Source organism: Nitrosospira sp. Nsp2, from assembly GCF_003050965.1.
Classification (GTDB): Bacteria; Pseudomonadota; Gammaproteobacteria; order Burkholderiales; family Nitrosomonadaceae; genus Nitrosospira.
In genome coordinates this window covers 1-107113 of sequence record NZ_QAOU01000009.1, presented here as the reverse complement: position 1 = coordinate 107113, position 107113 = coordinate 1, and the positions used below count along the sequence as shown (strand labels likewise).

At 53.4% G+C, this 107113-nt stretch carries 105 protein-coding genes, 4 tRNA genes and 1 pseudogene; 87 read left to right on the top strand and 23 right to left on the bottom strand.

What is annotated here, in order from left to right:
* Window positions 1-314, bottom strand: a pseudogene (locus C8R31_RS16340) (hypothetical protein); the annotation flags it as partial.
* A gap of 74 nt (window positions 315-388) precedes the next feature.
* Here C8R31_RS16340 and C8R31_RS14935 point away from each other — a divergent pair.
* The 18 genes from C8R31_RS14935 (at window position 389) to C8R31_RS14845 (ending at window position 18335) form a co-directional block, all read left to right on the top strand.
* On the top strand, window positions 389-1009 hold the full coding sequence (locus C8R31_RS14935; protein ID WP_107694892.1) for a TetR family transcriptional regulator: 621 nt from the start codon (window positions 389-391) through the stop codon (window positions 1007-1009).
* A gap of 185 nt (window positions 1010-1194) precedes the next feature.
* Window positions 1195-1728, top strand: coding sequence for an Rrf2 family transcriptional regulator (locus tag C8R31_RS14930; protein WP_107694891.1), 534 nt, complete (start codon window positions 1195-1197; stop codon window positions 1726-1728).
* A 67-nt stretch (window positions 1729-1795) separates the two neighbouring features.
* Window positions 1796-2137 carry an iron-sulfur cluster assembly accessory protein gene (locus C8R31_RS14925; protein WP_107694889.1) on the top strand — a complete coding sequence of 114 codons (342 nt, stop codon included), beginning with the start codon at window positions 1796-1798 and terminating at the stop codon, window positions 2135-2137.
* A gap of 96 nt (window positions 2138-2233) precedes the next feature.
* Complete coding sequence (gene sufB, locus C8R31_RS14920) at window positions 2234-3670, top strand: Fe-S cluster assembly protein SufB (protein ID WP_107694887.1); 1437 nt, start codon at window positions 2234-2236, stop codon at window positions 3668-3670.
* A complete protein-coding gene (sufC, locus tag C8R31_RS14915) occupies window positions 3667-4455 on the top strand; it encodes a Fe-S cluster assembly ATPase SufC (protein WP_107694886.1) in 789 nt (262 codons plus the stop codon). Before sufB ends, sufC begins: the two co-directional genes overlap by 4 nt.
* Before the next feature lie 2 nt (window positions 4456-4457).
* A complete protein-coding gene (gene sufD, locus C8R31_RS14910) occupies window positions 4458-5762 on the top strand; it encodes a Fe-S cluster assembly protein SufD (RefSeq protein ID WP_181320643.1) in 1305 nt (434 codons plus the stop codon).
* A gap of 2 nt (window positions 5763-5764) precedes the next feature.
* Window positions 5765-7024, top strand: a complete 1260-nt coding sequence (locus tag C8R31_RS14905) for a cysteine desulfurase (protein WP_107694882.1) — start codon at window positions 5765-5767, stop codon at window positions 7022-7024.
* Complete coding sequence (sufU, locus tag C8R31_RS14900) at window positions 7024-7506, top strand: Fe-S cluster assembly sulfur transfer protein SufU (RefSeq protein ID WP_107694881.1); 483 nt, start codon at window positions 7024-7026, stop codon at window positions 7504-7506. The genes C8R31_RS14905 and sufU overlap by 1 nt, the downstream gene beginning before the upstream one ends.
* 55 nt (window positions 7507-7561) lie before the next feature.
* Window positions 7562-8122: a NifU family protein gene (locus C8R31_RS14895; RefSeq protein WP_107694904.1), complete on the top strand. Its 561-nt coding sequence runs from the start codon at window positions 7562-7564 to the stop codon at window positions 8120-8122.
* A gap of 283 nt (window positions 8123-8405) precedes the next feature.
* Window positions 8406-8816 carry a protoporphyrinogen oxidase HemJ gene (gene hemJ, locus C8R31_RS14890; RefSeq protein ID WP_107694879.1) on the top strand — a complete coding sequence of 137 codons (411 nt, stop codon included), beginning with the start codon at window positions 8406-8408 and terminating at the stop codon, window positions 8814-8816.
* Between the two features lie 79 nt (window positions 8817-8895).
* Window positions 8896-9996, top strand: coding sequence for a 3-dehydroquinate synthase (gene aroB / locus C8R31_RS14885; RefSeq protein ID WP_107694878.1), 1101 nt, complete (start codon window positions 8896-8898; stop codon window positions 9994-9996).
* A complete protein-coding gene (locus C8R31_RS14880) occupies window positions 9989-11110 on the top strand; it encodes a deoxyguanosinetriphosphate triphosphohydrolase (protein ID WP_107694877.1) in 1122 nt (373 codons plus the stop codon). Before aroB ends, C8R31_RS14880 begins: the two co-directional genes overlap by 8 nt.
* Before the next feature lie 291 nt (window positions 11111-11401).
* Window positions 11402-12469: a uroporphyrinogen decarboxylase gene (gene hemE / locus C8R31_RS14875; protein WP_107694875.1), complete on the top strand. Its 1068-nt coding sequence runs from the start codon at window positions 11402-11404 to the stop codon at window positions 12467-12469.
* Window positions 12470-12659: 190 nt separating this feature from the next.
* A complete protein-coding gene (locus C8R31_RS14870; RefSeq protein WP_107694903.1) occupies window positions 12660-13343 on the top strand; it encodes a response regulator transcription factor in 684 nt (227 codons plus the stop codon).
* A complete protein-coding gene (locus C8R31_RS14865; protein WP_107694873.1) occupies window positions 13330-14601 on the top strand; it encodes a HAMP domain-containing sensor histidine kinase in 1272 nt (423 codons plus the stop codon). Before C8R31_RS14870 ends, C8R31_RS14865 begins: the two co-directional genes overlap by 14 nt.
* A 1272-nt stretch (window positions 14602-15873) precedes the next feature.
* Window positions 15874-16827, top strand: a complete 954-nt coding sequence (locus tag C8R31_RS14855; RefSeq protein ID WP_107694869.1) for a sodium-dependent bicarbonate transport family permease — start codon at window positions 15874-15876, stop codon at window positions 16825-16827.
* 167 nt (window positions 16828-16994) lie between these two features.
* Window positions 16995-17294, top strand: a complete 300-nt coding sequence (locus C8R31_RS14850) for a P-II family nitrogen regulator (RefSeq protein ID WP_258192730.1) — start codon at window positions 16995-16997, stop codon at window positions 17292-17294.
* Window positions 17295-17840: 546 nt separating this feature from the next.
* Entirely contained in the window at window positions 17841-18335 is a 495-nt protein-coding gene (locus C8R31_RS14845) for a hypothetical protein (protein ID WP_107694865.1), read from the top strand.
* A gap of 244 nt (window positions 18336-18579) precedes the next feature.
* Here C8R31_RS14845 and C8R31_RS14840 read toward each other — a convergent pair whose 3' ends face one another.
* On the bottom strand, window positions 18580-18921 hold the full coding sequence (locus C8R31_RS14840) for a carbonic anhydrase (RefSeq protein WP_107694863.1): 342 nt from the start codon (window positions 18919-18921) through the stop codon (window positions 18580-18582).
* Between the two features lie 939 nt (window positions 18922-19860).
* On the opposite strand from C8R31_RS14840, the gene C8R31_RS14835 reads away from it, so the two are divergent.
* The 5 genes from C8R31_RS14835 to C8R31_RS14815 all read left to right on the top strand — a co-directional run bounded on the left by C8R31_RS14835 (window position 19861) and on the right by C8R31_RS14815 (window position 23518).
* Complete coding sequence (locus C8R31_RS14835; RefSeq protein ID WP_107694861.1) at window positions 19861-21210, top strand: SulP family inorganic anion transporter; 1350 nt, start codon at window positions 19861-19863, stop codon at window positions 21208-21210.
* Between the two features lie 81 nt (window positions 21211-21291).
* Window positions 21292-21714 (top strand): universal stress protein, encoded by a 423-nt coding sequence (locus tag C8R31_RS14830; RefSeq protein ID WP_181320639.1) that lies wholly within the window; start codon window positions 21292-21294, stop codon window positions 21712-21714.
* 169 nt (window positions 21715-21883) lie between these two features.
* Window positions 21884-22090, top strand: coding sequence for a hypothetical protein (locus C8R31_RS14825; RefSeq protein ID WP_107694858.1), 207 nt, complete (start codon window positions 21884-21886; stop codon window positions 22088-22090).
* A gap of 122 nt (window positions 22091-22212) precedes the next feature.
* Entirely contained in the window at window positions 22213-22656 is a 444-nt protein-coding gene (locus C8R31_RS14820; protein WP_146164609.1) for a hypothetical protein, read from the top strand.
* A gap of 271 nt (window positions 22657-22927) precedes the next feature.
* A complete protein-coding gene (locus C8R31_RS14815; protein ID WP_107694854.1) occupies window positions 22928-23518 on the top strand; it encodes a gamma-glutamylcyclotransferase in 591 nt (196 codons plus the stop codon).
* Between the two features lie 99 nt (window positions 23519-23617).
* Here C8R31_RS14815 and rsgA read toward each other — a convergent pair whose 3' ends face one another.
* From rsgA to C8R31_RS14800, 3 genes are all read right to left on the bottom strand, one after another.
* On the bottom strand, window positions 23618-24376 hold the full coding sequence (gene rsgA / locus C8R31_RS14810; RefSeq protein WP_258192729.1) for a ribosome small subunit-dependent GTPase A: 759 nt from the start codon (window positions 24374-24376) through the stop codon (window positions 23618-23620).
* A 149-nt stretch (window positions 24377-24525) separates the two neighbouring features.
* Window positions 24526-24864 (bottom strand): 4a-hydroxytetrahydrobiopterin dehydratase, encoded by a 339-nt coding sequence (locus tag C8R31_RS14805; RefSeq protein ID WP_107694851.1) that lies wholly within the window; start codon window positions 24862-24864, stop codon window positions 24526-24528.
* 43 nt (window positions 24865-24907) lie between these two features.
* Window positions 24908-26170, bottom strand: a complete 1263-nt coding sequence (locus tag C8R31_RS14800; RefSeq protein WP_181320637.1) for a M48 family metallopeptidase — start codon at window positions 26168-26170, stop codon at window positions 24908-24910.
* A 111-nt stretch (window positions 26171-26281) separates the two neighbouring features.
* Here C8R31_RS14800 and orn point away from each other — a divergent pair, with 111 nt between their 5' ends.
* Complete coding sequence (gene orn, locus C8R31_RS14795) at window positions 26282-26827, top strand: oligoribonuclease (protein WP_107694848.1); 546 nt, start codon at window positions 26282-26284, stop codon at window positions 26825-26827.
* Between the two features lie 81 nt (window positions 26828-26908).
* On the top strand, window positions 26909-29464 hold the full coding sequence (glgP, locus tag C8R31_RS14790; protein WP_107694847.1) for an alpha-glucan family phosphorylase: 2556 nt from the start codon (window positions 26909-26911) through the stop codon (window positions 29462-29464).
* 71 nt (window positions 29465-29535) lie between these two features.
* Here the strand turns inward: glgP and glgA are convergent, their stop codons facing one another.
* Window positions 29536-31008 (bottom strand): glycogen synthase GlgA, encoded by a 1473-nt coding sequence (gene glgA, locus C8R31_RS14785; RefSeq protein ID WP_107694845.1) that lies wholly within the window; start codon window positions 31006-31008, stop codon window positions 29536-29538.
* A gap of 139 nt (window positions 31009-31147) precedes the next feature.
* Window positions 31148-33367: a 1,4-alpha-glucan branching protein GlgB gene (glgB, locus tag C8R31_RS14780; RefSeq protein ID WP_107694901.1), complete on the bottom strand. Its 2220-nt coding sequence runs from the start codon at window positions 33365-33367 to the stop codon at window positions 31148-31150.
* A 379-nt stretch (window positions 33368-33746) separates the two neighbouring features.
* Between glgB and glgC the strand changes: the two genes are divergently transcribed.
* The 7 genes from glgC to mltB all read left to right on the top strand — a co-directional run bounded on the left by glgC (window position 33747) and on the right by mltB (window position 46992).
* Window positions 33747-35024: a glucose-1-phosphate adenylyltransferase gene (gene glgC, locus C8R31_RS14775; protein WP_107694843.1), complete on the top strand. Its 1278-nt coding sequence runs from the start codon at window positions 33747-33749 to the stop codon at window positions 35022-35024.
* An 85-nt stretch (window positions 35025-35109) separates the two neighbouring features.
* Window positions 35110-36813 (top strand): glycoside hydrolase family 57 protein, encoded by a 1704-nt coding sequence (locus tag C8R31_RS14770; protein WP_107694841.1) that lies wholly within the window; start codon window positions 35110-35112, stop codon window positions 36811-36813.
* Between the two features lie 269 nt (window positions 36814-37082).
* Window positions 37083-39107, top strand: a complete 2025-nt coding sequence (locus C8R31_RS14765) for an alpha-amylase/4-alpha-glucanotransferase domain-containing protein (protein WP_107694839.1) — start codon at window positions 37083-37085, stop codon at window positions 39105-39107.
* Window positions 39108-39281: 174 nt separating this feature from the next.
* Window positions 39282-39605 (top strand): ferredoxin FdxA, encoded by a 324-nt coding sequence (gene fdxA, locus C8R31_RS14760; protein ID WP_107694900.1) that lies wholly within the window; start codon window positions 39282-39284, stop codon window positions 39603-39605.
* Window positions 39606-39630: 25 nt separating this feature from the next.
* A complete protein-coding gene (locus C8R31_RS14755; protein ID WP_258192728.1) occupies window positions 39631-42396 on the top strand; it encodes a PD-(D/E)XK nuclease family protein in 2766 nt (921 codons plus the stop codon).
* Window positions 42393-45962 (top strand): exodeoxyribonuclease V subunit beta, encoded by a 3570-nt coding sequence (locus C8R31_RS14750; RefSeq protein WP_258192727.1) that lies wholly within the window; start codon window positions 42393-42395, stop codon window positions 45960-45962. Before C8R31_RS14755 ends, C8R31_RS14750 begins: the two co-directional genes overlap by 4 nt.
* A 34-nt stretch (window positions 45963-45996) precedes the next feature.
* The gene (gene mltB / locus C8R31_RS14745) at window positions 45997-46992 is read left to right on the top strand and encodes a lytic murein transglycosylase B (protein WP_107694836.1); all 996 of its coding nucleotides are present in this window, start codon (window positions 45997-45999) and stop codon (window positions 46990-46992) included.
* A gap of 86 nt (window positions 46993-47078) precedes the next feature.
* Here the strand turns inward: mltB and C8R31_RS14740 are convergent, their stop codons facing one another.
* The 3 genes from C8R31_RS14740 to C8R31_RS14730 are packed head-to-tail and all read right to left on the bottom strand — an operon-like array spanning window position 47079 to window position 50837.
* Window positions 47079-48152, bottom strand: coding sequence for an ABC transporter ATP-binding protein (locus C8R31_RS14740; protein ID WP_107694834.1), 1074 nt, complete (start codon window positions 48150-48152; stop codon window positions 47079-47081).
* Between the two features lie 13 nt (window positions 48153-48165).
* Complete coding sequence (locus C8R31_RS14735) at window positions 48166-49857, bottom strand: iron ABC transporter permease (RefSeq protein WP_107694833.1); 1692 nt, start codon at window positions 49855-49857, stop codon at window positions 48166-48168.
* A gap of 2 nt (window positions 49858-49859) precedes the next feature.
* Window positions 49860-50837, bottom strand: coding sequence for a Fe(3+) ABC transporter substrate-binding protein (locus tag C8R31_RS14730; RefSeq protein WP_107694897.1), 978 nt, complete (start codon window positions 50835-50837; stop codon window positions 49860-49862).
* A 452-nt stretch (window positions 50838-51289) separates the two neighbouring features.
* Here C8R31_RS14730 and C8R31_RS14725 point away from each other — a divergent pair, with 452 nt between their 5' ends.
* Together C8R31_RS14725 and C8R31_RS14720 are read left to right on the top strand one after the other, a co-directional pair.
* The gene (locus C8R31_RS14725; protein WP_107694832.1) at window positions 51290-51556 is read left to right on the top strand and encodes a hypothetical protein; all 267 of its coding nucleotides are present in this window, start codon (window positions 51290-51292) and stop codon (window positions 51554-51556) included.
* 160 nt (window positions 51557-51716) lie between these two features.
* On the top strand, window positions 51717-52037 hold the full coding sequence (locus tag C8R31_RS14720) for a heavy metal-binding domain-containing protein (RefSeq protein ID WP_107694830.1): 321 nt from the start codon (window positions 51717-51719) through the stop codon (window positions 52035-52037).
* An 85-nt stretch (window positions 52038-52122) separates the two neighbouring features.
* Here C8R31_RS14720 and C8R31_RS14715 read toward each other — a convergent pair whose 3' ends face one another.
* Window positions 52123-52821: an SDR family oxidoreductase gene (locus C8R31_RS14715; protein WP_107694829.1), complete on the bottom strand. Its 699-nt coding sequence runs from the start codon at window positions 52819-52821 to the stop codon at window positions 52123-52125.
* 165 nt (window positions 52822-52986) lie between these two features.
* Here C8R31_RS14715 and C8R31_RS14710 point away from each other — a divergent pair, with 165 nt between their 5' ends.
* The gene (locus C8R31_RS14710; RefSeq protein ID WP_107694827.1) at window positions 52987-53802 is read left to right on the top strand and encodes an SDR family NAD(P)-dependent oxidoreductase; all 816 of its coding nucleotides are present in this window, start codon (window positions 52987-52989) and stop codon (window positions 53800-53802) included.
* Between the two features lie 30 nt (window positions 53803-53832).
* Here C8R31_RS14710 and C8R31_RS14705 read toward each other — a convergent pair whose 3' ends face one another.
* The 9 genes from C8R31_RS14705 to C8R31_RS14665 all read right to left on the bottom strand — a co-directional run bounded on the left by C8R31_RS14705 (window position 53833) and on the right by C8R31_RS14665 (window position 65422).
* Window positions 53833-54915 carry an AI-2E family transporter gene (locus tag C8R31_RS14705; RefSeq protein WP_258192726.1) on the bottom strand — a complete coding sequence of 361 codons (1083 nt, stop codon included), beginning with the start codon at window positions 54913-54915 and terminating at the stop codon, window positions 53833-53835.
* A 219-nt stretch (window positions 54916-55134) separates the two neighbouring features.
* Window positions 55135-55545, bottom strand: a complete 411-nt coding sequence (locus C8R31_RS14700; protein WP_107694824.1) for a heme-binding protein — start codon at window positions 55543-55545, stop codon at window positions 55135-55137.
* Between the two features lie 98 nt (window positions 55546-55643).
* On the bottom strand, window positions 55644-57677 hold the full coding sequence (locus C8R31_RS14695; protein WP_107694822.1) for a sodium-translocating pyrophosphatase: 2034 nt from the start codon (window positions 57675-57677) through the stop codon (window positions 55644-55646).
* Window positions 57678-57797: 120 nt separating this feature from the next.
* Window positions 57798-59057 carry a 6-phosphofructokinase gene (locus C8R31_RS14690; RefSeq protein ID WP_107694820.1) on the bottom strand — a complete coding sequence of 420 codons (1260 nt, stop codon included), beginning with the start codon at window positions 59055-59057 and terminating at the stop codon, window positions 57798-57800.
* Window positions 59058-59265: 208 nt separating this feature from the next.
* A complete protein-coding gene (adk, locus tag C8R31_RS14685; RefSeq protein WP_107694818.1) occupies window positions 59266-59919 on the bottom strand; it encodes an adenylate kinase in 654 nt (217 codons plus the stop codon).
* 114 nt (window positions 59920-60033) lie between these two features.
* Window positions 60034-62814 carry a valine--tRNA ligase gene (locus C8R31_RS14680; RefSeq protein ID WP_107694896.1) on the bottom strand — a complete coding sequence of 927 codons (2781 nt, stop codon included), beginning with the start codon at window positions 62812-62814 and terminating at the stop codon, window positions 60034-60036.
* 209 nt (window positions 62815-63023) lie between these two features.
* Complete coding sequence (locus C8R31_RS14675; RefSeq protein ID WP_107694817.1) at window positions 63024-63401, bottom strand: hypothetical protein; 378 nt, start codon at window positions 63399-63401, stop codon at window positions 63024-63026.
* A gap of 80 nt (window positions 63402-63481) precedes the next feature.
* Window positions 63482-63901: a DNA polymerase III subunit chi gene (locus C8R31_RS14670; RefSeq protein ID WP_107694816.1), complete on the bottom strand. Its 420-nt coding sequence runs from the start codon at window positions 63899-63901 to the stop codon at window positions 63482-63484.
* Between the two features lie 12 nt (window positions 63902-63913).
* Window positions 63914-65422 (bottom strand): leucyl aminopeptidase, encoded by a 1509-nt coding sequence (locus C8R31_RS14665; RefSeq protein ID WP_107694815.1) that lies wholly within the window; start codon window positions 65420-65422, stop codon window positions 63914-63916.
* Window positions 65423-65616: 194 nt separating this feature from the next.
* Here C8R31_RS14665 and C8R31_RS14660 point away from each other — a divergent pair, with 194 nt between their 5' ends.
* Both C8R31_RS14660 and xerD read left to right on the top strand, forming a co-directional pair.
* Window positions 65617-66120, top strand: coding sequence for a methylated-DNA--[protein]-cysteine S-methyltransferase (locus C8R31_RS14660; protein WP_107694814.1), 504 nt, complete (start codon window positions 65617-65619; stop codon window positions 66118-66120).
* Window positions 66107-67018: a site-specific tyrosine recombinase XerD gene (gene xerD / locus C8R31_RS14655; RefSeq protein WP_107694813.1), complete on the top strand. Its 912-nt coding sequence runs from the start codon at window positions 66107-66109 to the stop codon at window positions 67016-67018. The genes C8R31_RS14660 and xerD overlap by 14 nt, the downstream gene beginning before the upstream one ends.
* 137 nt (window positions 67019-67155) lie before the next feature.
* On the opposite strand, the gene C8R31_RS14650 is transcribed toward xerD, so the two are convergent.
* On the bottom strand, window positions 67156-67605 hold the full coding sequence (locus C8R31_RS14650) for a YbaN family protein (protein ID WP_107694812.1): 450 nt from the start codon (window positions 67603-67605) through the stop codon (window positions 67156-67158).
* Between the two features lie 347 nt (window positions 67606-67952).
* On the opposite strand from C8R31_RS14650, the gene C8R31_RS14645 reads away from it, so the two are divergent.
* From C8R31_RS14645 to C8R31_RS14395, 50 genes are all read left to right on the top strand, one after another.
* Window positions 67953-68411, top strand: coding sequence for an FKBP-type peptidyl-prolyl cis-trans isomerase (locus C8R31_RS14645; protein WP_107694811.1), 459 nt, complete (start codon window positions 67953-67955; stop codon window positions 68409-68411).
* 119 nt (window positions 68412-68530) lie between these two features.
* Window positions 68531-68615, top strand: a tRNA-Tyr gene (locus C8R31_RS14640).
* 152 nt (window positions 68616-68767) lie between these two features.
* Window positions 68768-68841: transfer RNA gene (locus tag C8R31_RS14635), tRNA-Gly, on the top strand.
* A gap of 83 nt (window positions 68842-68924) precedes the next feature.
* Window positions 68925-68999: transfer RNA gene (locus tag C8R31_RS14630), tRNA-Thr, on the top strand.
* 55 nt (window positions 69000-69054) lie between these two features.
* Complete coding sequence (gene tuf, locus C8R31_RS14625) at window positions 69055-70245, top strand: elongation factor Tu (RefSeq protein ID WP_107694799.1); 1191 nt, start codon at window positions 69055-69057, stop codon at window positions 70243-70245.
* An 88-nt stretch (window positions 70246-70333) separates the two neighbouring features.
* A tRNA-Trp gene (locus C8R31_RS14620) sits at window positions 70334-70409 on the top strand.
* Window positions 70410-70580: 171 nt separating this feature from the next.
* Complete coding sequence (gene secE, locus C8R31_RS14615; protein WP_107694810.1) at window positions 70581-70925, top strand: preprotein translocase subunit SecE; 345 nt, start codon at window positions 70581-70583, stop codon at window positions 70923-70925.
* Window positions 70925-71458 carry a transcription termination/antitermination protein NusG gene (gene nusG, locus C8R31_RS14610; RefSeq protein WP_107694809.1) on the top strand — a complete coding sequence of 178 codons (534 nt, stop codon included), beginning with the start codon at window positions 70925-70927 and terminating at the stop codon, window positions 71456-71458. Before secE ends, nusG begins: the two co-directional genes overlap by 1 nt.
* A 97-nt stretch (window positions 71459-71555) precedes the next feature.
* Entirely contained in the window at window positions 71556-71987 is a 432-nt protein-coding gene (gene rplK, locus C8R31_RS14605; protein ID WP_107694808.1) for a 50S ribosomal protein L11, read from the top strand.
* A complete protein-coding gene (gene rplA, locus C8R31_RS14600) occupies window positions 71988-72680 on the top strand; it encodes a 50S ribosomal protein L1 (RefSeq protein ID WP_107694807.1) in 693 nt (230 codons plus the stop codon). It abuts the gene before it with no gap.
* A gap of 377 nt (window positions 72681-73057) precedes the next feature.
* Entirely contained in the window at window positions 73058-73579 is a 522-nt protein-coding gene (gene rplJ / locus C8R31_RS14595; protein ID WP_107694806.1) for a 50S ribosomal protein L10, read from the top strand.
* A 57-nt stretch (window positions 73580-73636) separates the two neighbouring features.
* Entirely contained in the window at window positions 73637-74017 is a 381-nt protein-coding gene (gene rplL / locus C8R31_RS14590) for a 50S ribosomal protein L7/L12 (protein WP_107694805.1), read from the top strand.
* A 174-nt stretch (window positions 74018-74191) separates the two neighbouring features.
* Window positions 74192-78265 (top strand): DNA-directed RNA polymerase subunit beta, encoded by a 4074-nt coding sequence (rpoB, locus tag C8R31_RS14585; RefSeq protein WP_107694804.1) that lies wholly within the window; start codon window positions 74192-74194, stop codon window positions 78263-78265.
* Window positions 78266-78369: 104 nt separating this feature from the next.
* Entirely contained in the window at window positions 78370-82599 is a 4230-nt protein-coding gene (gene rpoC / locus C8R31_RS14580; protein WP_107694803.1) for a DNA-directed RNA polymerase subunit beta', read from the top strand.
* A gap of 25 nt (window positions 82600-82624) precedes the next feature.
* On the top strand, window positions 82625-84040 hold the full coding sequence (locus C8R31_RS14575; RefSeq protein ID WP_107694802.1) for an aspartate aminotransferase family protein: 1416 nt from the start codon (window positions 82625-82627) through the stop codon (window positions 84038-84040).
* Window positions 84041-84303: 263 nt separating this feature from the next.
* Window positions 84304-84675, top strand: coding sequence for a 30S ribosomal protein S12 (gene rpsL, locus C8R31_RS14570; RefSeq protein ID WP_091139078.1), 372 nt, complete (start codon window positions 84304-84306; stop codon window positions 84673-84675).
* 87 nt (window positions 84676-84762) lie between these two features.
* Window positions 84763-85233: a 30S ribosomal protein S7 gene (gene rpsG, locus C8R31_RS14565; RefSeq protein ID WP_107694801.1), complete on the top strand. Its 471-nt coding sequence runs from the start codon at window positions 84763-84765 to the stop codon at window positions 85231-85233.
* Between the two features lie 117 nt (window positions 85234-85350).
* Window positions 85351-87441, top strand: coding sequence for an elongation factor G (gene fusA, locus C8R31_RS14560; protein ID WP_107694800.1), 2091 nt, complete (start codon window positions 85351-85353; stop codon window positions 87439-87441).
* Window positions 87442-87464: 23 nt separating this feature from the next.
* Entirely contained in the window at window positions 87465-88655 is a 1191-nt protein-coding gene (tuf, locus tag C8R31_RS14555) for an elongation factor Tu (protein WP_107694799.1), read from the top strand.
* A gap of 95 nt (window positions 88656-88750) precedes the next feature.
* Complete coding sequence (gene rpsJ / locus C8R31_RS14550; protein ID WP_004180980.1) at window positions 88751-89059, top strand: 30S ribosomal protein S10; 309 nt, start codon at window positions 88751-88753, stop codon at window positions 89057-89059.
* 117 nt (window positions 89060-89176) lie between these two features.
* Window positions 89177-89890, top strand: a complete 714-nt coding sequence (rplC, locus tag C8R31_RS14545) for a 50S ribosomal protein L3 (RefSeq protein ID WP_107694798.1) — start codon at window positions 89177-89179, stop codon at window positions 89888-89890.
* Window positions 89890-90510 (top strand): 50S ribosomal protein L4, encoded by a 621-nt coding sequence (rplD, locus tag C8R31_RS14540; protein ID WP_107694797.1) that lies wholly within the window; start codon window positions 89890-89892, stop codon window positions 90508-90510. The genes rplC and rplD overlap by 1 nt, the downstream gene beginning before the upstream one ends.
* Window positions 90507-90842, top strand: a complete 336-nt coding sequence (gene rplW / locus C8R31_RS14535; RefSeq protein WP_107694796.1) for a 50S ribosomal protein L23 — start codon at window positions 90507-90509, stop codon at window positions 90840-90842. The genes rplD and rplW overlap by 4 nt, the downstream gene beginning before the upstream one ends.
* Complete coding sequence (rplB, locus tag C8R31_RS14530; RefSeq protein ID WP_107694795.1) at window positions 90842-91675, top strand: 50S ribosomal protein L2; 834 nt, start codon at window positions 90842-90844, stop codon at window positions 91673-91675. Before rplW ends, rplB begins: the two co-directional genes overlap by 1 nt.
* Window positions 91676-91681: 6 nt before the next feature.
* The gene (gene rpsS / locus C8R31_RS14525) at window positions 91682-91969 is read left to right on the top strand and encodes a 30S ribosomal protein S19 (protein ID WP_107694794.1); all 288 of its coding nucleotides are present in this window, start codon (window positions 91682-91684) and stop codon (window positions 91967-91969) included.
* A gap of 12 nt (window positions 91970-91981) precedes the next feature.
* A complete protein-coding gene (rplV, locus tag C8R31_RS14520) occupies window positions 91982-92329 on the top strand; it encodes a 50S ribosomal protein L22 (RefSeq protein WP_091139092.1) in 348 nt (115 codons plus the stop codon).
* A gap of 15 nt (window positions 92330-92344) precedes the next feature.
* A complete protein-coding gene (rpsC, locus tag C8R31_RS14515; protein ID WP_107694793.1) occupies window positions 92345-93202 on the top strand; it encodes a 30S ribosomal protein S3 in 858 nt (285 codons plus the stop codon).
* Window positions 93186-93602 (top strand): 50S ribosomal protein L16, encoded by a 417-nt coding sequence (rplP, locus tag C8R31_RS14510; protein WP_091139095.1) that lies wholly within the window; start codon window positions 93186-93188, stop codon window positions 93600-93602. Before rpsC ends, rplP begins: the two co-directional genes overlap by 17 nt.
* A gap of 2 nt (window positions 93603-93604) precedes the next feature.
* Window positions 93605-93805: a 50S ribosomal protein L29 gene (gene rpmC / locus C8R31_RS14505; protein ID WP_107694792.1), complete on the top strand. Its 201-nt coding sequence runs from the start codon at window positions 93605-93607 to the stop codon at window positions 93803-93805.
* Window positions 93802-94068, top strand: a complete 267-nt coding sequence (gene rpsQ / locus C8R31_RS14500; RefSeq protein ID WP_107694791.1) for a 30S ribosomal protein S17 — start codon at window positions 93802-93804, stop codon at window positions 94066-94068. The genes rpmC and rpsQ overlap by 4 nt, the downstream gene beginning before the upstream one ends.
* 190 nt (window positions 94069-94258) lie before the next feature.
* Entirely contained in the window at window positions 94259-94627 is a 369-nt protein-coding gene (gene rplN, locus C8R31_RS14490; RefSeq protein WP_107694789.1) for a 50S ribosomal protein L14, read from the top strand.
* A 21-nt stretch (window positions 94628-94648) separates the two neighbouring features.
* On the top strand, window positions 94649-94966 hold the full coding sequence (gene rplX, locus C8R31_RS14485; protein ID WP_107694788.1) for a 50S ribosomal protein L24: 318 nt from the start codon (window positions 94649-94651) through the stop codon (window positions 94964-94966).
* 13 nt (window positions 94967-94979) lie between these two features.
* A complete protein-coding gene (gene rplE, locus C8R31_RS14480) occupies window positions 94980-95519 on the top strand; it encodes a 50S ribosomal protein L5 (RefSeq protein ID WP_107694787.1) in 540 nt (179 codons plus the stop codon).
* A gap of 7 nt (window positions 95520-95526) precedes the next feature.
* Window positions 95527-95832, top strand: coding sequence for a 30S ribosomal protein S14 (rpsN, locus tag C8R31_RS14475; RefSeq protein ID WP_107694786.1), 306 nt, complete (start codon window positions 95527-95529; stop codon window positions 95830-95832).
* A 155-nt stretch (window positions 95833-95987) separates the two neighbouring features.
* A complete protein-coding gene (gene rpsH / locus C8R31_RS14470) occupies window positions 95988-96383 on the top strand; it encodes a 30S ribosomal protein S8 (protein ID WP_107694785.1) in 396 nt (131 codons plus the stop codon).
* A gap of 9 nt (window positions 96384-96392) precedes the next feature.
* Window positions 96393-96926, top strand: coding sequence for a 50S ribosomal protein L6 (gene rplF, locus C8R31_RS14465; RefSeq protein ID WP_107694784.1), 534 nt, complete (start codon window positions 96393-96395; stop codon window positions 96924-96926).
* Between the two features lie 11 nt (window positions 96927-96937).
* Complete coding sequence (gene rplR / locus C8R31_RS14460; RefSeq protein ID WP_375136136.1) at window positions 96938-97294, top strand: 50S ribosomal protein L18; 357 nt, start codon at window positions 96938-96940, stop codon at window positions 97292-97294.
* A gap of 34 nt (window positions 97295-97328) precedes the next feature.
* Window positions 97329-97850, top strand: a complete 522-nt coding sequence (gene rpsE / locus C8R31_RS14455; RefSeq protein WP_219907538.1) for a 30S ribosomal protein S5 — start codon at window positions 97329-97331, stop codon at window positions 97848-97850.
* Entirely contained in the window at window positions 97847-98035 is a 189-nt protein-coding gene (gene rpmD / locus C8R31_RS14450; RefSeq protein ID WP_107694783.1) for a 50S ribosomal protein L30, read from the top strand. Before rpsE ends, rpmD begins: the two co-directional genes overlap by 4 nt.
* Entirely contained in the window at window positions 98036-98467 is a 432-nt protein-coding gene (gene rplO, locus C8R31_RS14445; RefSeq protein ID WP_107694782.1) for a 50S ribosomal protein L15, read from the top strand.
* A 17-nt stretch (window positions 98468-98484) separates the two neighbouring features.
* Window positions 98485-99813: a preprotein translocase subunit SecY gene (secY, locus tag C8R31_RS14440; protein WP_107694781.1), complete on the top strand. Its 1329-nt coding sequence runs from the start codon at window positions 98485-98487 to the stop codon at window positions 99811-99813.
* A 16-nt stretch (window positions 99814-99829) separates the two neighbouring features.
* Complete coding sequence (gene infA, locus C8R31_RS14435; RefSeq protein WP_004181006.1) at window positions 99830-100048, top strand: translation initiation factor IF-1; 219 nt, start codon at window positions 99830-99832, stop codon at window positions 100046-100048.
* Between the two features lie 15 nt (window positions 100049-100063).
* A complete protein-coding gene (gene rpmJ, locus C8R31_RS14430; RefSeq protein ID WP_074633734.1) occupies window positions 100064-100177 on the top strand; it encodes a 50S ribosomal protein L36 in 114 nt (37 codons plus the stop codon).
* A 53-nt stretch (window positions 100178-100230) separates the two neighbouring features.
* Window positions 100231-100611, top strand: coding sequence for a 30S ribosomal protein S13 (gene rpsM / locus C8R31_RS14425; protein ID WP_107694780.1), 381 nt, complete (start codon window positions 100231-100233; stop codon window positions 100609-100611).
* 47 nt (window positions 100612-100658) lie between these two features.
* Entirely contained in the window at window positions 100659-101048 is a 390-nt protein-coding gene (gene rpsK, locus C8R31_RS14420) for a 30S ribosomal protein S11 (RefSeq protein WP_091139116.1), read from the top strand.
* Window positions 101049-101059: 11 nt separating this feature from the next.
* A complete protein-coding gene (rpsD, locus tag C8R31_RS14415) occupies window positions 101060-101686 on the top strand; it encodes a 30S ribosomal protein S4 (RefSeq protein ID WP_107694779.1) in 627 nt (208 codons plus the stop codon).
* A gap of 33 nt (window positions 101687-101719) precedes the next feature.
* Window positions 101720-102724 carry a DNA-directed RNA polymerase subunit alpha gene (locus C8R31_RS14410; protein WP_107694778.1) on the top strand — a complete coding sequence of 335 codons (1005 nt, stop codon included), beginning with the start codon at window positions 101720-101722 and terminating at the stop codon, window positions 102722-102724.
* Window positions 102711-103109 carry a 50S ribosomal protein L17 gene (gene rplQ, locus C8R31_RS14405; RefSeq protein WP_107694777.1) on the top strand — a complete coding sequence of 133 codons (399 nt, stop codon included), beginning with the start codon at window positions 102711-102713 and terminating at the stop codon, window positions 103107-103109. The genes C8R31_RS14410 and rplQ overlap by 14 nt, the downstream gene beginning before the upstream one ends.
* 204 nt (window positions 103110-103313) lie before the next feature.
* Complete coding sequence (locus tag C8R31_RS14400; RefSeq protein ID WP_107694776.1) at window positions 103314-103640, top strand: hypothetical protein; 327 nt, start codon at window positions 103314-103316, stop codon at window positions 103638-103640.
* A gap of 161 nt (window positions 103641-103801) precedes the next feature.
* Window positions 103802-104236, top strand: a complete 435-nt coding sequence (locus C8R31_RS14395; protein WP_107694775.1) for a hypothetical protein — start codon at window positions 103802-103804, stop codon at window positions 104234-104236.
* A 121-nt stretch (window positions 104237-104357) separates the two neighbouring features.
* Here C8R31_RS14395 and C8R31_RS14390 read toward each other — a convergent pair whose 3' ends face one another.
* Together C8R31_RS14390 and gluQRS are read right to left on the bottom strand one after the other, a co-directional pair.
* Window positions 104358-105515, bottom strand: coding sequence for an FAD-dependent oxidoreductase (locus tag C8R31_RS14390; protein WP_107694774.1), 1158 nt, complete (start codon window positions 105513-105515; stop codon window positions 104358-104360).
* A gap of 186 nt (window positions 105516-105701) precedes the next feature.
* Window positions 105702-106595: a tRNA glutamyl-Q(34) synthetase GluQRS gene (gluQRS, locus tag C8R31_RS14385; protein WP_107694773.1), complete on the bottom strand. Its 894-nt coding sequence runs from the start codon at window positions 106593-106595 to the stop codon at window positions 105702-105704.
* Window positions 106596-107113 lie beyond the last annotated feature (518 nt).

The following is a 107113-nucleotide window of genomic DNA, read 5'->3' as shown; positions in this document are numbered from 1 at the left end:
ATTTCAACCTCCTTGGCCCCTTCGGTTTGAGCAACCGCCTCTGCGCTGATCGGCACACTGGTCGGCCGAACTTCAATTACGCTGACAGGAAGCGCCGTGCCCGCAGATGGCTGAGCTGCAGCCTGATCATTTTTGCTGCACGCGGTTAGCGCAATGCATATAATAGCGACTAAAGTTAGCGTCCAGTTACCGACCATTAATTGGTCGCTTCGGTTATTTTTATATTGTCCGGCATCTGACATCTTAGCTCCATCCGGTAAAACGAGCGGGTTAAACGAATCTGTTGCATACGAAAGCACACAAATCTGTTGCATACATTCATGTATGTATGTAAATTATACGAACAAAAGATTGGATATGTAAACAGGAATCGGAATTATTTCTAACGATGGCCCGGAAAACAAAGGAAAACGCGGAATTAACGCGGCAAAAGCTTATTGAGGCGGCGCGGCAGGTGTTCCTCGTGCGCGGCGTCAGCCGAACGACCATGGAACACATCGCTCTCCAGGCTGGCGTCACGCGGGGCACAATTTATTGGCATTTCAACAATAAACTTGATTTGTTTCAGGCCATGCGCGAGCAGGTATTGTTGCCACTGATCGATCGCATGGATGATACGCTCCTCGTTGAGGGCTCTGAAGATCCCCTTACCTGCATCGAAAATTTTTTGTGCGGGACTATTCAAGTTCTGTCGGACAGTGTCGAAACGCGAGAAATTTACGAAATCATGATGATCAAGTGCGAATATGTGGATGAGTTCGCAACGGTTTTGCAGCAGATCCTGTCGAATTGCTCCGGTATCTTTCAAAAACTGCGATTGGTTTACGAACGCGCCAGCGTTCAAAATCAGTTACACCCGTCTCACGATTCCTCCCAGCTGGCTGTAGACACCCATCTCTTCTTTATTGGTCTATTGCATATGTGGGTGAAAGACACCCGCGGAGACCTGTTTCGCCATCAGGCTATCGAATTGGTGAAAGCCCATATGGGGCTGCGTCGCCGCACTTGACGTCATAAACTCCCTCCGGCCTAAATCTGTTTTTAGTGACTCTGCTCTCATGAGCGGGCATTATAGTTGACTAAATCTATCAAGTATCTTATAGTTGACTAAATCAGTCGTGTATTGACCGACTTGGTTTAGGACGATGTTCTCTATTTCAACGGAATCACGATAGTAAGAGGAAGGAGTTTATTATGAGGCTAACAACGAAAGGACGGTTTGCAGTAACGGCGCTGTTGGACCTGGCCATGCAGCGGAGCACCCGTCCGGTGACACTGGCCGAAATCAGCCAGCGTCAGCAAATCTCGTTATCTTATCTTGAGCAATTGTTCGCGAAATTGCGGCAGCGCGGGCTTGTCGACAGTGTTCGAGGCCCGGGCGGCGGGTATTACATCGCCAAGGATCTCGCGCAAGTCTCGATCGCCGAGATTATCCTGGCGGTTGACGAACCGATAGACTCCACCCAGTGCAGTGGCAAGGAGAATTGCCACAACGACAAGAAATGCATGACGCACGATCTGTGGGTCAAGCTCAATGATCTTATTTTCGATCATCTTGGCGCGGTCAGTTTGAAACAACTGGTCGATGACCAGAAAGCAAGACATGATGAACGTAAATTGAGAGAGAAGGGCGTAGTCCAGATGCTGGATATGCGCACGGTGATATCTGACAAGACCATGCCCGAAAAGGTAATGCCCGAACGGGAACGTGCGGTAATTTCCGCCTGATAAAGCACCCGGCGCAAAACTTTACGTCATTTTGATCGTCCTACGGGGATAGAAACTGGAGACAATGATGGCGATAACATTAACCGAAAACGCGGCAAAGCAAATCCGTAAACAACTTGCCAAGCGGGGCAAAGGACTGGCTTTGCGCATCGGTGTGAAGAAAGTAGGGTGCTCCGGGTTTGCTTACACATTCGACTACGCTGACGAGCTTCGTCAAGGTGATGAGATTTTTGCGTCTCATGATGCCAGCCTGGTGGTCGATGCCGGTACTCTGGCGTTTCTTGATGGCTCACGTGTCGATTTTATACGGGAAGGTCTTAACGATTCGTTCCGCCTCGATAACCCCAACATTGACCACATGTGTGGCTGTGGGGAAAGCTTCAGCCTGAAGGAGCCCGCCAAGGTTTAGCCTTGTTTGCGAGTAACGAAGACGGAGGTCGAGAAGCTTTCGATAAAGGACGGTTACCGTGATCATCTTCGACGCGAACGATATTGGAGCAATCTCATGAGTGCAGTATTACAAAATCTGGTCAATCAGCCGTACAAGCACGGTTTCGTCACCGACATCGAGTCGGATATTGCCCCGAAAGGGCTAAACGAAGATATCATCAAACTCATTTCGTCAAAAAAAGGCGAACCGGCATGGATGCTGGATTTCCGTCTCAAGGCCTATCACCAGTGGCTCAAGATGGACGAGCCGAAATGGCCAAATGTAAAATATCCCAGGATTGATTTTCAGGCGATCAGTTATTACGCAGCCCCAAAGCCGAAAAAGAAACTGAGCAGCATGGATGAAGTCGATCCCGAGTTGCTGCGCACGTTCGAGAAACTTGGCGTCCCAATGCACGAGCGCGCCGCGCTTGCCGGGGTCGCGGTCGATGTAATTTTTGATAGCGTTTCAGTTGCGACGACTTACAAGCAGAAGCTGGCAGAGGTTGGGATTATCTTCTGCTCGATTTCGGAAGCCGTTCAGATGCACCCGGAACTGGTGAGGCAATACCTCGGCACAGTCGTGCCGGTGGGAGACAATTATTACGCTGCGCTCAACTCGGCGGTTTTCACGGACGGGACGTTTTGCTTCATTCCCAAAGGTGTCCAGTGTCCGATGGATTTGTCTACCTATTTTCGCATCAATACCGAAGAATCAGGACAGTTCGAGCGTACCTTGATAGTTGCCGAGGAAGGAGCGTCAGTGTCTTATCTGGAAGGATGCACCGCGCCCAAATTCGACACTAACCAGCTCCACGCCGCGGTGGTCGAGCTGATCGCGCTCGATAATGCCGATATCAAATACTCGACCGTACAGAACTGGTACGCAGGCGACGAAAACGGCTTGGGTGGAATTTACAATTTTGTTACCAAGCGCGGGCTCGCCAAAGGCGTCAACTCCCGTATTTCGTGGACCCAGGTTGAAACCGGTTCGGCAATTACCTGGAAGTACCCTTCCTGTATTTTGCAGGGAGACAATTCTGTCGGAGAGTTCTATTCAGTGGCGGTCACCAACAATTATCAGCAGGCGGATACCGGTACCAAAATGATCCACATCGGAAAAAATACTCGCAGCACGATTGTGAGCAAAGGTATCTCGGCTGGGCATTCGAATAACAGCTACCGGGGGCTCGTCAGGATTGCTCCGACCGCGGCTGGTGCGCGAAATTATTCGCAATGCGACTCAATGCTGATTGGCGACCAATGCGGAGCGCACACGTTTCCTTACATTCAGGTCCGTAACCAGGAGGCGAAGGTCGAGCATGAGGCATCCACGTCCAAGATCGGCGAGGATCAGTTGTTCTACTTTGCACAGCGCGGGATCGGCAACGAGGAAGCGGTATCGATGATCATAAATGGTTTCTGTAAGGATGTATTTCAACAGTTGCCAATGGAGTTCGCGGTCGAGGCGACCAAGCTGCTTGGATTCAAACTTGAGGGGAGTGTTGGATGATACTCGACGGCAGCAAGACTTTGCTGGAAGTACGGGGACTACGGGCTACCGTTGATGGCATTGAGATCCTCAAGGGCATCGATCTCACCGTGAAAAGCGGTGAAGTACATGCCATCATGGGCACCAATGGTTCGGGCAAAAGCACTTTCGCCAAGGTGCTTGCCGGACACAGCGCGTATCAGGTGACCGGGGGCTCGGTAATATTCGAAGGCCGAGACCTGTTCGATCTCAAACCGGAGGAGCGTGCCCGTGCGGGCGTGTTTCTGGCCTTTCAATATCCGATCGAGATACCCGGCGTCGCCAATAGTCATTTTTTACGTCTCGCGTATAACACCGTGCAGGCACAACGCGGAAAGGACGAGCTTGATCCGCTTGAGTTTGAGGATTTTGTACGCGACAAAATGAAACTGCTGGAAATGAATCCGGATTTTCTTGATCGCGGCGTGAATGAAGGTTTCTCCGGCGGTGAGAAGAAGCGCAACGAGATCTTGCAGATGGCGCTGCTGGAGCCACGGCTGGCGATTTTGGACGAAACCGACTCCGGTCTGGACATTGACGCGCTCAGGATCGTGACCAATGGAGTGAACAAGCTGTCCACTGCCGACAACGCCATTGTATTGGTAACGCATTATCAGCGTATGCTTAACTACATCGTGCCGGATTTTGTGCACGTGATGCGCGCGGGCCGGATCGTCAAGACGGGTGGCAAGGAGCTTGCGCTTGAACTCGAGACGCGCGGCTATGACTGGGTTGGCGCCGGGCAGCCTGCCACCGCTGGCGCATGAGCATGAGTGCGGTGGTCAGCAACGGCTATCTTAATAGCATCCTTCAGGGGCGGCCTCAACTCCCGCCCAGTCCCCTGGCCTGGTTTAACCAACTGCGCGCCAGTGCTGTCGAGCGCGCGGGGACGCTGCAGGTGCCGACTACGCGCGATGAGGAGTGGCGCTTTACCGACATATCTCCGCTCACCCGGCTGTCGTTGCGCCCATCGCACGCCCCAGCGCATGCGATAGATGCACGGCATTTTCATCTGGATGAGGCAGCGATCAGGCTGGTGTTTGTGGACGGGGCGTTCATGCCGGAGTTGTCCAGTCAGCCGGATTTGATGGAAGACAGTGGTCTGGTTGTCACTGATCTGTCGACGGCAGTAGCGACGCACGCCTCGGTAATCGAGCCACATCTCGGCCGCCTCGCGGGTTTCGAAAACAATTTATTCGCTGCGGTCAATACTGCCTACCTGCACCATGGAGCGCTGATCATTGCGCCTCGCGACGCCAAGGTACGGAAGCCGGTGCACGTGTTATTCATCGCGACGCAGGCGGGAGCGGCAATCCACCCCCGGTGCCTATTGATTGCTCAGGCGGGTAGCGCGGTAACAATGGTTGAGGATTACGTTTCCTTGCAGGACGACGCATATGTAACCAACGCGGTGACCGAGGTTGCTCTTGAGAATAATGCCACGGTTACCCACGTGAGGGTGCAGCGCGATAGCCTGGAGTCGTTTCACATCGCAAACTGCGCGGTATCGGTGGCGCAAGGCGGCTGCTATCGGTCTGTAAGTATCGCGCTTGGCGGGCGTATTTCCCGCTATGACCTGAATGCGACGCTTGCGGCGGAGGGAGCGGAGTGCGTCATCGACGGCTTGGCTTTGATAAAAGGCCGCCAGCTCGCCGATACTCATACCTGTATCGATCACGCGAAACCGTATGGTACGAGCCGTCAGTCACATAAATGTATTGTGGACGGCGCTGCGCACGCGGTATTCAATGGCAAGATTCTCGTGCGCGCGGGAGCCCTGCGTACTGATTCTGCACAATCAAGCCGCAACTTGCTCCTGAGTGCCAGGGCGCGCGTCGACACAAAGCCACAGCTTGAAATCTTTGCGGATGACGTGAAATGCGCGCATGGTGCGACGGTTGGGCAACTGGATAACGAGGAACTTTTTTATCTCAAGAGCCGCGGCCTTACGGAAACTACGGCACGCAATCTGCTGACTTATGCCTTCGGCGCGGAAATAATCGACCGTATCCCCATTGCTTCGCTTAAACATCGGCTCGAGCAGACTGTGCTCGAACAGACTAAAAAAACCTGATCATGAAGCTCATTGATTCTGCTTTGCAACCGGAATTCACTTCAATGTTCGACGTTGAACACATCCGTGCTGATTTTCCGATCCTGAAGCTCCAGGTTGAAGGAAATCCATTGGTTTATCTTGATAACGCCGCATCAAGCCAGATGCCGAAACCAGTCATCGATCGCCTGGTGCGCTACCAGACCAGCGAACATGCGAATATCAACCGCGGAGTACATTATTTATCGGAAACGGCAACAGCGGAATACGAGGCCTCGCGCCGCAAGCTGCAGCATTTCATCAATGCGCGTGAGGATCGGGAGGTTATTTTTACCAGCGGCACGACCGATTCGATCAACCTTGTCATGCACGGCTATGGCCGCAAATATATCCGCGCAGGCGACGAGATCATTCTGACCACGCTCGAGCATCATTCGAACATCGTGCCGTGGCAAATGCTCGCCGAAGAGAAAGGCGCGAAGATTCGCGTGGTGCCCATCAACGATGCGGGCGAACTTCTTGTCGACGAATACGAGAAGCTTTTTACCGCGCGCACAAGATTCGTTGGTGTAATGCATGTGTCAAATGCCCTCGGCACCATTAATCCTGTCAAGCAAATGATTAAATTTGCCCACGAGCGGGGCGTCCCGGTACTGGTCGACGGCGCGCAGGCCGCGCCGCATATGCTGGTGGACGTTCAGGATCTGGATTGCGACTTCTATGCTTTTTCCGGCCACAAGCTGTGCGGACCGACCGGCATTGGGGTACTTTATGGAAAGGCTGAGTTACTTGAGCGAATGCAGCCTTACAAAGGTGGCGGGGATATGATTCTGTCGGTGACGTTTGAAAAGACGACATATAATTCCATCCCGCACAAGTTCGAGGCCGGCACGCCCCCGATCGCGGCCGCAATTGGCCTCGGTGCGGCGGTTGATTATCTGTCCGCCATCGGCCTGGACACCATTGCAGGATATGAACTTAAGCTGCTGAACTACGCAACGGAGCAAATATCTCATATACCGGGCATCCGCGTTGTTGGGACCGCCGCAAGGAAAACAGCGGTACTTTCATTTGTGATGGAGGGGGTGCATCCGCATGACATCGGCACGCTATTGAATCAAGAAGGCGTTGCCGTCCGCACTGGTCATCATTGCGTACAACCGGTGATGCTGCGCCTCAAAGTCCCAGCGACAACGCGCGCTTCGTTTGCGTTTTATAACACCATGGCCGAGGTGGACGCGTTTATCTCGGGCATTCGAACTGTGCAAAAGGTTTTTACGTGATGAACTCCAAGTCCCTTTATCAAGAGGTTATTCTCGACCACAATAAAAAGCCTCGAAATTACGGCACGCTGGATAAGGCGACCCATCACGCGGTTGGCCATAATCCGCTTTGTGGCGATCATCTCGACATCGAGCTTAATCTAGACGGGGAGCGGATCGACAACATTGCGTTCCATGGTGAGTCATGCGCCATCTGCAAGGCGTCTGCCTCGATGATGACGACGGTTGTTAAAGGCAAGACCCGTTCCAACGCGGAGACGTTGATAAAGGAATTCCGCGAGATGGCTACGGGCACGCTCAACTTAAATGACGGCCATCACTTGGGACGGCTTACGGTATTCGCCGGTGTGCGCGATCTGCCAACGCGCGTAAAATGCGCTATTTTGCCTTGGCACACGCTGCATGCGGCGCTGAACTCGGTTACGACTACCTCGACCGAGGCGGAAGATGATCCCATGCATGCCGCGATAGGAGATGCTTAAAGATTTCTGACGAGCTCCACAGGACTTGTTCAGAGCTCCCCTGAAGGAACTGGAAATGCCTAAAATAGCTGAAATCGAGGGTACCCCGAACCGGAACGCGTTAAAGTTCATTCTGAAGGAACCGCTGACCTGGGGGGTGACACGCTCATACGACAATGCCGAGCAGGCGCTGGGCGATCCGCTTGCCGAGGCGCTATTCGATATAGACCACGTGACCAACGTATTTTATGTCGATCGCTGGATCACGATCACCCAGGATGGCGGGGCAGACTGGCAGGATCTGGCGCGTGAAGTGGCCGATCCGATCCGCGCTGCGCCTGCGGCAGATGCGCACTCAGCCGCTACAGTCGCGGCCGCCGGGACTGCGATCGCTGGATTAAGTCCCGAGGACCAGAAACGCCTTGATGCGATCAACGAAATGCTCGACGAGGAGATACGCCCCTACCTGCAAAACGACGGCGGCGATCTCCATGTCCTTGCTCTGGATGGCAACAAGCTCAGCGTTCATTACCAAGGGGCGTGTGGCACCTGTCCCAGTTCGATCTCAGGCACGCTCAGGGGTATTCAGAATATGCTAAGGGCGATCGAACCAGAAATCGAGGTTGTTGCGATGTAATATAGCGCTTCGATTCGTGCTCACACGCTATATAAATATTCCCCGTACTTTTCGGCTCCAATGATTGGATGAGTTGGCGGAACCTGCAGAGCGTCGCATAATTGTTCAAAAGCTTTGCGGCGCTCTGTTCAGCTCAGCTGCAAGCGGGATAATGCCTGTATCGGCAGTCCTCCAGCGAGCAGCATTTGCGGGCTGGCTGGAAGGTGCGCTTGGATACGTCTTGTGGTCGCCTCTGACGCGCAGCCGGATGAACTAGTCAGTCTTTCCTGTCTAAATTAACCAGATGCTCTGGGTCAAATCCTTCCATATTATTTTCGTCGTGGCCTGGTTTGCGGGCCTGTTTTATCTACCGCGGCTGTTTGTTTACCATGCTACAACCAGCGATTCGCTCGGTCTCGAGCGTTTCAAGGTGATGGAGCGCAAACTCTACTATGGCATAATGACGCCGAGTGCTGTGTTGGCAGTGGCGTTGGGGCTGTGGCTGTGGCTGGGTTACGGCATTACGGGCGGTTGGCTTCATGCCAAACTGGTACTCGTGTTAATACTAGTCGCATATCACCTGTACTGTGGAAGACTTCTTGCCGATTTCAAGCATGATCGCAACCGCCACGGGCACGTTTATTACCGCTGGTTTAACGAAATCCCAGTCCTGATTCTGATCGCGGTGGTCATACTGGTAGTGGTAAAGCCGTAAAAATTTATTTCACCTTATCCTGGCTTCGCCAAGCATAACTCATTAAGAGCCACACTGCGGAGCCATTCCGGTTCGCGCCATGAAGACGATTACGGTTAACCTTACTCCCGCGCCGAGCGAGCGCAGCTACCCGATACATATCGGTAGCGGTATCTTGAGTCAGCCTCAATTTATCTCGCGCCATCTGACGCAGCAGCGCGTCGCAATCGTGTCCAATGCCACGGTGGCCCCCCTTTATATGGGACGGTTGCGTGCCAGCCTTGATGCTCAAGGGGTTACATCGGTCCCTATTATTCTCCCCGACGGGGAAGAATATAAAAATTGGCAAACACTAAACTGCATATTCGATGCTCTCCTGACGAACCGGTGCGAACGCAGCACTGCTGTCCTGGCTTTAGGAGGCGGCGTTGTTGGTGATTTGACCGGATTTGCCGCGGCGTCATATCTGCGCGGTGTTCCTTTTATCCAGATTCCCACGACGCTTCTGGCGCAGGTTGACTCGTCGGTCGGCGGCAAGACCGGCATCAATCATCCCCTTGGCAAGAATATGATCGGCGCTTTTTATCAGCCGCGTGCAGTCCTGGCAGACATCGAAACGCTGAATACCTTGCCGGATCGGGAGTTGCACGCGGGCATTGCCGAGATTATCAAATACGGCCTCATCCGCGACCCCGTCTTCCTGGAGTGGATTGAGGCCAATATGCAAGGGCTGTTAGCGCGGGATGCGGTGATTCTGGTGGAAGCCATCGAGCGCAGCTGCGCAAATAAGGCCGAGGTCGTGGCGGCGGATGAGCGTGAAAGCGGTATGCGCGCGCTGCTGAACCTGGGGCATACATTCGGGCACGCGATCGAGAATGCGATGGGGTATGGTGTCTGGCTGCATGGCGAAGCGGTGGCGGCGGGCACGATGCTGGCAGCGAACCTGTCGCATCGAATGGGCATGATCAGTCGCACTGACGTGAAGCGAATCAGGGATCTTTTCGTACAGGCCAAGCTTCCCGTGATTGCGCCGAATCTGGGCGCGGAAACATATTTGCGCCTGATGGGACTGGATAAGAAAGTCGAGGCGGGGAAACTGCGTTTTGTATTACTCAAACGCATTGGCGAGGCTGAGGTTCGGGGGGACGTACCCAGCAGCCTGCTGATTAAAACTCTTGCTGAATGCACAGCCAATGCTTGAATTAGCCCCTTATGCGGTATCGCAGGCAAACTCGCGCGGACGCCAAATTGCCGAAGAGTTGTCTCCCGGACGGACATTTTTTCAACGTGATCGCGATCGTATCATCCATTCCACCGCCTTCCGCCGGCTCGAATACAAGACTCAAGTTTTCGTCAATCACGAGGGAGACCTATTCCGCACGCGCCTGACGCATAGTCTGGAAGTGGCGCAAATCGGTCGGTCCGTAGCCCGCAACTTGCGTCTTGACGAAGACCTGGTCGAGGCAATCGCGCTGGCGCATGACCTGGGGCATACGCCATTCGGGCATGCGGGGCAGGACGCTCTGAATGATTGCATGAAAGAGTATGGTGGCTTTGAACACAATCTTCAGTCCCTGCGGGTGGTAGATGTACTTGAAGAGCATTACGGTGGATTCGACGGCTTGAATCTGTGCTTCGAAACCCGTGAAGGCATTCTTAAACATTGCGCAAGAAAAAAAGCCGCCCAGCTGGGTGACGTGGGCGAACGTTTTCTCACCGACAGGCGCCCCTCGTTGGAGGCGCAGCTCGCCAATCTTGCCGATGAAATAGCGTATAACAACCATGATGTCGATGACGGCTTGCGCTCCGGGCTGATTACCGAGGAACAGCTTGGAGAAGTGAAAATCTTCTCCCGCCATTTAGCCGCCGCCAGAACCGCGTATCCCGGAATCTCTGGCCGGCGTCTCATTCACGAGACGGTGCGACGCATGATCAATACGCTGGTATCGGATTTGACCGAGCAAAGCGCAAGAAATATTGCAGAGGCCGCGCCGGAAGGTTTATCAATGGTGCGGGAAGCGCCTGCCCTGATTGGTTTCAGCAATAAAATCCGGCAGGAGCAGCAGGAATTGAAAAAATTCCTGCGCGACCATCTTTATCGGCACTATCAGGTGGCGCGCATGAGCGCCAAGGCGCGTCACACCGTCGAAATGCTTTTTAAGGCGTTTCATTCGGATATACGGTTGCTCCCGCCGGCATTTCAATCGAAATATACTCAGGATGGGTATCAGGCGATTGCAGACTATATTGCAGGCATGACTGACCGCTACGCCATACGTGAATATCGGAAGCTGTTTACAATCGAAGAGCGCTGAACGCCTGATGCAGCGTCTGCGGTTCGCAGGACCTTCCAATGAGACCCTCTGATTCAGGAGAACCGAACGTCCTAAACGGCCTATGCCGCTTTGGTTGGCATAGGTATGGCAATGGATCAGCCATGGCAACTGCCAGCCGATGAGCATATACCTGAAAGTCAATCGCTGGTAATATCGTGGGTTCGGCCCGTCCGTCATGGTCGGCGTCCCTTCCCTCGTCCGAATCCGGGCCAGGTGGCAAGAGGAAAATGCCGAGTCTCTTTTCTGAACTGTGCGGTTGAATGGACGCGAATGACAAAATTAAAAAATGATACGTTGTTGCGGGCTCTCCTGCGCCAGCCCACGGACTACACGCCGGTGTGGCTGATGCGCCAGGCCGGCCGCTATTTGCCTGAGTATAACCAGACCCGTTCCCGCGCCGGCAGTTTTCTCGCTTTATGCAAGAATCCGGATTACGCGACTGAAGTCACCATGCAGCCGCTCGCGCGATTCCCGCTCGATGCGGCGATACTGTTCTCGGACATTCTAACGATACCCGATGCAATGGGGTTGGGTCTTTATTTTTCCGAAGGGGAAGGGCCCAAGTTTGAGCGCCCTTTGCGCGAGGAATGGGAGATTCGCGCACTTGCGGTACCCGATCCGGATGCACATCTTCGCTATGTGCTGGATGCGGTGACCCAAATTCGGAAGACGCTGGATAACAGGATTCCCCTGATCGGATTTTCAGGTAGCCCGTTTACGTTAGCCTGCTACATGGTTGAAGGTTGCGGCGGGACCGATTTTCGCCAGATCAAAACCATGCTGTATCAGCGGCCCGATCTGTTGCATCACATCCTTAACATTAATGCTCAGGCTGTTACGGCCTATCTGAATGCCCAGATCGAATGCGGGGCCCAGGCGGTAATGATTTTCGATACTTGGGGCGGAGCTCTATCTCATGCTGCCTATCGGGAATTCTCCCTGCGTTATATTGGCCAGATCCTGGCTGGACTAAAACATGAGCATAACGGAGAGCGCATTCCAAATATTGTTTTTACCAAGGGCGGCGGGCTGTGGCTCGAGAGCATTGCTGACAGCGGTTGTGACGCGGTTGGACTGGACTGGACTGTGGATATTGCCGAAGCCCGGCGGCGTGTGGGTCACAAGGTTGCTCTGCAGGGAAATCTCGACCCGGCCGTACTGTTCGCTTCGCCGGAAGTAATTGCCGCTGAAGTTGAAAAAATCCTGTCGGGTTATGGTAATGGCAGCGGCCACGTCTTCAATCTAGGACATGGCATTTCCCAGTACACGCCTCCAGAAAGCGCTTTGACACTTGTGGAAGCGGTTCACAGTATCAGCAGGAAATATCGACAGCACTAGATATATTTTATAGAACATGTTAATGGCGACAACCAATACGAAGATGTGCTAAATTCGGGTTTTAAGCGAACAGGCCAGTTATGGAAACAGATACTGACCCAACCCAAACATGGTCAATTTTTCGGTGCAAATAGGTGAAAAACGGGTAAATTCAAGTGGTTCGGCTAGAACAAGCTTAACAAAATCGCCAGTGCATATACTTATTATTGAAGACGACCCCGCGATCGCCACCAACCTTTACGATTTTCTCGAGGCGCGTGGTCACAGCGTGGATGCTGCCGCAGATGGAATTACCGGCCTGCATCTTGCTGTAACGCAAAAATTCGACGGAATTCTGCTTGATCTTGGATTGCCGGGTATGGATGGCATTACGTTGTGCCGGAAACTCCGCAAGGAAGCGGATATCGACACGCCGGTACTGATGCTTACCGCCCGAGATACGCTGGACGATAAACTTAAAGGGTTCGATTGCGGCGCGGATGATTATCTGGTTAAGCCGTTTGCGCTGAAGGAAGTTGAGGCCCGCCTCGTCGCCATGCATAAGCGTCATGGCGGGAAAGTCACCAGTCGCATGCTCGAAACGGGGGATCTCTCGTTCGACCCCAAGACACTATCTATACAATTTGCCGGTGCGAGCGTCAAGCTGCCACCAAAATGTATTAGGCTGCTTGCCATTATGATGGGTGAACCCGGCCGGGTGTTCAGCCGAAGAGAATTGGAATCGGAAGTTTGGGGCGATGAGCAGGGTACCAGTGATACCTTGCGTAGTCATATGCACGAACTACGCCGTGCGCTAAGCCGGGCCGGAGGATATGATCCAATCGAAACAGTTCATGGCCTTGGTTACCGCCTGATTTCTCGTGGCCGGAGTTAAGCGCGGTTTACGCCTGCGTGTCGCACTGGCTTTTGCAATATTCTGCATCGTTGTTGTCGGAACCGTTGGTATCAGCCTCTATATCGCTTCGGATGATATCGAACAGGCGCATATCGAGCAGATACTCGAAGCCGAGATGGACTATCTCGTGCAGCGTTATCGCGACAGTAGCGACTTTGTTCCGCAGGTGGGCTCCAATCTCGAAAAGTATATCGTCCGCGACGCCGCGGACGAATCGCATCTGCCCACCTATCTGCAAGGATTGAATTACAGGCGCCATAAAGTGTTTCGCGGCCCCGAGGAGATCCGGGTCGCGGTAAGGCACGTTGACGGCATTAAGTTTCTCGTTGCCTATGAAATCGGACTCCACGATTTGCGGCAGCAGGAACTCCGGCTCCTCATCGTTTTATCGCTTTTATCGGTGGTTGGCGTTGCCCTGGTGGTCGGATATCTGCTCGCGGGGGTACTTGTCAGACAAGTCACCGATCTCGCCGAGCGCGTCCGGCATCTCGCGCCGGGTGACGTGCAAGGCGCAACCATGATACAGCCCGGACAGGACGAGGAGGTGGCGCAGCTCGCGCATGCGCTGGACGACTACCAGAACCGCATAACACGTATGTTGCGGCGCGAGCAGGAGTTTACCGCCAATGTCAGCCATGAGTTACGCACACCCATCACCACCATTTTGACAAGTTGCGAGCTTCTGGCGACTGAGCCAAGCCTGCCGGAAAGGGCACGGGGGCGAATCGGAATGATCGAGAGTGCGGCCACCCGCATGGGAGAGCAATTACAGGCCTTGCTATTTTTAGCCCGCGAGCAGGCGCTGGGAATCATGGAGCCGGTTGCTCTTGCGGAGTGTGTTTATGATGCCGTGGAACCTGTCTGTACGGAAATATATCGCAAACGCCTTAATTTCGAGGTGGCAATCGAACCAAAGGCCGTTCTTACGCTGAATCCGCAGGCGCTGCACACGGCTCTCGTGAATCTGCTCCGAAACGCGGTGCAGTATACCGAGCGGGGTTTCATACGTGTCAGTTTTAACCGGAACCGTTTGTCGATCTCGGATTCGGGCATTGGCATTGAACCTTTTTACCTCCCGCTGCTCTACGAGCGCTTTTTCCGCGGAACGTCCCAAGGGGAAGGTTTGGGCATCGGGCTCGCCATCGTCAAACGTATTTGCGATCACTACGGCTGGACCATTGATGTTGACAGCACTCCGGGAAAAGGAACAACCTTTCACATTACATTTCCCGGTTAGTCATACCGAGCCAGTCTCTTCCTTTTCCAGAACCAAGCCTGTCTGTTTCCTGCTCAACAGGTGAGCAGGCCGACGGGCGTTGCCATCACCGGCAGGCGTGGCGACATAAGCAGACAACGTTTGCTGCCAACCCTAGCCCCGCGCCCCTTCCAAAACCCACTGGTTTCCCTAGTTTAGCTCCAGATTCCCTATGATGCGCTGGGGGAGGGTGGTTCCTTCCTACGTATCCCGCCGCTTGCGCGCGCTCTCAAACGTGTTCCCCTCAACCGAGTAGCTCTGTAGGTCGTGGCTCGGCCGCCGTTCGCCTCAAGACACCTTAGCCATTCAGATTTTGCCGCAGCACCGGTGCCATGCTCCTTCCCAATTTCAACAACCTGCTTCTTCATCATGGCGATCTACTTGAGGTCCCGGCGTTCGTTTTCATCTTCCCATGTTGAGGTTCGACATCGCTTCAACGTGCTTAGCCGTGAAAGACGCCTCAACGGTGCATCATTCATGCCGGGCGCGGCGTAAAAATACGTGGGTTCTTCATCTAAACTATTTACCCAAAAGCAATAAGCGCACGTTTGTTTCGGGAGGAATTAAGACTTTTTTAAAATATTTTAATTTAGTTTGCCCGATTCACAAATTAATCACAGATACGAAATCTTTTCTTCACACGCATTATGCTAATTTTTGGTTAACACGTAATTCGGACCACTTATAACACACGAAACCGAGGAATTCCTAAAAATAACCTTAAAAATCAATAGGCTATAAAACGATATTTTAATGTATACGTGCTGCAGGGATTTAATGGAAAACTAATTTTCACAAAATTGGCGGTGTGTCAAGCAAAATCGCTGTCGAAAACACCGATCCGAAATATGATGTGTGTGAACGGGGTTAAAGTTTTTAAAAACATTTATGGATTTAATTTCAATCCGATTATTTATCTCAGTTTCAAAAAAAATATGACGAACTGTTAACTGGGATTGAAAAGCCTATTAATGCGATGGTTTTCCGCTCGTTCTCCCGAGATGGCCGCGTTTGGAATAGAGCGATTGGGATTTGCCTCGTGGCCGCTGCGATGAACGTAGCGCGCCGTGAGAAATGTTAACCACGATGATAAACGCGGGTTTTTCCGGTAGGTCGGGTAAAAGTACTTTCTGAGGGGGGGTGAGGGATGAGTCGACGCAAAAGGGTGGTGTCAGGTAGCGGATGCGGCAACAGAGCGAAAAATAACATGCAAGTCGTTAGGAAAACCAATAATCACAATAGGAGGATGACGTAATGGCTACGATACAACCTGTAGTGCTGTTCTTCGTTCTCGGAGTTTTGGCCGGAGTGATGAAATCCGACCTCAAGATCCCCGAGGCCTTATACAAGAGCCTGAGCATCTTCCTGTTGATTGCCATCGGTTTCAAGGGTGGGGTGTCGATGGCGAAGTACGAGATCATGGAAGTCCTGCCAATCGCGCTGTCGATGGTTGTGCTCGCGGCGCTGATTCCACTCACCGCCTACCCGATATTGAGAAAGCTCGGGAAATTCAGTCAAGCGGATTCCGGGGCTATTTCCGCCCACTACGGTTCGGTGAGCGCGGTGACCTTTGCCGTGGGTATCGCCTTCCTGGAGGGTATCAAGGAAACGTCCGAAGGCTACATGGTCCTGATCATGGCGTTGATGGAGATACCCGCTCTGGTGACCGGTACAATCCTTGCAAGGGCAGGAGCGGGGGGTAAAACTGAGTGGAGGAAGCTGCTGCATGAGATTCTCACTGGTACGAGTATCTTTCTGATGGTTGGCGGAGTCATCGTCGGTTACTACGCCGGAATGGTAAAACTTGTCTCGCCCCTGGATAAGATGTTCATGGACCTGTTCATGGGCGTGCTGGCCTTATTCCTGCTGGAAATGGGTTTGCTCGCATCAGCGCGGTTGCAGGTAATCAAGGCAAAAGGCCCATTCCTCATCGGGTTTGGCATACTGTTTCCATTGACCGCCGGGTTTTTTGGCGCATTCCTCGGCGCTTCATTCGGTTTATCCCTTGGCGGTGCGACGATGCTCTCTGTGCTGTATGCCAGTTGTTCATACATCGCGGCGCCGGCAGCCATGCGCATCGCGGTGCCCGAAGCGGATCCGGCGGTGTCCATTGGAGCTTCCTTAGGGGTAACCTTCCCGTTTAACATCTTCATCGGGGTCCCCATCTACTATGAGATGGCGAAATTCTTCAAAGGATTGTTGGCATAAAATCGAAATAACGATGGACGTACTATCAATGGGGATAGTGGTATTAGATTAGTAAAGCATCTTTACCACGGTGATAGTACGTTTCGCTAAGTTACATTACTACCGTGTGGCTCAGTTATACGACACCTTTCACTTTCTAGGGGGAAACAATGGACTCCGCAATCGCAATGAAGAGGTTAGAAATCGTAATTGATGAGGAAAAACTCGAGGATCTCATTACCTTATTAAATAGCGTCGGCATACGTGGCTACACCTTCATAAAGTCAGCCGGCGGGCTTGGCTCGAGGGGCACACGGCGTCCGGACGATATCTTTTTCGAGCAAAACAATGCCATGGTGATTCTCGCATGCCAAGAGGCTCAAGCGCTGAAGGTGACGGCCGCGCTCCGTCCCAGGCTGAAGGAATTTGGGGGCATGTGCCTGATCTCGGACTGTTACTGGCTTGAGGGGGCCGCGATCTCATATTAAAAATATGTATTTTTCCCGGAGCATCCAGAGGGAAACACAGTTCTAATTGTTGCGAAAAAAACCGTTTCATTTGTAATAACCGGGGTTATTTCATCGTCGAGGGTGACCGGACGCTACTGCGCAGCGGCAAGCCGCCTGCGCAGTAGCGGTAAAAAAGCGAATGCAGAAGAAGTTATGGTCTTCACGCAACATTATCCCGTGTTGCGTTACGGCAAAGGAGAGCCGAAGCCAAAAAGCCTTTCGAGCGTGGGGGGAATCTAAATCATCGCCGTACGCATGAACCAGTTGATTCCGCCACTCCGGATGACTTAGCCCGCCTTCCATGGATCCTTGCTTCTCTATTTCGCTAGGAGGTTTTTTTCGGATGATAACGGAGCAAAAAGACTACAGGGCCAGGTTATCGCCTCCATCCGCAGCACATCATGTTTCTCAGATCAGATCGCTAGTTACGAAGAAGGGCTTGCAAAATAAAGACGAGAGAGAGCTAACTTGGCGCGTTGACGGTTCACTATATGTTCTTAATAATCAACCCAATTTGAGAGTGCCATGGCAAGACCTGCGACGGGACGGGAATTTGTGGAAACGGCAAAAGCAAGAATCGCGTCGGCTAAAACCGTAGATGCGTTACGGGCTGCCCAGGCGTTGCTTCTTCCGCTGGAGTTCGGGTTATCGCTGGAGCAGACGGCGACCGTGATTGGGCTATCGAAGAGCCGGACGGGAAAACTCAGGACCCGGTTTCAGCGGATCGAATGCGGTATCGAACAGATTAAAACTAAGAAGGGGTTGCGCAATCACGCCAGGATGAGTCTGGATGAAGAGGTAAAATTTCTCGCGCCCTTTATTACAAAGGCTCAAGATACCGATGTGTTGCCGATACCTGAACTCAAAGCTGAACTTGAACGACGCACTGGAAGGAAGGTTTCCACCTCGGCTGTTTACCAGTTGCTTCGCCGCCACGGTTGGTCGAAGTTTGCACAGCAACATCGAACGAGTGCGGCAGCGGTAAAATCCCGGGGACAGTCAGGGCAAAAAAAGGAATGATCGCGGCGGGGCCATTAGGGCGATATGACAGCGCTTACTTAAGCGCGCGACGGTGAGAACTGAGAATAGGGTAGATCGAAGGTTCCATCTTTCCATTGCTACTCCAATGAGTACGCACTGCGTACCATAGTCCCGGAAATGGGTTTTGGTAGTTGCTGGAAGCGGATGCAGCATCGTCACTTCACGCCACGTCATACATGTTCGGTGTAAGCCGCCATTCCGCGCGGATTACACCGGGAAATGCTCAATCTGCTTTAACCTCCTCCCACGTGCCATCGAGCTTGATATAAAACAGCTTTGGGTCAAATCCAAGCGAACGCGCCGTTTCCGCGGCCTTGAGAAGATCTTCCTTCTTTGCGCCGGCACCGCAATCCTCATGCACAGATAGAACCGCCGTGTGGCTATCATGAAGTTTTTTTGAAAGCCCTAGATGGGTTTTAAGCTGATCCACATTTGCCGCGCCACCGGCGCATGTCACCCGGTCATATGTTCCCTGATGAATATTCAGGTGCTCCAGTAAGTTTTCAACCGTCTTTTGTATCCGAAAGTCCATACATCCGACAACGGCATGGCTACAGGTATGCATAGATTTGCCCTTTTTGGTTATATGTCATGTAAACCCAACGTAGTGATTCAGCAATGATTGTGCCTTTCGCCGTGCCCACCCGTCAAGTAGAGTTTCAGGATTTATCGCCGGCAACGATGGGGAAATAATCTGGGTGGGACTGAGGTAGGAGGCCGAAAAGCTGTCACATAATCCGGTCAGGATTGTGGGCTATATGACAGCATTGCACGTAACACCGGATTACACCTACACCGCGATGCCCCATAGCGTAATTTCACTGACTCGCGGGTTTCTCAGGGAGGTTGGCCGCTGCGTCCGCAGGGAGGGTGCGGGCTGCATCGCGCGTCCGGACGAGGAGATCGCTACCTCCCATCCCTCTTGTCCTTCGTCTGCATTGACGTGCCATCATGTCAGGCGATCACGACCTGATGGCAAACAAGAAGCATGCAGCGGTTATCACTATATCTCGGCTTCAGTCATAAACACAAAAAATTGACATACGTGAGTATTCCCTGAAAAACATTCACAGCAAAACTTCGAAGCAATCTTCTAAATATGTAAATAACACATTGATTAAAATAACAAATATAAAATCAATCGGCAAACCTGATATTCCTCCACAAAAAATATGTGAAGTATTATTCATACGACTTCACAAATTCTTCACATTTACCATACATTCCCTTCACATTCCCGATGGTATGTTAGCGCCGTCTTTAAAGCTTGAAGAAATTAGGGATATTTTCGTGTCACAAACCGTGACGACATGGTGTCTCGCGCTGCGGCGTGGGGTGTTGTTGACGGGGCCGTGGATGAGCTTTTAAAGGAACTTGAAGTGACTCTATATAGCCGATTTTCCCACCTTAGATATGAGCGACGGAATACCCAACAGTCCTCCCGTTCATTTTTTTGCCGGGAATATCTTTTATATCAAATTCTTAACAGGGAAGGACAAGTATCATGAGTTCATATACTTCAGATAAGCCTATTTCACCGCCCGATGACCATTCACCCAGCGCCACGCCAGACGCGGTAGCCGCGCCGGGATCGGCCGGTTTTCAGGCTAAGTATGTGGCCAGGGACATACAGGCCGGAATTATCTGCGGGGCGATGGCAATCCCGCTGAGCACAGGCATAGCCATGATGTCAGAGTACCCCATCAAGGTCGCGCTCGCCACGGTGGTGTTTGCGTGCTTTCTCGGTTGGATCAACTCATTTTTCAAACCGGGCAACTATATCGGTGTGCCTGGGGTCGCGGCGGGTCTTGCACCCGCGTTGGCCTTGGGCGTGCACTCGTTCGGCATTGAAAATATGGCGTTCTGTATTTTCCTCACCGCGGCCATGCAGGCAGTGGTGTGGAAGTATAACTGGCAACGGTACATCATGCTTGCGGTGCCGGTATACCTGGTGGAAGGGTTACTCGCCGGGATAGGCTTGAAAATCGCGCTCAAGTTCGTGACATTTACTTATGAGCTCCCGGCTGGGCAGGAGGAGGCGGAGGTATTCTGGAATGGCGCCCGGATACAGATGGTTCTTGTATCCCTGGCTGGCTTCGCCGGTTTTGTGTATCTGTTCTCGAAATTCAAGGATACCAAGCCAGCAATCCCGTACTTCCTTTTAATAGCTGCAAGCGTAGTCGTGGCGCAGTTCATGGCGGTTCCCATGCTGCATGTGGATGACGTCGAATTGAAGCTTGCCCTTCCAATACCCCATGTTGAAAACGCGATGATGTGGGTTTATATGATCGGATTCTGCGCAATGCTGGCAACGATCGACGTGATAGAACAGGTGATGAGCAATGCGGCGATCGAAAAAATCGATCCCCTGGGTCGCAAGTGCAATACCAACAACAGCTTGTTCTCTATCTGGCTCTCCAATATGGGTTCCAGCTTCTTCGGTGGCATGACCAACCTTGACGGCCTAGCTAAAAGCACCACCAACAAGCTGGCCGGCGCATATACAAAGTTTTCCAATCTCGTAGTCGGTCTAGTCATTGCCTTCTTCGTGATGAACACTCATTACCTTGAGTTTTTACCGAAATTTTCGCTCGCGGCAATAATGATTTTCTCCGGCTGGAAAATGATCATGGGACTGTGGCATGTTGCACACTATGGGCAATACGCTTTAATCCTCGCCACCGTTACCGGTTTGCTGGTTTTCAAAATCGGTATCTTCGAGGGCATGATTGTGGCACTGACGGTGCATGGCCTCATCAACTACATCGTGTTCAAGCAAGCCGGAAAGATTCCCGGAAAGGTCATTATCAAGAAGTATTTCGAGAAATTCTCGACCGGTGGCGGAGCTGACTGAGTAAAACGTTAATATTGCATGGCGGGCGTTAATGCGCCCGCCATTTTTTATGAATCATCAGATAAATACAGGAGTTCACAAATGTATAGAAAGATCATGGCTGCTATCGCTGATGATGATATTTCCTGGAACGCGCTCCAAGAGGCCATCCAGATCGCAACCGCCAATGGCGCCGAACTATGCGTCGTTCATGCGTCATCCACCGCGGACGATGATGAGAAAAACCGCAATAGCAAGCAGATGGGGGCAGATTTGCTGCAGCGAGCAAAGTTAGCCGCGGGTGAAAAACTAGAGGTCGAGACTCGTTTATTGGAAGCGGAGGGAGAATTTGGCCTGAAGGGCATTTCAGAAGCCATAGCCAATGCCGCAACTGAGTGGGATGCGGACTTGCTGGTCGTGGGTACCAAAGGTCGGCGGGGTTTGGAGCGCCTGGTGATTGGTTCCGTAGCGGAGCAGCTTGTCAGCGCGGTAGGCACCTCCATTTTATTGGCTCGCTCGCGTTAACCCAGAACTCACGTAAAAAATTTTTGTCCTAATTGTGAAGAAAATGTGGACAAAGCATTAAATACTTGTGAACTTGTGAAAAATGTGTATACTTCATGTTAAGTAATTGTGAAGTATGTCTCACCCTACAAACAGGGTGGTTTTTAAACAACCTTTTTGGAGATCTCCCGTGAAAACGATTTTCGCTTTGATCTTGCCTGTAAGTCTCGTCTTGCTTTGGGCTTTTCCGATTTTTACGTCTGGGCAATTCAGTCTGGGTTGGTTCGCCGTGGATTTCTTGCTTGTCATGGCAACTTATCTGGCGCTGGCTCACCCCCATCTGTTTCGCGGTATAGCCCGCCGGCACAGAACGCTTGCGACCCGCGCCTTGGCGTAAGCGCGTATGACCGAGTATAGGGCGGAAAGATGATTCTTGTCCGCCCATGCTTGAAATAGAGTTACGTGAATGAGTTCAGTGGTTGAAGAATGCTGTTTCGTAAATTCCTGGTAAATCCCTTCGTGTTCAGTGAAATTGAAATGAGAAATAGACTACTTAAAGTACTTCTCCCCACGAGCTTGCTACTCGCCGTTTTTCCCGTTTTTGCGGCGCAGCAAGCCGGCAAGGCGCCCCCAGAAGCTGCCATCTCCTGCATACAAAATGTGATTGATGAGCGGGACACGTCCTTGGCAAATATGGCTGCTGGTTGGTCATCGTCCGTTAAGGAAGCGCTGGAGGCACGACGTGACGCGGAAAAAGCAAGTTGGGAAGTTGCCGACTACAAGGGGCGGCGCGTCGCTCAGAGAAAGGCTTGGGGCGATTATGACAAGGTCCTTCGTGCGGCAAATAAGACGAAAACCAAGGAACGGGTTCAGGCATGGAAGAAATTCGATAACGATCGCCAGCAATGTGAGGTTTATTCCCCCGAGATGGTGACCGGCAGTACAGTCGATAAAAATATTTAAGTAGCGAGTAACAATCAAATCGATCAATCCGCCCACGAGCGGGAGTATTGCCCAAGCAATAATTTGCATTGAAGTTCAACAATTAAAAGTAGGGAAAAAATGTTAGGAAAGGTCGCCTGAAGGACGTCTTCAACGGATTGGGCGTTGAGCAGTTGATTGGGGCCAGACGGTGGAAGGCTTAAACCTTATTCTAATTTGGATACTGACTTAATTTACGTCCGGGCGTTAACAACTTATATTTTTTTAACCTCTTTCTATCAATTACCTAATCATGTTAAAAACATCTAATTCCACCAGCACCTTTCTGTATTTTGCATACGGCGCCAATATGTTATCCCGTAGGCTCACAGCCCCGGACAGAGCGCCATCGGCTGTTGCTATAGACCTTGGCTTTGTCGAGGGACGCCGATTCTCCTTCGGTAAAGTGAGTCGCGACAAGTCCGGCAAATGCGATCTCGAGGCAACGGGTAACCCTCACGACAGAGCATATGGCGTTCTCTTCAAGGTAAATGTAAAAGACAAGCCCAATCTTGATGTAGCGGAAGGGCTTGGCATTGGATATAGCGAGGCGAAGATCCAAGTAGTTACGGCAACAGGTGTCTATACCGCACTAACCTATGTCGCCAGCTATAGGGAAGATCCGCTTCTGCCTTACCAATGGTACAAAGCATCCGTGCTATCGGGTGCCGTTGAGCATGGCCTTCCGTATGAATATATTGAATGGCTGCGGACTTTTGAAGCACAACCTGACGCGAACGCGAAGCGTCGCACCGAGCGGGAAGCCTTGATTTTCGGTGATTTGCCACTCCATCGGTTCCAGTTCGACATGGGTGTGCGTCAGGCCGCAGTCAACGAAGCTTAAGTAGGAAAAATTCTTTATTTCGGCCTCAAAACTCGGCGAGCGGAATTTATTAAGTTCCGCTCGCTGTAAAACCGGCTAAAACCGATCTGTTCTAAAAGCTCATGGTGGGCTCCCCGCGGTGCCGGCCTGCAGCAGTTTTTGATAAAAAGTAACGCGTCGCCCACTGATCTTCCCCTCCCGCATTGCCTGCGTAAGCGCACATCCAGGTTCACATCCATGACGGCAATTATTGAACCTGCATTGTCCGATGTAGGGACGAAATTCAATAAATCCCCACGCCAGTTCCTCGACATTCAAATGATATAGACCAAATTCCTGCATGCCCGGGGAATCAATGAGTCCGCTATCGTCGTCGAGATAATAGAGTTTGGCGTGCGTCGTGGTATGCCGCCCGGTATCGAGCGCAACGGAAATATCAGCAGTCGCCCGTTCGGCCGCGGGTACGAGCGCGTTGACTAGAGTCGATTTGCCCATGCCGGACTGGCCTATGAGAATACTTAGATGACCATGCAGGTGGGGTAATAACGGGACGCTATCGTTTTTTGCACTAAGCTGTAGCACGGGGTAACCCAGTTCGCGGTAGAGGGCGAGGGTAGAAAAGGCGTGGCGGGATGGTTCAATCAGGTCAGCCTTATTGCATACGAGCAGTACCTTTAACTTCTGCTGCTCAGCAGCCGCAATACAGTGGTTAACCATCTCCTCGCTAAAACTCGGAACAGCGGCGACGACGATAACCAATTGGGTGACGTTCGCGGCGATGAGTTTCTGACGGGCCGCGTCGCTGCGGTACAGCACTGACGTGCGGGGCAGTATCTCCTCTATTACCCCCTGCCCGGACGCCGATAGTCGGACTTTCACCCTGTCGCCGCATGCTGCGCCTCCCTTTTTGCCGCGCATGACGCAAGACAGAACTGTGCCGTTAGAGGTGCTAATGAGAAAATTTCTACCAAACGCGGCGACTATTTGTCCGGTAATGAGCGGCGCCGCTGAGGTAGAGTGAACCGGTCTCAAATCGTGAACAGCGTATCAACCTTGGCGGCGCAAATAAAATCGTTCTCTGATAGCCCACCGATTGCGTGCGTGGTGTATTCCACTCTGCATTTATTGTAGCCCACTATCAGATCGGGGTGATGGTCTTCTCGATGAGAGATCCAGGCAACCGCGTTGACAAAGGCAGTCGTCTGATAATAATTCTTGAAATGAAAGTCTTTCCGGATCGTTTTCTCTAGGAACTCCCATTCGTCGAGTTGCTCCATCAGTATGGCGACTTCGCTGACAGAGAGTGGCGGCATAACACCCTCGCAAGGTTTGCACTTCTTATGCGCAAGGTCACCTGTATCGCTCATTTTTACTCCTCTTAGTAATTAGCATAAGATCCCGGGTACGCGATCAAACCGTATTTTGCGCCAAGCTCTGAAGACGCGATATCCTGAGCGCGGCCGGCGGATGTGAATCATAAAACGCCGAATGCAAGGGATCGGGCGTAAGCGTCGACGCATTATCCTGGTAAAGTTTCACCAATGCCCGGGTGAGATCAGCAGCCGAAGCATTGTGCGCGGCGTACTCGTCGGCCTCGAATTCATGCCGCCGTGAATATACGCTGGCCAACGGCTGAAACAGGAACGTGAATACGGGCATGACGATAAAAAATAATAACAGCGCCATTGCCGGGGAGGGTATTGATGAAACCGAAACCCCCAGCCCCTCGTAAAACCAGCTTTGCTGCATCAAGTAGCCCAGTACCCACAAGAATACAAGGCTCATCGAAAAACTTAGCGCGATGCGTTTGATAACGTGATGACGCTTGAAGTGGCCCAGCTCATGCGCGAGCACCGCCTCAATTTCAGAAATATCGAGACGGGAAAGCAACGTATCGAAAAAAACAATTCGTTTGGTTTTACCGAAACCAGTGAAATAAGCGTTACCATGGTTGCTGCGGCGTGAGCCATCCATCACAAAAAGGCCGCTGGATTTGAAGCCACATTTCCGCATCAGCTGTTCGACGCGTGTTTTGAGGGACGTGTCAGCGAGAGGGGTGAATTTGTTGAAAATTGGCGCGATCCAGGTGGGAAATATGGCAAGCAAAACGATATTGAAGGCCATCCATGCAAGCCATGCATAAAACCACCAGTTCGGACCCATTTTCTCCATCAGCCACAACACGCCCAGGATCAGCGGCACGCCAAGCAGGATCGCCAAAAAGCTCTGTTTAGCGAGGTCGAGAAAAAACATGCGGGGTGTCATTTTGTTAAAACCAAACTGCTCTTCGATGACGAATGCTCGGTAGTAACCTATAGGAATTCCGAGTGCACTCATCAGCAATATCGTACTGATTATAAGCGCCGTGCCGTGCATGATTGGATCGTCTAACCAACCCGACCAAAAAGCAGTTAGCGCACTCAATCCGCCCCCTAAAGTAAGTATCAGCAAAACCATCGCTTCCAGGGACATGCTCAGATATCCCAGGCGCGTCTTGGCGCATGTATAGTCCGCGGCCTTCTGATGCGCTTCGAGCGTAATTTGGGAAGAAAAATTCGCAGGTACGTGGCCGCGGTTCGCCCGAACATGGCGAATATGGCGCGTTGCCAGCCACATCCTCGTAATCAGGGTTAAGATCAGGGCGGCAAGAAAGACGGCTGAGAAAGTTTGCATGATCGACAGGATGGCTATGGTCCTCTGCTTCCAACATTAAAAAGTCACGGTGACGGCTCAGTACCGATATGACACAATTACATATTGAAAATTCCGTAAGTGGTTTCCATTATGGCACAAGATATCAACAACCTCATCTGGATAGATATGGAAATGAGCGGCCTTTGCCCGCAGACTGACCGTATCCTCGAAGTCGCTCTGGTGGTTACCGATTCGCAGTTGGGTGTCATCGCCGAGGCGCCGGTGCTGGTCATATCCCAGCCGGATACGGTACTCAATGATATGGACAGCTGGAATAAGTCAACGCATTCAAAATCCGGCCTGATTGACAAGGTGAGATCATCCATCCTCACGGAGGAGGCCGCGGAAGAACGCATGATCGCGTTTCTGCAAGACCATGTTCCTCCCGGAATCTCACCCATGTGCGGCAACTCGATCTGTCAGGATCGCCGCTTTTTGGCCCGGTGCATGCCACAGCTGGAAGAATATTTCCACTACCGAAATCTGGACGTTAGCACCCTGAAGGAGCTGGCAAAACGCTGGAAGCCAGACATTCTTGCTGGCCTCGAGAAATTGGGCAAGCACGAGGCGCTCGCGGATATCTACGACTCAATTGCCGAAATGAAGTACTACCGTCAGACGTTTATCAACGCATAGGCAATTGAATAGCGCGACGAGACTAGAAATAATTTCCGGTTGAGGTAGCTTCAATCCTATCCCCATTCAAGGAAAACACCTATGCCGCACGCAACCCCCTTCACCATCGCAGTCAACCCCAAGATACCAAAAAGACTGGAGCGTCTTGAGGAACTGGCTAACGATCTCTGGTACAGCTGGGATCGCTCTACGCGTTCACTTTTTTCGCGTCTGCACCCCGGTCTTTGGGGTGCAGTTGGCCATAATCCGAAGGCTTTTCTCAAACGTGTGGACGAATCGTTGTTGTTAAAGGCCGCAGAGGATCAGGTATTCCTTTCTAATTACAACAGCATTCTCTCCGCTTACGATTCCTATCATTCCGAACCGGTGCGGACCGCTACGCCTGGAGGGCTACATCCGAAGGACCAGGTGGCGTATTTTTGTTTCGAGTTCGGTTTCCATGAAAGTTTTCCAATTTATTCCGGTGGACTAGGCATTCTGGCAGGCGACCATTGCAAGGCGGCCAGCGATCTGCGTTTGCCGCTGGTCGGGGTCGGCTTGCTTTACAGGCAGGGTTATTTCTTTCAAACCATCGACAACCACGGAAACCAGCAGGTCACATATACCAGTTCGGATTTCGAAGACCTGCCCGTGACGCCGGTACTCGACGAGAAGGGTTCAGAAGTCCGCATCGTGGTAAACCTGCCGCAACGCAAAGTGATGGTGAAGGTTTGGCGGGCAAAAATAGGTCACGTCACGCTTTATCTGCTGGATACCGATTTGCAGGAAAATTCTGCCGATGACCGCGATATAACCCATCAGCTTTACGGCGGAGACGGGACAAATCGGATTGAGCAGGAAATCATACTCGGCATTGGCGGCGTCCGCGCATTGCGGGAGCTGGGAATCAAGCCGACCATATGGCATATCAATGAAGGCCATGCGGCGTTCATGATGCTGGAGCGGATGCGTGGCCTGGTTCAGCAAGGACTCGATTTTCCCAGCGCACTGGAGGGGGTGGCGGCGAACACCGTCTTCACCACTCATACAGCTGTACCCGCAGGGCACGATCACTTCAGCGGAGAGATGATTTCCACATATTTCGGCAATTTTTTTCATGAGCTCGGAACGACCCGGGACGAGTTCATGGCGCTCGGCTGGGATCCCGATACTCACGATTTCAACATGACAGATCTCGCGGTTCGCGTTTCGCGCTTTCAAAACGGGGTGAGCAAAATACACGGCAATGTGTCCGCACACATCTGCAGGGATTTATGGCCTCAGATAGAGCCGGAAGAAAATCCTATAACCTACATCACCAACGGTGTGCATGTTCCCACCTTTCTGGCGCAAGAATGGTCCGATCTGTTCGACCGCTATCTCGGTTACGAATGGCGCAGCAATATGAGTGACCCGGAGTTCTGGTTGCGCATCGATGCCATACCCGATCATTTATTCTGGAGCGTGCGGCAGTCACTCAAATCGCAGATGATTTATGGCATACGTGAGCGCCTGGCCAAGCAAAATGCGCGCAATCGCGGTTCGGAAGCGCATCTGGACCGTTTGCTCAAATTTTCCGACCCCCTTAATCCCAATATACTAACGCTCGGATTTGCCCGTCGCTTTGCTACCTACAAACGCGCCACGCTGCTCTTCGAAGATCTCGATTGGTTGCGTAGGATTGTGCTTCATCACGAACATCCGGTGATGATCGTTTTTGCCGGTAAGGCCCATCCCGCCGACGTGCCGGGCCAGGATCTGATCCGGCGCATCAGCGAGGTTGCGGGCCTGCCGGAATTCGAAGGACAACTTCTGCTGGTTGAGGATTACGACCTGCGGCTCGCCCGGCGGCTGGTGGCCGGCGTAGATGTCTGGCTTAACAGCCCGGTTTATCCCCTGGAAGCGAGTGGTACCTCAGGCATGAAAGCCGGGATCAACGGGACGCTCAACCTGAGCGTGCTCGATGGCTGGTGGGGAGAGGGCTATAACGGCAAAAATGGCTGGGCAATCAAGCCGGGGCTCGAGAATATGGCTTCCGCGCTCCGCGACAAGGAAGAAAGCAAAGAGTTTTACGAAACGCTGCAGGACCACGTGGTGCCTTTATATTATGCTCGGGATAAGCTGGGTTATTCACCCGGGTGGGTGAAAATGGCCAAAAATTCCATGATGTCTCTGTTGCCGCGATACAACGGCGCGCGCATGGTGAGCGAATACGCAGCAAAATTTTATGTGTCAGCCAGCAGACAGGGGGCGCGGTATGCTGATAACAACTTTGACGGGGCAAAACGGGTCGCGGCCTGGAAGGCACACGTAAAAAAGGTCTGGGGAGGCGTGACGATGCGCCGGCTGGACACGCCACTCAAACGCATCAGTTTCGGCGAAGGACTGCATTTTCAAGTCGCGGTCAGGCTGAACGGGCTGCAGCCTGAGGACGTGGTAGTGGAACTGTTGATTTGTCGTAAGCTAAAAACCGCGACGCTTTGCGAGTACAAGCATTTTCGGTTCAAATATACGGATGTGCAGCAATCGGATGAGCACCTGTTTGAGTTGGATCTCACCCCCGATTTATGTGGCAAGCTCGACTATTATATTCGTATGTATCCGTATCAGCCGTTGCTGACGCATCCCTTCGAAATGGGTATGATGATATGGCTTTAAGTTTCTTCTGATTCTATTGGCTGAGTATCCATTCGCATTCAATGCGGTCATGAGCGGTACTTCTTTTTGGATCAGGATAACAGCGAAAGGTATACGCTCCGATAGCGTGCAGCGCTGGCGCGCCAGCTGAAATCCTTCATCATGCCGTTGTGCATCAGGCTGCGCCATACCGGTTTATTATGATATGCCGAAGTGGCGCGGATGATAGCGTCGAGAAAACTGCTGGTGGTCATGTCCGAGAACAGGAAACCACTCGCACTTCCGTCAGCGAGAGTCGCGGGCGTGCAATCCACTACCGTGTCCAGCAGACCTCCGGTTGCATGGACCAGTGGAGGCGTGCCATAGCGCTGGCTATACATTTGATTAAGGCCACAGGGCTCGAAGCGGGAAGGCATTAAAAGGCTATCCACGCCGGCCTCGATCAAGTGGGCAAGTTTTTCATCGAAGCCAACGCGGACGGCGATTTTGCCGGGATGCTTTCTGGCCAGATTAGTCAACTCCTGTTCCAGCGCATGGTCCCCGCTTCCGAGCACGATCAGTTGAGCTGGTAGCTCAGTTAACCTGCTCGCGATTTGAAGCAACAGGTCGTAACCTTTCTGATAAGCAAATCGGCTGACCGCGCCGAATAACGGAATGTGAGGAGCCACGGTCAGACCCAACCGCCGCTGCAATGGCATTTTATTGGCGGTTTTAACCGAGAGGCTGGCGGCAGTATAGTTGCGCACGAGCGCCCGATCGGTGGCGGGGTTCCATTCAGCAGTGTCTATGCCGTTGAGAATGCCGCTAACATGTTCGCGGCGCGAGGCCAACAAGCCTTCCATGCCGAAGCCCAGCGGTGTAGTCTGGATTTCCCTGGCGTAGGTGGGGCTTACGGTGGTGACATGGTCGGAATAATATAGCCCTGCCTTTAGAAACGACATGTCACCGAAATATTCGACGCCGTTTATTCCAAAGCATTCCTGGGGCAGACCAAGTTGAGTTACGGTGTCCGGAGGATAGATGCCCTGGAAAGCCAGATTATGGATCGTCATCAGGGACGCCGCCTTCTTCCCCGAATGGAAGTGCAGGTACGCCGGTACAAGGCCACTTTGCCAGTCATTGCAATGGACAATTTCAGGCCGCCAGGAAAGGGGGCTGTCATCACTCGCAAGCAATGCGCCTGTTTTTGAGAGGAAACCGAAACGTAATGCATTATCCGTCCAGTCGCGCCCGTCAGCATCCACATAGGGGCCACCGTCGCGCTGGTAAAGCGCAGGGCACTCGACGATGAAGATGGGAACCGATCCAGGTGAGCTTGCAGATAGCAGCGTCGCCGCGGGGAAGGGAGATTGAGCGCCAAATTCCGCGATTTTTTGTTTGTTTGGTAGTCCGGCTAATACAGCAGGGTACCCCGGTATAAGCACGCGCACATCCACACCCAATTCGCGTAACGCCTGGGGCAATGCCGCGCTGACGTCCCCGAGTCCGCCGGTTTTAATGAGAGGGTGAAGCTCCGGCGTGAGGAATAACACGCGAGGGATGGAATGTGATGAAACGGGCGCCATGAATAAACCGGTTAATTATTTGTATAGTTCGGTTTTCGTACTGTCGGGCTGATGGAACAGCCGTAGAGGGACTCAGCTTCTAACGTGAGGCTGCCCCAATCGGTCGTAGAGTGCGACACGTGCATAGGCACCCACGATGTCAGGCAGGCTGCGGAGAAAAAATAATTCCCGCCAGGGGCGGCAACGTGATGACGATCGAATGGCGCAGCCCCATCCAGGGTTGGTCAGTAGCATCGATAGCTCCCATGTTTCCCAGATTGCTGCCTCCGTAATGGTGGGAATCGCTATTGAATATCTCGCGATAAATACCGCCTGCAGGTACGCCGATGCGGTAATGGGTGCGTGGCACCGGCGTAAAGTTCAGGACAACAAGCACAAATGAGCCGTCGCTTGCAAAACGTAGATAGCTGATGACTGAGTTATCCGCGTCATGGCAGTCCACCCAGTCGAAGCCTCCTGCTGAGAAATCAAGCTGATGTAACGCGGGTAGCGTGCGGTAGAGATGGTTGAGATCGCGCACGGCGGTTTGCATGCCTCTGTGCTGTTCATATCTTAACTGCTCCCAATTCAATTCCCGTCCTGAGTTCCACTCGCGTCCCTGTGCAAATTCATTACCCATGAAATTGAGTTTCTTGCCGGGATAGGTTATTTGATAGGTAACCAAGAGGCGCAGGTTAGCGAATTGCTGCCACGCATCCCCCGGCATTTTACCTAATAGGGATCCCTTGCCATGGACCACCTCATCGTGCGACAAGGGCAGCACAAAATTCTCGGTGTAGGCATACAACTGGCCGAACGTGAGTTGGTCGTGATGAAAGCGGCGGAATACCGGATTAGTGTGCATATATGAAAGCGTGTCGTTCATCCAGCCCATGTTCCATTTGATGGAAAATCCCAACCCGCCGACATAAGTGGGATGGGATACCGCCGGCCACGCCGTGGACTCTTCAGCCAGCGTCAGCGCACCGGGAAACTCCTGGTGTACCATGATATTCAATTCGCGCAAAAAATCGATCGCTGCCAGGTTTTCCCTGCCTCCGAATTTGTTCGGCACCCATTCGCCTGGGTTACGGGAGTAATCGAGATAGAGCATGGATGCGACGGCATCAACTCGCAGCCCATCAAGGTGGAATTCGGCCAGCCAGTAATGGGCGCTCGACAGGAGAAACGATTTCACCTCATTGCGGCCATAATTGAAAATGCAGGTACCCCAATCCTGATGTAGACCCAAACGGGGATCTTCGTGTTCATACAATGCGCTACCGTCGAATCGCGCCAGCGCAAACGCATCCTGTGGAAAGTGCGCGGGTACCCAGTCGAGAATGACCCCGATTCCTTGGCTATGGCAGGCATTAATGAAAAATTTAAGGTCGTCCGGTGAACCGTAGCGACTCGTAGGGGAAAAATATCCGGTGGTTTGATACCCCCAGGACTCGTCGAGCGGGTGTTCTGAAATGGGGAGCAATTCAACATGGGTGTACCCCATCTGTTGTACATACGGGATCAGATGGCTGGCAAGTTCACGATAGGAATAAAATCGGCCGTCGGGATGCCGTTTCCATGATCCGGCATGGATCTCGTAAATGTTGAGCGGAGCGTGCAACCAATCCCATATCGCCCGGCTTGCCATCCATTCCGCATCCTGCCATACGGCCTCGCCGGCATGGGGAGTGAGCGCCGCGGTATGCGGGCGCAATTCATGCTGAGTGGCATAAGGATCGGTCTTAAGCAGGATTTCGCCGCTGTCACGGTTGCGAATTTCGTACTTATAAAGCGAATTCGACCGCAGTCCGGGGATAAACAATTTCCATACCCCGCTGAGCCCATCCACCGCCATCTGATTTACTCGTCCATCCCACCGGTTAAATTCGCCGACAACGCTGACCCGCCCCGCATTGGGAGCCCATACGGAGAAAAGCACTCCCGCGACTCCATCAATCTCGAAAATATGAGAACCTAAAGTGCGATAAGCCTGCGTCAGTTTCCCTTCATTAAACAGGTAAAGGTCGTACTCGGGAATTTGGGGCGCAAAACCATATGAATCATACGTTTCATAGATCTGGGGCGCCGGCAGCGCCGCGTTGTTGTCCTCGACACGCAAAAGATAGGGCATGGGCGGCATGGCCGCTCCGCGCCACTCGAAAACCCCGACGGGATGGGTCCGCGTCATTGCAGCGAAAGCGCTCCCTGTATTAATCCATACCTTGCTCGCGTAAGGATAGAATACCCGTACCAGACTATAATCAGATTCTGCGCGCGCGCCCAGGTAGCTGAAAGGATCGTGAAGCCGCGCTGTCAATAATGCTTCAGTCAGCGGATGGGATCTAACGGACGTGTCGACTTGCAGGTTTGATTGCATGGAGGGATTATAGCTTGCGGGAGATACGCTGGGCAGCGAACATGACTTGAACAAAGATTGCTGCGGAAAAACTTAACAACTGCAATAATGTATCCTGAGAAAGCATTACCGGCTACCTGCGTACTGCCTTTATGCCAACCCCTGCTGCGTAATATGTATGGCACCTAACGTGGTTGGACGAAGTGTGCCGAGAAAGCCTCATCCCATGTGAGGTTCTGTAAAGCCGTCGGGCTCAAGTTTATCAACCTTTGTATCGCACGTATCCAAGCTCATTGCCGCATACCGTGCGCGCGCGAGCCCCGCTCACTCTACAGCGCTCAGTTGGAGCTACTGGAGGGTGTAACAAAATGGAGATCCAACCCATGCAGAAGAATTTCACATGAAGCAGGACGCCGACGCACGTTTTTATAGCCACCTTACGAGAAATTCGATGGCGATAATACTGGCTGGGGGGCGCGGTAGCCGGCTACGTCAACTGACTGACTGGCGCGCAAAGCCAGCGGTACCGTTTGGGGGCAAATTCCGGATAATTGATTTTCCGCTTTCAAATTGTGTTAATTCCGGTATCCGCCGTATCGGCGTTGCGACGCAGTACAAGTCACAGAGCCTGATCAGCCATATTCAGCATGGATGGGGATTTCTTGATGGGCGCTTTCAGGAATTCGTGGAATTGCTGCCGGCGCAGCAGCGTATCGAGGAAACCTGGTATCAAGGCACCGCCGATGCCGTGTATCAGAATATCGATATACTTCGGGTTTATAATCCTGATCATGTGCTCATCCTGGGTGGGGATCATGTTTATAAGATGGACTACAGCAAACTCCTTGCCTGGCACGTGGAAAAGTCCGCAGATATGACTGTGGCATGTGTCGGGGTCCCGGTAGCGGAGGCAAGCGGGTTCGGGGTCATGAACGTAAACGAGGATTGGCGGGTCATAGGCTTTGACGAGAAACCAGCCCATCCGCCCTCTATGCCCGGTCAGCCTGGGTACGCGCTTGCCAACATGGGCGTCTATGTGTTCAATGCGCAATTCCTATTCGAGCAGCTAATTCGTGATCATGATGACCCACACTCTTCCCGTGATTTTGGTAAGGATCTGATTCCGTACCTGGTTCCACGGCACCGGGTATATGCTCACCGTTTTGCTGATAGTTGCGTCAACATGGTATCGGGTGTGCCATACTGGCGCGACGTCGGGACCGTGGATGCGTACTGGGAGGCAAATCTTGACCTCACCCATGTCACGCCGGACCTCAATCTATATGACAAGGACTGGCCAATCTGGACTCACCAGGAACAATTGCCTCCGGCCAAATTCGTTTTCGACGACGATGACCGGCGGGGGCAGGCGCTTGACTCAATGGTTTCCGGTGGTTGCATTATCAGCGGGGCGACGGTTCGCCGGTCATTGTTATTTTCCAATGTGCAAGTGCGCAGCTACAGCAGTATCGAAGACTCGGTGATATTGCCTAACGTGGATATCGGCCGACACGTGCGCCTGAGACGCGTCGTAGTGGACAAGAACTGTATCATTCCTCCTGGACTAACGGCAGGCTTTGATCCGCTGGAAGACCAAAAGCGGTTTTATGTCACGGAAAACGGCATTACGCTCATAACGCCTGAAATGCTCGGGCAAAAGATACATTATGTCAGATGAGAACGAATCACTGCGAGGGATGACGGTAGTGAACGCCGTGTTTGTGTAGGGTATATAAGGCTCCTTTAATCGGGTTTGAATCGACATGCAACAATTACATTTTGTCTTGCTTTGGCACATGCACCAGCCGGATTACCGTAATTACGAGACCGGCGAATTCATGTTGCCTTGGGTTTACTTGCACGCCATCAAGGATTACAGCGATATGGCGGCCCATCTGGAAGCACACCCGTCGATTAAGGCGGTAGTTAATTTCGTGCCCGTGCTCCTGGATCAATTGGAGGATTACGCCGCGCAGTTCGCCTCCGGGAAGTTGCGGGATCCGCTCCTGCGTGTACTCGCTGCCCCGGATCTTGACAAGATTTCTACTGAGGATCGTCTGCGGACGTTTGATAGTTGCTTTCGCAGCAATCACTCAACCATGATGCAACCGTATCCCGCATACAAGCGGTTGCATGAGATGCATGAAACGCTGCGGCAACGTGGCGAGGCAGAGTTGGGCTATCTCTCCGGGCAGTATCTTGCGGACTTGCTCGTTTGGTATCACCTGGCATGGACGGGTGAGAGCGTGCGCCGAAGCAATGAGACGGTGGTACGGTTAATGACGCAAGGCAGGTGTTTCAGTTATGCGGACCGGCTTCAGTTACTCGAGGTGATCGGAGAGCTGATTCAGGGATTGATCCCTCGCTATCGCAAGCTAGCCGAGTCGGGGCAGATCGAATTGTCCACTACTCCGCATTACCATCCGCTAGCCCCATTACTAATCGACTTTTCTTCCGCGCTTGACAGCATGCCTAATGCCAATTTACCGGCGGAAAGTAATTACCCGGGTGGTCGCAGCCGTGTTGCATGGCACTTGTCGTCTGCCACCGAAGCTCACACGCGGCGTTTTGGTATAAAGCCCAGCGGTGTATGGCCGGCTGAGGGTGCGGTATCAGGGCCACTATTGGAAATTCTGGCTGAACAACACTGCCACTGGACCGCAAGCGGCGAAGGCGTGCTCGCCAACAGTCTGCGAAAATCATTTCCCGCCGCGCCCTTGCCTGAAAGGAGTCGCTACCTATACCGCCCATATCGGATTAATGGCCGCGCCGATAGCGTTACCTGTTTTTTCCGCGACGAGAGACTTTCAGACATGATCGGCTTCGAGTATTCAAAATGGTTCGGGCGCGACGCGGCTGAGCATCTGGTCCATTCGCTCGAAGATATCGCCCGTAATGCGCCCCCTGGGGAGTGCCCAGTGGTCAGCATCATTCTTGATGGCGAAAATGCGTGGGAATATTATCCCTACAACGGATATTACTTTCTCAATGATCTCTATGAGATTCTGGAGAACCATGAATCGATCCGGGTCACTACTTACCGAGACTATATTTCGTCATTACATCCCGCAGAAGTTACGACTCTCCCGGTGCTGGCCGCGGGCAGCTGGGTTTACGGCACATTCTCCACCTGGATCGGCGACCCGGACAAAAATCGCGCGTGGGATTTGCTCTGTGCCGCCAAGCATAGCTATGACCTGGTGATGCAAAGCGGACGCCTGACTGACGAGGAGAAGCAGAAGGCGGAACGACAACTCGCCTCCTGCGAAAGTTCTGACTGGTTCTGGTGGCTGGGCGATTATAACTCTCCCTATGTGGTGGCGAGCTTCGACCGTCTGTTCCGCGATAACCTTGCCAATCTGTACGGGCTGCTCCGACTTCCGGTGCCCGAATCCGTATATGAACCGATCAGCCAGGGCGGTGGGGAGACGTCAGAGTTGGGGGGCGCCATGAGACGGGCTTCCTGAGGACGTGCTTCGTAACGCCGCCGTAACGAGATTATGCGCTCCTGTCTGCCTTGCGCTAATTTTTGCTGTGATTATGGCTGGACAAGTCCTGCGCAACTCGATTTAAACAAGCACTTCTGATCAGTTTCGCGAAATGGCTGCCCGCTGTGTTCCGTGGGTATCTACGTGTTGGCTAGCTGGCAGCGGCGGCCTGTCATTTAGCGTGAATTCTTCGCCGTTAAACGTTTTTCTATTTTCGTCGTTAAACGTTTTTCTATTCGAGGAACTTGATGACCCAACCCGTTTCTCTGCTTTTCGGCGTTCACGCTCATCAGCCGGTCGGCAATTTTCCCGAAGTGCTTGCAGATGCACACCAGCGTTGTTATAAGCCGTTTCTCGAAGTACTTTACCGCTACCCGCAATTCCGTTTTGCGTTGCACATTTCCGGCTGGCTTCTGGATTATCTGATCGACCACTATCCTGAAGACATCGCGCTGCTGCGGGAGATGGTGATACGGGACCAAGTCGAGTTATTCGGCGCGGGTGATACAGAGCCGGTCCTTGCTGCGATTCCAAATCGCGATCGCATTGGCCAAATCGAGATGTTTTCGGACAAACTGGAAACGAAGCTGGGCAAGCGACCGGTTGGCGCGTGGTTAACCGAGCGCGTGTGGGAAGCAACGGTGGTTCCGGCGTTGGCAGATTGCGGAATCCGCTACGTGATCGTGGACGATTATCATTTTCTCTGCGCGGGCAAAACCGCGGCCGAGCTGAATGGCTATTTCACCACAGAGGAGGATGGGCGCGTACTCGATCTGTTTCCTATTTCAGAAGCTTTGCGTTACAGGTTGCCATTTTCTCCAGCGCACGAAGTGGTGGCCTACATCGAGTCCCAGGCTCACGCGAATGTGGGTGGGCGGGGTATAGCCGCTATTTATTTTGATGATATTGAGAAATTTGGCATCTGGCCGGAGACCTATCACTGGGTGTACGAAAAAGGCTGGCTGGATAATTTTATTCAGGGAATCCTCGCCTCGTCCCTGATCCGGACTCAGCACTATAGGGATTATCATATCGCCGAAAAAACAAGAGGCATTGTGTATCTGCCGACCACATCCTATATCGAAATGAACGAGTGGACGCTTCCTGCCGAGCCCGCCAATATATATGCCAGCCTGGTGCGTCAGGCCAAGACGGCCGGATGGTATGAAGGCCAGAAGGCATTTCTTCGCGGCGGCATCTGGAAAAATTTCTTTTCCCGTTATCCTGAATCCAATTGGATGCATAAACGCATGCTGAGCCTTTCATCGCGCCTTGCCCTGCTGCGGGAGCCAACGCATGACGAAATCATGAAGCGCAAGCTCTATGAGGCACAGGCAAATGATGCGTATTGGCACGGGTTGTTTGGCGGACTGTATCTACCCCATCTGCGACGCGCGGTATTCAGGGCGCTGATTGAATTGGAGGCCATGCTCGACGCGTGCGAGATGCGCGCTGCACGATTCGTGGAAGATACCGATCTGGATGGCATCGAGGAGTTGTATCTCCAGAACGGCCGTATCCAGGCGGTGCTGAAACTGGACGGTACCGGCAGTATCTGCGAACTGGATTCCTACGCGCTCAAGCATAATTTTGGCGATACATTGAGGCGGCAGGTCGAGCATTATTATGAGCACCTTCATAGAAGCGGAAGCGGCTTCCAACATAATGGGGCAGGCATTGCGTCGGCACACGAGAGAGTAAGTTTCAAGCATAAAATTGATGCCGCAGACCTGGAAGCTGACGATCATATGCGAAGTTTATTCGTTGACCGGCTGAACGGCGGATTTATAACTTACCAGCATCCTGCAGGTCCTGCTGAAGGCCCAGGTTGGAGCGTCGGACTATTATCGGAGTCCGTGCTGAAAAACATCGAGCTTGCCGGTAACGGAGTATACGTATCGTATCGTTTTCTCCCCCGGGCCAGTGGTGTATTCAGCACCGAAATCAATATAGCGATGCCCAGTTGCGACGGATGGGGCGGACGCTATATCCACGATGGCGCGATTCTTTGCGGTTTTGGACAACTGCTTGAACTCTCGGCCATGACCGACCTGACCCTGGATGATAATGTGCTCGGGGGCAGCGTAAAGCTGAAGATTTCATCCCCAGTGGCGTTAATCGCACAACCATGCTATTCGGTGTCACAGTCTGAAGGCGGGTTTGAAAAAATCATGCAGGCGGTTACTCTCACGCTGGAGTGGGCGTTGAGGATGGATGAAGTGGTGGTTTCGCTCGAAATCAGCGGGGGGCAGGGCATCACAATCGCTGCCTGATTCTGAAGCAGGATATTATCGACTTCATGTTGGGAACCACCGGCTTTACTACAGCCTAAAGCGGATGAGCGCATGGCATCCACGGCAGCCTGTGGTGGTCGTAGAGTTATAGCGGCGCCTATAAAATTTCTGGTAAAATCGCAAATTCTCAAAAGAGCTCAGCAAGGATCTGTCATGACTTACGTAGTAACTGAAAGTTGTATCAAATGCAAATACACTGATTGTGTGGATGTGTGCCCGGTGGATTGTTTCCGCGAAGGGCCCAATTTTCTGGTGATTGATCCTGATGAATGCATAGATTGCACCCTGTGCGTGGCTGAGTGTCCAGTGGAGGCTATTTTCTCCGAAGATGATGTGCCGGCAGACCAGCAGCATTTTACCGCTCTGAACGCGGAGCTATCGAAAGCGTGGAAGCCCATTATCGAGAAAAAGGACGCTCTGCCCGAAGCTGATGATTGGGCTAAAGTATCAGGCAAGCTCGAACAGCTGGAGCGCTGACCGGACAGCGGTGGCTTGTCGCCGCGTGTGTTCCATTCTGAATTTTCCAAAAGTCCCCCCTACCGACGTTTTTGCGCACCTTGCCGCCGGCTTGAAAGCCGGCGTTACGGTCATTACCCCCAATCGACGACTCGCGATAGCGCTTAAGCGCGAGTTTGACGGGTTCCAGGCTGCAAAAGGGATATCCGTCTGGGATTCCGCTGACATCCTCCCGATCTCCGCCTTCATGCTCCGCATCTATGAGGATGCGCTTTACTCCGATCAAGGAAATTTCGTCCCGACGCTCCTGACACCTGCCCAGCAGCAAGTGCTATGGGAGAACGTCATCTCAAATTCGGATGAGGGCGCGGCGTTGCTGTCGGTCGCAGAAACCGCGCGACTTGCTTGCGAGGCATGGGACGCTGCGCATGAGTGGCAGCTTATTCCCAGGCTTCGGAACTTCCCGCACAACGAAGACGGCAAGGCCTTTCAGAAGTGGTCCGAGCGCTATGTAAAGGTTACCGGTGGTAGGCGACAAATAGACCATGCGCAGCTTGGCGATCTAGTCACAGGCTTGTGTGCGAACACAGATGTCAGCAAGCCCAAACGTTTGATCTGCTATGGATTTGATATCGTTGCGCCACAACAGGCGCGGCTGTTGGCCGGTCTGGCCGAGGCCGGTTGTGAAGTGGTGCTGTCACGACCTGAACCTCAGCTACAGTTGCAAAACCCCGATTTGCGACGCATGGAAAGTGCAGATCGCAACGACGAGGTTTATCACGCAGCGGTATGGGCGCGCGCACGCGTCGAGGCCAATGGCTCTGCCCGCGTCGGAATTGTGGTCCCCGCTTTCTCTGAATATAGAAGCATCATCATGCGCGTCTTCAGGTCCGTAATGGACCCCGATGTACGCCGATCCCTGCCTGGGGTCTCGAGGCCAACGTTACCGTTCAACGCATCGCTCGGTCAAACCCTTCTCTCCTATCCGCTCGTCAGTGCTGCATTCCTGATACTCGAACTTGGCGGAGGCGAAATTGAATTCGAACGGGCAAGTCTGCTGCTCAGATCGCCGTTCCTGGGTGGCGGGGAGACTGAAATGGGTTCTCGCGCCCGACTCGATACGCGCCTGCGCAAACGTTCCGAGCCCTCCCTTACGCTTGAAGCACTGCTCACCCTGCTTGAACTGGAGGATGCGCATAAACATTGCCCGATTCTGGGGCAGAATTTGTCAGCCTATGCACAGTTCCGTAAAGCATATCTTTCAGGCTCCCAGGCACCTTCCCAACTCGCCAGGGCGATTTCGGAAGCGCTACGGATGGCGGGATTTCCCGGCGAACGCGAACTCGATTCCGCTGAATATCAGACGTTGAAAAAATGGCAGGAAGTGCTGGCAAACTTCGCCAGCCTCGACCTGGTATTGTCTCGCACCAGCTACAGGGCAGGGATATCTCGCCTGCGTCGCATGACAAGCGAGACAATGTTCCAGCCCGAGACGCCCGATGTCCCTATCCAGGTACTTGGCGTTCTGGAAGCTGCCGGGATGGCCTTCGACCATCTCTGGGTCATGGGTTTATCGGCTGAATTCTGGCCGCCACAACCACGTCCGAACCCGTTTCTCCCCGTCGAATTACAACGTGCTGCCGAGTTACCGCAAGGTTCTGCGGTTGCATCGCTCGCGCTAGCGAGCCGGCTTACCAATGCATGGTTCTTGTCCGCAAACGAGGTTGTTCTGAGTCACCCGCGACACGTCGGGGGATCAGATGCCCGGGACACTCCACCCAGCCCGTTGGTGGCCGATATCGCGATTGGCGAGCTTGTGTTACCTGATTATCCCGATTACGGCCGGCTTATTCACCACGCGCGGCGGCTGGAATGTATAGAAGACCACACCGCGCCAGCACTCGACCAGTCGCAAAGCGGAATTGGCGTGGCTGGAGGCATGGCGGTAATAAAAGATTACGCCACCTGCCCGTTCCGTGCATTGGCCTTGCATCGTTTCGGCGTTGAACGAATTCGTGCGCCTTGTGCAGGACTCAACGCGATGGAGCGCGGCACATTGGTCCATCACATACTCGCCCAGGTATGGGGGCAACTCAAGACTAAAAGCGGTCTCGATTCCATCAGTGAGAAAGATCTTGAATCGATACTCATGCATGCCGCGACAGAGGCGATGGCCCGTATCCAACGGCAGCGCCCCGGGCTTTTGTCCGGCCGATTCGCAGAGATAGAGCAAAGGCGGCTTCTACGCTTGGCGCTGGGATGGCTGGAGGAGGATAAAAAGCGCAGTGGCTTCGCGGTAATAGCAATCGAGGAGAAGCGCCGGGTCCAAATCGGCGAGCTTTCGTTGACCACGCGGCTGGATCGAGTCGACGAACTCGATGATGGGCGGCGCATTATTATCGATTACAAAACGAACGCACCTTCCGTAGCCACGATGCTTGGCGAACGGCCAGAGGAACCGCAACTGCCGTTATATCTCGTCACGGCCGAACCCGAGGCCGTAGCCGTGGCGTTTGCACAGGTGAAGGCCGGCGATATGTGCTTCACGGCAGTTGCCCGCGATAGCGATCTGCTGCCGAGGGGAAAGGCTTTGGGCGAGTCCCGCTACCGCGAACGGTACAGCTCATGGGAAGACCTTGTTGCTGCCTGGCGTACCAATCTTGATCGTATCGCGGCGGGTTTCGTCAGCGGGCGCGCGGAAATCGAGCCTCGAAAATATCCCGATACCTGTCGCAATTGTGATGCAAGACCCGTATGCCGGGTCTACGAGCGTATGGAGAGCGGTATTGCCGACGAGGGGGACAAAAAGTGAGTCGCGAATTGCCCATGTCCGGAAATGCAGATGCAAACGCGCCAAACCTCGATCCGCCGGACCTGGACGAACGTCTCCGTGTCCTCGGTACTGCCCAGTCTTTTATTGTTCAGGCGCCCGCCGGTTCGGGAAAGACCGGGCTTTTGATTCAGCGCTATCTCAGCCTGCTTGCATGCGTCAATGAACCTGAGGAAATTGTTGCGATTACATTCACGCGCAAGGCTGCTGCGGAGATGCGCGAGCGCCTGATGAGGGCGCTTATTCAGGCGGCCGGCGCCCCCCACCCGGGCAAAATTGCTGAAACCCGACATGAAGGAACCACGCGGGAATTGGCAAGCGCGGCTCTTCATCGCGACATTCTGGCTGGCTGGCATATTCTCGATAACCCTGCTCGACTGCGTATTCAGACGTTCGATTCATTGTGCGCCTCGCTGACACGTCAAATGCCCATACTGTCCGGATTCGGCTCGCAACCAGAAACCGTGGAGGACGCGTCCGACCTTTACCGCGAGGCTGCACGTTCGACTATACGTCTTGTCGAGGGCGGGGACGACGTGGCGCGGGATGTCGAACGCTTGCTCGAGCATCTCGATAACGACGTCGAGCGTCTCGAAACACTCCTCATCGGAATGCTGGCCCAACGCGACCACTGGCTGCGCCATATTCATGGCAAGGATCGGGATGAGTTGGAAGCGGCGTTGAGGAATACGCGATACGAAGCGCTCAAGCGCTTGTGCGGGCTATATCCTGCCGCGGCCCGGGATGAACTGATCGCGCTGATACGGTATGCGGCGAGTAACCTCAGCGCCATCGGCAGCGATTCGGCCATCGTTGCGTATGAGCAATGCGGCGACCCGACGGGATTTCCCGGCAATGACGAGCAGGATGTTCGCTGCTGGGAGGCCATTGCCACCCTGTTGCTTACAAAAGATGGGGGCTGGCGCAAGCAGTTTACCGAGAGGGAGGGCTTTCCCCCAGAGCCCAAGGCCAGGAAAATTATGGCTACGTCCTGGAAGGAGCGGGCGCGGGCGCTGGGTTCGCTGTTGGCGGAAAATGATAGTGGTTCGCTGTGCGAGGCGCTAAAGGACATTCTCCAGCTGCCTCCGTCCACTTACACGGACGCGCAGTGGGACATCCTCCAATCGATCACGCGGCTCTTGCCGCGGGCAGTTGCGCAGCTCAAGCTCGTGTTTCAATCTCTTAACCAGGTGGACTTTACCGAAGTGGCGCAAGGCGCGCTACGAGCGCTCGGCGATCTACACATGCCGACCGATCTTGCGCTTGCGCTCGATTATCGCATTCGACACTTACTGATAGATGAGTTCCAGGATACCTCGATCAGCCAATATGAGTTGCTCGAAAAGCTCACTTCCGGATGGGAGCCAGATGATGGCCGCAGCATGCTGGCGGTAGGAGACCCCATGCAATCCATCTATCGTTTTCGCGAGGCTGAGGTCGGTTTGTTTCTTCGCGCCCGTGCGGCGGGAATTGGAAATGTCACGTTGCAGCCGGTCACTCTTTCCGCCAATTTTCGGTCCCAACGAGGGATAGTGGATTGGGTGAACGCCACCTTCTCTCAGGTAATGCCAAGGCGAGAGAATATAACTATCGGGGCGGTATCCTACACGGAATCCGTTGCAACGAACCGCCTGCTATCGGGTTCTGCGGTCAGCTTACACCCTTTTATTAATGATGACCGCGCTGCCGAGGCGAGCAGAGTGGTGGAGATTGCCGCGCAAGCTCGTGATCATTCCGCCACAACCACGGCAATTCTCGTGCGCAACCGCAGTCATCTTGTCGACATCATACTTCTGCTTAAAGAAGCCGGCTTGCGTTTTCGCGCAATTGAAATCGAGGGGTTGGGTCGCAGGCCGGTGGTTCAGGATCTGCTGGCGCTGACGCGGGCATTGGCGCATCCAGCGGACCGTGCAGCTTGGCTGGCATTGCTGCGAGCCCCATGGTGCGGCCTCCTGCTGGCGGATATTCATGCGCTCGTTTCCTGGAATGCCGCCTTGACTGTTGAGTGCAACGATGTGCCCCAAGAGGGAGACGAAAGCGCGCCAGAAAGAAACCTGGAGGCAGGCAATGGAACGGTATGGGAATGGCTTTCCGATGACGCTCGGGTTGCCTCAATCTCTGCCGATGGGTATCAGCGGCTGCTGAGGACGCGCGAGGTGCTCCAAGCATGCATGGAGAATCGCTGCCGCCAATCGTTACGTTCGACTGTTGAAGCGGCGTGGCTTGCGCTGGGGGGGCCTGCAGCTATTGAAGATCCGACCGATTTTGAAGACGCGGCCATTTATCTCGATTATCTCGAAAAACAAGAGGAGGCCGGCAGTATTCTTAGCCTGGCCGCGCTGGAGGAAGGGCTCGAGCGGCTGTTTGCCTTGCCGGACGTAAAAGCGGATGACAGGCTGCAGATCATGACCATCCATAAGGCGAAGGGACTTGAGTTTGATTGGGTAATCGTACCCGGGCTGGGCCGATCACCGCGCAGTAACGATAAGAAACTCTTCATGTGGATGGAAACGGTACGGTCGATTTCGGCGGTGGGTAATGCAAATCGCAGTAACGATCTGCTGCTGGCGCCGATCCAGGAAACGGGAGCGGCCGAAGATCGCACGTATTTGTGGCTGGAAAAACTTGAACGCGAAAAAGAGCGCCTGGAAGATGAACGGTTGCTCTACGTCGCCGCGACTCGCGCGAGGCAGCGTCTGCATCTGCTTGGCAGTACCAATGCCACCTTGGGAAAAGACGGAGGGCTGGAGCTAAAGCCGCCTCCCACCCGGGCCTTGTTAAGCAGGATTTGGGCATTGGTAGAGTCGGACTATGCGCAAGCCGCGGCGCAGGCGATGTCCTCAAGCTCATTGTTTAGGAGCAGTGGCGGGGCGGTCGCGGGAAATGCGGTCGATCAATCATTGCGGCGCTTTGTGTCAGGTTGGGTATTACCGCCTCCGCCGCCGCCGGTACTATGGCTGGCCCGGCCGCAAGCCGCGCCGGCGCAGGGCAGCATCGAATATTCCTGGGCGGGAGAAGCTGCGCGCCTTATCGGCAACGTCGTGCACCGCTGGCTACAACGTATCGCAACCGAAGGCATTGAAAAATGGGATGTGGCGCGCATCCGGCTTTTGCGAGATACTTTCAAAGGTCAGTTGGTCGCCTGCGGCATGGTCAACCATGGAAGCGATATGGATACGGCTATCGAACGTGTGATGATGGCGCTCACCCACGCAGTGACTGATCCTCGCGGCCGATGGCTGCTCGGGGCGCAGCAGGGTGCCCACAGTGAGTTGCGTATGACTGCGATTTCCGGCGAGGAGTATTTTGATCATGTCATCGACCGTACTTTTCACGATATAAATGGACAACGCTGGGTCGTGGACTACAAGACCAGCAGTCATGAAGGGGCCGACGTCGAGGATTTTCTCAATCGCGAGCAAGAGCGCTATCGGTTTCAGCTCGATCGTTACGCGAACCTTATGCGCATGCTCGACGGCCAGCCGGTAAGGCGTGGTTTGTACTTTCCGTTACTGAAGGGATGGCGGGAATGGGGCGATGACGTGTGAAAGTCAGCGTGCGCCCTTTTCTGATCGGAGGATTATGCGATTTCTGATAGTTATGCTGGGCTTGCTTGCGCTTGCCGGATGTGCGTCAGCCTCGACAACTGCGCCATCGGCGCCACTGCGGCCGGAGATCGAGGCTTTTATCAGTGAGATGGTGGAGCGACACGGGTTTACTCAGGCCGAGCTTGAGGTCACTCTTCGCATGGCACAGTTTCAGCCGGCGATTATCAAAGCGATTTCCCAACCGGCTACTTCGAAGCCGTGGTATGCATTTCGTCCTCTCCTCGTCAGCCAGCAGCGCGTGACAGATGGGGTTGCGTTCTGGAATAACCATGCTGCGACGCTGGAGCGGGCGCGTAGAGAGTTCGGCATCCCCGAAGAGATTGTCGCCGCAGTGATCGGGGTAGAAACAAACTATGGCGTGCAGAGCGGCAGACATCGCATTCTGGATGCGTTGACCACTTTAGCCTTCAATTATCCGAAGCGCGCGGGATTCTTTCGGGCCGAGCTGGAGCAGTATCTTTTGTTGAGCCGGGAACAGGGAATGGATGTGCTTAGCATCAAGGGGTCTTATGCCGGAGCCATCGGCATTCCGCAATTCATGCCCAGCAGTTACAGGCGGTACGCGGTTGATTTTGATAGTGATGGCAAAATCGATTTATCCGGCAGCCCAGCGGACGCGATCGGCAGTGTGGCGAATTACCTGAAGAGCTATGGCTGGGAAGTTGATCAAGTTGCAGTCGTGCCGGCCCTGGTGAATGGCGCCGATTACCGCGAAGCCGTGTTCACAGGGACCAAGCCATTTTATACCTTAGTCGAACTGAGGGAGCGGGGGGTCATTCCCCGCGAGAAATCTCCTGCTGATCTTCCGGCTACGTTGATCGAGTTGGAGAATAACGACGGAAACGAACACTGGCTGGGTTTCAATAATTTCTTCGTCATCACCCGTTACAATCGCAGCGTGAATTATGCGATGTCGGTGTTGCAACTGGCCGATGAAATCCGGGCAGCAAGAAATTCAGATTCTCAGTAGGCCCGAAACATCAACTTATCGCAAGCATCACGCTCGGTAACGCGCTGGCGTGATAAGCAGAGGTCCCTTTTCGCCTTGGCTGCAAGCTAGGGAGCCACCTGGTTGAACGCTACCACGTGATCCGCTTCCAGCCTGATGCCGATTTTCTCACCTATGGCATGATTATGGTGGCTGGGCACGAGCGATAGCGCGGTACTGCCGCCGGGGAGGCGCAAGGTGTAGAGAATATCCGCTCCCCGGAAAGCCTTGTGCAGCACGATGGCGCTGACGGGGCTGGCATCATCGTGCACGATATCATCCGGCCGGATGAGTACGTCCACCGCGCATCCCTCGCGGCACAGCTGGCACGTGGGGCCGCAGCAATGTGCGACCTCGCCCTCCAGAATTCCCAGTTCTATCTCCACATGACGCGGGTCAAGCATCTTACCCGCGAGAAATACTCCTTCACCTATGAAGTCGGCAACAAACCGGTTCGCGGGCTTATGATACAAGTTATAAGCGGTGTCCCACTGCTGGATTTGTCCCTGATGCATAACGCCGATCTCATCAGCAATGGCAAACGCCTCTTCCTGATCATGCGTCACCAAAATAGCCGTAGCATTTTGATTCTTAAGAATATCGCGTACTTCGAGACTTAAGCGACCGCGCAAGGTTACGTCCAGGTTTGAAAAAGGCTCATCCAGCAATAGCAGATCAGGTCGCGGAGCCAGTGCTCGGGCGAGGGCAACCCGCTGTTGCTGTCCGCCGGACAGTTGGTGGGGATATTTTTCTGCGTCTTCCGAGAGACCTACTGTGTGCAGCACCTCGGTGACGCGCACCGCACGCTCGGCGTTTCCCATGCGATGCAGGCCGAAGCCCACGTTCGCGCGAACGGTTAGATGAGGAAACAAGGCGTAATCCTGAAATACCATCCCAATATGGCGCCGTTCCGGAGGAACGCAGATGCTCGCATTGCTTATCAGCGCGCCGTTGAGCCAAATTTCACCGGCTGAAATAGGCTCAAATCCGGCGATGCTGCGCAGGACCGTGGTCTTCCCGCATCCGCTTGGACCCAGCAGGCAGCCGATCGCGCCTTTTTGCAGGGTGAGCGACAGATCCTCCACCACCGTTTGCCGTCCATAGGCATGCCGAATATTCCTGAGCTCAAGCAATGCGTTCATGGACGGTGTTCAATTATTTCTCAGTTTGCCGCATAAGAAAGATAATGGGAAGCAGCCCCGCCAGCACCAAGGTCACCGCAGGCAACGCGGCCTGTTCCCATTCGCCCTCTGAAGTCATTTCGAAAATTCTCACCGCCAGCGTATCCCAGCCAAAGGGCCGGGTCATCAGGGTAATGGGCATTTCCTTCATTACGTCCACGAATACGAGCGAGGCGGCGGTAAAAATTCCCCCTTTCAAAATGGGCAAATGCACACGTCGTAGCGCCGCCCACCCGGTCAAGCCGAGTCCCCTGGCGGCTTCATCGATGTTGGGGGTGATACGGTGCATGGCGCTATCTATGGGACTATGACTGACCGCCAGGAAACGCGTCATATAGGCGATCAGCATGGTGGCGAGCGTGCCCTGCATGAGCACTCCCGCTTGAATATCAAATAATCGCAAGGCGACGTCGCTGAGCTGGTTATCCAGCCATGCTATCGGAATGAAAATACCCACTGCCAGAACTGCGCCAGGCAAGGCATAGCCTATGGTGGAGATGCGGACGGCGGCGCGAGTAACGCGATCGGGATGTCGCCTTGCGGCATAAACCATGAGTAGCGCGACGCCACAGGTGAGCACCGCCGCAACTGCCGAAAGTAGCAGTGAATGCCAGAGAAATTCGAGGTAGCGCTGATCAAAATCACGAGCAAAAACACCTGCTGCCCAAATGCTTAGCTGACTCACCGGCAAGACAAATGCAAAGAACAGGGTGCCTGACGCGAGGGCGGCAATTGACCATGCACGCCAGCCCGAGAGCGGAATGCGGTCAATTCTTGCACTTTGCCTGGTTTCGGCATAGCGCATGCCGGATCGAAGTTGCTGCTCTATCACGATGACAGCAAAGACGATCACAATCAGCACTGAGGCGAGCTGGGAGGCTGCGGCCAAGGAAAACATGCCGAACCACGCTTTGTATATGGCTGTGGTGAAGGTGTCGTAATTGAAGACGGCGACGGTGCCGAAGTCCGCGAGCGTTTCCATCAACGCCAGCATTACACCGCCGGCAATCCATGGTCGGGCCATGGGCAGGGAAAGTCTGAAGAATCCCTGGGTACGATTGAAGCCCAACGATTGTGCCGCCTCGAGTGACCGCTTACCCTGTGTGATGAACGCATTACGTGCCAGAAGGTAGACATAGGGATAAAACGCGAGAACCATGACAACGACAACACCCGGCCCACTCCGTACGTTTGGAAACCAGAGCAGATCCGATTGTAGCGACACGCGCAGCGTCGTTTGCACCGGGCCGATGTAATCAAACAGACCAAGTGCGACGAATGCGGTGACGTAAGCGGGTATTGCGAGCGGCAGCAGGAGCGCCCAGGAGAAGAAACGACATCCGGGAAAGTCGCACACCGCGGTAAACCATGCCAGGCTTACTCCCAACAATGCGGTGCCTAGAGATACTCCTAATGCGAGCCAAAAGGTATTCGCCAACAGGTCGGGAAGTGTCGTTTCAACCAGATGCTGCCACACATCGCTCGCTGGGGCGAAAAGAGAGGAGAGGACTGTGCCGACGGGTATCAGTACAAGCGCAGCGATAAAAACCGGAATCAGACGCCAACCTGTCGAGATATGAGCGGCGCGACGTGACGAGCTGTAAACAGGATCAGTACTTGTGTTGGTGCCTGTTGAATTCAGTACCTCCCCATTCACGCCCTTCATGCCTATCGATAACCCGCCCGATCCATCAGCTTGACTGCTTCCGCCTGCAATTCACCCGCTTTGTTAACGTTTATGGTGTTTTGTTTGAACGGGCCCCAGGCGGCGACAGCGGGGTCAGGTTTTATCCTTGGGTTGACCGGGTATTCCATGTTCACGTCTGCAAACAGATTTTGCGCTTTCTCCGAGGACAGGAATTCCAGTAACCGGATGGCCCCCGGAACATTGTTTGCGTAGCGTGTAACACCCGCTCCCGAGATGTTTACATGGACCCCGGCGCCATCCTGGTTAGGCCAGAAAATTGCGAGCGGCAGCGCGGGGTTTTTTTCCATCAGGCGCCCATAATAATATGTGTTGGCAATGGTGACATCGCATTTTCCCGCCCCTACAAATTCCATTGCCCTCGTCTCATCGGACAGCGGATCGGTGGCGAGATTTGCAACCCAGCCTTTTACGACTTGTTCCGTCTTGAGTTCGCCATGCTCTTCAATCATCATTGCTACAAGTGACTGATTGTAAACTTTCTTCGACGTACGAAGACAAAGTCGTCCCTTCCACTTCGGGTCGGCGAGGGCTTCGTAGGTCGAAAGATCGGAAGGTTTTACTTTTTGTGTGTTATAAATGATAGTGCGGGCACGCACTGACAGACCGAACCACTGATTGCCGGGATCGCGAAGATAAGCAGGAACATTCGACTCCAGCGTTTTGGACTCTACTGGTCTTAATAGTCCTTCCCGAGCAGCTTCCCATAAGTTGCCCGCATCCGCGGTAATAAGCACATCGGCGGGCGTGTTTTTTCCTTCCGCCTTCAGGCGCGCGAGTAGTGCGCCTTCCTTGTCGGTGATGAATTTGACGGTTGTGCCGGTTTCTTTAGAGAAAGCGTCGAACATCGGCTTGATCAATTGCTCGATGCGGGCGGAGTAGACGACGACCTGATCGGCATGTGATGCGCTGGCGCCAAACAACGTGACACAGCAGAACATTACGGTAAGATAGCGGTTGAGGACTTTGCGAATAATGTCCTCTCCGGAACGCCGGGCGAAGTGAGGAGCGGAAAGGATGGGATGGGCAGCCGAAGATCCGAGCAGAGATCCGGATTGCGAATCTGCTTTTGCGGCAGTCCGGCACAGTTGGGCGCCCGCCAAGCCCCCAGAGCCCCATCTCACACGGTTTGTTGTAAAATCGGCTACTCGCGTTGCACTCCCATGCAGCGTCCTGAACAGAGACGGGCAAACCAGTTCCTTCACCGCGCGGCTTGAGTTTACCCCGATTTTGCCCGCTCTTCTTTTAACTGAGCGCTCCACCGGGGCAGTGTTCATCGGTTCCTTAAAGCAGGAGTTCAACATTTTATTCTCTCCGTATGTAAATAGCATGCTCGGTCAGAACCATATTATAAATGATAACAATTATCAGTAAAGCTCCGCATTAATATATCATGGATAAACCAGAACCGATTTCGTCTTATGACCGGCTGAAAGAGCTTCTCGCCATTCCTGAGAGACAGCGCACCGAAGCGCAATGGGACGAAATTAACGAGCTTGAAATTACGCTTACTCCTGTCAATCGAGTTGTAACATCGGAGCGCATGATTCGGCGTCCGGCCCCCGCTTCGCCCGATCAATGCAAGCCGCGGGAGCATGTGCAGGGAAAGCGGCCATTGAAGAAGTTGCGTAAAAGACCGAAACCGGGTGCCGCATCATGAAATGTCGCGCCGGAGCTGGGCGAGTTAAGCCGTGGCCCTTATGGCTGGGCATGGGCTGCCGCGTCCACTGCAATTGGCAACTGTGACAGGGCACACGGGAAATATCAGTGAATCCGCCGACTTATATTGTTAACTTAAAAATAGTGCGAATGGGAGGAATATGCTGCTAACGACTACTCCAGGCATAGAGGGAAGGCGCGTGACGAAGTACCACGGCATCGTTGCGGGAGAGGCTATACTCGGCGCTAATTTGTTCAAGGACCTTTTTGCGGGGATCCGCGACCTGGTGGGGGGGCGCTCGGCGACTTATGAGAAGGAGTTGCAGCGCGCACGGGATATTGCTCTTGAGGAATTACGCCAGCGCGCGCAGGACCTTGGCGCCAATGCGGTGATCGGAATTGATCTCGATTACGAGATAATGGGCAAGGAGAATGGCATGTTGATGGTTTCTGCCAGCGGGACGGCCGTAACCGTTGAGTAAGCGGTTGACTGTGCTTGTCAAGGTCAGCCCAGGATGTTCTTGCCGGGACTGAACATGGCCGGTGTTTAAGCAGATTTCGTTTCTTCTACCAGGGTATCGCTTTCCCATCGTAAGCGATGAATTTACCCGAGTCATCAATGGTAAGGCGGCTGATGACCTCGCGCATTCCTGATACGCTCTGCATGCTGGAGATCAATGCATGAGGCCCGCCCATATCGGTTTTCACCCACCCGGGGTGTAATACCAAGGCGATGATTCCAGCTGGCTTCAGATCTATGGCGAGCGTCTTGACAATCATATTCACCGCCGCCTTGCTGGACCGGTACATGTAGCTGCCGCCGCTGTTGTTGTCCGCGATACTGCCCATTTTGCTGCTGATCGTCACAACGGTTTTTTTATCGCTTCGAACGATATGTGGACGAAATGCCCGGACCATTTTCAAGGTGGCCATCGTGTTGATAAGAAATGCACGCGTCCATGCTTCATCATCGCTATTATTTAAGGCGCCTCCATGAGGATCGGTGTATACGCCTGCATTGTTGATCAGCAGGTCGATTGGTTGACTGGCGAGCGACGACGCCAGTTGGTCGATCCCGGGATGATCAGCGACATCCAGTCGTTGTACCGAGATTTGCCCAGGATATTGCGCCGCCAGTGCGTTAAGGGCATCTGATTTATCAGGTTGGCGGGCGCAAGCCACGACATGCCAGCCGTCTGCGGCATACTGCCGGGAAAATTCCAGTCCGATTCCGCGATTGGCGCCAGTGATCAATGTAGTTTTCATAACCCTCTCCTATTGGAAAGATGGTGTTGCCGCGCACGAGCAGAAATAACGCGGGATCTGACAAGTCATTACTCAGATCAGCTTTATCCCGAAGTATTGTTTCGACTGCGCGCTCCACCATTATGAATAAAAAGCGAAACGAAGTGAAACGATAAAGGACAGAGAATGACTCAGCGAATAGCGCTGGTAACCGGCGCATCCAGCGGTATTGGAAGGGCTACCGCGGAATTGCTTGCCAAAAACGGCTATTATGTATTTGCCGCGGCACGGCGTATGTACAGGCTGGAACAGATACGTTCCGATCACATTGAACCTGTTGCACTGGATGTCGCTGATGAAGAAGCCATTCACAGGGCAGTAGACCATGCCATGTCAACGAAAGGGCGCATTGATGTACTGGTAAATAATGCCGCCTACGCTCAGTTGGGCGCAATCGAGTGCGTTTCGATGGAAGCGGCCCATCGCCAGTTCGAGGTGAACGTGTTCGGTTACGCCCGCTTCATGCAGGCGGTCTTGCCACACATGCGGGCGCAGAAGTCGGGGCATATCGTAAACGTTACTTCGGCCTTGGGTAAGATGACTATTCCGGGGTTCGGCTGGTATACCGCTTCCAAGCATGCCCTAGAGGCGCTGTCCGAGACCCTTCGCGGTGAGGTGATGGAGTTCGGGATCAACGTGGTGGCTATTGCGCCAGGTTTAATAAAGACGGAATTCGTTCCCAACCAGTTGAGATTACTGGAAACCGTTTTGCATCCGGAGATTTATGGAAAGCTTATCGCCGGCGTCCATAAGATTGTATCGCATGAACCAAGATCGCCGGGCCCCGAGATCATCGCCCGGGCCGTGCTCGATGCCATTACAAGTTCGACTCCACCGCTGCGCCATGCGTTACCGCTCGATGCCAAGCTGGCGGTTGGCGCCCGATGGCTGCTGGGCCCGCGTTTGTTTGAGTGGGTGGTACGTCGCCAGATGAAACCCTAGCTCCTGCGTTTCATCAACCAGCAGCTTGGTTTACGCGTGTTCATTCCTGGAGGACGAAAAGAGGTCCCAGGCAGCGATGAATAATGCCGCGATGACCGGACCAATGACGAATCCGTTAAGACCGAAGAGAACCAGGCCTCCGAGGGTCGAGATGAGTACGACGTAATCGGGAATTTTAGTATCCCGGCCGACGAGAATGGGCCGCAGGAGATTATCCACCATTCCGATCACGAAGACGCCGAACAGGATCAGGGTGACGCCCTGCCCCACAGCCCCGGTAAGCAGGAAATAGACGGCTACCGGACCCCAGATCAGGCCGGCGCCAATCGCAGGCAATAGAGAAAGCAGGGCCATTACGGATCCCCATAACAATGCGCCTTGTATGCCCAGGAACGAAAACATTGCGCCACCCAGCGCTCCTTGTATCGCGGCCACAGCAATGTTGCCTTTTACGGTGGCGCGCACAACAGTAGTGAATTTGCTGAGCAGATGCCGTTTGTGTTCCAGGCTCAGCGGAATTGCCTGATTTATCTTGGACGTCAGAATGGCCCCATCCCTTAGCAGGAAAAACAGCAGGTAAAGCATGATCCCGAAACTGACGATAAACTCAAACATGTTTTGGCCTATATTCAGGGCTTCAGCTGCGATGAGCTGACTTCCCTGCAAGGCACCGGTTGAAAGTGCATCCTTAATGCCGGAAATGTCCGAAAGCCCGAAACGGTCCAGCAAGTTGACGATCCATGGCGGTAACGCGTTCATGATTTGCTGGAAGTACGTCCCGAAATTCAATTCGCCGGACCGGATTCTCTCGTACACAGTCAGGCCCTCCTGCAGCAGTGAGCCCGCGAGTACAATGAACGGGAGAATTACGATGATTAGGCAAAAGAGTAGGGTAGCGAGCGCCGCCAGGTTCCGGCGCTGGTCCATAATGCCCAGTAACCGGCGGTGAAAAGGAGCAAATATGATGGCTAGAACGGAAGCCCAGAACACCGTGCCATAGAAGGGCAACAAGATCCACACAAACGCCACCGAAACGACGATCAATAGCAACAGGAAGGTTTTTTGTTGAAGCTCCGGGGAATTCATGTCGTCCAGGGTTCCAGTGGGAGGCATTCAGGAGGGTGTAGCTCAATCCTACCTTAACCCGGCCCGAAGTGGGAGAGCAGGATGTTCAGAAAAACGGCAACGGATGACTGGCGCGTGGGGCTGGAACTACTCGTACCGCAGGTGGGACCAGGAGGGATCAAAGAGGGGAACCGCCGGAGCGACATTAATAGCTGCTAAAGTATACGACCGCAAGGACTCCCGGCAAAGCGCTTGTAGGACGCCAAATCAGCGCGTCCCTCGCAATCCCTTCACTCCGGCTTGCGCGATCCGTGCATCCTCATCGGATCTTACGCCACTTACGCCTACCGCACCAATGAATTGCCCTTCCACCACAACAGGTAATCCGCCCTCGATTGGCAGCGTTCCGGGAAGGCCCAGATAGCGCAACCGTCCTTCGCCAACATGCTCGTCCCATACCTTTGTCGGGCGGCGGAAGGCGATAGCGGCACGTGCCTTCTGGATCGCCACTTCAATGCTGCCGAACTGAGTGTTGTCGCGCCGCAAAAGATGTATGAGGTGACCGCCCTCGTCAACGATCGCGATCACAACCGCCCAGTTATTGCGACTGGCTTCTTCTTCCGCCGCAGCGGCAATATTTTTGGCGTCCTGGAGTGTGAGCGAATAAGCGTTATTCATGACGTCTACGGGAAAGCTGGTTACGATATTAAATGCACAAACTCATTTTCTAAAACAAAGCACGCCGGTATCCCGGCGTGCTTCGATACAGGCAGGATTTATATCAACGGTACGATTAGCAGGGCAACGATATTCATGATCTTGATAAGCGGATTGATCGCTGGGCCGGCAGTGTCCTTGTAAGGATCGCCAACGGTGTCGCCGGTTACTGCAGCTTTATGCGCCTCCGAGCCCTTGCCGCCGAAATGACCATCCTCAATATACTTTTTAGCGTTGTCCCACGCGCCGCCTCCCGCGGTCATGGAAATGGCCACGAAAATGCCGGTAATAATGGCACCGATCAGGACACCGCCCAATGCTACGGGGCCGAGAATGAGGCCAACGAGCACTGGCACGGCTACGGGCAGCAACGAGGGAACAACCATTTCCTTGATAGCCGCCTTCGTTACCATATCCACTGCTCTGGAATAGTCCGGCTTGGCGGTGCCTTCCATGATACCCGGGATCTCCCTGAACTGGCGGCGCACTTCCACAACCACCGAACCCGCGGCGCGGCCGACCGCTTCCATCGCCATGGCGCCGAATAGATAGGGCACCATGCCGCCGAGAAACAGGCCGATGATTACCATGTGATCAGATAAATCAAAGTTCACGATCTTGCCGCCGCTGGAAAGCGCGTGCGTGTAATCCGCAAACAGGACCAGCGCAGCCAAGCCGGCCGAGCCGATGGCATAACCTTTTGTCACTGCTTTGGTGGTGTTTCCGACCGCGTCCAGCGGATCGGTAATAGCGCGCACCTCAGGCGGCAAGCCCGACATTTCGGCGATACCCCCGGCGTTGTCCGTGATCGGGCCATATGCATCAAGCGCTACGATGATCCCGGCCATTGACAGCATCGAAGTCGCGGCAATAGCAATGCCGTACAAGCCCGCCAGTTCGAACGTGCACCAGATCGAGAGGCAGACAACGATCACGGGCGCAGCAGTGGATTTCATGGAAACGCCAAGTCCTGCGATTACGTTGGTGCCGTGACCGGTACTCGATGCTTCGGCGATGTGCTGTACCGGCTTATATTCGGTAGAGGTGTAGTATTCCGTAATCCATACCATGGCGGCGGTCAGCACCAGACCGACCAAACCGGCGAGGTACAGATTCATCGATGTCACCAGTTTGCCTTCAATCATTACACCGTCGCCCAGCATAATGGTAGTGATGGGATAGAAGGAAATCGCAGCCAGTCCCCCGGCAACCGCCAAGCCGCGATAAAGGGCATTCATGATCTTGCCGCCATCGCGCGCCTTTACGAAGTAGCAACCGATAATTGAGGCAATAATGGATATCCCGCCGAGTACCAGCGGATAGAGCACGGCGTCAGGACCCGCATCGGTGATGAGCAAGCCGCCGAGTAACATCGTGGCAATGATGGTTACCGCGTAAGTTTCAAACAGGTCAGCAGCCATGCCGGCACAATCGCCGACGTTATCGCCCACGTTGTCCGCGATGACTGCCGGGTTCCGGGGATCATCTTCGGGAATGCCCGCTTCGACTTTCCCCACCAGGTCGGCACCGACATCCGCGCCCTTGGTGAATATGCCACCGCCAAGCCGGGCAAATATGGAAATTAGCGAGCTGCCAAAGGCTACGCCGACCAGAGCGTGCGTCGCTTCGGATTCCGAGGCCCCCATGCCGGTAAGAACAGCAAAGTAACCGGCAACACCCAACAGGCCCAGTCCCACCACCAGCATGCCCGTGATCGCGCCGCCTTTGAAGGCCACATCCAGCGCCGCGTTAAGGCCATGTCTCGCGGCTTCCGCCGTACGAACGTTAGCGCGTACCGATACGTTCATGCCAATATAACCGGTGAGGCCCGAGAGAAATGCGCCAAGAGCGAAACCGACAGCGGTTTGCCAGCCTAAAGCCATGAAGATGGCTACCAGCAGGATGACTCCGACGATGCTGATCGTGGTGTATTGACGATTCAGATATGCTGAAGCGCCTTGCTGAATTGCAGCGGCAATCTCGCGCATGCGCTCGTTGCCCGTGGGCAGAGCCACAATCCATTTTATCGAAAGTGCTCCGTAGAGGAGCGCCGCCATTGCGCAGCCAATTGCGATGATTAGACCAGTAGCCATTTAGATCTCCAGGTAAAGCCGGATTCATCCGATAAAACAGAAATAGTTTCGAATATACGTTGGTGAACCCGGACGCTAAATATGCAATACGACATCGGGATGTGTGCGGTTCGAGGGAACTTAGATGGTGAAGTCGTTCAGTTTTTTTGCAACCGCCACATTTTTCAACCGTACGTAGGTCGGTAGACCATCCTTATAAGGAGGATAGTCCTCGCCCTTGATGAGGGGCGCGAGATACTCCCGACATTTATCGGTTATCCCAAATCCATCCTTGGTGATGAAATTTTTGGGCATCATTTTTTCCACGTTTGCCACTTTGGAAAGCTGCGCCATGCCGACTTTCCATTTATAGGGCTTATCGGAAAGGCGCTCTATCGTGGGCATCACGGAATTATGCCCTTTAACGGCAAACTCAACCGCGGCCTTGCCCATTGCGTAAGCCTGTTCAACGTCGGTTTTCGAAGCGATATGACGCGCTGCGCGTTGAAGATAGTCGGCAACTCCCCAATGGTATTTAAGGCCCAGGCCCTCCCTGACGATATTTGCGACAACGGGAGCGACGCCGCCCAGCTGAGCGTGACCAAATGCGTCACGCACGCCCTGATCGGAGAGAAACTTGCCGTCTTCCCCTTTTACGCCTTCCGATACCACCACCGAGCAATAGCCGAATTTCTGAACATTACTGTCCACTTTGGCGAGAAACTTCGCTTTATCAAAAGGAATCTCGGGAAAGAGGATGACAATCGGAATTTCACGGTCAGTGGTCGACGCGAGACCGCCCGCCGCCGCGATCCACCCCGCGTGGCGTCCCATCACTTCCAGAACGAATACTTTGGTGGAGGTTTTCGACATGCTGGCGACATCAAAGCTGGCTTCGAGCGTCGAGACTGCGATGTATTTTGCAACTGAGCCATATCCCGGACAGCAGTCGGTGATAGGAAGGTCGTTATCAACCGTTTTCGGCACGTGAATGGCCTGGATGGGGTAACCCAGAGTGTCGGCGAGTTGCGATACCTTTAGGCAGGTGTCCGCGGAATCGCCTCCGCCGTTGTAAAAGAAATAGCCGATGTTATGAGCCTTGAATACCTCGATCAGACGTTCGTATTCACGGCGGTTCTGTTCGAGACTTTTCAGTTTATAGCGGCACGAACCAAATGCGCCCGACGGAGTGTAGCGCAGCGCCCTGATGGCTGTAATGGAATCCTTGCCGGTATCAATCAGATCCTCCGTCAACGCGCCAATGATGCCGTTGCGGCCCGCATAAATTTTGCCGATCGTTCCCTTTTGCTGACGCGCCGTTTCAATCACGCCCGCGGCTGACGCATTAATGACGGCGGTAACCCCGCCCGACTGAGCATAAAAAGCATTTTTTGCTGCCATGTGTCTCCCCTGATTTTTTTCAAATCTTATGTCACGTCATCCGCGGTGCAGTTGGCGCCGGTGATGCATTAACGACCTGGCACTACAGTTTCTGGCGCCATAGTACGCCCGGCAGTTGACAATTCCTGCCCCTGCGGTATTGCTCTGTTCTCGGATTAAAGCTGCGGCGATACCGTAACGCGAAAGCCGCCAGGGATCTTGACTGAAGTTATTTCAGCGACGCGAAAATGGCGTCCCGGATTTTTTCCACCGATCCAGCTCCCGCAATTTTTACATACCTGGGAGCTCCCCTTCCGCCATAAGCTGACCATTTCGCGTAGTATTCTACCAATGGTTTAGTCTGGGCGTGATAGATTTCGAGCCGTTTTTTCACGGTTTCCTCTTTATCATCATCGCGCTGTACCAGCGGTTCGCCGGTCACGTCATCCCTGTTATCGATTTTGGGCGGGTTGAACACGAGATGGTAAACGCGGCCCGAAGCCGGGTGCACGCGCCGGCCGGACAAACGTCGGATGATCTCTTCATCGGACACGTCAATTTCCACGACGAAGTTTATTGGGACTCCGGCAGCCTTCATTGCATCCGCTTGAGGAATGGTGCGGGGAAAACCGTCAAACAGGAAGCCTTTATTGCAGTCCGGTTGCGAGATGCGCGCCTTGACCAGATTGATAATGATGTCGTCGGGAACGAGCCCTCCCGCATCCATGATTTTCTTTGCCATGATTCCCAACTCGGTGCCAGCCTGGACCGCCGAGCGCAGCATGTCGCCAGTGGAAATCTGTGGAATGCCGAACCGTTCTTTGATGTAATTGGCCTGCGTGCCCTTTCCCGCACCTGGGCCCCCTAACAATATAATGATGATTGTTCCCCCTTTTTATCTAAACTCGATGGGCGCCGCGAAGGAGAGGATGTCACTCGAACTTTTGGGCGATGATTATAGCGCAGCCAGACCGAGCCTTGAACTTTTTACTCCAACTCAGGATGCGAGTTTTTGCAACTGCTCTTTTAGTTTGTCCAACGTTGCGCCAAAATTGACAAGTCGGCATTTTTCCTGCTCGACTATTTTGCCCGGGGCGCGCTTGAGGAAATCGTCATTTGAAAGTTTGGTCTCCGCTTTAGCGATCTCTGCTTCGATTCGGGCAATTTCTTTGGTGAGCCGCCCGCGCTCGGCGGCAATGTCTACTTCAATTTTCAGCATCAGCCTGAATTCCCCCACAATCGCGACCGGGGCTTCAGCATGAGGCAATCCATCTCGCATAATCTCGACACTTGAAAGCTTGGCCAGCGCCATGAGATATGGAGAAAAATCCGCGAGTGTTTGCGCGTTTCCCGCCGCAAGCAGCGGAACCTTCGATGCCGGCGATAAATTCATTTCCCCTCGCAGCGTGCGGCAGGCATTGACAATCTCCTTGAGCGAATGAATGCGGCTGGTTGTGCTTTCGCTGATTTTTGCAGGATCAGCGCGGGGGTATGGCTGCAGCATAATGCTGGCCCCTTCCGCCCCGGCGAGCGGCGCGACTTTCTGCCAAAGTTCTTCGGTAATGAAAGGGATAATGGGATGGGCGAGCCGTAGGGCTGATTCCAGCACCCGGGTCAGAGTACGGCGAGTTGCGCGCTGTACCGCGTCGTCCCCGTTGCTTAACTGTACTTTCGCGAACTCTAGGTACCAGTCGCAGTACTCATCCCAGACAAATTCATAGATTTCACGCGCGGCCATGTCAAAGCGGTAGTCGTGTAAAGCCTGTTCTACAGCACTTTCTGCGCCTTGCAGGCGGCTGATAATCCATCGGTCAGCATCGGAATAATCAAACGGCATCGAGTCGTTCAAACCAGTGTCGTTTCCCTGGCAGTTCATCAGGACATAGCGGGTAGCATTCCACAGCTTGTTGCAGAAATTCCGATATCCTTCACAGCGCTGCATATCGAATTTTATGTCGCGGCCGTGTGAGGCGAGACTGGCGAACGTAAATCGCAACGCATCGGCCCCGAAAGCGGGAATCCCAGCGGGAAAATGCTTGCGCGTCTGTCTTGCGATGGATTCCGCCTGCCTGGGATTCATCAGGCCGCTAGTCCGTTTCGAGATCAATTCAGGCAGTTCGATCCCATCGATGAGGTCCAGGGGGTCCAGTACGTTCCCCTTTGATTTGCTCATCTTCTGCCCTTCCGCGTCGCGTATGAGCCCGGTGATATAGACTTCCCGGAATGGAATTTTGCCGGTGAAATGCACTGACATCATCACCATGCGCGCCACCCAGAAAAAGATAATATCGAAACCCGTAATCAAAACCGAGGTCGGCAGGAAGGTCTTGAGTTCCGGTGTTTCGTCCGGCCAGCCCAAGGTGGAAAACGGCCACAAGGCGGACGAGAACCAGGTATCGAGAACATCTTCGTCCTGTGTGAGGTCGCGCTCGCCCGCCAGTCGCTGTGCTTCCTCAAGGCTATGGGCGACAAAGATATTATTATCTTCATCATACCAGGCGGGGACGCGGTGACCCCACCACAATTGGCGCGAAATGCACCAGTCCTGTATATTTTCGAGCCATTGATTATAGACGTGACGCCAGTTGTCCGGCGTGAATCTTATATCGCCGTCCGCTACCACCTGAAGCCCGCGCTTGGCCAAGCCCTCCATGGCGACATACCATTGATCCGTGAGCATGGGCTCGATTACTGCGTGCGTACGGTCGCCTCTGGGCACCATCAGTTTGTGCGACTTGGTGTCCACCAGGAGTCCCTGTTCATTCAGTTCCGAGATGATTTTTTTTCTGGCTTCGTAACGGTCCAGACCCTGATACTCGGTAGGACCAAACTCGTTTATCTTTCCGTCAAGTGTGAGAATACTGAGCGGGACGAGCTTGTGCCGCTGTCCTATCTGATAGTCATTGAAATCGTGTGCGGGAGTAATTTTGACGCATCCGGTACCAAACTGCGGATCGACATAGGCATCGGCAATTATCTGAATACTCCGCTCGCATATGGGAAGGCGCACGTGCCGCCCGATCAGATGGCGGTACCGCTCATCGTCGGGATGCACGGCCACGGCGACGTCGCCGAGCATGGTTTCAGGCCGCGTGGTGGCGACAATGAGTCCCTGCGGAGCCGTGCCTTCCAAATTCCGCTCTTCTTCTTTTTCGAAGGGATAAAGAACGTGCCAGAGGAATCCTTCTTCCTCTACAGAGACGACCTCCAGGTCGGAAACAGCGGTTTGCAATACCGGGTCCCAGTTCACCAGCCGTTTGCCGCGGTATATAAGGCCTTCTCGATAAAGGCGCACGAAAACTTCCGTAACCGCACGGGATAATCCTGGATCCATGGTAAAACGTTCGCGCGACCAGTCGCACGAAGCGCCCATTCGTCTCATCTGGCGGCTTATGGTAGAGCCGGATTCTTCCTTCCATTGCCATACTCGCTCCACGAATACTTCACGGCCGAGATCCCGGCGGTCGATATTTTGCTGATCCAGTTGTCTCTCGACCACGATCTGGGTAGCGATTCCGGCATGGTCCGTGCCTGGCTGCCAGAGCGTATTATCGCCTCGCATGCGATGATAACGGGTGAGTGCGTCCATTAACGTGTGCTGAAAAGCGTGTCCCATATGCAGCGTGCCCGTGACGTTTGGCGGCGGCAGCATAATGCAGTAGGCAGGTGCTGTTGCAGTTGTGCCGTTAGGTGCGGGTCTGAAAAAACCGGACGATTCCCAGTACGAATACCATCGGCTTTCGATTGCGTGCGGGTTAAAGCTTTTTTCGAGTTCCATGAACAGAAGCCGTGATGGCGGAAAATCGGCAATTATAACGGAAGGCGCAGACACAGCGGCGCCTCAAAAGAGGAAGAGCTTGTTCCGGAGTCACGCGCGGTCATGCCCTGTGGACGCCTCGCGGGGATGAGGGGCGCGCGGAAATAACCGACGTGACTATTTATTCGTTTTAAATAAAAGAATAAAGGAATGCGGGCTGAAGGTAGCGATCAAAGACCGAATAATCGTGACTCCAGCGCTTGAACCAGGGCCGCGCGAGCGCCAGCCCCAAGATCCTCTCCCGCGTCTTTGAGCGCGGAGTCTACTATTTGGGCAATGAGAGACGTGATATCGCCGGGGGCTGAGAGCATTGAAGGCGGGAGGTACACCATTTCAGTGAGGGTCGGTATGGTGTCAGCCGCGGTGAGGGGTACCTGAGTTGGACTTCCACTCGCGATCGAGGTTGGCCGAAAATCCGCAGCAGCATTTGCATCAGCGCGAGCCGAAACAGACGGCTTGCCCTGATGGCGAAGTAACAAGGTATCCAGCTTACGCAATATTTCGTCATATTCGGCTTCTGACGATGTTTTGGCACGGGCGTTTGTCATGATGGTCTCGGGATTTGGGTATAAGCGAGATGGGAAGGCGGACGGGTTTGCAAAGAAGAGCGGGTCATTTCCGATCTTTCCTATACCGCTGCTAATTTATGATGACGGATTTCGTACCCTCGGTCCTGGTAAAAGCGGTAGCGCTTGCGGGCAGCGTGCGTATCTTCTGGTGTTGTTCCGGTAATTTCGATCAAACGGTGGAAACGGCTGAAGAAAGACGGGTTATCAGAGTCCAGGTTCAGCAACACCTCATCGTGTGGAATTTTTTTGGCGTCATGACCCAGTATGACAGGCGTTACATCCGCCAGTTTATGGTCAGCCCGGCAGTGGGGAATAAAATCCATTGGAGAAAATGTCCAAAGGAGTTTGTCGATTCCCTCGAGCGTTGCCACATCCGACGCGTAAATCATCACTTTCAGATCCTTGCGGACTGCTTTCGCAACCAGACGGCAGGCGGTATGAAGCTTATCGCCGCCGGAGTAGAAGTCTATTTCCGTCATTTCCCCTTCAGGTCAGCCGGTAGATGTTTTTAACGCGCGTCCGATAATAAACTGAGTCAGCAATTGCACCGGCCGGCCGGTCGCGCCTTTTTCCTTGCCCGACTTCCAGGCGGTACCTGCTATGTCGAGATGAGCCCATCGATATTTTTTTGTAAAACGCGACAGGAAGCAAGCCGCAGTGATGGTTCCTGCCGCACGTCCACCAATGTTTGCCATATCCGCAAAATTGCTCTTCAACTGTTCCTGATATTCATCCCATAATGGCAGCCGCCAGGCAGGATCCCCCGCTCGTCCGGCCGCACCCAGCAATTCTTCAGCCAGATCATCGTCGTTGCTGAGCAAGCCTGATGCGACGTGCCCGAGCGCGATGACACATGCGCCAGTCAGGGTGGCGATATCAACGATTGTCTCGGGCTGGTAGCGCTCGGCATAAGTCAACGCATCACAAAGGATTAGGCGGCCCTCAGCATCCGTGTTGAGAATTTCAATGGTCTGTCCCGACATGCTGGTAACCACGTCGCCCGGCTTGGTAGCATTTCCGCCCGGCATATTCTCAGTGGTGGGAATGATGCCGACCAGGTTTACCGGAAGCCCTAATTTCGCGACTGCCGTTAACGTGCCCAGCACACTGGCTGCGCCGCACATGTCGTACTTCATTTCATCCATTTCTGCCGCGGGCTTTAACGAAATACCCCCAGTATCGAACGTGATGCCCTTGCCCACCAGCACAATGGGCTTTTCTTTCTCTGTGCGCCCCCAGTATTCCAAAGCGATCAGCTTGGCGGGCTGCCGACTGCCGCGCGCGACTGCCAGCAGCGCGCCCATACCGAGTTTTTCCATGTCCTTCTGCTCCAGGACGGTGGCCTTGAGCTTAAGCGCCTTGGCAAGATCTACCGACTGTTCGGCCAGGTAGCTCGGGGTGCAGAAGTTGGGTGCGAGGTTGCCCAAATCCTTGGCGAGTTTCATACCCTCGGCGATGGCAAGACCCTGTTGCAGTGCTTCCTCGCACGTAGCTAACCCGGGCCTTTCCATGTTGCCCACGCCAAGCGTAACTTTGCGCAGACGAGGTTTTTTCTCCTCAGTCTTGCTTTTAAGCTGATCGAAGCGGTAGATACTTTCCATCGCCAGGATGGCCGTTTGGCTGATTTTCCATGCGATGTCACGGCTAGTAACCGGCGAGTCAGTCAAGAACAGTGTTGCGTCGGCAGCTCCCGTCCCCTTGAGAACCTTGAAGGCTGACCGTATGGCTTCGCGGTACGCCTTGTCGCCGAGTTCCTTTTCCTTGCCGAGTCCTACAAGCAATATTCGCTCGCACTGTGTGTTGGGCACGTTGTGAAGGATCAACGTCGTGCCCGTCTTTCCCTCCATGTCGCCACCGCGCAATATGCTGCTGATATTCCCGTCGGCAAGTTTGTCCATCGCTTTTGCAGCATCTGTCAACTTGCGCGGCTCAAATACGCCCAGGACCAGGCAGGCGCCGCGCTGTTTCTCGGGATTTCCGCTTTTTATACTGAATTTCACTGCTCGCTCCTTTGTGCGGGGGACTTGTCGGCGGATTGCGGAGGCCGGATAATGCGGGGATTATCGCCGGACTCCACGCATAAAGTCAAAGCGCCCCGCGCTATGCTTTACCATTTAATAGAATCCCGTGATGATCGAGATTGGATACGTGCCGGATGTCTGCAAGTCCTGCCGGCTAACGTTCAAAATACCCCATGGGCAAACCAAAGGTTGGTCGAAAACTGGAAGCAGTAGTTGAATATCAGGCGAAACTTGCCACGCCCTTTGCTGTTCTTGGTATATGCATTGAGGAAGACTGGCTGACCGATATCGAGTATTTGCCCCTCGATACCCCCACGCTTGCGCCCCAAACTTCCCTTGCAAGAGAAGTGTGCGATCAGTTGCAAGCGTATCTGGCTGAACCGGATTTCATATTTGATTTGTCGCTGCATATTGGCGGCACTATTCATCAGAAACGCGTATGGCGCGCGATTCAGGACATCCCCAGCGGTAAAACGCGCAGTTATGCCGACATCGCCACTCAGCTGCATTCGGCGCCGCGTGCCGTGGGGCAGGCATGCGGGGCGAACCGGCTTCCGATAGTCATTCCTTGCCATCGCGTTATTGCTAAAAGCGGAGGACTCGGCGGTTTTATGAATGCAAGCGATGGAATCCCGCTTGGTATAAAGCGCTGGTTGCTCCACCATGAGCGTGGCTGAGCTCAACTCAGGTTTGCTGGACACTTTTTCTGACGCTTTGTGGCTGGAGGATGGTCTGTCTCGTAACACCCTGGACAGCTATCGCAGCGATCTCGAGCAATTCGGCGCTTGGCTAGCCAAGCGCCGGCACCACGACAACGCCCTTATAACAGCAACCCATTCAGATCTGCTCGCCTTTATTGCCTATAAGTTTTCCGCCAGGGTCAAGGCTAGCACGACTTGCCGCGAACTTTCGAGTTTGAAGCGGTTTTACCGTTTTTTGTTGCGCGAGGGAAAAATACAGTTAGATCCAAGCCTTAACATTGACCCCCCGAAACTTCCCCGCAGCCTGCCTGCAAGCCTTACCGAAGCGGACGTCGAGGCGCTGCTTAACGCCCCCGATGTAAACGTTCCGTTGGGGTTACGCGACCGCACCATGCTCGAAGTTCTTTATGCAAGTGGTTTAAGGGTGTCCGAGCTGATCAGTTTGGACAGCGCGCAAATCAGTCTGAATATGGGAATAGTCAAAGTGATGGGCAAGGGCGGCAAGGAGCGCCTGGTGCCTTTGGGCGAGGAGGCATTGGAGTGGGTTTCGCGCTACACAAAGGAAGTTCGCTTGCGACTACTGGGCGGCAGCCCGAGCAACGTGCTGTTCGTCACCTCCCGTGGCTCAGCCATGACGCGCCAGGCGTTCTGGTATCTGATCAAGCGCTACGCGCGCCACGCAGGTATAACCAAACCATTGTCGCCACATACTTTACGCCATGCCTTCGCAACCCATCTGCTCAACCATGGCGCAGATTTGCGGGTCGTGCAATTGTTGCTCGGGCACGCCGATATTTCTACTACCCAAATTTATACTCATGTGGCGCGCGAACGGCTGAAACGGATTCATGCTGTGCATCATCCGAGAGGGTGATGGGTAGCCTTCGCGGCACGTGAGCCTGTCGTAGCAAATGACCGCCCCGAAAATATGTCAAGAAACCGTCGCGTGGAAATCTTCGTGGCAGAGCCACAGGATGCTGCAGTTCCTCGGTAAATCAGCTGAACATCCGCTTAGGTGCCCGTCTCCTTTTCCCTTACAGGGATGCGCCAGATAAATGCGGCGAGAATGAGGCCCAGTACGGCCAGCATTACCTTTTGCCATGCCGATGGCATCATGAGGATCGAACTGCTAAATGACAGCGCGAGCAGGAAGTATACCCAGCGCTTCACCTTGGGCCGAATGCTGCGGTATTGAGTCCATTCGCGAATAATAGGACCCGCGATACGGTGGGCAAGAAGCTTCTCGTGAAAGTGTGTTGAACTGCGCGCAAAGCAAGCTGCCGCCAGCAGCACGAAAGGTGTGGTCGGCAGAATAGGCAGCAGCACGCCGGCCACAGCCAGTATCAGGGCAGCGAACCCGGCTGCCAGATACACCCAACGGACGACCCGGGAATCGTGCAGCTGTACCGAAGGCGTCGGTGGTTGCTCCTCACCTACTTTTTCGTTCAGGTGTTTCTGCATCGGCCTAATTCCAGTTCTACACGAACTAATGCGAACGATTTCCCGGCGTCAGTCCGCTTGCGGTGGAGTACGCAGAGAACCCGGATCCCGAATTTTGGCAGCAATTGCCGCAATGGGAAACTAAGTCATGGGTTCTATGCGTATAATACGGAAAGCCGCCGGGGTTACAAAATCCCGGTGATATGTAGACTCTGCATGTGCATGCAGCGAGGGCGCTTAAACTAAGATCAAGATCTGCCGCGCGAAGTTTGCACGGCCCCAAGCAGTGTTCATATACCTGCCCTACCCACCGCAGGCGAGAAACGGATATTTAGAATTGAATAATTAATTTAATTTTGAGGTAAGCGATGTCTCACGTAAAATCACTGTTTAGTGCTTTGATATTGGGCGTTATTCTATTACCCCAGGTTGCATTTTCCCAAACCGGGCAGGGACCATCCGGCGTGAATGAACTAATAAAGAAAGATACGAAAGTGGGGACCGGCGAGGAAGCAACTGTCGGTAAGGCAGTGGAGGTACATTACACCGGCTGGCTTTATGATCCTGGCGCATCTGATAAAAAGGGAGCAAAATTCGACAGTTCCCGCGATCGCGGCGCCCCGTTCTCATTTCTTTTGGGGGCGGGGCGCGTGATTAAAGGGTGGGACCGTGGTGTTGCCGGCATGAAAGTCGGTGGCCAGCGTACCTTAATCATTCCGCCCGATATGGCCTATGGCGCCAACGGCGCAGGTAACGTCATTCCACCCAATGCCACATTGATTTTCGACGTGGAACTCCTGGGCTTGCGTCAGGGATCGACGCACTGAAGCAGCGCCCCGGACTTCGGCAATAGCGCCGACTCTGATCGCGCCATCGGATAATTCTGAAAGCCCGAAATGCACGTTGACTTATCATCCTAAAGCATTCACAATTAGCAGTTTCGTTTGGAGGGGTTCCCGAGCGGCCAAAGGGATCAGACTGTAAATCTGACGGCTCTGCCTTCGAAGGTTCGAATCCTTCCCCCTCCACCAAATCAGACGGCTATGTAAACATTTCGGCAGCAGGCTCGATAGCCTGTTGTGACCGTGAATGGGTTTGGGGTGTAATAAGTGTAGCGCCGGAGCGCTTGATGGCTTTTCTGTGATGAGTTGATGGATTGCTTCGATCCAAATCGCCAGATGATGCGGGTGTAGCTCAATGGTAGAGCAGAAGCCTTCCAAGCTTACGACGAGGGTTCGATTCCCTTCACCCGCTCCAGTTCGCAGTTGAAGAAAAACTGGAGTTGAAGTTTTGGCAGGGTCAAAGTTATTGCAACGTGTTGTTTAGGCAGAATGGTGCTTGCCCATGTAGCTCAGTGGCAGAGCACTCCCTTGGTAAGGGAGAGGTCGCCAGTTCAATCCTGGCCATGGGCTCCATAGGCGTCGATTAAAAACCTGGATATAAAAAGTGCTTTGAAAAAGGGGACCCATCATGGCAAAGAGCAAATTTGAGCGGACGAAGCCGCACGTGAACGTTGGGACGATTGGTCATGTGGATCATGGGAAGACCACATTGACGGCGGCGATCACGATGGTATTGGCGAAGAAGTTTGGAGGCGAGGCGAAGAGTTACGCGCAGATTGACTCGGCGCCGGAGGAGAAGGCACGGGGGATCACGATCAACACGGCACACGTTGAGTATGAGACCACGGCCCGGCATTATGCGCACGTTGATTGTCCGGGTCACGCGGACTACGTGAAGAACATGATCACCGGGGCAGCGCAGATGGACGGGGCGATCCTGGTGGTTTCTGCTGCGGATGGGCCGATGCCGCAGACGCGGGAGCACATACTGCTTGCGCGCCAGGTTGGGGTTCCCTACATCGTGGTGTACATGAACAAAGCGGACATGGTGGACGATGCCGAGCTTCTGGAACTGGTGGAGATGGAAGTTCGCGAACTGCTGTCCAAATACAATTTTCCCGGGGATGACACCCCAATCGTGATTGGGTCTGCGCTGAAGGCGCTGGAAGGCGATCAGAGCGACATAGGCGAGCCGTCGATATTCAAGTTGGCAGATGCGCTGGACAGCTACATACCTGAGCCGGTACGTGCGGTGGATGGTGCCTTTCTGATGCCGGTGGAAGACGTATTCTCGATCTCCGGGCGTGGCACGGTTGTGACGGGGCGGATTGAGCGCGGCGTAATCAAGGTGGGGGAAGAAATCGAGATCGTAGGCCTGAGGCCCACGATCAAGACCGTATGCACCGGAGTTGAAATGTTCAGGAAGCTGCTCGACCAGGGGCAGGCGGGTGACAACGTTGGCGTATTGCTGCGTGGCACCAAGCGCGAGGAAGTCGAGCGCGGCCAGGTTCTGGCCAAGCCGGGCAGCATCACGCCGCACACGAAGTTTAGCGCCGAGATATACGTACTGAGCAAAGAAGAAGGTGGGCGTCATACCCCGTTTTTCCAGGGCTACCGGCCGCAATTCTACTTTCGCACCACTGATGTGACGGGTGCGATTGAACTGCCTGCGGGGACCGAGATGGTCATGCCTGGCGACAACGTATCGGTGACGGTGAACCTGATTGCCCCGATTGCGATGGAAGAAGGCCTGCGTTTTGCCATTCGCGAGGGTGGCAGAACAGTTGGCGCAGGCGTGGTGGCAAAGGTTATTGAATAAAGGCAGATGTCCCCGGAATTGAGCAATTGTTTATTCTTAATATTCGGTGAATCTCCTGATTTTCTATCTATTGTCTTAAAGGAAATACAGGCCAGTAGCTCAATTGGCAGAGCGTCGGTCTCCAAAACCGAAGGTTGGGGGTTCGATGCCCTCCTGGCCTGCCAAGATAGGAAATGTCAAACGAAACACCTGTTATTATCCAACGGAAGCTAGGCTTCATCAATCTAACTACCAACACGTTGCGTTGAATCACGGGCTGAGGGTTGTGCTTGCATAATCGGCTCCTGCACCGCTTCATTTACTGAAAAGCATTAAAGGCAGAGTGGGATAAAGTAGTGGATAAGATCAAGTTGGGATTTGCGCTACTGCTGTTGATTGCGGGTATTGCAGGTTTTTATTACCTCCGGGATGGCGCGATGGTCATTCGCGTCATCTCTGTACTCTCGGGCGTTGTTCTGGCGGGCGTAGTGGTGTGGTTTACCGCTCCCGGCAAGCAGTTTTATGCATTCTCCAGAGAATCAGCTGAAGAAACACGAAAAGTGGTATGGCCGAGCCGCAAGGAGACGCTACAGACCACTGGGATCGTGTTTGCGTTTGTTCTAGTGATGGCCATATTTTTATGGATGGTGGATGCGGGGCTCTTGCTCGCGGTGAGATATCTGATGGGACAGGAGGGGTGATGGAGAAGAAATGGTTTGTGGTTCACGCCTACTCCGGGTTTGAAAAGAGCGTGCAGCGCGCATTGAAGGATCGGATTAATCGCGCCGGGATGCAGGACAAATTTGGGCAGATATTGGTCCCGGTAGAAGAAGTCATTGAAATGAAAGGTGGCCAGAAAAATCTCAGCGAGCGCAAATTTTTTCCTGGCTATGTATTGGTCGAGATGGAGATGACTGATGAAACGTGGCATCTGGTAAAAAACACTGCCAAGGTCACCGGCTTTATTGGTGGCTCGGCCACGAAACCGACGCCGATCAGCGAGAAGGAAGTGCAGAACATTCTCCATCAGATACAGGAGGGGGTGGAGAAGCCCAAGCCTAAGGTACTTTTTGAGGCGGGCGAGGCCGTGCGGGTCAAGGAAGGCCCGTTTACGGATTTTCACGGCAATGTGGAAGATGTCAATTATGACAAAAGCAAAATTCGGGTGTCGGTTTCCATCTTTGGGCGTCCCACCCCTGTGGAGCTGGATTTCAGTCAAGTCGAAAAAGCTTGAAGGATAGAGGCGGCACGCGCTAGGTATAGCGGGTCCCGCATGTTGTCAACTGGGGAGAGCGCCATGGCGTTCGCATGTACCCGAGAGGAGAGTTATCGTGGCAAAAAAAATAGTTGGTTATATCAAGCTGCAGGTGCCCGCGGGCAAGGCGAATCCCAGTCCGCCCATCGGCCCGGCGCTGGGACAGCGCGGGCTCAACATCATGGAGTTCTGCAAGGCGTTCAATGCCGCCACCCAGAAAATGGAGGTTGGGTTGCCCGTGCCGGTCGTCATTACCGCTTACGCCGACAAGAGCTTCACTTTCACCATGAAGACAACGCCGGCGACGGTGTTGATAAAGAAAGCCGCGGGCGTAGGCAAGGGCAGTCCCAGACCGCATACGGACAAAGTAGGTAAATTGACCCGGAAACAGGCGGAAGAAATTGCCCAGATAAAAATGCCCGATTTGACCGCAGCCGATATGGATGCCGCAGTTCGGACTGTTGCGGGCAGCGCCCGGAGCATGGGCGTGGAAGTGGAGGGGGTGTAAATGGCGCATATTTCAAAGCGTTTTAAGGCGATTGCGGGTAAGGTAGACCGCAGCAAATTCTATCCGCTTCCCGACGCCCTACAGATTATCAAGGAAACAGCCACCGCAAAATTCGACGAGTCGGTTGACGTGGCTGTCAATCTCGGAATTGATGCAAAAAAATCTGACCAGGCGGTGCGCGGTTCTGTCGTTCTGCCCGCTGGCACCGGGAAGTCGGTGCGGGTCGCGGTATTTGCGCAGGGGGACAAGGCCAAAGAGGCTCTTTCGGCCGGCGCGGATATCGTTGGATTCGAGGATCTCGCTGAACAGATCAAGGCGGGCAATATAGATTTTGATGTGGCTATCGCCAGTCCGGATGCCATGCGGATTGTTGGCCAGTTGGGCCAAATACTCGGTCCGCGCGGCCTGATGCCTAACCCCAAGGTTGGCACGGTGACGCCGGATGTTGCGGGCGCGGTAAGGAATGCAAAAGCGGGCCAGGTGCAATATCGGGCCGATAAGGGCGGTATTGTTCAGTGCACGATCGGCCGTGCATCGTTTAGCGTGGATGCACTGACGCAAAATTTGCGGGCATTGATAGATGCGCTTAATAAGTCGAAGCCGGCCACTTCTAAAGGAATTTATCTTAGGAAGATCTCGGTCTCCAGCACGATGGGAATTGGGGTTCGAGTTGATCAGACAAGCGTGCGGTAAAACTTTAATGGATTTGTAAGACTTTGGGCCGCTGGAAAGACGCGCGATGTCGATCCGGCGGGTTATCAAAGACCGCTGGGGTTCTCGGTAATGCCGGACAGTAAAAGATGGTTGCACGGTGGTGTTTGCTGAACGGGTAGCGCCGAGAACTTAATTGCAAAACGAATGTGTAGGGAAAGGATTGGGTGAAGTAGTCATGTCGCCCTTGCTTTTATTTTCCTTCGTCTTACCCAGCGCAGATGGCGTGCCCAAAACAGGAATGATTTAACTCCTGATTTAAGGTCGCCGGTTCGCGGTACTTCGGCTCGTTGGGGTAGCGTGGAGTCTCATTCTTCGCTACCCGCCGGTATCGTATTTTAACTGATGGAGAATGCACCTTGAGTCTAAATTTGGAAGAGAAAAAAGCGGTAGTTGCCGAAGTCAGCGCCGAGTTGGCGACGGCTCAGGCCGTTATTATCGCGGAGTACCGCGGGCTTGAGGTCGGGCATATGACGCAATTGCGGGCGAAGGCGCGTCAATCGGGGATATATTTCCGGGTGCTCAAAAACACGCTTGCGCGGCGCGCGATCACGGAAACGCCGTTCACGGGTCTCTCCGATCATATGGTCGGGCCGCTGGCTTACGGGATTGGAAAGGATCCGGTTGCCGCGGCGAAAGTGCTTTACGAATTTTCGAGGAGCAATGACAAATTCGTGATCAAAGCGGGGGCGATGCCTAATCTGGTAATGTCGAGCAAGGAGATTGCAAGTCTTGCCGCGCTTCCGAGCCGCGACGAGTTGCTTTCGAGGTTGTTGGGTACCATGCAGGCGCCGATTGCAAGTTTTGTGCGCACGCTCAATGAAGTGCCGACCCGTTTTGTCCGTGGTCTCGCTGCCGTTCACGATCAGAAAGCCGCCTAATCGAATTCAAGAAGCTATTTGAATCCATAAATACAAGTTAATTATCAGGAGAAAATCATGGCTTTAGCCAAAGCAGAAATTCTAGACGCGATTGCCAACATGACCGTGTTGGAGCTTTCGCAATTGATCAAGGAAATGGAAGAAAAATTCGGTGTTTCCGCTGCTGCTGCCGCCGTTGCGGCACCTGCGCCCGCAGCTGGCGCCGCTGCTGCCCCGGCCGAGGAGCAGACGGAATTTACCGTTATGCTGACCGCTGTAGGCGATAGCAAGGTGAACGTCATCAAGGTTGTGCGGGCGATTACCGGGCTGGGCCTGAAAGAGGCTAAAGATTTGGTGGACGGGGCTCCGAAAGCGGTGAAGGAAGGGATTCCGAAAGCCGACGCCGAAGCAATCCAGAAGCAGCTTGCGGAAGCCGGTGCGACTGCCGAGATCAAATAACAGCAATGCAGCAAGACCGGCTGACGGCGTGCAAGACGCCGTCAGTTTCCGGCTTTTTTAACGTCGGATTCCCGCACTTTTTTTGTGCGGCAGAACACTCAGCACGGTAGCTAAAATCAGGTACTCTGCTCCTATTTTCTGTCCATCTGTCCTCTGACCTTCCGGAGAGATTCCATGAGCTATTCGTTTACCGAGAAAAAACGTATTCGTAAAAGTTTCGCAAAGCGCGCCAGCGTGCTGCCGATTCCATTTCTTCTCGCTACTCAGATTGAATCTTACGCTGCCTTCCTTCAGGCTCAAGTTGAGCCTGATCGACGTGCCAACGAGGGTTTGCAAGCGGCGTTTACGTCGATTTTTCCAATCGAGAGCCATTCCAAAAACGCTCGCCTCGACTTTGTTAATTATGTGCTGGGTTCCCCCCCCTTCGATGTGAAGGAATGCCAGCAGCGCGGGCTGACTTATGCCTCTCCGTTGCGCGCAAAGGTGCGGCTGACCATCATGGACAAAGAAGCGTCCAAACCGACGATAAGAGAGGTGAAGGAGCAGGAAGTGTACATGGGAGAGATTCCCCTGATGACCAACACCGGCTCGTTCGTCATTAACGGCACCGAACGTGTGATCGTGTCCCAGTTGCATCGCTCGCCCGGGGTGTTTTTCGAGCATGATCGAGGCAAAACACATTCCTCCGGAAAGCTGCTTTTTTCCGCTCGTATCATTCCTTATCGTGGTTCCTGGCTCGACTTCGAGTTCGACCCGAAGGATTACCTTTATTTTCGCGTTGACCGCCGCAGGAAGATGCCAATCACGGTATTGCTAAAAGCAATCGGGTACACGCCGGAACAGATTCTAAAGCAATTCTTTTCGTTTGATACGTTTCACCTGACCAACAGCGGCATCTTGTTCGAACTGATACCGGAACGTTTGCGCGGTGACATCGCCCGCTTCGATATTGTCAATAAAAGCGGCAAGGTTATTGTTCAGAAAGATAAACGGATCACCGTCAAGCATGTTCGGGAAATGCAACAGGCGGGAATAGATAAACTCGAGGTGCCGGAAGACTTTCTGTTGGGACGGGTATTGGGCCACAACGTCGTTGATAAGGAAACCGGAGAAGTGCTGGCGCTGGCGAACGATGAGATAACAGAAGTGGTGCTCGCCAAATTGCGCGAGGCCAATATCGAACAGATCCAGACGATATATACCAACGATCTTGATCAGGGCGCATATATATCCCAAACGCTCCGAATAGACGAAACAGCCGACCAGATGGCCGCGCAAATCGCGATCTATCGCATGATGCGGCCCGGCGAACCCCCGACCGAAGAGGCAGTCAAAGCATTGTTCAACGGGCTGTTCTACGCGCCCGAACGCTATGATCTTTCGGTAGTAGGACGAATGAAATTCAATCGTCGCGTGGGTAAGAGCGAATTGGGCGGCGAAACGACCCTTTCGAACGACGATATCATCGCGGTAATCAGGATTCTCGTCGAGTTGCGCAATGGCCGTGGCGAGATTGACGATATCGATCACCTGGGCAACCGCCGCGTTCGTTCGGTTGGTGAATTGGCGGAAAACCAGTTTCGTTCGGGCTTGGTACGGGTTGAGAGAGCTGTGAAGGAACGGCTCAGCCAGGCTGAGTCAGAGAATCTGATGCCCCATGACTTGATCAATGCGAAACCGGTATCGGCTGCGGTGCGGGAATTTTTTGGTTCGAGCCAATTGTCCCAATTCATGGATCAAACCAACCCACTGTCGGAGATCACGCACAAGCGCCGCGTATCTGCGCTCGGCCCCGGCGGGTTGACCCGTGAACGCGCAGGGTTCGAGGTGCGTGATGTGCATCCGACGCACTATGGTCGGGTCTGTCCGATCGAAACGCCGGAAGGCCCCAATATCGGCTTGATCAATTCGTTGGCCCTGTACGCTCGTACCAATGAATACGGTTTTATGGAAACGCCGTACAGTAAGGTAAAAAACGGGCAGGTAACCGATGAAATTGATTATCTGTCGGCTATCGAGGAAGGGCAGTATGTCATTGCCCAGGCGAATGCGGCGCTGGATGGCAGCGGCAAGTTTACTAACGAGATCGTGTCGTGTCGGCATAAAAACGAGTTTACGCTCGCGACCCCCGATCGCATCGAGTATATGGATGTGGCTCCCGCACAAATTGTGTCGGTAGCTGCGTCGCTGATTCCCTTCCTGGAGCACGATGACGCCAATCGCGCACTGATGGGTTCTAACATGCAACGTCAGGCGGTGCCATGTCTTCGCGCGGAGAAGCCCTTGGTTGGTACAGGCATCGAACGCGTTGTGGCCGTTGACTCGGGTACCGCTGTGCAGGCTGTTCGAGGCGGTGTAGTCGATTACGTGGATTCAAGCCGCATCGTTGTCCGCGTGCACGATGCGGAAACGCGTGCCGGTGAAGTGGGTGTGGATATTTACAATCTGACGAAATATACGCGTTCCAACCAGAACACCAATATCAATCAGCGTCCTCTGCTAGAGGTGGGCGATGTTATCGCGCGTGGAGATGTAGTGGCGGATGGGGCATCCACTGACAAGGGCGAGCTGGCGCTGGGGCAAAACATGCTTGTGGCATTCATGCCCTGGAACGGATACAACTTCGAAGATTCAATCCTTATTTCCGAGCGTATTGTTGCGGAAGACCGTTTCACCTCTATCCACATTGAAGAGCTATCGGTAGTAAGTCGCGATACTAAACTGGGAACAGAAGAAATAACCGGCGATATCTCCAACCTGTCGGAAGTGCAGCTGGCGCGGCTTGATGCCTCCGGCATCGTTCACATTGGCGCCGAGGTGGAAGCGGGGGATGTGCTGGTCGGAAAAGTCACCCCTAAAGGGGAGACTCAGTTAACGCCTGAAGAAAAGCTTTTGCGGGCCATTTTCGGCGAGAAGGCCTCCGACGTGAAGGATACCTCGCTACGCGTACCGTCCGGTATCTCGGGAACTGTGATTGACGTGCAGGTCTTTACGCGAGAAGGTATCGAGCGCGACAAGCGCGCCCAGCAGATCATTGACGATGAGCTGAAGCGCTACAAAAAAGACCTGACTGATCAAATGCGGATCGTAGAGTCCGATGCGTTTGAGCGTATCGAGCGCTTGCTCAAGGGTAAAGTGGCGACGGGCGGACCCAAGAAGCTTGCCAAAGGCGTCGAAATCACGAAGGAATACCTGGATAGTATTGATCCGCACCACTGGTTCGATATCCGCCTTTCCGACGAGGAAACGAGCGTGCAACTCGAGCAAATCGAGGAAGGTTTGTCGCAGAAGCGCAAGGCATTCGACGACGCTTACGAGGAAAAGAAAAAGAAACTGACCCAGGGCGATGAGCTGCCCCCCGGCGTTCAGAAAATGGTCAAGGTTTATGTGGCGGTGAAACGGCGCCTTCAGCCCGGAGATAAAATGGCGGGGCGGCATGGCAATAAGGGGGTGATCTCCAAGATTGTGCCTGTGGAGGACATGCCTTATATGGCAGATGGGACGCCGGTTGACGTCGTGTTGAATCCCTTGGGCGTGCCTTCGCGCATGAACGTGGGCCAGATTCTGGAAACCCATCTAGGGTGGGCTGCAAAGGGGTTGGGAAAAAAGATTGGCGAACTGCTTCGTGCCGGCCAGCAGTTAGTGGAAATTCGGCAGTTGCTGGAAAATATTTACAACACCAGTGGTAAACACGAGGATATTGCTTCGCTCAGCGATAAGGAAGTTCTCGATCTAGCCGCAAATCTAAAGGACGGCGTGCCTTTCGCAACTCCCGTGTTCGATGGAGCCACCGAGCACGAGATCAAGGATATGCTGGAGCTTGCAGGTCTTCCTCGTTCCGGCCAGGTGACGCTTTATGACGGACGAACTGGCGAGGCGTTCGACCGTGCTGTGACAGTCGGCTACATGCATGTGCTGAAGTTGCATCATCTCGTGGACGATAAGATGCACGCCCGGTCAACCGGTCCCTATAGCCTGGTAACCCAGCAGCCTCTCGGAGGCAAGGCGCAGTTCGGCGGCCAGCGCTTCGGCGAAATGGAAGTTTGGGCCCTCGAGGCTTACGGCGCAGCCTATACGTTGCAGGAAATGTTGACAGTCAAGTCCGATGACGTGAACGGGCGCACGAAAGTGTACGAAAGCATTGTCAAGGGTGATCACAAGATCGATGCCGGCATGCCGGAATCATTCAATGTGCTGGTGAAGGAAATCCGCTCGCTGGCGATGGATATTGACCTGGACCGGCATTAGGCGTGGCAACCTTTTGCAGGCGTGCGGAGAATGGGAATCTATTTGTTTCCGTGGTTTTTGCCGGAAAACTTTTTGTATCGACCCCTGATCAACAGGAGTGACAAATGAAAGCACTGCTTGATTTATTCAAACAGGTTACACAGAAAGAAGAGTTCGATTCGATCAAGATCGGTCTGGCCTCTCCTGAAAAAATACGTTCCTGGTCTTATGGCGAAGTGAAGAAGCCGGAAACGATCAATTACCGTACCTTCAAACCTGAACGGGACGGCTTGTTCTGCGCAAAAATCTTCGGCCCGGTTAAGGATTATGAATGCCTGTGCGGAAAATATAAACGGCTGAAGCATCGTGGCGTAATTTGTGAAAAATGCGGCGTTGAAGTCACGCTGTCGAAGGTTCGGCGCGAGCGCATGGGGCACATTGAGCTCGCCTCACCGGTCGCCCACATCTGGTTTTTGAAATCGTTGCCGTCACGCCTGGGCATGGTGCTGGATATGACCTTGCGTGATATTGAACGTGTCCTTTATTTTGAAGCTTACGTCGTAACGGATCCCGGCATGACGCCGCTCCTTCGATGCCAGTTGCTGACGGATGATGACTATCGCGCTAAAACGGAAGAATACGGCGATGATTTCCGTGCCAGCATGGGAGCCGAAGGTATCCGCGACTTGTTGAGCAACCTGAACATCCGGGTCGAAATCGACAATCTACGGCGTGAGATGGGCACCACGGGTTCCGAAACAAAAATGAAAAAGATCGCCAAGCGCCTTAAGGTGCTGGAGGCGTTTAATAAGTCGGGGATCAAGCCGGAGTGGATGGTATTGGCCGTACTACCGGTACTTCCACCCGAGTTGCGACCCCTGGTTCCGCTCGATGGCGGACGCTTCGCCACTTCTGATTTGAATGATTTATATCGCCGCGTCATCAACCGGAACAACCGGCTGAAGCGGTTGCTTGAGCTGAAAGCCCCTGAAATCATCGTGCGCAACGAGAAGCGCATGCTGCAGGAAGCAGTGGATTCCTTGCTGGACAATGGCCGTCGTGGAAAAGCCATGACGGGTGCAAACAAACGGCCCCTCAAGTCGCTTGCCGACATGATCAAAGGCAAAGGCGGGCGGTTTCGCCAAAATCTATTGGGGAAACGGGTCGACTATTCTGGACGGTCGGTGATTGTGGTGGGCCCGCAGCTTAAACTGCATCAGTGCGGCTTGCCAAAGAAAATGGCGCTGGAGTTATTCAAGCCGTTTATATTCAACAAACTCGAAATAATGGGTATCGCCAGCACCATCAAGGCAGCCAAGCGCGAAGTCGAAAATGAAACCCCCGTGGTTTGGGACATCCTTGAGGATGTCATTCGCGAACATCCGGTGATGCTGAACCGGGCTCCGACACTGCACCGGCTGGGCATTCAGGCATTTGAACCGGTTCTGATCGAAGGCAAGGCGATTCAGCTGCATCCGCTGGTATGCGCGGCATTCAATGCCGACTTCGACGGTGATCAGATGGCAGTGCATGTGCCGTTGTCGCTCGAGGCGCAAATGGAGTGCCGGACGCTCATGATGTCCACCAATAATGTGTTGTCGCCCGCGAACGGAGAGCCGATTATTGTTCCTTCGCAGGACATTGTTCTGGGGCTTTATTACACAACGCGCGAAAAGATCAACGCTCGCGGCGAGGGGCTGATGTTTGCCAACATTAGCGAGGTTTCCCGGGCTTATGAAAGCCGCGTAATCGAGCTGAATGCGAAAATTACGGTAAGAATCAAGGAATATGACGTGGACGCCGAGGGCGAACGCAGTGAAAAAATCACGCGATACGAAACGACGGTAGGGCGCGCGCTGCTATCCGAGATTCTTCCCGCCGGATTACCTTTTCCGCTAATAAATAAGGTGCTTAAGAAAAAGGAAATTTCCAGACTCATTAATGCCAGTTTCCGACGTTGCGGATTACGCGAGACCGTGATTTTTGCTGACAAGCTGATGTACGCCGGCTTCACCTATGCGACTCGTGCAGGCATTTCCATCTGCCTGGACGATATGCTCACGCCGGTACAGAAGAACGAGATTATTGGAGCATCTGAGAAGGAAGTGCAGGAAATCGAGATGCAATACACTTCCGGCCTGGTTACTCAAGGTGAGCGTTACAACAAAGTTGTGGATATCTGGGGCCGCGCGGGCGACCAGGTAGCGAAGGCCATGATGGATCAACTGGGCGTCGAGCCAATACTTGACCCCGTAACTGGAGAAGTTGCGAAGGACAAGAAAGGCAAAGCATTGACACAGGAATCGTTTAACTCGATTTACATGATGGCAGACTCGGGCGCCCGCGGCTCGGCCGCACAAATTCGTCAATTGGCCGGGATGCGCGGCCTCATGGCAAAACCCGACGGGTCTATCATCGAAACCCCCATCACGGCAAATTTCCGCGAGGGCCTGAACGTGCTGCAGTACTTTATCTCCACTCACGGAGCGCGGAAAGGGCTGGCCGATACGGCACTGAAAACTGCCAACTCAGGCTACCTGACGCGTCGTCTGGTCGATGTGACCCAAGATCTGGTGGTGACACAGGACGATTGCGGTACGAGTAATGGCGTCCTGATGAAGGCCCTGGTTGAAGGCGGAGAGGTGATTGAGGCGCTGCGCGAACGCATACTTGGACGCGTAGTGGCGAGCGATATCGTTAATCCGGAGCACCAGGAAGTTATCTATGAAGCTGGAGTTCTACTCGACGAATATGCCGTCGATTCCATTGAAGCGCTAGGAATAGACGAAGTGAAGGTGCGTACGCCGCTTACCTGCGAAACGCGTTATGGTCTGTGCGCCAAGTGTTACGGGCGTGACCTGGGACGCGGTACGCCGGTAAACGTGGGCGAAGCCGTGGGGGTGATAGCGGCTCAGTCCATCGGTGAACCAGGAACCCAGTTGACCATGCGTACGTTCCATATTGGTGGCGCCGCCTCCAGAACGGCGGTAGCAAGCCAGGTCGAGAGCAAGTCCAATGGTATCGTGCATTATTCTCCTACCATGCGCTATGTCACCAATGCCCGTAACGAATTGGTCGCCATTTCCCGCAGCGGTGAGGTCGTAATACATGACGATAACGGCCGCGAACGCGAACGTCATAAGGCGCCTTATGGCGCCACGTTACTGATACGTGACGGTGAGGTTGTCAAGGCAGGGCAGATACTGGCTGCCTGGGATCCACATACTCGCCCCATCATTACGGAATATGCCGGCAGGATCCGCTTTGAGAACGTGGAAGAAGGCGTGACCGTAGCGAAGCAAATTGATGAGGTTACCGGTTTGTCCACGCTTGTCGTGATCGATCCAAAAAGGCGTGGCGTGGCGCAAACGAAGGGCCTGCGTCCTTTGGTAAAACTGCTGGATGACGAGGGTAAGGAAGTGCGGCTCGCAGGAAGCAACCTGTCCGTCAATATTACGTTCCAAATTGGTTCGATTATTACGGTTCGGGACGGGCAGCAGGTGAGCGTCGGGGAAGTACTGGCGCGTATTCCTCAGGAGAGTTCGAAAACACGTGACATCACGGGTGGCTTACCTCGTGTTGCGGAATTGTTTGAAGCCCGTTCTCCGAAGGACGCGGGTGTGCTGGCCGAGGTTACCGGGATCGTGTCGTTCGGCAAGGATACCAAAGGTAAGCAACGGCTCGTGATCACCGATCTGGATGGTGTTTCGCATGAGTATCTTATTCCCAAGGACAAGCACGTCACGGCACATGACGGTCAGGTTGTTAATAAGGGTGAGAGCATCGTCGATGGGCCGGCCGATCCGCACGATATTCTGCGTTTATTGGGAGTGGAAGCGCTTGCACGCTACATAACTGACGAGGTTCAGGATGTATACCGCCTGCAAGGTGTCAAGATTAACGACAAGCACATTGAGGTAATCGTGCGGCAGATGTTGCGCCGCGTCCAAATCGTGGATCCGGGCGATACCCGGTTCATTCCTGGTGAGCAGGTTGAACGCGCTGACTTGTTAGCCGAAAACGAACTGGTCCTGGCGGAGGAGAAGACGCCTGCTACGTACGAGTTTATGCTGCTGGGTATTACCAAAGCATCGCTGTCGACGGACTCTTTCATTTCGGCAGCCTCGTTCCAGGAAACCACGCGTGTACTGACCGAAGCGGCGATAATGGGCAAGAAGGACGACCTGCGCGGCCTCAAGGAAAATGTTATTGTCGGGCGGCTTATTCCCGCAGGGACTGGCTTGGCTTTCCACACTACCCGAAAAAAACAGAGATTGCTATTAAACGCCGGCGAGACGCCCGTCGTCGGCCAGGAAGATGCGGGGGAAACGCGAAACAGTGGATATGCGATCTGAGGCACCCATCGGGGTTATCTGAATCATGCCAATTGATATCAACGCCATAATTGCCGAGGGTCGTGGGAAGAACTTCGAGCTCTACGAAGACTATGTTAATCCGGTGTTCGTCAAAGTTCTGCGCATGCTCGGTTTCAATCGCACCTGGGTTCGGGGCGAAGGCCCTTATCTTTGGGACGATACCGGTACGCGTTACCTGGATTTTCTCACCAACTGGGGTGTGTTCAATTTTGGCCGTCGTCATCCCGCTATTCGCCAGGCATTGCAGCAAGTGCTGGATTCTGATTTTCCGGGTTGGGTGGGTTTCGACGCTCCGCCACTTGCGGCCGCATTGGCTCGTGAATTAGTAAATCGCATGACGCCCGGCCTGGATACTGTTTATTTCAGCAACTCTGGTACCGAAGCTATCGAGGCAGCGATCAAGTTCGCCCGGGCATATACCGGTCGGCCCTCCACTGCTCATCTTGCAAAAGCTTTCCATGGTCTCACGATGGGCGCGCTATCCTTAAACGGAGAGGCCAGTTTCCGTCGCGGATTCGAGCCCATGCTGCCAGGCAGTTCAGAGGTGAAGCTTGGTGATCTGGATGGTCTGGAGGCGCGTCTGAGGCTAGGCGATGTCGCAGCCTTCGTTTTTGAGCCAATCCAGGGTAAAGGCGTAAATATAGCAAGTGAAGAGTATCTCCTCGGCGCCCAGGAACTCTGCCGGAAATACGGCACGTTAATGATCTGCGATGAAGTTCAATCGGGAATGGGACGGACGGGACGTTTCCTCGCCAGCCAGTGGATAGAAGGCTTTCGCCCCGACATGATCTGCTTGTCGAAAGCGCTTTCGGGGGGCTATATCCCCGTCGGCGCAACCATAACACGGCGTGCGGTTTATGACAGCGTTTACGACAGTATGCACCGGGCGATTGTTCATGCTTCCACCTTTGGTATGGGCAATATGGCGATGGCAGCGGGATTGGCCTCGCTTAGTGTTCTTGACGATGAGAAATTGCCCGAGCGGGCCATTGAACTCGGTGCTCGATTCCGCAATGGTATCGAGGCAATGGTGCCGCGCTTCGAATTTCTGAAAGGGGTTCGTCAACGTGGCCTTATGATCGCGATAGAATTTGGTCAGCCTGAATCGATGTCGCTGAGAGCAGCTTGGGCAATGGTCAACAAGATGGATGAGAATCTTTTCGCGCAGGCTATTGTTCTCCCACTTCTGGACGATCATCATATCCTCACGCAGGTAGCCGGCCACGCGATGCCGATCGTAAAAATTCTTCCCCCCCTGAACATCAGCGAATCCGATGTGGATTGGTTCCTGGAAGCGCTTGAGGATGTGATGATAAAACTTCACAAGTTTCCGGGGCCAGCTTGGGAGGTACTAAAGAAGCTGGGTAACCACGCACTTACGTCGAAGCGCCGCGAGGGCCGGGTCACAACCGCCTCCTAAGTGGGTTTTATTCCACAGCAAAGACGTGTTACTGCGTGATGGGTAAGGTCGCGCCACCCGCGCGCCCGAGCCGCTCTCTGGTTGGATTAGCTTCTGGCGGTCGGCCCGGCGCAAGGACTCGGCTTGACACAACCGATAAAACCCCATAAAATTCGCTGTTTTTCAGCTCGTCCCTAATTAATAAAACGGGGCGCGGCGAATACCTGGATATTCACATCGCCAGCGGGATGCCTGAATCGCATACCTGGTTTTTAGGAAATAAGATGCCGACAATCAGTCAGTTAGTCCGTAAGCCGCGCGCGGCAAAACGAGTAAAGAGCAAGGTTCCGGCGCTGGGAAACAGTCCGCAGAAGCGGGGTGTTTGCACCCGTGTTTATACGACCACGCCGAAGAAACCGAATTCGGCTTTGCGCAAAGTCGCGCGGGTGCGCCTGACGAACGGTTTCGAGGTATCCAGTTATATCGGCGGGGAAGGGCATAATCTGCAGGAGCACTCTGTGGTGCTCATCCGCGGTGGTCGGGTAAAAGACTTGCCGGGTGTCCGCTACCATACGGTTCGCGGCAGCCTGGATACTGCGGGGGTAAAAGATCGAAAGCAGGCCCGTTCCAAGTACGGTGCAAAAAGGCCCAAATAGGCCTAACCGCAGTTTGAGCGCTCCGCGCTGCCTAAGATGTGCCGAATGTTTGTTACTTAAGCTAAATAATTACGCCAAGGTCAGAGAATGCCAAGACGGAGAGAAGTCCCAAAACGCGAAATTTTGCCCGACCCGAAGTACCATAACACCGAGGTGGCGAAATTCGTCAATGTACTGATGACACGTGGCAAAAAGTCGGTAGCCGAACGGATCATCTATGGTGCCATGACGCAGATTCAGAAGAAGACGGGTAAGGATCCGGTAGACGTGTTTACACAAGCGCTGTCCAATGTTCGGCCCATGGTGGAAGTAAAAAGCCGACGCGTGGGCGGAGCCAACTATCAGGTTCCGGTAGAGGTGCGATCTATTCGTCGGAATGCGCTCGCGATGCGCTGGCTTCGGGATGCCGCACGCAAAAGATCCGAGAAATCGATGGGGGCGCGTCTTGCAGGCGAACTGGCGGAGGCGGCAGAAGGCCGCGGCGGTGCGGTCAAAAAGCGCGAGGAAGTGCATCGTATGGCGGAAGCCAATAAGGCGTTTGCACATTACCGGTTCTGATTGCAATCATCGGGTCCGTTATCTCGGATTCCCGACTATCGGCCCGACTGAAGAGCCGTAACTAGTTTTCGTCCGGGTTTCCAGCTGGGACGGCACAAATTTTAAGGTTTAGAGACTGTGGCGAGAAAAACACCTATCGAACGTTACCGAAATATCGGCGTGATGGCGCACATAGACGCCGGAAAAACCACGACCACGGAACGAATACTATTCTATACCGGGGTTTCGCATAAGCTCGGCGAAGTCCACGACGGTGCGGCTACGATGGACTGGATGGAACAGGAGCAGGAGCGTGGCATTACGATTACTTCTGCTGCAACGACCTGTTTTTGGAAAGGGATGGAAAATAACTATCCCGATCATCGTATCAACATTATTGATACACCGGGCCACGTTGACTTTACCATTGAGGTAGAGCGCTCGCTGCGAGTTCTCGACGGGGCCTGTACAGTATTCTGTGCGGTCGGCGGGGTCCAGCCCCAGACAGAAACGGTATGGCGGCAGGCGAACAAATACAAGGTTCCACGCCTTGCTTTCGTCAACAAGATGGACCGTGCCGGCGCTAATTTCATGCGGGTCTATGAGCAGATTCAAACTCGCCTGAAAGCGCATCCAGTGCCTGTGCAATTACCTATCGGTGCAGAAGATAAGTTTGAGGGCGTGGTAGATCTGGTCAAAATGAAGGCCATCTATTGGGATGAGACCAGTCAGGGGATGAAATTCGAGGAGCGCGACGTACCGGCTGATATGGTGGACGACGCGAAATCCTGGCGGGAGAAAATGGTTGAAACCGCGGCTGAAGCGAACGAAGAGCTGATGGACAAATACCTTGAAGAAGGTGATTTGTCGGTCGCCGATATCAAAAAAGGGTTGCGCATTCGTACGCTTGCTAACGAGGTCGTGCCGATGCTTTGCGGGTCCGCATTCAAGAATAAAGGTGTCCAGGCAATGCTGGATGCCGTGCTCGACTACTTGCCCTCTCCCGTGGATATTCAGGCGATTAATGGCGAGAAGGAGAATGGAGAGCATGCCGAGCGCCATGCCAACGACGAAGAACCGTTCGCGGGATTGGCATTCAAGATTGCCACGGATCCCTACGTTGGCCAATTGATCTTTTTCCGCGTGTACTCCGGCGTGGTGACGTCAGGCGACACAGTCTACAACCCTATTAAGGGGCGGAAAGAACGGATTGGCCGCTTGCTGCAGATGCACGCCAATCAACGCGAAGAGATCAAGGAAGTTCGGGCTGGCGATATCGCGGCTGCAGTCGGGCTGAAGGAAGCTGTTACCGGGGATACGCTGTGCGATCCGAGCGACATAATCACCCTGGAGCGCATGATTTTTCCCGAACCTGTCATTCACGTTGCGGTAGAGCCAAAAACCAAGGTTGATCAGGAAAAAATGGGTATCGCGCTCAATCGCCTGGCTCAGGAAGACCCTTCTTTTCGCGTACGTACAGACGAGGAGTCCGGGCAGACCATTATTTCTGGTATGGGCGAACTTCATCTTGAGATTATCGTCGATCGGATGAAGCGGGAGTTTGGTGTGGAAGCCAATGTGGGTGCGCCGCAAGTGGCCTATCGCGAAGCGATCAAGAAGCTGACGGAGGTCGAGGGCAAGTTTATCAAGCAGTCGGGTGGACGCGGGCAGTATGGTCACGTCTGGCTCAAGATGGAACCGAACGAGGCGGGCAAAGGTTTCGAGTTTGTCGATGCCATCAAGGGCGGAACCGTGCCGCGTGAGTATATCCCGGCTGTGGAGAAAGGCTTGGTTGAGACTCTCCCCAACGGGGTGCTTGCGGGGTTTCCGGTTGTTGATGTCAAGGTGACGTTGTTTGACGGCTCCTATCATGATGTAGATTCCAATGAGAATGCCTTCAAGATGGCGGCCTCCATTGCGTTCAAGGATGGGATGCGCAAGGCCAATCCGGTTCTGTTGGAGCCGATGATGGCGGTGGAGGTGGAAACGCCGGCGGACTTTATGGGTAATGTCGTGGGGGATCTGTCTTCTCGTCGCGGCATGATCCAGGGCATGGATGACTTGCCCGGGCTCAAGGTGATACGCGCAGAAGTTCCACTGGCGGAAATGTTCGGCTACGCGACTTCACTACGTTCCGCGACTCAGGGACGTGCGACATACACCATGGAATTCAAGCATTATTCCGAAGCGCCAAAAAATGTAGCGGAAGCAATTATCAACAAGAAATAGTCGTCATCAAGTAGAGGATCATCATGGCAAAGAGCAAATTTGAGCGGACGAAGCCGCACGTGAACGTTGGGACGATTGGTCATGTGGATCATGGGAAGACCACATTGACGGCGGCGATCACGATGGTATTGGCGAAGAAGTTTGGAGGCGAGGCGAAGAGTTACGCGCAGATTGACTCGGCGCCGGAGGAGAAGGCACGGGGGATCACGATCAACACGGCACACGTTGAGTATGAGACCACGGCCCGGCATTATGCGCACGTTGATTGTCCGGGTCACGCGGACTACGTGAAGAACATGATCACCGGGGCAGCGCAGATGGACGGGGCGATCCTGGTGGTTTCTGCTGCGGATGGGCCGATGCCGCAGACGCGGGAGCACATACTGCTTGCGCGCCAGGTTGGGGTTCCCTACATCGTGGTGTACATGAACAAAGCGGACATGGTGGACGATGCCGAGCTTCTGGAACTGGTGGAGATGGAAGTTCGCGAACTGCTGTCCAAATACAATTTTCCCGGGGATGACACCCCAATCGTGATTGGGTCTGCGCTGAAGGCGCTGGAAGGCGATCAGAGCGACATAGGCGAGCCGTCGATATTCAAGTTGGCAGATGCGCTGGACAGCTACATACCTGAGCCGGTACGTGCGGTGGATGGTGCCTTTCTGATGCCGGTGGAAGACGTATTCTCGATCTCCGGGCGTGGCACGGTTGTGACGGGGCGGATTGAGCGCGGCGTAATCAAGGTGGGGGAAGAAATCGAGATCGTAGGCCTGAGGCCCACGATCAAGACCGTATGCACCGGAGTTGAAATGTTCAGGAAGCTGCTCGACCAGGGGCAGGCGGGTGACAACGTTGGCGTATTGCTGCGTGGCACCAAGCGCGAGGAAGTCGAGCGCGGCCAGGTTCTGGCCAAGCCGGGCAGCATCACGCCGCACACGAAGTTTAGCGCCGAGATATACGTACTGAGCAAAGAAGAAGGTGGGCGTCATACCCCGTTTTTCCAGGGCTACCGGCCGCAATTCTACTTTCGCACCACTGATGTGACGGGTGCGATTGAACTGCCTGCGGGGACCGAGATGGTCATGCCTGGCGACAACGTATCGGTGACGGTGAACCTGATTGCCCCGATTGCGATGGAAGAAGGCCTGCGTTTTGCCATTCGCGAGGGCGGCAGAACAGTTGGCGCAGGCGTGGTGGCAAAGGTTATTGAATAACAACAGGATCAAGGATAGGATTTAAGATTTTGTGCCAAGTGGCATCAAAATCGTCAATTCGGAATCCGAATCCTCAACCTGAGGTTTTATTGATTATGCAAAGCCAGAAAATTCGTATTCGCCTTAAAGCGTTTGATTATAGGTTGATAGACAAGTCAGCCATGGAGATCGTTGAAACAGCCAAACGTACGGGCGCGGTTGTTAAGGGCCCGGTGCCCTTGCCGACGCGCATCGAGCGGTTCGATGTGCTTCGCTCGCCTCATGTTAACAAGACCTCTCGGGATCAATTCGAGATTCGAACCCATCTGCGGCTGATGGATATCATGGACCCCACCGATAAGACGGTAGACGCGCTGATGAAACTCGATCTCCCCGCTGGCGTGGATGTAGAAATAAAATTGTAGGTCATCCAGGTGGCGTGTCGTTGTGCATGTTGTGGCGAATGACGCAGGCTGCCTGATCAAAAATAGTGCAAATTGCCGGTCAATTGAAATCGGCACCTTTTAATAAGGGTAACTAAAATGAGTTTAGGACTCGTCGGCCGCAAGGTCGGCATGACCCGTATTTTCACCGATGACGGCGATAGCCAGCCGGTAACGGTTCTTGACGTATCTAACAATCGTGTCACCCAAATAAAAACGCCCGCCAAGGACGGCTACTCCGCCATACAGGTGACCTTCGGCAAGCGACGCGCCATTCGCGTTAATAAGCCGTCAGCAGGGCATTTCGCCAAGGCGGCGGTAGAAGCGGGGCATGTGCTCAAGGAGTTTCGCGTCAGCCAGGAAGTGCTCGACAGCCTTAAACCAGGTGCAGTTGTCGGTCTTGAGCTTTTTCAGGTCGGACAGAAGGTGGACGTCACCGGAACATCGATCGGCAAGGGCTATGCGGGGGTGATCAAGCGGCACGGCTTTTCCTCGAACCGGGCCAGTCACGGGAATTCGAAGTCGCATAATGTTCCAGGTTCCATTGGTATGGCGCAGGATCCGGGCCGTGTGTTCCCCGGCAAGCGCATGTCCGGGCATCTGGGTAATGTGCAGCGCACCACGCAGAACCTGGAGGTGCTGCGCGTCGACACGGACCGTGGCCTGCTGCTGATCAAGGGTGCAATTCCGGGCTCGAGAGGTGGTGATGTAGTGGTGCAGCCGAGCGTCAAGGTGAGCAGAACGGGTGCGAAGCCCGCAGCTGGTGGCGATAGTAAGACAGCGGCAAAAGGCGGTAAGAGGGCGGGGGTATAATGGAACTTAAATTAATAGACGATAAGGGCCAGTCAGCTACGAGCGTTTCCGCTCCGGATGCGTTATTTGCACGGGAATATAACGAAGCTCTTGTGCATCAGCTGGTTACCGCCTATCTCGCCAATGCGCGTAGCGCAAACCGTGCCCAGAAGGGGCGTTCGGACGTCGCGAAAACGACTCGCAAGCCCTGGCGGCAAAAGGGCACAGGGCGGGCGCGTGCGGGGATGGCTTCCAGCCCGTTATGGCGAGGAGGTGGAAAAACGTTTCCGAACAGCCCGGAAGAAAATTTCAGCCACAAGGTCAACCGTAAGATGTATAGGGCCGGAATTGGCGCCATTCTGTCTCAGCTCGTCCGTGAGGACCGCCTCTCGGTGGTGGAAAACTTCGTGGTCGAGGGGCCGAAGACCAAAGCACTGGCGCAAAAACTGAAAGACATGGGGCTCGCCGAGGTGATGATTATCACTGATGACCTCGACGAGAATCTCTACCTTTCATCGCGCAATCTGCCATTGGTAAAGATAGTGGAAGCGGGTCACGCCGATCCGGTAAGTCTCATGCGTTTTGCGAAAGTTCTGGTCACTCGTGGCGCTTTGACGAAAATGGAGGAGATGCTTGTATGAATGCGCAAACTTTTAATGCTGAACGCCTGTTGCAGGTGATAATTGCGCCCCAGGTATCGGAAAAGGCTACGTATATAGCCGAGAAACACAATCACGTCATATTTCGGGTTGCGCAGGACGCTACCAAGTCCGAGATTAAAGCAGCTATCGAGCTGATATGGAAGCCACAAAACATTCAAGTTAAAAGCGTGCAGATAGCCAACGTCAAGGGTAAGCAAAAGCGCTTTGGCCGTTTTATCGGGCGTCGCAGCAATTGGAAGAAAGCCTATGTCAGCATTCAGGCTGATCAGGAAATAAACTTTTCTGATATCGCACAAGGAGAAGTCAAGTAATGGCACTGGTTAAAGTCAAACCAACCTCTCCCGGTCGTCGTGCAGTCGTTAAAGTTGTCAGTCGCGACTTGCATAAGGGCGCGCCATACGCCAGACTGGTTGAAAAACAGAACCACTCGGCTGGGCGCAATAATAACGGGCAAATTACCACTCGTCACATGGGTGGTGGTCATAAACAACACTATCGCATTGTTGATTTTCGGCGGAACAAGGATGGTGTCGTTGCGAAGGTAGAGCGGCTGGAATACGACCCGAATAGGAGCGCGCGTCTGGCGCTTCTTTGCTACGCCGACGGCGAGCGTCGCTACATTATCGCGCCCAACGGAGTTAGTGCTGGTACGCAATTGATGAGCGGGGCGGACGCTCCAATCAAGAATGGAAATGCGTTGCCGTTGCGCAACATTCCTGTGGGCAGCACGATTCATTGCGTGGAGATGATCCCGGGCAAGGGGGCGCAACTGGCGCGTTCTGCTGGAACATCGGTACAACTCCTCGCGCGGGAGGGGGACTACGCGCAGTTGCGTTTGCGCTCCGGCGAGATCCGAAAAGTACATGTGAACTGCCGCGCCACGATAGGCGAGGTTGGAAACGAGGAACATAATCTACGGTCCATCGGAAAAGCGGGGGCTCAGCGTTGGCGCGGTATCCGGCCAACGGTTCGCGGGGTTGTCATGAACCCCGTAGACCACCCCCATGGTGGTGGAGAAGGCAAAACTGCCGCGGGACGCCATCCGGTAAGCCCGTGGGGAACACCCGCGAAGGGTTTTCGCACCCGGGCCAACAAACGTACGGATGGGATGATCGTACGGCGTCGTTATTCAAATAAAGGGTAATGGATCATGCCACGTTCTGTAAAAAAGGGCCCGTTTGTCGACTTGCACTTGATTGCCAAGGTGGAGGCTGCGCGGGCTACAAACGATAAACGCCCCATCAAAACCTGGTCGCGTCGCTCGACGGTGCTGCCGGATTTTATCGGTCTGACGATTGCCATTCATAACGGGAAACAGCACATCCCTGTCTATGTTACCGAGAACATGGTGGGGCATAAGCTTGGGGAATTTTCCCATACCCGTACTTTCAAGGGGCACTCAGGCGACAGGAAAGCTGTAGCTGGGCCGAGGAAATAGGAATATCCGAATATGCAAACAACAGCTATATTGCGCGGGGTCCGGTTATCGGAGCAGAAAGGCCGCCTGGTGGCCGACCAGATTCGGGGGCTGCCTGTCGATCGGGCGCTGAACCTGCTGGCGTTCAGTCCAAAAAAAGCCGCCGTCATCATTCGTAAACTGCTCGAATCCGCCATTGCCAATGCGGAGCATAATGATGGCGCGGACATAGACGAATTGAAGGTATCAACGATATACGTCGATCGGGGAACGTCCATGATGCGTACCAGCGCTCGGGCCAAGGGCCGGGGTAATCGGATCGTCAAGCCGACGTGTCACATCCATCTTACTGTTGGCGACAAAGCCGGCAAGAAAAAGTAAAGGGCGTACCAAAATATGGGACAAAAAATAAATCCGACAGGTTTTCGACTTTCAGTATTAAAAAACTGGACATCGAAATGGTACGCCAATAGTAAAAATTTCCCGGGGATGCTGAACGAGGATATTAAGGTCCGGGCATACCTGAAAAAGAAATTGGCGCATGCATCAGTTGGCCGTGTAATCATTGAACGGCCCTCCAAGAATGCTCGAATCACTATCTATAGTTCGCGGCCAGGGGTGGTAATAGGAAAAAAGGGCGAGGATATCGAGGTTCTGCGTGGAGCGTTGCAAAAGCTCATGGGTGTCCCAGTACACGTGAATATTGAAGAGATCCGCAAACCGGAAATCGATGCGCAACTGATAGCCGACAATATTGCGCAGCAGTTAGAAAAACGCATTATGTTCCGTCGTGCCATGAAGCGAGCGATGCAGAATGCCATGCGTCTGGGTGCCCAAGGGATTAAAATCATGAGCTCCGGTCGCTTGAATGGCATCGAAATCGCGCGCACAGAATGGTACCGGGAAGGACGTGTGCCGCTCCATACGTTGCGCGCTGATCTCGATTATGGCGTGTCTGAAGCGAAGACGACTTACGGCGTGATAGGCATCAAGGTGTGGGTGTTCAAGGGCGAGGTGATAGGTCGGGGCGACCAGCCGGCAGGCGTATCCCTACAAACACCACCCCCGGGGGGAGAACCAGAAAGCAAACGACCGGCGCGCAAACCCGGGGTAAGGACCGATTCCAGGGGTGACGCCAAACCCGGCGAAAGGAAAGCGCAGCGGAAGACGGAACCTGGAGTTGAGGAGGCCGGCGCCAAGCCGGCAATTAAAAAGATAGTGAAGCCAGGAGCGAACGATGCAGCAGCCAGCTAGAACGAAATACCGCAAGCAGCAAAAAGGGCGCAACAAGGGGGTTGCGACGCGCGGTGCCAAAGTCAGTTTTGGTGAGTACGGGCTCAAGGCGGTCGGTCGTGGTCGCTTGACCGCGCGGCAGATTGAAGCTGCACGCCGCGCAATGACACGGCACATAAAACGTGGTGGACGTATCTGGATTCGTATATTCCCCGACAAGCCGATCTCCCATAAGCCTGCTGAGGTGCGGATGGGTAACGGAAAGGGTAACCCGGAATACTTTGTGGCGGAGATCCAGCCGGGAAAAATGTTGTATGAAATGGACGGCGTTGATGAAGTGCTGGCGAGACAGGCATTCCGCCTCGCTGCCGCCAAGCTGCCGATCCAGACTACATTTGTTATTCGACAAGTAGGCGCTTAATCATGAAATCGAAGGCCAAGGAATTAAGGACCAAGAACGCAGTGGAACTACAATCCGAAGTATTGGAGCTCGTGAGGGCAAAATTTAGTCTGCGCATGCAGCACGCGACCCAGCAGCTGGGTAACACAACGCAGTTGCGGAACATCCGTCGGGATATTGCGCGGGCAAAAACTATTCTCGGTGAGAAGGTGAAACAGTCATGAGTGAGACCAGTCTAAACCGTATTCTGAGCGGCAAAGTGGTTAGCGATAAAATGAACAAGACTATTACGGTTCTGGTCGAGCGTAAGGTTAAGCATCCGCTTTACGGGAAAATTATCGTGCGCTCTAAAAAATATCACGTCCATGACGAAAACAATGAGTTTCATGAGGGCGATACAGTAACAATAGAAGAATGTCGGCCTTATTCGAAAACCAAAGCCTGGCGAGTGGTCAAGTCGTTGGATGAAGCTGAGCAGGTTAGTTGATCCGTGGCAGAATCAGGCGAAAAAATTGTGACTTGTTTTTCTGCTCAGGCTGCCATATAATTTCACGTTTTTGTTTCTGGCCGTTAATTTTCCCGCAGCCTGCTAGTTCTTGCTGCATCACAACCCGAACGGGTTCCAATACTATCCATGCGCTGTTTCGGCTGGAAAAGTTGGAGAGAGTGAGTAAATAATGATTCAAATGCAATCTATCCTCCAGGTAGCCGATAACACGGGCGCGCGTTCAATCATGTGCATAAAGGTATTGGGCGGCTCCAAACGCCGTTACGCTGGTATCGGTGATGTTATAAAGGTTAGTGTGAAGGATGTGGCGCCACGGGGGCGTGTAAAAAAGGGCGAAGTATACAATGCCGTGGTGGTGAGAACCTCAAAAGGGGTTCGTCGCGCAGATGGCTCGTTGATCAAGTTCGACAACAATGCTGCAGTACTGCTGAATGCCAAGCTGGAGCCTATCGGTACACGTATTTTTGGACCTGTAACGCGTGAATTACGGAACGCACGCTTCATGAAAATTGTTTCGCTTGCGCCAGAAGTTTTGTAAGCGCGCGTCAGGGGAGTCAGTATGCGAAAGATAAAGAAAGGTGATGATGTAATTGTCATCACCGGCAGGGACAAGGGTAAACGGGGTACCGTGTTGCGCGTGGTTGATGCGGACTTGGTGGTGGTCGAGGGAGCCAATAAGGTCAAGAAGCACCAGCGGCCGGATCCGAGTAAAGGAACGACTGGTGGAATCGTCGAGATGGAAATGCCCTTACAGGTTTCAAACATAGCGATTTACAATCCGGCCACGCAGAAAGCCGACCGGATAGGATTTAGGGTCGTGGAAGGCAAAGGCAAAGTCCGCTATTTTAAATCCAACGGCGAACTGCTTGACGCCTGAGAAGGGAAAACATATGGCTCGTTTACAAGAATTCTATCGCAACACCGTGGTGAATCAGTTGATGCAACAGTTCGCCTACAAATCGGTTATGGAAGTGCCGCGTATCAGCAAAATAACGCTGAATATGGGCGTCGGTGAAGCAGTGGCCGATAAAAAGATTATGGATAACGCCGTCGGCGATATGCAAAAAATTGCCGGTCAAAAGCCTGTCGTAACGAAGGCAAAGAAATCTATCGCGACGTTCAAGGTGCGGGACGGTTATCCGGTAGGCTGTATGGTGACATTGCGTCGCGTGCGCATGTACGAATTTCTGGATCGGTTGGTTAATGTGGCGATTCCGCGTGTTCGTGATTTTCGGGGTATTTCCGGCAAGGCGTTTGATGGCCGGGGAAATTATAATATGGGTATCAAGGAGCAGATCATTTTCCCGGAAATCGAATATGACAAAATTGATGCACTGCGCGGAATGAATATTACGATTACAACCACGGCGAAAACGGATGCAGAGGCTAAGGCATTACTCGCGGCATTTAAATTTCCATTTAAAAATTGAGAATAGCATGGCGAAAGTAGCTGTAATCAACCGTGATTTGAAGCGCCGCGAAACGGTCAAGAAATATGCGGCGCGGCGTGCCGAATTACTGGCAATTATCAATGATGCTAGTCTCGGGGATGAGGATCGGCATTCCGCCCGGATCAAGCTGCAGATGTTGCCGAGGGATTCCAGTCCGGTACGACTTCGCAATCGCTGCTCATTGACGGGTCGCCCTCGCGGCGTCTACAGCAAATTTGGGCTCGGTCGTGGCAAGCTTCGTGATATAGCCATGAGCGGAGAAATTCCGGGCGTGATCAAGGCGAGTTGGTGAGCCCATCATATTGTTTCCATGGGGCGTTTGAATGGGCGATGACAAACGAGACTCAATCGTATTTAAGAGAGCAGGTCCAATATGGTTAACGTAGGTTTTCTCGGAAATGGCTTATTGACCTGCTCCGGAATTTGGATTTCCAGAGGTATCCTTAGATGAGTATGAGTGACCCAATCGCGGATATGTTGACGCGTATTCGTAACGCGCAGCTTTCTGAAAAAACATCCGTTGTGATGCCGGCTTCCAAACTTAAAGCGGCTATCGCTCAAGTATTGAAGGATGAAGGTTATGTCGAGGATTTCGCCGTTCACGACTCGAACGGAAAGCCGGTACTGGATATCAGCCTCAAGTATTATGCTGGTCGTCCGGTGATCGAGAAAATCGAGCGGGTTAGCCGCCCCGGTTTGAGAATCTACAAAGCCAGCGACAAGCTTCCTAGCGTCATGAATGGTCTTGGCGTGGCGATCGTTTCAACCTCCAAAGGGGTGATGACCGAGCGTAAAGCACGCGCCAGCGGGGTAGGCGGCGAAGTGTTATGTATAGTGGCCTAAGGAAAAAACATGTCTCGAGTAGGTAAAAATCCTGTGCCAGTGCCTGGGAATGTAGAGGTAGCACTGTCAACGAACGAAGTGTCGGTTAAGGGACCATTGGGCACATTGCGGCACAATCTTGTTTCGGACATCCGTGTCGAACGTGAAGGCGACAGTTTATTAATCAAGCCCTCGAACGCTTCGAAGCAGGCAAACGCAATGTCCGGAACGATGCGCGCGCTTCTGGCCAATATGGTTAAAGGAGTTACCAGCGGTTTCGAGAAAAAGTTGACGCTGGTGGGTGTGGGTTATCGCGCCCAGGCTGCGGGCGATGTTCTTAACCTGACATTGGGATTCTCTCATCCTGTTGCCCATAAGATGCCGGAAGGTGTAAAGGTTGAGACGCCGACTCAAACGGAGATTGTCATCAAGGGGATAGATAAGCAGCAGGTGGGTCAGGTAGCTGCCGACGTACGCGCTTATCGCAAGCCTGAACCTTATAAGGGGAAAGGCGTACGTTATGCAGACGAAAAGATTGTGTTGAAGGAAACCAAGAAGAAATAATTAGGGTATATATGCTGAAATCAACAAAATCCCGCTTGCGGCGAGCTCGTCAAACCCGCGCCAAGATCGCCGAATTAAAAGTAGTGCGTTTGGCGGTGCATCGCAGCAACTGTCACATTTATGCGCAGCTGATAGATGGTGCTGGCGGAACCGTGCTCACCAGCGCTTCGACTTTGGAGCCGGAGCTCCGGAAAGAATTGCCCAATGGCGGTACCGTTGGGGCGGCAGCGGCAGTCGGCAAAAGAGTTGCGGAAAAGGCCAAAAGCCTGGGCATCGAGACGGTTGCATTCGACCGTTCGGGTTTCAAATATCACGGGCGCGTGAAGGCACTGGCCGAGGCTGCTCGCGAGCATGGCCTCAAATTCTAAGTGAGGAAAGATAATGGCTAAGATGCAGGGACGAATGCAGGGGAAAGTACCCCAGGGCGATGATCGTGGCGATGGCCTCAAGGAAAAAATGGTGGCGATCAATCGGGTCACCAAGGTGGTGAAGGGGGGGCGCATACTCGGATTCGCGGCGTTAACCGTGGTTGGGAATGGGGATGGCGGCGTGGGCATGGGTAAAGGTAAATCCCGTGAAGTTCCCGTTGCGGTACAGAAGGCCATGGATGAGGCGCGACGCAAGATGATCAAGGTGAGCCTCAAGAACGGAACACTGCACCATCCCGTAATCGGCAGGCACGGTGCTGCGACGGTGTATATGCAACCCGCTTCCGAAGGTACCGGCATCATTGCAGGCGGCCCCATGCGAGCAATATTCGAAGTGATGGGCGTGCATAACATCCTGGCGAAGTGTATCGGTTCAACGAATCCCTATAATGTTGTGCGTGCAACCCTGAACGGGTTAAAAGATATGAACACTCCCTCGGAAATTGCAGCCAAGCGAGGCAAGAGCGTCGAAGATATCCTTGGATTGGTGAAATGAACGATAACGGGAAGAAGATCAGGGTCACCCTGATCAAAAGCCTAATCGGCACTAAGCGAACGCATAGGGCAACGGTGCGCGGGTTAGGGCTTCGTGGGATCAATAGCAGCGTGGAGCTGGAAGATACTCCCGCCGTGCGAGGGATGATCAATCATGTTTATTACCTCGTAAAAAGTGAGGCCTAAATGCAGCTGAATTCGATTAAACCTGCGGCCGGAGCGAAACAGGAAAGAAGGCGCGTAGGCCGCGGCATTGGCTCTGGTTTCGGTAAGACGGCGGGGCGTGGTCACAAGGGACAGAAGTCCCGGGCCGGCGGATTCCATAAGGTGGGTTTCGAAGGGGGACAAATGCCTCTGCAGCGCCGCTTGCCGAAGCGGGGTTTTGTTTCGCTTACCAGGAAAGGCGGGATGGAAGTGCGGTTGTCGGCGCTGAGCCGGGTATCGGACGAGACCATCGATATGCTGATATTGAAGCAGGCGGGAATCATCCCGAATTCTGCCGTTACCGCGAAAGTGATACTTTCGGGGAAGATCGAACGCGCGGTCAAGTTACGGGGCATTGCTGTCAGCAAGGGCGCCAGGGCGGCGATTGAAGCGGTGGGCGGCAGTGTTGAATAAGCTCAAGAGGAGATAGATTGGCCGCTAGCGATTCCCTGCGGGGGCTCTCCGGGAAGCTTGGAGACTTGAAACGTCGGTTATGGTTCTTGCTGTTCGCGTTGATCGTCTACCGCATCGGTGCGCATGTTCCGGTACCCGGCATTGATCCGGTGGTGCTGAAAGACTTGTTTGAGTCTCAGCAAGGCGGCATCCTCGGGATGTTTAATATGTTTTCCGGGGGCGCGCTTTCGCGTTTTTCGATTTTTGCGCTCGGAATCATGCCCTATATTTCTGCATCCATCATTATGCAGTTGGGGACGGTGGCGTTCCCTTACCTGGAGGCGCTCAAGAAGGAGGGTGAATCCGGGCGCCGGAAAATAACTCAGTACACCCGGTACGGCACGCTGGGATTGGCGTTGGTGCAGGGCTACGGTATTTCCATTGCGTTGCAATCCCAAGCCGGATTGGTGATCGAGCCTGGCCCGATGTTCCTGTTGACAACGGTGATCACGCTGGTTACCGGTACGATATTTCTGATGTGGCTAGGCGAACAGATTACCGAGCGGGGTATCGGCAACGGTATTTCCCTCATTATATTCGCTGGAATTGCGGCCGGGCTGCCAAGTGCGATCGGCGGTACCCTCGAACTGGTTCGGACCGGTGCGATGCATTTTCTGGTGGCATTGGGGATTTTTCTGGCTGCAACAGTTGTAACGGGCTTTGTCGTCTTCGTCGAACGTGGCCAGCGCAAGATACTGGTCAACTATGCGAAACGGCAAGTCGGGCGGAAAGTATATGGCGGCCAGAGCTCCCATCTTCCATTGAAGCTTAATATGGCTGGGGTGATTCCGCCGATCTTCGCTTCGAGCATCATTCTGTTCCCGGCGACGTTGGCGGGCTGGTTTTCCAGTGGGGAATCCATGAGCTGGCTGAAGGATATCAGCGGTGCGTTATCTCCGGGACAGCCCGTGTACGTGATGCTGTACGCGGCGATGATCGTATTTTTCTGTTTCTTTTATACCGCTTTGGTATTTAATCCCAAGGAAACGGCGGAGAATCTGAAAAAAAGCGGCGCTTTCATACCGGGGATTCGCCCAGGTGATCAAACCGCCCGGTATATCGAGCGGATTATGTTAAGACTTACCCTGGCTGGCGCGATTTATGTAACCCTCGTATGCTTGTTGCCCGAGTTTCTGATCTTGAAATGGAACGTGCCGTTTTATTTCGGCGGTACTTCTCTCTTGATTATTGTCGTGGTAACGATGGATTTCATGGCGCAAGTACAGGCTTACATCATGTCGCATCAATATGAGAGCCTTTTGAAGAAAACAAACTTCAAAGGCGGTGGCGGGTTACCGGCAAGATAGTTCGTCTAAGGATAGGATGGCTAAGGAAGAAACGATTCAAATGCAAGGCGAGATACTGGAGACGTTGCCTAATGCGACGTTCCGGGTCAAGTTAGAGAATGGGCACGTAGTGCTGGGCCATATTTCCGGAAAGATGCGCATGCATTACATTCGCATTTTACCGGGTGACAAGGTGACAGTGGATTTGACGCCCTACGATTTAAGTAGAGCGCGCATCACATTCCGCGCGAAATAGCGGGAAGGAGAGTACATGAAAGTGTTGGCATCAGTAAAAAAGATTTGCCGCAATTGTAAAATCATTCGGCGCAATCGTGTCGTGCGTGTAATTTGCACGGATCCGAGGCACAAGCAGCGGCAGGGTTAGTCGGAAAGCGCCGTCTGGATGCTATAATCTAAAATTTTTCGTAGGAAAAGTGTATGGCCCGTATTGCTGGAGTAAATATCCCGAATCATCAGCATGCCGAAATCGCATTGACGTCCATTTACGGCATAGGTCGCACCAGGGCGCGCGAGATTTGTGCGGCGACCGGGATTGCTTCCTCCACCAAGATCAAAGATGTGACCGACGCCCAGATGGATAAGCTCCGGGATCAAGTCGCAAAATTTGCGGTCGAAGGTGACCTTCGGCGTGAAGTCTCAATGAACATCAAAAGGCTAATGGACCTCGGCTGCTATCGTGGATTGCGTCATCGGCGCGGCTTGCCGGTGAGGGGTCAACGTACCCGGACAAATGCAAGGACGCGAAAGGGTCCAAGGAAAGCAGTGCGTGCCTCCAGCGGAAAAGCAGCGGGAAAATGATAGAAATGCTCGTAGCTAACTGAACAGCAGGTCAAAGGATAAATTCAATGGTAAAAGCAGCCACTCGGGTACGCAAAAAGGTCAAGAAGAACGTGGCGGAGGGTATTGCCCACGTTCATGCTTCGTTTAATAACACGGTTGTGACGATCACAGATCGTCAGGGTAACGCGTTGTCATGGGCAACTTCCGGTGGCGCAGGTTTTAAAGGGTCTCGTAAAAGCACGCCATTCGCCGCTCAGGTGGCGGCCGAGCAGGCGAGTAAGGTTGCGCAGGAATGTGGTGTGAAAAATTTGGAAGTGCGCATAAAGGGCCCGGGTCCTGGACGCGAGTCCGCAGTTCGGGCATTGAATGCGGCCGGCTTCAAAATTACCAGTATTTCGGATGTGACGCCCGTGCCTCACAACGGTTGTCGTCCACCTAAGAAACGTCGTATTTAAGGAGTAAGACTGTGGCAAGAAATCTTGATCCCAAATGTCGGCAATGCCGCCGGGAAGGCGAAAAATTATTCCTGAAGGGAGAGAAATGCTTTACCGACAAATGCGCGATAGAACGCAGGAACTATGCACCTGGACAGCACGGGCAGAAAAGCGCGCGGTTGTCGGATTATGGAGTGCAGTTGCGTGAGAAGCAGAAACTGCGCCGGATCTACGGGATACTGGAACGCCAGTTCCACAATAACTATCAATTAGCGGACAAACAGCGCGGCATTACTGGTGAAAACTTACTGCAGTTGCTGGAGTGCCGCCTTGATACCGTCGCTTACCGTATGGGTTTTGGCGCATCGCGGTCCGAAGCACGTCAAATCGTGCGACATAACGGGATTCTGGTCAATGGCCGCAGGGTCAACATTCCATCCTATCAAGTCAAGCCTGGCGACGTGGTAGAAGTTGCTGAAAAAGCAAAAAGTCATTTGCGGATCAAGGCGGCTGTTGAGGCGGCCGAACAGCGGAGCTTTCCCGACTGGATAGACATGGATGTCAAAGCGATGAAGGGTATATTTAAAACGAAACCGGAACGAGCCGACTTGCCATCGAGCATTAACGAATCTTTGGTAATCGAACTGTATTCCAAGTAATCAACGCCCAAGCCTTCCGCAAAAGGATCACCTATGCTAAGTAACACCTTTCTTACTCCGCGCATTATTGACGTCCAGAACGTTTCTCCGCTGCACGCCAAGATCACCATGGAGCCGTTTGAACGCGGCTATGGGCATACGCTGGGCAATGCTTTACGCCGGATCCTCCTGTCTTCCATGCCCGGTTTCGCCCCCACGGAAGTTCAGATCAGCGGTGTCGTGCACGAGTATTCGGCGCTGGATGGGGTGCAGGAGGATGTAGTCGATATCCTGCTTAACCTGAAGGGCATCGTGCTTAAACTGCATAATCGTCCGGACGCTATCCTGATACTCAAGAAGAAAGGAGAAGGTACGGTAACGGCGGGTGATATCGAAGTGTCGCATGATGTGGAAATCATCAATCCCGACCACGTTATCGCGCATCTCACCGCGGGTGGGAAGCTGGATATGCAAATCAAGGTCGAACAGGGCCGTGGTTATGTGCCTGGAACGGTCCGGCAATTGGCAAACGAAGGGCGCGCGATTGGCAGTATTTTACTGGATGCCTCCTTCAGTCCAGTACGGCGGGTGAGTTACGCCGTCGAAAGTGCACGCGTCGAGCAGCGTACCGATCTCGACAAGCTTATTATGGATATCGAGACGAACGGTGTGGTGGATCCCGAGGAGGCGATTCGTTATGCCGCAAAAGTACTTGTGGAGCAACTCTCCGTATTTGCCGATCTAAAAGGGACGCCGTTGCCGGTGGAGCAGCCCAAGTTGCCACAGATTGATCCGGTATTACTGCGCCCGGTGGATGATCTTGAACTTACCGTGCGTTCCGCGAACTGCCTCAAAGCGGAGAACATTTATTATATAGGCGACCTGATTCAGCGCACGGAAACGGAGTTGCTGAAAACCCCAAACCTTGGGAGAAAATCGCTTAATGAAATCAAGGAAGTATTGGCCTCCCGCGGACTGACACTGGGAATGAAACTTGAAAGCTGGCCTCCTTCCACTCTGGATAAAGGTAAAAAGGAATCAAGCCATGCGGCACCATAACGGACTCAGAAAGCTAAATCGTTCCAGCAGTCATCGGCTGGCCATGCTGCGTAATATGACAAACTCATTGCTACAGCACGAAGTCATCAAAACGACGCTGCCAAAGGCCAAGGAGCTGCGGCGGGTGATTGAACCAATGATCACCCTTGGCAAAAAGCCATCCCTGGCGAATCGCCGCTTGGCATTTGACCGGCTACGGGATCGCGATATCGTCGGTAAGTTGTTCAATGAGCTCGGTCCACGCTATCAAGCGCGGAACGGTGGGTATGTGCGTATTCTTAAATTCGGCTTCCGAAAAGGGGATAACGCGCCCATGGCATTGGTGGAATTGATGGATCGTCCTGAGCAAGCTGCCCCGTCATCGACGGGTAAAACAAATACTTAGTGCTTCGCGGTTTATCGAAGTGAGAGAGCCGGGGGTCCCCCGGCTTTTTTATGCAGACAGGTTTATAATCGAGGTGCTGTAGGAACCAATCATCGCATAAGCTCCCTTAACGCCTGGCAAGAAGCAGACCGTGTGTTTCGTTTCATTGAGGAACGGTGAAATGGTAGACATTGAAGAAGATTAAATTCAAATGGAGCGATCCCAATGGATTTAGCAAGTTGGACTGACGCGGAACTTATGTCGGTGCATGGGGAACTGCATACGTGGTGTGTCAAGCGTAAAGCCCCCACATGGGGAAACCGCTTCTGGAGTTGGACAGGATATCTTGGCGCGTTCGCGCTTCTTACGGGCCTCACCGACATGTTTTTCGGTGGTCCGACGCCGCACAACGCTGGCCTGACAGCTCTCGGGGTAATCGCCTGTTTTTCGTGGTATAAGGGCGACAAGCAGCGTAAAAAAAATAGCGACTTTCTGGAAAAACTGGAAGAGGAACTTACGCGCCGCGGGCTTAAGTATAATCAAGGCGGTTAGTTCGGACAGCGCAACACTTTGACAAATTGTCGTAGCGGACGCGCTACGGAGACGAGCGTTGCTGACGGCGTCTATGAAGAGACTACACTTAAGCAGCGTCCAAGCGATCGATTCATCTCTGGCAATATCAATCCGTATGTTTTTGAGACCCGGGAGAAAATATGCCAGCTGTTGATAAGCATGACGCTGAACTTTTCAGGTTTCTCAGCCAGTTCATGTGGGTTCAGGGAGAACCGCTCCCTTTGATATATGAGATAGGGCATGAGGTTTACGCCTCGCAGGGCGTCGATCTACCGGCGTTAAATCGTCTGGAAACGGCCGGTCTGTTGTGCCTGGATTCGGCTGGGTATGTAAAAAAATGGTTTGGGAAACATACGCGGCTGTTCTATTTCGGCAAACCGACAAAAATTCAATTTCCTCAGGATGCGAACAACCGGTTGGATCTGGGGCATGCTATCTTGACCGAAAAGGGAAAAACGCTGGCCGGGCTTTCCAATGCTACGCGGAATCAGAGATTCTACGAATATACAATCGAAACCTGGTTCCATCGAGGCTTGGTCACGTCATCGATATTGGCGCCTGGCCGATCCAATTGACTCATTTGCGCCGCGTTAATTGAAACTGCTTTAAAGTACTGATTCTTCCTTATTACAGCCGGATTGCCTGGAATGTTAGGAATTCCTGCTCATCGACTTCGGGAACGCGAGTTTGCACTTCTCATACAAGATAGGTATCTATTCCCGTCAGTAATAAATCGTATTGAGCCTCCACTATTTCCTTGATCACCATTGCGGAGATACCATTCACGACATTCCCCTCTAATGCCAACCAACCCACCGCATCTGCTGGTCCGAGACTCACGACGTAACCTAAATCGCGATGAAAGTAGGGTTCGAGCAGCTTAAACGTACCAGAGTGACGCAGAATATTCCTTGCAGCAAGCATTCCTTTGCGTACCGCGGATTGGGCGGTCATGGAATTGGAGCCAAACGAATTGTAAATAGAACAATCGCCGGCGGTGAAGATATTCTGCAGGGGCTTCTGGTGAATCACAACCTGCCCAAAAACATTAGCGGAAAAGGGCATCTTAAGCGTCTTGCCAAGGAACAGCAGCGAGATCGCGGAAGGCAGGGCAAATTGCCGGCCCGTGTCCGGTTCGTCCAAGAGGATCTCATCTGCCTGTTGCTCGCGATAACGGGTATTGGGATAGAACTCGATATCCAGATCAGACATGCGCGCCTCGGTATGAGTCGAAAACCCCGCTGGAAACTGCTTGAGCACGCGCTCGTCTCCATGGATTAAGCGCAACTTGCATCCCGTGTGCTGCCTTCGCAGGAAATCGGCAATTTCGAATAAGAATTGAATCCCCGTGGCGCCGCCGCCAACCACTGAGATGAACGGCTCGTGCGTGTCGAGGTCACCGAGTCGTGATTCCAACAAGCGTGATCCAGAAGTGGAAAAGAAGTCATACAAGTCCAAAACGTTCTGTGATTTAACCATCTTCGCGATAGGGGCACCCGAAGCGATCAGCAAGTAATCAAATTCCAGTATTTCATCGTTAATAGTGATGAACCCATCATTCTGGCACTGTTGGAGGACGTCTTCTTCAGCAATGAATTCGGCGCGAATATGGCGGCAGCCAAAGCGGTCTTCAAATGTAGAGAAGGGAATCAAAAAGTCTTCCAAGGGATATCTGAAGGTCTCGTGAAGATGGGTGATCTTGATGTGGTGTGTTGACGGGTCGATAATCGTAATACACGCATCTGGCATATGCCGCAACAAGGTCACTAACGCCGCGATGCCGGCATAGCCGCCACCCGCAATTATTATTTTGAGCCGCTTATGCCCAGGGATATAAAACGGCAGAAAAGGCACGGTTCCTCCTTTGTGAATGCGGCCTGGTTCTATAGTCGGCCATTAATCCTCTCCCGCTCGGGACTTAACATAACCGCAGCTGCTGGTGCACACAACGCTGCGTTCTACCCAGATCATAACAATCGCTGGCAGCAGCGTACATGAATGTTTTGAAAGATGTGGTTTTGATTCGAAGCCTTTGGATCGCTAAGGGGCCTGCAAGACTTTTCGAGGGATCCACTCTTGCTGCCAGTTCTCCATTGTCCACTTCCAAAATGACGCGATGTCAGCGTCGATCAATTCCGAAGGAGGAGTCTGCCCCAGGAGCCGTAATACCATTATCAGTTGCGGGATAGGATTAGAAGCATTAATCGGTGCAGCACGGGTCTGTTTGCTTAATTTCTCACCCCTTGCATTCACCACAACCGGAAGATGAAAATAGTAAGGGGTTGGATAATCGAGCAATTGTTGCAGATAAATCTGGCGAGGAGTGGAATTCAGCAAATCTTCGCCGCGAACAACGTGAGTAACCCCTTGCTCCGCGTCGTCCACCACAACCGCCAATTGATAGGCGAAGATTCCGTCAGAGCGGCGCAGGACGAAATCGCCGATATCCTGTTGTAGCTGTTGGCGGACCCAGCCTTGCAATGCATCGGTGAATTCGATTGGCTTGCTATCAGTCCGGATTCGCCACGCTGCCGGAGATATTCGGGGACGGGCGGGTTGTTGGCAAGTGCCCGGATACACCGGGCCTTCTATGCCTCTTATTGTTGAATCCAGAATTTCTTTTCGGCTACAGCTGCAGGGATAAATCAAATGCTTTCTTTCAAGGCTGGCGAGGGCTGCCCGATAAGCTTCCCCACGCTCGCTTTGATAAACAACTGAACTATCCCATTCCATTCCCAGCGCTTCGAGTACTTTCAAGATATCTGCTGATGCGCCGGGAACCTCACGCAACGGATCCAGATTCTCTATCCTGAGCAGCCATTGGCCATTATGGATTCTTGCCTCGACATAACTTCCTACAGCAGCGACGAGGGAACCCAGATGTAGCGGCCCGGAGGGAGTCGGAGCGAACCTCCCTCGATAAACAGGGCACATCGTTGGGGACAATCCGGAGCCGCGGTTAAGAGATGGATGGGACATTGCACTTAGTTTTAATTCATACGCAATTTGATTTGCCGATTTGCCGCGTCTGTAGAGATGCGGTCCCGCGACCGCGGCTGCCCGAGTGCAACTCTTTTTCCTAAAGCGATCATTTGAACGGACAGGCAAATGCACCAGTCGCAGTGAGTAACCGAAGCATTAAAAAACGCGAGCTAAAAAGTGCGGTGTCCAGTCATCGCTCTTCCCAGGCGAAATAATTTCAATATAACCTTTTTTATAAAATGGATTCATACTAAAATAACTTCGCTCCTCAGGCAGGCCCTGAGTATAGCAATTTGCAGAAACCGGACGCGGGGGAGCTATGAGCGCTCTTTTCGTCAGGGGATGCGGGGATATTGCTGAGTATTGTAGTGCTGACAAACTGCTTGACTTGGTTGATCTTCGCGGATAGTCTTTACAGGGTTGTGGGTATGTAAAGTATATGTAACATTGGTATTGATATTGGTATTTCA

Bases quoted from the DNA above. Each gene is read 5' to 3' on its own strand.
- C8R31_RS14935 (WP_107694892.1), top strand. From the start codon at position 389: ATGGCCCGGAAAACAAAGGAAAACGCGGAATTAACGCGGCAAAAGCTT.
- C8R31_RS14930 (WP_107694891.1), top strand. From the start codon at position 1,195: ATGAGGCTAACAACGAAAGGACGGTTTGCAGTAACGGCGCTGTTGGAC.
- C8R31_RS14925 (WP_107694889.1), top strand. From the start codon at position 1,796: ATGGCGATAACATTAACCGAAAACGCGGCAAAGCAAATCCGTAAACAA.
- sufB (WP_107694887.1), top strand. From the start codon at position 2,234: ATGAGTGCAGTATTACAAAATCTGGTCAATCAGCCGTACAAGCACGGT.
- sufC (WP_107694886.1), top strand. From the start codon at position 3,667: ATGATACTCGACGGCAGCAAGACTTTGCTGGAAGTACGGGGACTACGG.
- sufD (WP_181320643.1), top strand. From the start codon at position 4,458: ATGAGTGCGGTGGTCAGCAACGGCTATCTTAATAGCATCCTTCAGGGG.
- C8R31_RS14905 (WP_107694882.1), top strand. From the start codon at position 5,765: ATGAAGCTCATTGATTCTGCTTTGCAACCGGAATTCACTTCAATGTTC.
- sufU (WP_107694881.1), top strand. From the start codon at position 7,024: ATGAACTCCAAGTCCCTTTATCAAGAGGTTATTCTCGACCACAATAAA.
- C8R31_RS14895 (WP_107694904.1), top strand. From the start codon at position 7,562: ATGCCTAAAATAGCTGAAATCGAGGGTACCCCGAACCGGAACGCGTTA.
- hemJ (WP_107694879.1), top strand. From the start codon at position 8,406: ATGCTCTGGGTCAAATCCTTCCATATTATTTTCGTCGTGGCCTGGTTT.
- aroB (WP_107694878.1), top strand. From the start codon at position 8,896: ATGAAGACGATTACGGTTAACCTTACTCCCGCGCCGAGCGAGCGCAGC.
- C8R31_RS14880 (WP_107694877.1), top strand. From the start codon at position 9,989: ATGCTTGAATTAGCCCCTTATGCGGTATCGCAGGCAAACTCGCGCGGA.
- hemE (WP_107694875.1), top strand. From the start codon at position 11,402: ATGACAAAATTAAAAAATGATACGTTGTTGCGGGCTCTCCTGCGCCAG.
- C8R31_RS14855 (WP_107694869.1), top strand. From the start codon at position 15,874: ATGGCTACGATACAACCTGTAGTGCTGTTCTTCGTTCTCGGAGTTTTG.
- C8R31_RS14850 (WP_258192730.1), top strand. From the start codon at position 16,995: ATGAAGAGGTTAGAAATCGTAATTGATGAGGAAAAACTCGAGGATCTC.
- C8R31_RS14845 (WP_107694865.1), top strand. From the start codon at position 17,841: ATGGCAAGACCTGCGACGGGACGGGAATTTGTGGAAACGGCAAAAGCA.
- C8R31_RS14840 (WP_107694863.1), bottom strand. From the start codon at position 18,921: ATGCATACCTGTAGCCATGCCGTTGTCGGATGTATGGACTTTCGGATA.
- C8R31_RS14835 (WP_107694861.1), top strand. From the start codon at position 19,861: ATGAGTTCATATACTTCAGATAAGCCTATTTCACCGCCCGATGACCAT.
- C8R31_RS14830 (WP_181320639.1), top strand. From the start codon at position 21,292: ATGTATAGAAAGATCATGGCTGCTATCGCTGATGATGATATTTCCTGG.
- C8R31_RS14815 (WP_107694854.1), top strand. From the start codon at position 22,928: ATGTTAAAAACATCTAATTCCACCAGCACCTTTCTGTATTTTGCATAC.
- C8R31_RS14805 (WP_107694851.1), bottom strand. From the start codon at position 24,864: ATGAGCGATACAGGTGACCTTGCGCATAAGAAGTGCAAACCTTGCGAG.
- C8R31_RS14800 (WP_181320637.1), bottom strand. From the start codon at position 26,170: ATGCAAACTTTCTCAGCCGTCTTTCTTGCCGCCCTGATCTTAACCCTG.
- orn (WP_107694848.1), top strand. From the start codon at position 26,282: ATGGCACAAGATATCAACAACCTCATCTGGATAGATATGGAAATGAGC.
- glgP (WP_107694847.1), top strand. From the start codon at position 26,909: ATGCCGCACGCAACCCCCTTCACCATCGCAGTCAACCCCAAGATACCA.
- glgA (WP_107694845.1), bottom strand. From the start codon at position 31,008: ATGGCGCCCGTTTCATCACATTCCATCCCTCGCGTGTTATTCCTCACG.
- glgB (WP_107694901.1), bottom strand. From the start codon at position 33,367: ATGCAATCAAACCTGCAAGTCGACACGTCCGTTAGATCCCATCCGCTG.
- glgC (WP_107694843.1), top strand. From the start codon at position 33,747: ATGAAGCAGGACGCCGACGCACGTTTTTATAGCCACCTTACGAGAAAT.
- C8R31_RS14770 (WP_107694841.1), top strand. From the start codon at position 35,110: ATGCAACAATTACATTTTGTCTTGCTTTGGCACATGCACCAGCCGGAT.
- C8R31_RS14765 (WP_107694839.1), top strand. From the start codon at position 37,083: ATGACCCAACCCGTTTCTCTGCTTTTCGGCGTTCACGCTCATCAGCCG.
- fdxA (WP_107694900.1), top strand. From the start codon at position 39,282: ATGACTTACGTAGTAACTGAAAGTTGTATCAAATGCAAATACACTGAT.
- mltB (WP_107694836.1), top strand. From the start codon at position 45,997: ATGCGATTTCTGATAGTTATGCTGGGCTTGCTTGCGCTTGCCGGATGT.
- C8R31_RS14740 (WP_107694834.1), bottom strand. From the start codon at position 48,152: ATGAACGCATTGCTTGAGCTCAGGAATATTCGGCATGCCTATGGACGG.
- C8R31_RS14735 (WP_107694833.1), bottom strand. From the start codon at position 49,857: ATGAAGGGCGTGAATGGGGAGGTACTGAATTCAACAGGCACCAACACA.
- C8R31_RS14730 (WP_107694897.1), bottom strand. From the start codon at position 50,837: ATGTTCTGCTGTGTCACGTTGTTTGGCGCCAGCGCATCACATGCCGAT.
- C8R31_RS14725 (WP_107694832.1), top strand. From the start codon at position 51,290: ATGGATAAACCAGAACCGATTTCGTCTTATGACCGGCTGAAAGAGCTT.
- C8R31_RS14720 (WP_107694830.1), top strand. From the start codon at position 51,717: ATGCTGCTAACGACTACTCCAGGCATAGAGGGAAGGCGCGTGACGAAG.
- C8R31_RS14715 (WP_107694829.1), bottom strand. From the start codon at position 52,821: ATGAAAACTACATTGATCACTGGCGCCAATCGCGGAATCGGACTGGAA.
- C8R31_RS14710 (WP_107694827.1), top strand. From the start codon at position 52,987: ATGACTCAGCGAATAGCGCTGGTAACCGGCGCATCCAGCGGTATTGGA.
- C8R31_RS14705 (WP_258192726.1), bottom strand. From the start codon at position 54,915: ATGCCTCCCACTGGAACCCTGGACGACATGAATTCCCCGGAGCTTCAA.
- C8R31_RS14700 (WP_107694824.1), bottom strand. From the start codon at position 55,545: ATGAATAACGCTTATTCGCTCACACTCCAGGACGCCAAAAATATTGCC.
- C8R31_RS14695 (WP_107694822.1), bottom strand. From the start codon at position 57,677: ATGGCTACTGGTCTAATCATCGCAATTGGCTGCGCAATGGCGGCGCTC.
- C8R31_RS14690 (WP_107694820.1), bottom strand. From the start codon at position 59,057: ATGGCAGCAAAAAATGCTTTTTATGCTCAGTCGGGCGGGGTTACCGCC.
- C8R31_RS14680 (WP_107694896.1), bottom strand. From the start codon at position 62,814: ATGGAACTCGAAAAAAGCTTTAACCCGCACGCAATCGAAAGCCGATGG.
- C8R31_RS14675 (WP_107694817.1), bottom strand. From the start codon at position 63,401: ATGACAAACGCCCGTGCCAAAACATCGTCAGAAGCCGAATATGACGAA.
- C8R31_RS14670 (WP_107694816.1), bottom strand. From the start codon at position 63,901: ATGACGGAAATAGACTTCTACTCCGGCGGCGATAAGCTTCATACCGCC.
- C8R31_RS14660 (WP_107694814.1), top strand. From the start codon at position 65,617: ATGGGCAAACCAAAGGTTGGTCGAAAACTGGAAGCAGTAGTTGAATAT.
- xerD (WP_107694813.1), top strand. From the start codon at position 66,107: ATGAGCGTGGCTGAGCTCAACTCAGGTTTGCTGGACACTTTTTCTGAC.
- C8R31_RS14650 (WP_107694812.1), bottom strand. From the start codon at position 67,605: ATGCAGAAACACCTGAACGAAAAAGTAGGTGAGGAGCAACCACCGACG.
- C8R31_RS14645 (WP_107694811.1), top strand. From the start codon at position 67,953: ATGTCTCACGTAAAATCACTGTTTAGTGCTTTGATATTGGGCGTTATT.
- tuf (WP_107694799.1), top strand. From the start codon at position 69,055: ATGGCAAAGAGCAAATTTGAGCGGACGAAGCCGCACGTGAACGTTGGG.
- nusG (WP_107694809.1), top strand. From the start codon at position 70,925: ATGGAGAAGAAATGGTTTGTGGTTCACGCCTACTCCGGGTTTGAAAAG.
- rplA (WP_107694807.1), top strand. From the start codon at position 71,988: ATGGCGCATATTTCAAAGCGTTTTAAGGCGATTGCGGGTAAGGTAGAC.
- rplL (WP_107694805.1), top strand. From the start codon at position 73,637: ATGGCTTTAGCCAAAGCAGAAATTCTAGACGCGATTGCCAACATGACC.
- rpoB (WP_107694804.1), top strand. From the start codon at position 74,192: ATGAGCTATTCGTTTACCGAGAAAAAACGTATTCGTAAAAGTTTCGCA.
- rpoC (WP_107694803.1), top strand. From the start codon at position 78,370: ATGAAAGCACTGCTTGATTTATTCAAACAGGTTACACAGAAAGAAGAG.
- C8R31_RS14575 (WP_107694802.1), top strand. From the start codon at position 82,625: ATGCCAATTGATATCAACGCCATAATTGCCGAGGGTCGTGGGAAGAAC.
- rpsL (WP_091139078.1), top strand. From the start codon at position 84,304: ATGCCGACAATCAGTCAGTTAGTCCGTAAGCCGCGCGCGGCAAAACGA.
- rpsG (WP_107694801.1), top strand. From the start codon at position 84,763: ATGCCAAGACGGAGAGAAGTCCCAAAACGCGAAATTTTGCCCGACCCG.
- tuf (WP_107694799.1), top strand. From the start codon at position 87,465: ATGGCAAAGAGCAAATTTGAGCGGACGAAGCCGCACGTGAACGTTGGG.
- rpsJ (WP_004180980.1), top strand. From the start codon at position 88,751: ATGCAAAGCCAGAAAATTCGTATTCGCCTTAAAGCGTTTGATTATAGG.
- rplC (WP_107694798.1), top strand. From the start codon at position 89,177: ATGAGTTTAGGACTCGTCGGCCGCAAGGTCGGCATGACCCGTATTTTC.
- rplD (WP_107694797.1), top strand. From the start codon at position 89,890: ATGGAACTTAAATTAATAGACGATAAGGGCCAGTCAGCTACGAGCGTT.
- rplW (WP_107694796.1), top strand. From the start codon at position 90,507: ATGAATGCGCAAACTTTTAATGCTGAACGCCTGTTGCAGGTGATAATT.
- rplB (WP_107694795.1), top strand. From the start codon at position 90,842: ATGGCACTGGTTAAAGTCAAACCAACCTCTCCCGGTCGTCGTGCAGTC.
- rpsS (WP_107694794.1), top strand. From the start codon at position 91,682: ATGCCACGTTCTGTAAAAAAGGGCCCGTTTGTCGACTTGCACTTGATT.
- rplV (WP_091139092.1), top strand. From the start codon at position 91,982: ATGCAAACAACAGCTATATTGCGCGGGGTCCGGTTATCGGAGCAGAAA.
- rpsC (WP_107694793.1), top strand. From the start codon at position 92,345: ATGGGACAAAAAATAAATCCGACAGGTTTTCGACTTTCAGTATTAAAA.
- rplP (WP_091139095.1), top strand. From the start codon at position 93,186: ATGCAGCAGCCAGCTAGAACGAAATACCGCAAGCAGCAAAAAGGGCGC.
- rpmC (WP_107694792.1), top strand. From the start codon at position 93,605: ATGAAATCGAAGGCCAAGGAATTAAGGACCAAGAACGCAGTGGAACTA.
- rpsQ (WP_107694791.1), top strand. From the start codon at position 93,802: ATGAGTGAGACCAGTCTAAACCGTATTCTGAGCGGCAAAGTGGTTAGC.
- rplN (WP_107694789.1), top strand. From the start codon at position 94,259: ATGATTCAAATGCAATCTATCCTCCAGGTAGCCGATAACACGGGCGCG.
- rplX (WP_107694788.1), top strand. From the start codon at position 94,649: ATGCGAAAGATAAAGAAAGGTGATGATGTAATTGTCATCACCGGCAGG.
- rplE (WP_107694787.1), top strand. From the start codon at position 94,980: ATGGCTCGTTTACAAGAATTCTATCGCAACACCGTGGTGAATCAGTTG.
- rpsN (WP_107694786.1), top strand. From the start codon at position 95,527: ATGGCGAAAGTAGCTGTAATCAACCGTGATTTGAAGCGCCGCGAAACG.
- rpsH (WP_107694785.1), top strand. From the start codon at position 95,988: ATGAGTATGAGTGACCCAATCGCGGATATGTTGACGCGTATTCGTAAC.
- rplF (WP_107694784.1), top strand. From the start codon at position 96,393: ATGTCTCGAGTAGGTAAAAATCCTGTGCCAGTGCCTGGGAATGTAGAG.
- rplR (WP_375136136.1), top strand. From the start codon at position 96,938: ATGCTGAAATCAACAAAATCCCGCTTGCGGCGAGCTCGTCAAACCCGC.
- rpsE (WP_219907538.1), top strand. From the start codon at position 97,329: ATGCAGGGGAAAGTACCCCAGGGCGATGATCGTGGCGATGGCCTCAAG.
- rpmD (WP_107694783.1), top strand. From the start codon at position 97,847: ATGAACGATAACGGGAAGAAGATCAGGGTCACCCTGATCAAAAGCCTA.
- rplO (WP_107694782.1), top strand. From the start codon at position 98,036: ATGCAGCTGAATTCGATTAAACCTGCGGCCGGAGCGAAACAGGAAAGA.
- infA (WP_004181006.1), top strand. From the start codon at position 99,830: ATGGCTAAGGAAGAAACGATTCAAATGCAAGGCGAGATACTGGAGACG.
- rpmJ (WP_074633734.1), top strand. From the start codon at position 100,064: ATGAAAGTGTTGGCATCAGTAAAAAAGATTTGCCGCAATTGTAAAATC.
- rpsM (WP_107694780.1), top strand. From the start codon at position 100,231: ATGGCCCGTATTGCTGGAGTAAATATCCCGAATCATCAGCATGCCGAA.
- rpsK (WP_091139116.1), top strand. From the start codon at position 100,659: ATGGTAAAAGCAGCCACTCGGGTACGCAAAAAGGTCAAGAAGAACGTG.
- C8R31_RS14410 (WP_107694778.1), top strand. From the start codon at position 101,720: ATGCTAAGTAACACCTTTCTTACTCCGCGCATTATTGACGTCCAGAAC.
- rplQ (WP_107694777.1), top strand. From the start codon at position 102,711: ATGCGGCACCATAACGGACTCAGAAAGCTAAATCGTTCCAGCAGTCAT.
- C8R31_RS14400 (WP_107694776.1), top strand. From the start codon at position 103,314: ATGGATTTAGCAAGTTGGACTGACGCGGAACTTATGTCGGTGCATGGG.
- C8R31_RS14395 (WP_107694775.1), top strand. From the start codon at position 103,802: ATGCCAGCTGTTGATAAGCATGACGCTGAACTTTTCAGGTTTCTCAGC.
- gluQRS (WP_107694773.1), bottom strand. From the start codon at position 106,595: ATGTGCCCTGTTTATCGAGGGAGGTTCGCTCCGACTCCCTCCGGGCCG.